The sequence below is a fragment of the Frigoribacterium sp. CFBP9029 genome, from assembly GCF_034045305.1.
Classification (GTDB): Bacteria; Actinomycetota; Actinomycetes; order Actinomycetales; family Microbacteriaceae; genus Frigoribacterium.
Window position 1 is genome coordinate 168,647 of record NZ_JAXCWB010000003.1, and the last position, 115,343, is coordinate 283,989.

At 71.0% G+C, this 115,343-nt stretch carries 96 protein-coding genes, 1 tRNA gene and 1 riboswitch (2 of these 98 running past the window's edge); of the genes, 59 read left to right on the forward strand and 38 right to left on the reverse strand.

Annotation, left to right across the window (positions count from 1 at the left end):
• Together glmM and SOM11_RS05615 are read left to right on the forward strand one after the other, a co-directional pair.
• On the forward strand, positions 1-754 hold the 3' portion of the coding sequence (gene glmM, locus SOM11_RS05610) for a phosphoglucosamine mutase (protein WP_320477447.1). The gene continues 608 nt to the left of window position 1, outside the view; 754 of the gene's 1,362 nt are visible here — the last part of the coding sequence; its start codon lies beyond the left edge, outside the window; it ends in the stop codon at positions 752-754.
• 165 nt (positions 755-919) lie between these two features.
• Positions 920-1,957, forward strand: coding sequence for a YdcF family protein (locus SOM11_RS05615; RefSeq protein WP_320477448.1), 1,038 nt, complete (start codon positions 920-922; stop codon positions 1,955-1,957).
• A gap of 119 nt (positions 1,958-2,076) precedes the next feature.
• Here SOM11_RS05615 and coaA read toward each other — a convergent pair whose 3' ends face one another.
• Positions 2,077-3,030, reverse strand: a complete 954-nt coding sequence (coaA, locus tag SOM11_RS05620) for a type I pantothenate kinase (protein ID WP_192061050.1) — start codon at positions 3,028-3,030, stop codon at positions 2,077-2,079.
• A 43-nt stretch (positions 3,031-3,073) separates the two neighbouring features.
• Here coaA and glmS point away from each other — a divergent pair, with 43 nt between their 5' ends.
• From glmS to SOM11_RS05665, 9 genes are all read left to right on the forward strand, one after another.
• Complete coding sequence (gene glmS, locus SOM11_RS05625) at positions 3,074-4,933, forward strand: glutamine--fructose-6-phosphate transaminase (isomerizing) (RefSeq protein WP_320477449.1); 1,860 nt, start codon at positions 3,074-3,076, stop codon at positions 4,931-4,933.
• 37 nt (positions 4,934-4,970) lie between these two features.
• The gene (locus SOM11_RS05630) at positions 4,971-5,441 is read left to right on the forward strand and encodes a holo-ACP synthase (protein WP_320477450.1); all 471 of its coding nucleotides are present in this window, start codon (positions 4,971-4,973) and stop codon (positions 5,439-5,441) included.
• Positions 5,438-6,526 carry an alanine racemase gene (gene alr / locus SOM11_RS05635; protein ID WP_192061053.1) on the forward strand — a complete coding sequence of 363 codons (1,089 nt, stop codon included), beginning with the start codon at positions 5,438-5,440 and terminating at the stop codon, positions 6,524-6,526. Before SOM11_RS05630 ends, alr (SOM11_RS05635) begins: the two co-directional genes overlap by 4 nt.
• A complete protein-coding gene (gene alr, locus SOM11_RS05640; RefSeq protein WP_320477451.1) occupies positions 6,523-7,656 on the forward strand; it encodes an alanine racemase in 1,134 nt (377 codons plus the stop codon). The genes alr (SOM11_RS05635) and alr (SOM11_RS05640) overlap by 4 nt, the downstream gene beginning before the upstream one ends.
• Positions 7,653-8,195: a tRNA (adenosine(37)-N6)-threonylcarbamoyltransferase complex ATPase subunit type 1 TsaE gene (gene tsaE / locus SOM11_RS05645; protein ID WP_197981976.1), complete on the forward strand. Its 543-nt coding sequence runs from the start codon at positions 7,653-7,655 to the stop codon at positions 8,193-8,195. The genes alr (SOM11_RS05640) and tsaE overlap by 4 nt, the downstream gene beginning before the upstream one ends.
• Positions 8,196-8,256: 61 nt before the next feature.
• Positions 8,257-8,937, forward strand: a complete 681-nt coding sequence (tsaB, locus tag SOM11_RS05650; protein WP_320477452.1) for a tRNA (adenosine(37)-N6)-threonylcarbamoyltransferase complex dimerization subunit type 1 TsaB — start codon at positions 8,257-8,259, stop codon at positions 8,935-8,937.
• On the forward strand, positions 8,934-9,470 hold the full coding sequence (gene rimI / locus SOM11_RS05655; protein ID WP_320477453.1) for a ribosomal protein S18-alanine N-acetyltransferase: 537 nt from the start codon (positions 8,934-8,936) through the stop codon (positions 9,468-9,470). The genes tsaB and rimI overlap by 4 nt, the downstream gene beginning before the upstream one ends.
• Positions 9,471-9,562: 92 nt before the next feature.
• Complete coding sequence (gene tsaD / locus SOM11_RS05660; RefSeq protein WP_192061135.1) at positions 9,563-10,600, forward strand: tRNA (adenosine(37)-N6)-threonylcarbamoyltransferase complex transferase subunit TsaD; 1,038 nt, start codon at positions 9,563-9,565, stop codon at positions 10,598-10,600.
• 92 nt (positions 10,601-10,692) lie between these two features.
• Complete coding sequence (locus SOM11_RS05665) at positions 10,693-11,154, forward strand: DUF4190 domain-containing protein (protein WP_192061057.1); 462 nt, start codon at positions 10,693-10,695, stop codon at positions 11,152-11,154.
• A gap of 375 nt (positions 11,155-11,529) precedes the next feature.
• On the opposite strand, the gene SOM11_RS15070 is transcribed toward SOM11_RS05665, so the two are convergent.
• Positions 11,530-12,177, reverse strand: coding sequence for a pentapeptide repeat-containing protein (locus SOM11_RS15070; protein WP_414655450.1), 648 nt, complete (start codon positions 12,175-12,177; stop codon positions 11,530-11,532).
• A 178-nt stretch (positions 12,178-12,355) separates the two neighbouring features.
• Positions 12,356-13,543 carry a class I SAM-dependent methyltransferase gene (locus SOM11_RS05675; protein WP_320477455.1) on the reverse strand — a complete coding sequence of 396 codons (1,188 nt, stop codon included), beginning with the start codon at positions 13,541-13,543 and terminating at the stop codon, positions 12,356-12,358.
• 175 nt (positions 13,544-13,718) lie between these two features.
• Here SOM11_RS05675 and groES point away from each other — a divergent pair, with 175 nt between their 5' ends.
• The 3 genes from groES to SOM11_RS05690 all read left to right on the forward strand — a co-directional run bounded on the left by groES (position 13,719) and on the right by SOM11_RS05690 (position 16,669).
• The gene (gene groES / locus SOM11_RS05680) at positions 13,719-14,015 is read left to right on the forward strand and encodes a co-chaperone GroES (RefSeq protein ID WP_192061059.1); all 297 of its coding nucleotides are present in this window, start codon (positions 13,719-13,721) and stop codon (positions 14,013-14,015) included.
• 182 nt (positions 14,016-14,197) lie between these two features.
• Positions 14,198-15,223, forward strand: a complete 1,026-nt coding sequence (rarD, locus tag SOM11_RS05685) for an EamA family transporter RarD (protein ID WP_320477456.1) — start codon at positions 14,198-14,200, stop codon at positions 15,221-15,223.
• A gap of 108 nt (positions 15,224-15,331) precedes the next feature.
• A complete protein-coding gene (locus SOM11_RS05690; protein ID WP_192061061.1) occupies positions 15,332-16,669 on the forward strand; it encodes an ABC transporter substrate-binding protein in 1,338 nt (445 codons plus the stop codon).
• A 448-nt stretch (positions 16,670-17,117) separates the two neighbouring features.
• Here SOM11_RS05690 and SOM11_RS05695 read toward each other — a convergent pair whose 3' ends face one another.
• The 4 genes from SOM11_RS05695 to SOM11_RS05710 all read right to left on the reverse strand — a co-directional run bounded on the left by SOM11_RS05695 (position 17,118) and on the right by SOM11_RS05710 (position 21,391).
• The gene (locus SOM11_RS05695; RefSeq protein ID WP_371740764.1) at positions 17,118-17,885 is read right to left on the reverse strand and encodes an ABC transporter ATP-binding protein; all 768 of its coding nucleotides are present in this window, start codon (positions 17,883-17,885) and stop codon (positions 17,118-17,120) included.
• 17 nt (positions 17,886-17,902) lie between these two features.
• A complete protein-coding gene (locus tag SOM11_RS05700) occupies positions 17,903-18,955 on the reverse strand; it encodes an ABC transporter ATP-binding protein (protein ID WP_197981995.1) in 1,053 nt (350 codons plus the stop codon).
• 70 nt (positions 18,956-19,025) lie between these two features.
• On the reverse strand, positions 19,026-20,012 hold the full coding sequence (locus SOM11_RS05705; RefSeq protein WP_192061064.1) for a branched-chain amino acid ABC transporter permease: 987 nt from the start codon (positions 20,010-20,012) through the stop codon (positions 19,026-19,028).
• An 11-nt stretch (positions 20,013-20,023) separates the two neighbouring features.
• The gene (locus SOM11_RS05710; protein WP_243215248.1) at positions 20,024-21,391 is read right to left on the reverse strand and encodes a branched-chain amino acid ABC transporter permease; all 1,368 of its coding nucleotides are present in this window, start codon (positions 21,389-21,391) and stop codon (positions 20,024-20,026) included.
• Between the two features lie 280 nt (positions 21,392-21,671).
• On the opposite strand from SOM11_RS05710, the gene guaB reads away from it, so the two are divergent.
• From guaB to guaA, 9 genes are all read left to right on the forward strand, one after another.
• Positions 21,672-23,174: an IMP dehydrogenase gene (gene guaB, locus SOM11_RS05715; RefSeq protein ID WP_320477457.1), complete on the forward strand. Its 1,503-nt coding sequence runs from the start codon at positions 21,672-21,674 to the stop codon at positions 23,172-23,174.
• Positions 23,175-23,399: 225 nt separating this feature from the next.
• Complete coding sequence (locus SOM11_RS05720; protein ID WP_320477458.1) at positions 23,400-24,497, forward strand: type IV toxin-antitoxin system AbiEi family antitoxin domain-containing protein; 1,098 nt, start codon at positions 23,400-23,402, stop codon at positions 24,495-24,497.
• Positions 24,494-25,615: a GuaB3 family IMP dehydrogenase-related protein gene (locus SOM11_RS05725; protein ID WP_192061067.1), complete on the forward strand. Its 1,122-nt coding sequence runs from the start codon at positions 24,494-24,496 to the stop codon at positions 25,613-25,615. Before SOM11_RS05720 ends, SOM11_RS05725 begins: the two co-directional genes overlap by 4 nt.
• A gap of 115 nt (positions 25,616-25,730) precedes the next feature.
• Positions 25,731-27,590 (forward strand): glycerol-3-phosphate dehydrogenase/oxidase, encoded by a 1,860-nt coding sequence (locus tag SOM11_RS05730; RefSeq protein WP_243215251.1) that lies wholly within the window; start codon positions 25,731-25,733, stop codon positions 27,588-27,590.
• 190 nt (positions 27,591-27,780) lie between these two features.
• A complete protein-coding gene (locus tag SOM11_RS05735; RefSeq protein WP_192061069.1) occupies positions 27,781-28,311 on the forward strand; it encodes a cation:proton antiporter regulatory subunit in 531 nt (176 codons plus the stop codon).
• 5 nt (positions 28,312-28,316) lie between these two features.
• The gene (locus tag SOM11_RS05740) at positions 28,317-29,849 is read left to right on the forward strand and encodes a cation:proton antiporter (protein WP_320477459.1); all 1,533 of its coding nucleotides are present in this window, start codon (positions 28,317-28,319) and stop codon (positions 29,847-29,849) included.
• 59 nt (positions 29,850-29,908) lie between these two features.
• Positions 29,909-30,736, forward strand: a complete 828-nt coding sequence (locus SOM11_RS05745; protein ID WP_243214512.1) for an SURF1 family protein — start codon at positions 29,909-29,911, stop codon at positions 30,734-30,736.
• A 63-nt stretch (positions 30,737-30,799) separates the two neighbouring features.
• The gene (locus tag SOM11_RS05750; protein ID WP_192061072.1) at positions 30,800-31,264 is read left to right on the forward strand and encodes a DUF3817 domain-containing protein; all 465 of its coding nucleotides are present in this window, start codon (positions 30,800-30,802) and stop codon (positions 31,262-31,264) included.
• The gene (gene guaA, locus SOM11_RS05755; protein ID WP_243214514.1) at positions 31,261-32,847 is read left to right on the forward strand and encodes a glutamine-hydrolyzing GMP synthase; all 1,587 of its coding nucleotides are present in this window, start codon (positions 31,261-31,263) and stop codon (positions 32,845-32,847) included. Before SOM11_RS05750 ends, guaA begins: the two co-directional genes overlap by 4 nt.
• Before the next feature lie 312 nt (positions 32,848-33,159).
• Here guaA and SOM11_RS05760 read toward each other — a convergent pair whose 3' ends face one another.
• Positions 33,160-34,005, reverse strand: a complete 846-nt coding sequence (locus SOM11_RS05760; protein WP_192061074.1) for a Bax inhibitor-1/YccA family protein — start codon at positions 34,003-34,005, stop codon at positions 33,160-33,162.
• 206 nt (positions 34,006-34,211) lie between these two features.
• Between SOM11_RS05760 and SOM11_RS05765 the strand changes: the two genes are divergently transcribed.
• Positions 34,212-35,198 carry a glycerophosphodiester phosphodiesterase family protein gene (locus SOM11_RS05765; protein ID WP_320477460.1) on the forward strand — a complete coding sequence of 329 codons (987 nt, stop codon included), beginning with the start codon at positions 34,212-34,214 and terminating at the stop codon, positions 35,196-35,198.
• 103 nt (positions 35,199-35,301) lie between these two features.
• Positions 35,302-37,740, forward strand: coding sequence for an ATP-dependent helicase (locus SOM11_RS05770; RefSeq protein WP_192061076.1), 2,439 nt, complete (start codon positions 35,302-35,304; stop codon positions 37,738-37,740).
• On the opposite strand, the gene SOM11_RS05775 is transcribed toward SOM11_RS05770, so the two are convergent.
• Positions 37,727-38,629 carry an FHA domain-containing protein gene (locus SOM11_RS05775; protein ID WP_320477461.1) on the reverse strand — a complete coding sequence of 301 codons (903 nt, stop codon included), beginning with the start codon at positions 38,627-38,629 and terminating at the stop codon, positions 37,727-37,729. The two genes, SOM11_RS05770 and SOM11_RS05775, sit on opposite strands and share 14 nt — an antisense overlap.
• Before the next feature lie 100 nt (positions 38,630-38,729).
• On the opposite strand from SOM11_RS05775, the gene SOM11_RS05780 reads away from it, so the two are divergent.
• From SOM11_RS05780 to SOM11_RS05810, 7 genes are all read left to right on the forward strand, one after another.
• A complete protein-coding gene (locus SOM11_RS05780) occupies positions 38,730-39,023 on the forward strand; it encodes a WXG100 family type VII secretion target (RefSeq protein ID WP_192061078.1) in 294 nt (97 codons plus the stop codon).
• Positions 39,024-39,090: 67 nt separating this feature from the next.
• Positions 39,091-39,384: a hypothetical protein gene (locus SOM11_RS05785; protein WP_320477462.1), complete on the forward strand. Its 294-nt coding sequence runs from the start codon at positions 39,091-39,093 to the stop codon at positions 39,382-39,384.
• Positions 39,385-39,404: 20 nt separating this feature from the next.
• Positions 39,405-40,622 carry a putative T7SS-secreted protein gene (locus SOM11_RS05790; protein WP_320477463.1) on the forward strand — a complete coding sequence of 406 codons (1,218 nt, stop codon included), beginning with the start codon at positions 39,405-39,407 and terminating at the stop codon, positions 40,620-40,622.
• The gene (locus SOM11_RS05795) at positions 40,619-41,143 is read left to right on the forward strand and encodes a hypothetical protein (protein ID WP_320477464.1); all 525 of its coding nucleotides are present in this window, start codon (positions 40,619-40,621) and stop codon (positions 41,141-41,143) included. Before SOM11_RS05790 ends, SOM11_RS05795 begins: the two co-directional genes overlap by 4 nt.
• Complete coding sequence (locus SOM11_RS05800) at positions 41,140-41,805, forward strand: hypothetical protein (RefSeq protein WP_320477465.1); 666 nt, start codon at positions 41,140-41,142, stop codon at positions 41,803-41,805. The genes SOM11_RS05795 and SOM11_RS05800 overlap by 4 nt, the downstream gene beginning before the upstream one ends.
• Positions 41,806-41,851: 46 nt before the next feature.
• A complete protein-coding gene (locus SOM11_RS05805; RefSeq protein WP_320477466.1) occupies positions 41,852-42,445 on the forward strand; it encodes a hypothetical protein in 594 nt (197 codons plus the stop codon).
• Between the two features lie 77 nt (positions 42,446-42,522).
• Positions 42,523-46,938 carry an FtsK/SpoIIIE domain-containing protein gene (locus SOM11_RS05810; protein ID WP_320477467.1) on the forward strand — a complete coding sequence of 1,472 codons (4,416 nt, stop codon included), beginning with the start codon at positions 42,523-42,525 and terminating at the stop codon, positions 46,936-46,938.
• A gap of 85 nt (positions 46,939-47,023) precedes the next feature.
• Here the strand turns inward: SOM11_RS05810 and SOM11_RS05815 are convergent, their stop codons facing one another.
• The 3 genes from SOM11_RS05815 to SOM11_RS05825 form a co-directional block, all read right to left on the reverse strand.
• Complete coding sequence (locus tag SOM11_RS05815; RefSeq protein WP_320477468.1) at positions 47,024-48,991, reverse strand: thioester domain-containing protein; 1,968 nt, start codon at positions 48,989-48,991, stop codon at positions 47,024-47,026.
• Between the two features lie 169 nt (positions 48,992-49,160).
• Complete coding sequence (locus SOM11_RS05820; RefSeq protein WP_192061086.1) at positions 49,161-49,394, reverse strand: hypothetical protein; 234 nt, start codon at positions 49,392-49,394, stop codon at positions 49,161-49,163.
• Positions 49,395-49,438: 44 nt separating this feature from the next.
• Positions 49,439-49,849: an ester cyclase gene (locus SOM11_RS05825; protein ID WP_243214540.1), complete on the reverse strand. Its 411-nt coding sequence runs from the start codon at positions 49,847-49,849 to the stop codon at positions 49,439-49,441.
• A 239-nt stretch (positions 49,850-50,088) separates the two neighbouring features.
• On the opposite strand from SOM11_RS05825, the gene sucC reads away from it, so the two are divergent.
• The 8 genes from sucC (at position 50,089) to SOM11_RS05865 (ending at position 61,336) form a co-directional block, all read left to right on the forward strand.
• Positions 50,089-51,252: an ADP-forming succinate--CoA ligase subunit beta gene (sucC, locus tag SOM11_RS05830; RefSeq protein WP_320477469.1), complete on the forward strand. Its 1,164-nt coding sequence runs from the start codon at positions 50,089-50,091 to the stop codon at positions 51,250-51,252.
• A 15-nt stretch (positions 51,253-51,267) separates the two neighbouring features.
• Positions 51,268-52,155 carry a succinate--CoA ligase subunit alpha gene (gene sucD / locus SOM11_RS05835; RefSeq protein ID WP_192061089.1) on the forward strand — a complete coding sequence of 296 codons (888 nt, stop codon included), beginning with the start codon at positions 51,268-51,270 and terminating at the stop codon, positions 52,153-52,155.
• A gap of 170 nt (positions 52,156-52,325) precedes the next feature.
• On the forward strand, positions 52,326-54,008 hold the full coding sequence (locus tag SOM11_RS05840) for a DUF6350 family protein (protein WP_320477470.1): 1,683 nt from the start codon (positions 52,326-52,328) through the stop codon (positions 54,006-54,008).
• Positions 54,009-54,081: 73 nt separating this feature from the next.
• Positions 54,082-54,675, forward strand: a complete 594-nt coding sequence (gene purN / locus SOM11_RS05845) for a phosphoribosylglycinamide formyltransferase (protein WP_320477471.1) — start codon at positions 54,082-54,084, stop codon at positions 54,673-54,675.
• Complete coding sequence (purH, locus tag SOM11_RS05850; RefSeq protein WP_320477472.1) at positions 54,672-56,315, forward strand: bifunctional phosphoribosylaminoimidazolecarboxamide formyltransferase/IMP cyclohydrolase; 1,644 nt, start codon at positions 54,672-54,674, stop codon at positions 56,313-56,315. The genes purN and purH overlap by 4 nt, the downstream gene beginning before the upstream one ends.
• Before the next feature lie 311 nt (positions 56,316-56,626).
• Positions 56,627-58,462 (forward strand): ABC transporter ATP-binding protein, encoded by a 1,836-nt coding sequence (locus SOM11_RS05855; RefSeq protein ID WP_320477473.1) that lies wholly within the window; start codon positions 56,627-56,629, stop codon positions 58,460-58,462.
• Positions 58,459-60,426, forward strand: a complete 1,968-nt coding sequence (locus tag SOM11_RS05860) for an ABC transporter ATP-binding protein (RefSeq protein WP_320477474.1) — start codon at positions 58,459-58,461, stop codon at positions 60,424-60,426. Before SOM11_RS05855 ends, SOM11_RS05860 begins: the two co-directional genes overlap by 4 nt.
• 121 nt (positions 60,427-60,547) lie before the next feature.
• Positions 60,548-61,336 carry a GNAT family N-acetyltransferase gene (locus SOM11_RS05865; protein WP_320477475.1) on the forward strand — a complete coding sequence of 263 codons (789 nt, stop codon included), beginning with the start codon at positions 60,548-60,550 and terminating at the stop codon, positions 61,334-61,336.
• Positions 61,337-61,499: 163 nt separating this feature from the next.
• On the opposite strand, the gene SOM11_RS05870 is transcribed toward SOM11_RS05865, so the two are convergent.
• From SOM11_RS05870 to SOM11_RS05880, 3 genes are all read right to left on the reverse strand, one after another.
• Positions 61,500-61,949 carry a hypothetical protein gene (locus SOM11_RS05870; protein ID WP_320477476.1) on the reverse strand — a complete coding sequence of 150 codons (450 nt, stop codon included), beginning with the start codon at positions 61,947-61,949 and terminating at the stop codon, positions 61,500-61,502.
• An 81-nt stretch (positions 61,950-62,030) separates the two neighbouring features.
• Positions 62,031-62,363, reverse strand: a complete 333-nt coding sequence (locus SOM11_RS05875; protein ID WP_320477477.1) for an MGMT family protein — start codon at positions 62,361-62,363, stop codon at positions 62,031-62,033.
• Complete coding sequence (locus tag SOM11_RS05880; RefSeq protein ID WP_320477478.1) at positions 62,360-62,854, reverse strand: GNAT family N-acetyltransferase; 495 nt, start codon at positions 62,852-62,854, stop codon at positions 62,360-62,362. The genes SOM11_RS05875 and SOM11_RS05880 overlap by 4 nt, the downstream gene beginning before the upstream one ends.
• Before the next feature lie 242 nt (positions 62,855-63,096).
• Here SOM11_RS05880 and SOM11_RS05885 point away from each other — a divergent pair, with 242 nt between their 5' ends.
• Complete coding sequence (locus SOM11_RS05885; protein ID WP_192061098.1) at positions 63,097-63,723, forward strand: NAD(P)-dependent oxidoreductase; 627 nt, start codon at positions 63,097-63,099, stop codon at positions 63,721-63,723.
• A gap of 49 nt (positions 63,724-63,772) precedes the next feature.
• Here the strand turns inward: SOM11_RS05885 and SOM11_RS05890 are convergent, their stop codons facing one another.
• Positions 63,773-64,753: an NAD-dependent epimerase/dehydratase family protein gene (locus SOM11_RS05890; protein ID WP_243214557.1), complete on the reverse strand. Its 981-nt coding sequence runs from the start codon at positions 64,751-64,753 to the stop codon at positions 63,773-63,775.
• 447 nt (positions 64,754-65,200) lie between these two features.
• On the opposite strand from SOM11_RS05890, the gene SOM11_RS05895 reads away from it, so the two are divergent.
• Entirely contained in the window at positions 65,201-67,069 is a 1,869-nt protein-coding gene (locus SOM11_RS05895) for an AMP-binding protein (protein WP_320477479.1), read from the forward strand.
• A 205-nt stretch (positions 67,070-67,274) separates the two neighbouring features.
• The gene (locus SOM11_RS05900) at positions 67,275-68,453 is read left to right on the forward strand and encodes a M23 family metallopeptidase (protein ID WP_320477480.1); all 1,179 of its coding nucleotides are present in this window, start codon (positions 67,275-67,277) and stop codon (positions 68,451-68,453) included.
• A gap of 18 nt (positions 68,454-68,471) precedes the next feature.
• Here the strand turns inward: SOM11_RS05900 and purU are convergent, their stop codons facing one another.
• The 6 genes from purU to SOM11_RS05930 form a co-directional block, all read right to left on the reverse strand.
• Positions 68,472-69,362, reverse strand: coding sequence for a formyltetrahydrofolate deformylase (purU, locus tag SOM11_RS05905; RefSeq protein ID WP_320477481.1), 891 nt, complete (start codon positions 69,360-69,362; stop codon positions 68,472-68,474).
• A gap of 110 nt (positions 69,363-69,472) precedes the next feature.
• Positions 69,473-69,886 carry a DUF1304 domain-containing protein gene (locus tag SOM11_RS05910; protein ID WP_320477482.1) on the reverse strand — a complete coding sequence of 138 codons (414 nt, stop codon included), beginning with the start codon at positions 69,884-69,886 and terminating at the stop codon, positions 69,473-69,475.
• A gap of 90 nt (positions 69,887-69,976) precedes the next feature.
• Positions 69,977-70,651 (reverse strand): NADPH-dependent F420 reductase, encoded by a 675-nt coding sequence (locus SOM11_RS05915; protein ID WP_320477483.1) that lies wholly within the window; start codon positions 70,649-70,651, stop codon positions 69,977-69,979.
• A 138-nt stretch (positions 70,652-70,789) separates the two neighbouring features.
• Complete coding sequence (locus tag SOM11_RS05920) at positions 70,790-71,038, reverse strand: hypothetical protein (RefSeq protein WP_320477484.1); 249 nt, start codon at positions 71,036-71,038, stop codon at positions 70,790-70,792.
• 158 nt (positions 71,039-71,196) lie between these two features.
• Positions 71,197-72,552 (reverse strand): MFS transporter, encoded by a 1,356-nt coding sequence (locus SOM11_RS05925; protein ID WP_320477485.1) that lies wholly within the window; start codon positions 72,550-72,552, stop codon positions 71,197-71,199.
• Between the two features lie 248 nt (positions 72,553-72,800).
• Entirely contained in the window at positions 72,801-72,998 is a 198-nt protein-coding gene (locus SOM11_RS05930; protein WP_192061139.1) for a hypothetical protein, read from the reverse strand.
• Positions 72,999-73,153: 155 nt separating this feature from the next.
• Between SOM11_RS05930 and SOM11_RS05935 the strand changes: the two genes are divergently transcribed.
• The 4 genes from SOM11_RS05935 to SOM11_RS05950 all read left to right on the forward strand — a co-directional run bounded on the left by SOM11_RS05935 (position 73,154) and on the right by SOM11_RS05950 (position 76,873).
• Entirely contained in the window at positions 73,154-73,597 is a 444-nt protein-coding gene (locus tag SOM11_RS05935) for a MarR family transcriptional regulator (protein WP_320477486.1), read from the forward strand.
• 100 nt (positions 73,598-73,697) lie between these two features.
• Positions 73,698-74,138, forward strand: a complete 441-nt coding sequence (locus SOM11_RS05940) for an OsmC family peroxiredoxin (RefSeq protein WP_192061108.1) — start codon at positions 73,698-73,700, stop codon at positions 74,136-74,138.
• A gap of 488 nt (positions 74,139-74,626) precedes the next feature.
• Positions 74,627-76,132, forward strand: coding sequence for a cryptochrome/photolyase family protein (locus tag SOM11_RS05945; RefSeq protein ID WP_320477487.1), 1,506 nt, complete (start codon positions 74,627-74,629; stop codon positions 76,130-76,132).
• A 114-nt stretch (positions 76,133-76,246) separates the two neighbouring features.
• Positions 76,247-76,873: a hypothetical protein gene (locus SOM11_RS05950; RefSeq protein WP_192061110.1), complete on the forward strand. Its 627-nt coding sequence runs from the start codon at positions 76,247-76,249 to the stop codon at positions 76,871-76,873.
• Positions 76,874-77,081: 208 nt separating this feature from the next.
• Here the strand turns inward: SOM11_RS05950 and SOM11_RS05955 are convergent, their stop codons facing one another.
• Positions 77,082-78,248: an SGNH/GDSL hydrolase family protein gene (locus tag SOM11_RS05955; protein WP_320477488.1), complete on the reverse strand. Its 1,167-nt coding sequence runs from the start codon at positions 78,246-78,248 to the stop codon at positions 77,082-77,084.
• Between the two features lie 89 nt (positions 78,249-78,337).
• On the reverse strand, positions 78,338-80,053 hold the full coding sequence (locus tag SOM11_RS05960) for an ABC-F family ATP-binding cassette domain-containing protein (RefSeq protein WP_243215135.1): 1,716 nt from the start codon (positions 80,051-80,053) through the stop codon (positions 78,338-78,340).
• A 221-nt stretch (positions 80,054-80,274) separates the two neighbouring features.
• Here SOM11_RS05960 and SOM11_RS05965 point away from each other — a divergent pair, with 221 nt between their 5' ends.
• Entirely contained in the window at positions 80,275-80,721 is a 447-nt protein-coding gene (locus SOM11_RS05965; RefSeq protein ID WP_320477489.1) for a hypothetical protein, read from the forward strand.
• 18 nt (positions 80,722-80,739) lie between these two features.
• Here SOM11_RS05965 and SOM11_RS05970 read toward each other — a convergent pair whose 3' ends face one another.
• From SOM11_RS05970 to SOM11_RS06005, 8 genes are all read right to left on the reverse strand, one after another.
• Positions 80,740-81,540 (reverse strand): hypothetical protein, encoded by an 801-nt coding sequence (locus SOM11_RS05970; protein WP_320477490.1) that lies wholly within the window; start codon positions 81,538-81,540, stop codon positions 80,740-80,742.
• Between the two features lie 179 nt (positions 81,541-81,719).
• The gene (locus SOM11_RS05975; RefSeq protein ID WP_192061115.1) at positions 81,720-82,448 is read right to left on the reverse strand and encodes a hypothetical protein; all 729 of its coding nucleotides are present in this window, start codon (positions 82,446-82,448) and stop codon (positions 81,720-81,722) included.
• 700 nt (positions 82,449-83,148) lie between these two features.
• The gene (locus SOM11_RS05980; RefSeq protein WP_320477491.1) at positions 83,149-83,541 is read right to left on the reverse strand and encodes a hypothetical protein; all 393 of its coding nucleotides are present in this window, start codon (positions 83,539-83,541) and stop codon (positions 83,149-83,151) included.
• A gap of 125 nt (positions 83,542-83,666) precedes the next feature.
• Positions 83,667-84,059 carry a hypothetical protein gene (locus SOM11_RS05985; RefSeq protein WP_320477492.1) on the reverse strand — a complete coding sequence of 131 codons (393 nt, stop codon included), beginning with the start codon at positions 84,057-84,059 and terminating at the stop codon, positions 83,667-83,669.
• Positions 84,060-85,189: 1,130 nt separating this feature from the next.
• Positions 85,190-85,585 carry a hypothetical protein gene (locus SOM11_RS05990; protein WP_320477493.1) on the reverse strand — a complete coding sequence of 132 codons (396 nt, stop codon included), beginning with the start codon at positions 85,583-85,585 and terminating at the stop codon, positions 85,190-85,192.
• A gap of 15 nt (positions 85,586-85,600) precedes the next feature.
• On the reverse strand, positions 85,601-91,132 hold the full coding sequence (locus tag SOM11_RS05995; RefSeq protein ID WP_320477494.1) for a DUF6531 domain-containing protein: 5,532 nt from the start codon (positions 91,130-91,132) through the stop codon (positions 85,601-85,603).
• Positions 91,133-91,311: 179 nt separating this feature from the next.
• On the reverse strand, positions 91,312-91,593 hold the full coding sequence (locus tag SOM11_RS06000) for a pyrophosphorylase (RefSeq protein WP_192061299.1): 282 nt from the start codon (positions 91,591-91,593) through the stop codon (positions 91,312-91,314).
• 148 nt (positions 91,594-91,741) lie between these two features.
• On the reverse strand, positions 91,742-92,014 hold the full coding sequence (locus SOM11_RS06005) for a hypothetical protein (protein WP_320477495.1): 273 nt from the start codon (positions 92,012-92,014) through the stop codon (positions 91,742-91,744).
• Positions 92,015-92,090: 76 nt separating this feature from the next.
• Between SOM11_RS06005 and SOM11_RS06010 the strand changes: the two genes are divergently transcribed.
• The 4 genes from SOM11_RS06010 to SOM11_RS06025 all read left to right on the forward strand — a co-directional run bounded on the left by SOM11_RS06010 (position 92,091) and on the right by SOM11_RS06025 (position 102,051).
• The gene (locus SOM11_RS06010; RefSeq protein WP_320477496.1) at positions 92,091-92,987 is read left to right on the forward strand and encodes a hypothetical protein; all 897 of its coding nucleotides are present in this window, start codon (positions 92,091-92,093) and stop codon (positions 92,985-92,987) included.
• 213 nt (positions 92,988-93,200) lie between these two features.
• Positions 93,201-96,137, forward strand: coding sequence for a PT domain-containing protein (locus tag SOM11_RS06015; RefSeq protein WP_320477497.1), 2,937 nt, complete (start codon positions 93,201-93,203; stop codon positions 96,135-96,137).
• Complete coding sequence (locus SOM11_RS06020; RefSeq protein ID WP_320477498.1) at positions 96,134-97,633, forward strand: hypothetical protein; 1,500 nt, start codon at positions 96,134-96,136, stop codon at positions 97,631-97,633. The genes SOM11_RS06015 and SOM11_RS06020 overlap by 4 nt, the downstream gene beginning before the upstream one ends.
• Positions 97,634-97,692: 59 nt before the next feature.
• On the forward strand, positions 97,693-102,051 hold the full coding sequence (locus SOM11_RS06025; protein ID WP_320477499.1) for an FtsK/SpoIIIE domain-containing protein: 4,359 nt from the start codon (positions 97,693-97,695) through the stop codon (positions 102,049-102,051).
• 671 nt (positions 102,052-102,722) lie between these two features.
• Here SOM11_RS06025 and SOM11_RS06030 read toward each other — a convergent pair.
• Positions 102,723-104,834 (reverse strand): serine/threonine-protein kinase, encoded by a 2,112-nt coding sequence (locus tag SOM11_RS06030; RefSeq protein ID WP_320477500.1) that lies wholly within the window; start codon positions 104,832-104,834, stop codon positions 102,723-102,725.
• Between the two features lie 250 nt (positions 104,835-105,084).
• On the opposite strand from SOM11_RS06030, the gene SOM11_RS06035 reads away from it, so the two are divergent.
• Complete coding sequence (locus SOM11_RS06035; RefSeq protein ID WP_192061304.1) at positions 105,085-105,267, forward strand: PspC domain-containing protein; 183 nt, start codon at positions 105,085-105,087, stop codon at positions 105,265-105,267.
• 31 nt (positions 105,268-105,298) lie between these two features.
• Here SOM11_RS06035 and SOM11_RS06040 read toward each other — a convergent pair whose 3' ends face one another.
• Together SOM11_RS06040 and clpS are read right to left on the reverse strand one after the other, a co-directional pair.
• Positions 105,299-105,865 (reverse strand): DUF2017 family protein, encoded by a 567-nt coding sequence (locus SOM11_RS06040; RefSeq protein ID WP_320477501.1) that lies wholly within the window; start codon positions 105,863-105,865, stop codon positions 105,299-105,301.
• Entirely contained in the window at positions 105,862-106,170 is a 309-nt protein-coding gene (gene clpS / locus SOM11_RS06045) for an ATP-dependent Clp protease adapter ClpS (RefSeq protein WP_192061305.1), read from the reverse strand. Before clpS ends, SOM11_RS06040 begins: the two co-directional genes overlap by 4 nt.
• Before the next feature lie 80 nt (positions 106,171-106,250).
• Positions 106,251-106,336, forward strand: a riboswitch (ZMP/ZTP riboswitch).
• Between the two features lie 38 nt (positions 106,337-106,374).
• Between clpS and glyA the strand changes: the two genes are divergently transcribed.
• A complete protein-coding gene (glyA, locus tag SOM11_RS06050) occupies positions 106,375-107,652 on the forward strand; it encodes a serine hydroxymethyltransferase (protein ID WP_192061306.1) in 1,278 nt (425 codons plus the stop codon).
• A gap of 173 nt (positions 107,653-107,825) precedes the next feature.
• On the forward strand, positions 107,826-108,734 hold the full coding sequence (locus SOM11_RS06055) for a bifunctional methylenetetrahydrofolate dehydrogenase/methenyltetrahydrofolate cyclohydrolase (protein WP_192061424.1): 909 nt from the start codon (positions 107,826-107,828) through the stop codon (positions 108,732-108,734).
• Between the two features lie 218 nt (positions 108,735-108,952).
• Here SOM11_RS06055 and galK read toward each other — a convergent pair whose 3' ends face one another.
• The gene (gene galK, locus SOM11_RS06060; RefSeq protein WP_320477502.1) at positions 108,953-110,158 is read right to left on the reverse strand and encodes a galactokinase; all 1,206 of its coding nucleotides are present in this window, start codon (positions 110,156-110,158) and stop codon (positions 108,953-108,955) included.
• On the reverse strand, positions 110,155-111,258 hold the full coding sequence (gene galT, locus SOM11_RS06065; protein ID WP_192061308.1) for a galactose-1-phosphate uridylyltransferase: 1,104 nt from the start codon (positions 111,256-111,258) through the stop codon (positions 110,155-110,157). The genes galK and galT overlap by 4 nt, the downstream gene beginning before the upstream one ends.
• A gap of 79 nt (positions 111,259-111,337) precedes the next feature.
• Between galT and SOM11_RS06070 the strand changes: the two genes are divergently transcribed.
• Positions 111,338-112,189, forward strand: a complete 852-nt coding sequence (locus SOM11_RS06070; protein ID WP_320477503.1) for a DeoR/GlpR family DNA-binding transcription regulator — start codon at positions 111,338-111,340, stop codon at positions 112,187-112,189.
• Positions 112,186-113,154: an aldose 1-epimerase family protein gene (locus SOM11_RS06075; RefSeq protein WP_320477504.1), complete on the forward strand. Its 969-nt coding sequence runs from the start codon at positions 112,186-112,188 to the stop codon at positions 113,152-113,154. The genes SOM11_RS06070 and SOM11_RS06075 overlap by 4 nt, the downstream gene beginning before the upstream one ends.
• A 294-nt stretch (positions 113,155-113,448) precedes the next feature.
• On the opposite strand, the gene SOM11_RS06080 is transcribed toward SOM11_RS06075, so the two are convergent.
• A tRNA-Lys gene (locus tag SOM11_RS06080) sits at positions 113,449-113,521 on the reverse strand.
• Between the two features lie 96 nt (positions 113,522-113,617).
• Between SOM11_RS06080 and SOM11_RS06085 the strand changes: the two genes are divergently transcribed.
• Together SOM11_RS06085 and SOM11_RS06090 are read left to right on the forward strand one after the other, a co-directional pair.
• Positions 113,618-114,247, forward strand: a complete 630-nt coding sequence (locus tag SOM11_RS06085; protein WP_192061310.1) for a DNA-directed RNA polymerase subunit beta — start codon at positions 113,618-113,620, stop codon at positions 114,245-114,247.
• Positions 114,248-114,776: 529 nt separating this feature from the next.
• Positions 114,777-115,343, forward strand: partial view of a sigma-70 family RNA polymerase sigma factor gene (locus tag SOM11_RS06090; protein WP_414655448.1) — the 5' portion only. It continues 27 nt past the right edge of the window; the window shows 567 of its 594 coding nt (coding positions 1-567); it begins with the start codon at positions 114,777-114,779; the stop codon falls past the right edge of the window.

Genomic DNA, 115,343 nt, shown 5'->3' on the forward strand with positions numbered 1-115,343 from the left:
CGCGAAGGTGACGCTCATCGGCGCCGACCCCGACGGTCTCAACATCAACGACGGCGTGGGGTCCACGCATCTCGACAACCTCGCCCGGGCCGTGCTCGAGCACGGGGCCGACGTGGGCATCGCCCACGACGGCGACGCCGACCGGTGCCTCGCGGTCGACGCGACCGGCGCCGTCGTCGACGGCGACCAGATCATGGCGATCATCGCCGTGGCTCAGAAGGAGCGCGGTGCGCTCGCGTCCGACACCCTCGTCGCGACCGTCATGAGCAACCTCGGTCTCACCCGGGCCATGGCCGAGCACGGCATCACCGTGCGACAGACCCGCGTGGGCGACCGCTACGTGCTCGAGGACATGGCCGAGCACGGCTTCAACCTCGGCGGCGAGCAGTCCGGTCACATCGTCTTCGGCGACCACGCGACGACGGGCGACGGCATCCTCACCGGCCTGTCGCTGGTGGCGCGTATGGCCGCGACCGGCAAGAGCCTCGCCGAGCTCGCCACCGTCATGACCGTCTTCCCGCAGATCCTGATCAACGTCTCGGGCGTCGACCGCACTCGACTCGCAGCCGACGCCGGGGTGGCCGAGGCCGTCGCGGCGTTCTCGGACGAGCTCGGCGACACCGGTCGGGTGCTGCTGCGTCCGTCGGGCACCGAGCCCGTTATCCGGGTGATGGTCGAGGCGGCGGACCAGTCCACCGCCGACCGCGTCGCCCACGCGCTGGCCGACGTCGTGCGCGAGCGCCTGGCCCTCTAGCCCGGCCCTCTCGGCCGGCCCCGCCTGCCTGCGCATCCGCGTCTCCGTCGAGGAGTCACGACGCGCCGCGGCGACCGCGCGAGGTGCGGCGTGTCGTGACTCCTCGAGGGGCATGGCGCAGGAGGCGCGGCGCCCGATCCGCGCGGAGTCCGGCATCATGAGCGCATGATCCTCCTCGTGCCCGCACTCGTCTTCGCGGTGCTCTACGTCGTCAGCCGCCGACGCGACGCCCGTCGCCTGCGGAACGGCGTGTTCCTCGTGGCGGCCCTCGGCTGCCTGCTCCTCGCCGGGCTCGTCGAGCTGGACCGGTCGGGGCCGGCGCAGCAGTCGCTCGTCACGCTCGGAGCCCTGCTCGCCGTCGTGCTCGTCGGCGTGCTCGCCGTCGCCCTGATCGGCAACGGAGTGACGATGCTCCGATCGGAGGGTCGCAGCCTCGGCAATCTGCTGTCGCTCGTCGCCGGCGTGGCCATCCTCGTGCTGCCCGTCGTCGCGGTGGTCCTCGTGACGCTGCCGAGTCAGCTCGACCTGCCCTCGGTCGTCGACGTGCTGCTCGTCGCGATCGGTCTGCTCGTCGCGTTCGGCTGCTTCTACGCGGCCGCGACCTTCGCCGCCTTCGGTCTCTACTCGCTCGTCTACAGCCGCTACCGGCACACGAAGACGCCCCGGGCGATCGTGGTGCTCGGCTCGGGCCTGATCCGAGGCGAGGTGCCGCCCCTCCTCCGCAGCAGACTCGACAAGGCGCTGGCCGTCTACCGCGGTGTCGCCGCAGACGGGTCCCGCCCAGTGCTCATCCCCTCGGGCGGGCAGGGGGCCGACGAGCCCCGCGCCGAGGGCGACGCCATGGCCGAGTACCTGCTCGGGCAGGGGGTCGACGCGGCCGACGTCCGCCCCGAGACGGCGTCGACGAGCACCCGCGAGAACCTGCTCCTCTCGCGCGAGGTGCAGCGTGCGGACGGCCGCGACGGCGCCACTCTCGTCGTGACGAACGACTACCACGTGCTGCGTGCGGCGCTGCTGGCTCGCTCCATCGGCAGCGACGCCCAGGTCGTCGGGTCGCCGACCGCCGCCTACTACGTGCCGAGCGCGTTCCTCCGCGAGTACATCGCGATCATGGTCGAGCACCGGCGACTGAACGCCGTCGCCGTCCTCGCGGCGGCGGGCCTCGTCGCACTCGGCGTCGTGTGGTCGTTGCTGCCCGTGTGAACCGACCCGCGCCTCCTGCGCTCTCCTCGGCGCCGCGATGAGTCACGACGTGCCGCCGGGGTCGCGGGCGGACGGCGTGTCGTGATGGACGGCGCGGAGGCTCGGGCGGACAGCCCGGATCAGATCTTGCGGAGCAGCACCGAGCTGACCTTGTGGTCGGACGCCTTCCGCAGCACGAGCGTCGCCCGCGACCGGGTCGGCAGCACGTTCTCGAGCAGGTTCGGTTCGTTCACCCCGCGCCAGATGCCCGACGCGAAGCTGCGGGCCTCGTCTTCGTCCATGTCGGCGAAGCGGTGGAAGTACGAGCGCTCCTGGGTGAAGGCGCTCTTCTGCAGCGCCAGGAACCGCTCGACGAACCAGTTCTCGATGTCGCCGGTGCGGGCGTCGACGTAGACGGTGAAGTCGAAGAGGTCGCTGAGGGCGAGCCGGCCGCCGAGCGGGGGCTGCAGCACGTTCAGCCCCTCGACGATGAGGATGTCGGGCCGGCGCACGACCACCTCGGCGCTCGGCATGATGTCGTAGCTGGTGTGCGAGTAGAACGGCGCCCGCACCTCTTCGGCGCCGCTCTTGACCTGCGAGACGAAGCGCAGCAGGTGGCGGCGGTCGTACGACTCGGGGAACCCCTTGCGGTGCATGATGCCGCGGCGCTCGAGCTCGGCGTTCGGGTAGAGGAACCCGTCGGTGGTGACCAGCTCGACGCGAGGCGTGTCGTCCCACCGTGACAGGAGCTCACGCAGGAGGCGCGCGACGGTGGACTTGCCCACCGCGACCGAGCCGGCGACGCCGATGACGAACGGCGTGCGCTGCGCCCGCTCGCCGAGGAAGTCGCTGGTCGCCCGGTGCAGGTTGCGGGCCCCGGCGGCGTAGAGGTTCAGGAGGCGGCTGAGGGGCACGTAGACGTCTTGGACCTCGCGCATGTCGAGGCGGTCGCCGAGGCCCCGCAGCTGCACGATCTCGGTCTCGGTGAGAGGGAGGCGCGTGGCCGGGGCGAGCTCGGCCCAGGCGTCCCGGTCGATCTCGACGAACGGCGAGGCGTGGCCGGTCGCCTGCGTCGTCGGGGTCGCGTCGGCCATGGGTTCGAGGCTACCCGGTGGCCGACACCGTAGGATCGTCCTCATGTGCGGAATCGTGGGTTATGTAGGGGAAACCGGTCTCGGCGAGCGGAGCATCGAGGTGCTGCTCGGGGGGCTCAAGCGTCTCGAGTACCGGGGCTACGACTCCGCCGGGGTGGCAGTCGTCGACGCCGACGGCACGCTCGGCAGCCGCAAGAAGGCCGGCAAGCTGCAGATGCTCGTCGACGACCTCGAGTCCTCGCCGCTCACCGACGGCCGCACCGGCATCGGCCACACGCGCTGGGCCACCCACGGCGGGCCGACCGACGAGAACGCCCACCCGCACCTCGCCGACGACGGCAGGCTCGCCCTCATCCACAACGGCATCATCGAGAACTTCTCCGAGCTGAAGGCCGAGCTGCTCGCCGAGGGCGTCGAGTTCCTCAGCGAGACCGACTCCGAGGTCGCGGCCCACCTCGTCGCCCGCGCCTACCGCTCGACGGGCGACCTCGCCGAGGCGCTGCGCACCGTCGTCAACACCCTGCACGGCGCCTTCACGCTGCTGGTGGTCCACGCCGACCAGCCCGGTCTCGTGGTCGGCGCCCGTCGCAACTCCCCGCTCGTCGTCGGTCTCGGCGACGGCGAGAACTTCATGGGCAGCGACGTGGCCGCGTTCATCGCGTACACGCGCCGTGCCATGTCCATCGGCCAGGACCAGCTCGTCTCGATCCGACCCGACTCGGTCGAGGTGGTGGACTTCGAGGGCCGCCCCGTCGAGACCACCGAGTTCGAGGTCGACTGGGACGCCTCGGCCGCCGACAAGGGCGGCTGGTCGAGCTTCATGGCGAAGGAGATCAGCGAGGAGCCCGAGGCCGTCGCCAACACGCTGCTGGGTCGCGCGGTCGACGGCGCCGTCACCCTCACCGACCTCGACGGCGTGCGCGAGCAGCTGCTCACCGTCGACCGCGTCATCGTCATCGCGTGCGGCACGGCCGCCTACGCGGGCATCCTCGGCAAGTACGCCATCGAGCAGTGGGCGCGCATCCCCGTCGAGGTCGAGCTCGCCCACGAGTTCCGCTACCGCGACCCGGTGCTCGACGCACGCACCCTCGTGGTGTCGATCAGCCAGTCGGGCGAGACGATGGACACCCTGATGGCCGTCAAGTACGCCCGCGAGCAGGGTGCGCAGGTGCTGTCGATCTGCAACACCCAGGGGTCGACGATCCCGCGCGAGTCCGACGCCGTGATCTACACGCACGCCGGGCCCGAGGTGGCCGTCGCGTCGACCAAGGCCTTCGTCGCGCAGGGCACGGCGCTGTTCCTCCTCGGTCTGCACCTGGCGACCCTCCGCGGCACGCTGACCGCCGAGCAGATCGCCGAGCAGGTCACCGACCTGCAGGCCATCCCCGAGAAGATCACCCGCGTGCTCGAGAGCTCGGAGCGCATCCGCACCCTCGCCGGCTGGATGGCCGACACGCGCTCGGTGCTGTTCCTCGGTCGACACGTCGGGTACCCGATCGCTCTCGAGGGCGCCCTCAAGCTGAAAGAGCTGGCGTACATCCACGCGGAGGGCTTCGCGGCCGGCGAGCTGAAGCACGGCCCGATCGCGCTGATCGAGCCCGGGCAGATCGTGTTCGTCATCGTGCCGAGCCCGCGCGACCCCCGCAGCCTGCACCCCAAGGTCGTCTCGAACATCCAGGAGATCCGCGCCCGCGGGGCCCGCGTCATCGCCATCGCCGAAGAGGGCGACGCGGCCGTTCTGCCCTTCGCCGACGAGGTGTTGCACATCCCGCTCGCCGCGCCGCTGTTCGAGTCGCTGCTCGCCGTCGTGCCGCTGCACATCTTCGGGATGGAGCTCGCCGCGGCCAAGGGCCTCGACGTCGACCAGCCGCGCAACCTCGCGAAGTCCGTGACCGTCGAGTAGATGCGAGCCCGCCTCCGATGACACGTCGAGCATCCGCATGATCGTCGGGATCGGGGTCGACGTCGTCGACCTGACCCGCTTCGAGCGCTCGCTCGCCCGGACGCCGGCCCTCCGGGGCCGGCTCTTCGGCGACCACGAGACCGTGCTGCGAGACGGTGCACCCCGCCAGGTGCCGTCGCTCGCCGCCCGGTTCGCGGCGAAGGAGGCTCTGATCAAGGCGCTCGGCGGGTCGACCGGCGTGTCATGGCACGACATCGTCGTGGTCTCCGACGAGCAGGGCGCGCCGTCGCTGACGCTGACGGGCGGGGCGCGTGCACTCGCCGAAGCCCGCGGCGTCGCGCGGCTGCACCTCTCGCTCAGCCACGACGGGGGCGTCGCCGTCGCCTACGTGATCGCCGAGGGCGACGACACGACGACCGCAGCACCGGTCGGCCCGGCCGAGCCGGCCCGCTCGGCCGCACCGGGCACCCCGAACCGAGACGAACCCGAGGAGGCGGTCAGCGCGTGACGCAGGACGTCAAGATCACCGTCGACACGTCGGCGCTCCGGCACAACGTGGCGGTGCTGCGCGAGGCCGTCGCCCCGCACGCCGTCATGGTCGTCGTCAAGGCCAACGCCTACGGGCACGGCGCCGTCGAGTCGGCGAGGGCCTTCGTCGACGCCGGGGTCGACTGGCTCGGGGTCGCCGACCTCGAGGAGGCCCTCGAGCTGCGCCGTGCGGGGATCACCGCGCCGATCCTCGCCTGGCTGCACGCGCCGGGCGAGACGTTCGAGTCGGCCGCGGCGCACGACGTGACGCCCGCGGTGTCCGACCTGGCCCAGCTCGAGGCGGCGGCGGCCGCGGGCGTCCGCGCCGTGCACCTCTGCGTCGACACCGGGCTGAGCCGCAACGGCGCCGTCGAGACAGAGTGGCCCGCGTTCTTCCGCCGAGCGGCGGAACTCGCCGACCGCCTCCCGATCGAGGGTCTGATGAGTCATCTCTCGAACGCCTCGCCCGAAGAGGACGGCCGACAGGCGGCGGCGTTCGTCCGCGCCACGGGGGTGCTGGGCGGGCTGGGCGTCGAGCCGAGGCTGCTGCACCTCGCCGCCTCGGCCGCGGGTCTCAGCTACCCGGGCACCCGCTACGGGCTCGTGCGCTTCGGCCTCGCCGCCTACGGCCTCAGCCCCTTCGCCGGTCGCTCGGCCGCCGAGTGGGGGCTCCGCCCCGCCCTCGCCCTGTCCGCCCCGGTCACCACCGTCAAGCGCGTGCCCGCCGGCGAGGGCGTGTCGTACGGCTACGTGTTCCGGCCCGAGCGCGACACGACGATCGCGGTCGTGCCGGTCGGCTACTCCGACGGCGTCGATCGGGCCGCGAGCGATCGGGCGTCGGTGACGATCGGCAGCCGCACCTACCGGGTCCGTGGTCGTATCGCCATGAACGCCCTCGTCATCGACGTCGGCGACGACCCCGTCGAGGTCGGCGACGACGTCGTCCTGTTCGGCGACCCCGCGGCCGGGCACCAGGGCGCGGCCGACTGGGCCACCGCCTCCGGGGGGATCACCTACGAGACCGTCGCCTGCCTGTCGGGCGCCCTGACCCGGAGGTACGTATGAGCACGGGCTACCTGCGTCGCGCGACCGTGGATCTCGCCGCCTACCGGGCCAACCTCGAGTCCCTCGTCGAGCGTCTCGCGCCCGTCGAGGTGCTGGCCATCGTCAAGGCCGACGCCTATTCGAACGGCATCGACGTCATGGTGCCCGAGGCCGTGGCGGCGGGCATCCGCTGGTTCGGCACGGTCGAGCTGGAGCCCGCCCTCCGGCTGCGCCGCGCCGGCATCGCCCTCGAGGCGTCGTTCTTCGCCTGGCAGCTCGGCCCCGACGACGACTACGCGGGCGCCGTCGAGCACGGCGTCGACCTCGGCGTCTCGACCCTCGACCAGCTCGAGCGCTTCGCCGAGGCCGCGCGCGACGCCGGCCGCGAGGCCCTCGTGCACCTGACCATCGACACCGGTCTGCATCGCGAGGGCTGCCTGCCCGCCGACTGGGCCGAGCTGGTGACCCGGGCGGTGACCCTCCGCGACGAGGGCGTGGTGCGCCTCCGCGGGGCCTTCTCGCACGTCTCCGAGACGAGCGAGGCCGACGATCACGCGGCCTCGGTCGTGTTCCGCAAGGCGCTCGCCGACGCCGAGGCCCTCGGGGCGACCTTCGAGAAGCGCCACATGTCGTCGAGCTCGGCCGGCATGGAGCACCCCGAGCGGCGCTTCGACATGGTCCGCATGGGGTCGAACGGCTACGGGATCCCCGTCACCGAGGGGGTCAGCGCGAGCGATCGCGGTCTCTGCCCCGTGCTGACCCTCAGCGCCTGCGTCGTGCGGGTGAAGCGCGTGCCCGCCGGCACCGGGGTGTCGTACGACTACACGTACCGCACCGACCGCGACACGACCCTCGCCCTCGTGCCGATCGGCTACGCCGACGGGGTGAGCCGTCGCGCGCAGCACGGCGTCGAGGTGACCGTGCGCGGGCGCCGCTACCCGATCGTCGGTCGGGTCGCGATGGACCAGTTCCTGATCGACGTCGGCGACGACCCGATCGAGGTCGGCGACGAGGTGCTGCTCTTCGGCCCGGGCGACGGCGGCGAGCTGACCATCGGCGAATGGGCCGACGCGACCGACACGATCCCCGAAGAGGTCTCGTGCCGCATCGGGGCCCGTGTGCCACGCGTCTACCTGGGCCGTCGGGGATGACCGCGAACGACCTCCCGCTCTACGACGGGCCGGTCGCCGACACCGAGACGATGGAGGGGCTGGGTCGTCGTCTCGGTCGGCTGCTCGGGGCCGGCGATCTGGTCGTGCTGACCGGGCCGCTCGGCGCCGGCAAGACGACCTTCACCCGCGGCGTCGGCGAGGGGCTGCAGGTGCGCGGGCAGATCGCGAGCCCGACGTTCGTGCTGGCGCGCACGCATCCCAGCGCCACGGGCGTCCCCCTGGTGCACGTCGACGCGTACCGGCTGGGCGGCGCGGCCGAGCTGGACGACCTCGACCTCGACTTCGAGGGCTCGGTCGTCGTGGTCGAGTGGGGCGCCGGTCTGCTCGACGGGGTCGCCGAGTCGTGGATCGAGGTGGTCATCGAGCGACCGACGGGTGCCGGCGCCGACGCCGCGCGCGAACCCGGCGCGGCGAGCGACCCCCTCGATCTCGACCCAGACGCCGACCCCGACGCCACCGTCGACGAGCCGCGCCACGTGACCATCACGATGTACGGCCCTCGCTGGGCCGACCTCTAGACGAGCGGCGGGCGGCCGAGGAGGCGCGAGTCGTCTCGAGTCGACCGCCTACGATTGACCCGTGATCCTGGCCATCGACACCTCCGCGGGAACGACCGTCGCCGTCGTCGACCGCGACCGCGGCGTGCTCGCGGAGCGCACCGAGTCCGACACCCGACGGCACGCCGAGGTGGTCGGCAGCCTGATCGAGTCGGCCCTCGCCGGGGCCGGTGTCGCCCCCGCGGATCTCAGTGCCGTCGTCGCCGGGGTCGGGCCGGGCCCGTACACGGGGCTCCGGGTCGGCATCGTCGCCGCGCGGGTCTTCGCCTTCGGCGTCGGGCGGCCCTGCCTGGCGCTCGCGAGCCACGACGCCATCGCCTTCGCGCGGCTCACGGCGGGCGAGGGCGGCAGCGGGTCGGTCGCCGTGCCGAGCGGCCGCGTCGACGCGCCCCTCGTGGTCGTGACCGACGCCCGTCGTCGCGAGGTCGCGTGGACCGCGTATCGCGGGCTCGACGACGAGGGGCTGCCGGTGCGGCTCGAGGGCCCGTCGCTCGTGAAGCCGGCCGGCCTCGACGACGCGCTGGGCGCCTCCTCGGCGTCGCCTCGGACCGATCCCGACGACACCGTCGTGTCGGCGGCGGCCCTCGGGATGCTCGCCGAGCGGATGTTCGAGCACGGCCGCGGGTTCGCCGACCCGGCTCCGCTCTACCTCCGCGAGCCCGACGTCACCGTCTCGGCGGGCCCGAAGCCGGTCGGTCGATGATGTTCCGCACACGTCGCGCCACGATCGACGACCTCGACGGGATCATGGCCATCGAGACGTCGGTCTTCGTCACCGACGCCTGGTCGCGCGAGGGCATGGCCCACGAGCTGGCCTCGCCCGACGGGTGGTACCTGGTGGCCGAGGCCGAGGCCGAGGCCAGGACCGACACCGGGGATGAGACCGGCGCCGACACCGGCATCGTCGGTTACGCGGGGCTCCTGGCGCTGCCCGGCGCACCCGACGCCGACGTCCAGACGATCGCGGTCGTGCCCGGGGCCCGGCGGCACGGGCTGGGGCGCACCCTGATGACCGCGATGATCGACGAGGCGCGGCGCCGCCGGGTCCGAGAGGTGTTCCTCGAGGTCCGTGCCGACAACCCCGGCGCCCAGCGCCTCTACGCCTCGCTCGGGTTCGAGTCGATCGCGGTGCGCCCGCGCTACTACATGCCCGACGGGGTCGACGCGATCGTGATGCGCCTCAGCATGGCGACCTCCTCCGACGACGCGCCCTCACAGACAGGACCCTCCTCGTGAACCCGACCCGCGCCTCCTCGGCTCCCCGCTCCGCCGACTCGTCGGACGCACCCGCCTCGTCGGACGGCGCCGGCTCGTCGACGGGCCCGCTCGTGCTCGGCATCGAGACGAGCTGCGACGAGACCGGCGTCGGCATCGTCCGCGGCACGACCCTGCTCGCGAACGTCATCTCGTCGTCGATGGACGAGCACGCGCGCTACGGCGGGGTCGTGCCCGAGGTGGCCGCGCGGGCGCACCTCGACGCGATGCAGCCGGCCCTCGAGGCCGCGCTCGCCGAGGCGGGCGTCACGCTCGACGAGCTCGACGCGATCGCGGTGACGAGCGGCCCGGGTCTCGCCGGCGCGCTGATGGTCGGCGTGGGCGCGGCAAAGGCCCTCGCGCTCGCCACCGGCAAGCCGCTCTACGCGGTGAACCACCTGGTCGGGCACGTCGGCGCCGACGTGCTGCGGGCCGACGGCAGCGAGCTCGAGCTGCCGACCATCGCGCTGCTGGTCTCGGGCGGGCACACGTCGCTGCTGCACGTGCGCGATCTCGTCGACGACGTCGAGCTGCTGGGCGAGACCATCGACGACGCCGCCGGTGAGGCCTTCGACAAGGTCGCGCGCCTCCTCGGCCTGCCCTATCCCGGCGGCCCGCAGATCGATCGCGTCGCCGCCGACGGGGACCCGGCCGCGATCCGGTTCCCTCGCGGGCTGACGCTGCCCAAAGACCTCGTCAAGCATCGATACGACTTCTCGTTCTCGGGGCTGAAGACCGCCGTGGCCCGCTGGGTCGAACGCCGACGGGACGAAGGAGGCGCGGTGCCGGTCGCCGACGTCGCCGCATCGTTCCGCGAGGCCGTCGCCGACGTGCTGCTCACCAAGGCGCTGGCCGCCTGCGCCGACCTGGGCGTGCCTCGCCTGCTGCTCGGCGGGGGAGTGGTCGCGAACGCCCGCGTGCGGCAGCTCGCCCTCGAGCGCTGCGAGGCGGCGGGCGTCGAGCTGCGCGTGCCGCCGCTGTCGCTCTGCACCGACAACGGGGCGATGATCGCGGCCCTGGGTGCGCAGCTCGTCGCCCGCGGGCACGCGCCGTCGCCGCTCGACTTCGGCGCCGACTCGACGCTGCCGGTGACGACGGTGCAGGCGGTCTGAGCCGACGGGGCGTGGGGCGTCGGGGCCCTCAGGGCGGAGCGCGGGCGGGTCCGCGTAGGCTCGGGGCCACTCAGACAGAAGGAGACCTCGGCATGACCGACCACGACCCGGCCCGCCAGGGCCCGCAGAACCCCCCGGCGCCTCAGTACCCGCAGTACCCGCAGGGTTCGCAGAGCACGCAGGGGCAGCCCGGCGGCCAGCCGCAGCAGCAGCCGTATCAGCAGAACCCCTATCAGGGGCAGGCCCAGGGGCAGGGCGGCTACGGGCAGGGCGGCTACGGCGGCCAGTCGCCGAAGACCAACGTGCTGGCCATCGTGTCGCTCGTCGCGAGCATCCTGAGCTCGTTCGTCTTCAGCATCGTCGCCATCGTCACGGGCCACATCTCGCTGCGCCAGATCAAGCGGACCGGCGAGCAGGGCAAGGTCATGGCGATCATCGGCCTCGTGCTCGGCTACCTCGGCCTGCTCGGCGCGATCGCCGTCGTCGTGTTCTTCATCGTCGCGATCGCCGCCGGCGGATTCGCGTACGACCAGAGCTACGAGTCCGGGTTCTGATCACTCCGAGTCCACTCATCGACGACGTCGATACCATGACGGGGTCCGCGCTCACCGGCGCGGGCCCCCTCGTGCATCGGGCGCTCGTCCGTCCGTCACGACCGCCGCACCGCACTCGAAAGGGTCCTCATGGCCACCGACGACACGACACCTCCCGGCCCGGTCCCTCCGGCCTCCACCCCCTCGCCCGCGCCGTCGGGGTCCGAGACGTCGGGCTCGTCGGGGGCTGATCGGTCGGGTGCCGAGTCGTCGGGCGCTGATCCCGCGGGCGCGACCGCCGAGGGCGGGGCGGCGTCGCCGTCGCTGCCCCCGACCGCGTACCCCGGGGCTCCGACGCAGCCCGCGCCTCCGACCCAGCCCGCGCCTCCTGCCGGGTCACGACCGGTCGGCGACCCGTTCGTCGCGCCGGGGCAGCAGGCCTCTCCGGTCGGGTCCGCTCCTGCGCCGCAGGGGCCTCCCGGGTCGGCGCCCTACGGTGCCGGTCCGCAGGGGCAGTACGGCCAGTACCAGCAGCCGGGGCAGTACGGACGACCCGGTCCCGGTCAGCAGGCCTCCGACGGACCCCAGCAGCCGTCGGGTGGTCAGCAGTACGGGGCGCCGACACGGCCCGGTCAGTCGCCGTTCGGCGAGCAGCCGGGCGGGGGAGCGCCGTACGGCGCCGCTCCGCAGCAGCCCTATGGTGCGCAGCAGGGCCAGCAGGGCCAGCAGCAGTACGGACGCCCGCAGCCTTACGGCGCTCCGCAGTACGGAGCCCCGCAGAACGGGAGCCCGCAGTACGGCGCCCCGCAGTACGGCGCCCCGCAGAACGGCGCCCCTCAGTACGGAGCCCCGCAGCCCTACGGCTCGCAGTACGCCGCGTACCAGCAGGGTGGCGCGCCCAGGCCCTCGAGTCTGCTGAGCATCCTGTCGATGTCGGGGTCGATCCTCGGCGTGCTGATGTCGCTGGTGCTCTTCGGGTCGGGAGTCCTCTTCTCGATCGCCGGCGTGGTGCTCGGTCATGTGGGGCAGAAGCGCGAACGCCATGCGCGTGGCTTCTGGCTGACGGGTCTCATCACCGGCTACGTGGGCATCGGCCTGTCGCTCCTGATCATCGGCGCCTGGGTGCTGTTCTTCAACGTGCTCTCGGAGATGCCGTCGACCGGCGACGGGTACTACAGCGGCACCTGAGCCGCAGACCCGGCCTCCGTCGTCGTGGCGGGGGTCAGGCGCGTTCGCAGAGCAGCGCCGTGTGCCGCCCGGCGACCCTGGTCAGCACGAGCGTGGCCGACCCCGAACCCTGCAGCGAGAGGCGCTTGCGGAACGTGGCGGGGTCGACGTCGACTCCCCGCTTCTTGATCTCGAGGCGGCCGATGCCCCGCGTCCGCAGCTCGCGCTTGAGGGTCCGCTCGTCGAGGGGGAACGTCTCGATCACCCGGAAGCCCTGGGCGAACGGGGTCTCGATCCGCTGGTCGGTCGTCAGCCAGGCGATGTCGCGGCTGATCATGCGGGCGTCGATCGAGCGGGCCAGGTCGCCGATCAGACGTGCGCGGATCACGGCGCCGTCGGGTTCGTACAGCCATTCGCCGAGGTCGCCCACCTCGACGTCGTCCGAGTCGGCGGGCGCCGTCAGCTCCGCCGCCCCGGAGGCGCTGATCACCAGGGCGGACCGGCCCACCCCGGCCCGTGCGAGCGGTCCGAACCAGACCCCGGCCTCGACCACGTCGCGATCGACCGAGATCCACTGGCACTCGGCGTCGCGGGGCAGGAGGTCGCGGTCGATCCCCGGTCCGAGCTTCACGCCCGTCGGCAGGCGGTCGGCGAAGGCGAACGCGACGTCGAGCGACGGCGACCAGTCGGCGGGGTCGGCGATCCGCTTCGTGGCGCTGTGCCCGCCGGTGCGGCGCGCCGGGTCGAGGAACACCCCCTGCACATCGGTCAGGTCGGTCGTCTCGGCGTCGCCCTGACGGACTCGCGACGACGACCACGGGGACAGGTTGTACGACGCCACGGCGGCGGTCACCTCGTCGCGGTCGACGGCCAGCACGTCGAGGTCGAGGGCCGCGAAGGCCAGGGCGTCGCCGCCGATGCCGCAGCCGAGGTCGGCGACGCTGGTGAGTCCGGCCGAGCGGTAGCGGTCGGCATGGCGGGCGGCGACGCCGAGGCGCGTGGCCTGCTCGAGACCGGCCTCGGTGAAGAGCATGCGACTGGCGAACTCGCCGAACTTCCCCTCCGCCTTGCTGCGGAGGCGCGCCTGGGTCAGCACGGCCGACACGCGCTCGGCGGGGTGGCCCTGCTTCCGCAGCGCGGCGACCGACGACACGACGTCGTCGGAGGCCCGCCACGGGGGGAGGGAGTCGAGCAGCCGCAGCCCCTCGGGAGAGAGGACTTCGAGCAGCTCCGACGCATCCATGTCGTCCAGTCTCACGCATCCGCCGAGGTCCGGGGCCCGGGGTCGACGAGACCGACGCGCATCACTGGCACTCGGATTGACCGAGTGCCAGTGACGCCCTACAGTTGTTTCTGGCACTCGCACGTGGCAAGTGCCAACCCACGTTTTTCGAAGTTCCGAGAAAGTAGAGGCAACCGTGTCGGTCTCCATCAAGCCGCTCGAAGATCGCATCGTCATCCAGCAGGTCGAAGCCGAGCAGACCACGGCTTCCGGCCTTGTGATCCCCGACACCGCGAAAGAGAAGCCCCAAGAGGGCGACGTCGTCGCCGTCGGTCCGGGTCGCATCGACGACAACGGCAACCGTGTGCCGCTCGACGTCGCCGTCGGCGACAAGGTCATCTACAGCAAGTACGGCGGAACCGAGGTCAAGTACGGCGGAGAGGACTTCCTCGTCCTGTCGGCTCGCGACGTCCTCGCCGTCGTCGTCCGCTAGTCGTTCGACACAGCTCCTCGAGAACCCCCGCTTCGGCGGGGGTTCTCGTCGTTGAGGGGGGGCCGCAGGAGGCGCGGGTCGCCTCCTCCACCGGCCGCGCCTCCCGAGAGCGGCGGTCGGACGCGCCACCCTGTCGGAGGTGGACGTGTCGCGGTGTCGGTCGCCCGGCCTACAGTCGTGACGTGACCACCAGCCGCCCCCGCGCCTCCTCGGCTTCCGCCGCCCCGCTCGTCTCCGAGACGCAGGGTGGCGGCTCGCCCGGTGCCGCCGGCGGGGCCGCCCGATCCGGGCTCGCGTTCGCGGTCGGCGCCTACGGTCTCTGGGGCGTCCTGCCCGTGTTCTTCCTGCTGATGTCGCCGTCGGGGCCGTTCGAGATCGTCGCCTGGCGCATCGTCTTCTCCCTCGTGTTCTGCCTCGCGCTGCTCGCAGCGACCAGGGGGTTTCCCGCGTTCGTCCGCCTGCTGCGGCAGCCCCGCCTCGTCGCGACCATGGGGCTCGCCGGCGTGTTCATCGTCGTCAACTGGACGGTCTTCATCACCGCCGCCCTCGCCGGGCACGTCGTCGAGGCCGCTCTGGGGTACTTCATCAACCCGATCGTGACCGTGCTGCTGGCCGTCGTCGTCCTGCGCGAGCGGTTGCGCCCCGCGCAGTGGGCGGCCGTCGCCCTCAGCGGCGTCGCCGTGCTGGTCATCGCGATCGGCACCGGCGACGTGCCGTGGGTGTCGCTCGTGCTCGCGTCCTCGTTCGGTCTCTACGGTCTCGTCAAGAAGCAGGTCGGCGGGCGGGTCGACGCCGTCGGCGGTCTCACGCTCGAGACGATGCTGATGACCCCGGTGGCCGGGGCGGCGCTCGTCGTCATGGCCGTCACGGGGGTCGGCGGCGGGGTCGTCTTCGGCTCCGTCTCGGTCGTCCACACCTTGACCGTGATCAGCTCGGGCGTCGTCACCGCGGTGCCGCTGCTCCTCTTCGCCGCCGCCGCGCGTCGTCTCCCTCTGGCCACGATCGGTCTCACGCAGTACCTCGCACCGGTGCTGCAGCTGATCGTCGGCGTGGTGCTGCTGCACGAAGAGATGCCGGTCACCCGCTGGATCGGCTTCGCGATCGTCTGGGTCGCGCTCATCGTGCTCTCCACCGACGCGGTGCGATCGTCGCGGCGGAATCGCGGTATTGAGCGCAAGTCACGAATTGCTAACGAAACGGTCCAGTGACGACCAGAACACACGCCAGAAACAATCCAGCCCTAGTTTCTACTCAATCGCGAGGACCGTCTGCCTAGTGTCGGTCCGGCTCTCCGCGCTTCACGAAAGGGACTACGGATGATCCGATCCACCAAAGGCCTGAAGGCTCTGGCGCTCGCAGGGGCCGCCTCCGTCTTGCTGGCCGCCTGTTCGTCGACGTCGTCGACTCCGGAGGACGGCGCGTCGTCGTCGCCTTCGGCTTCGCAGAAGGCCGACCCCGCAGCATCGTGCGAGGCTCCCAGCAGCCCCGGACAGGACGCGCTCCGCATCGGCACGATCCTGCCGAACACGGGAACCCTCGCCTACCTCGCTCCGCCCGCCGAGGCCGGCATCGGTCTCGCCGTCGAGGACATCAACGCCGCCGGTGGCGTGCTCGACCAGGACGTCACGGTCGAACCCCGCACCGACTCCGGCGACAGCAACGACCTCACCGTCTCGAGTGCTGCAGCGACGCAGCTCATCGACGCGAAGGTCCCGGTCGCGATCGGCGCCGAGTCGTCCAGCGTCACGCTGAACGTCATCGACCAGCTGACCGCCGCCTGCATCGTCGAGATCTCGCCCGCCAACACGGCGTCCTCGCTCAGCGGCTACTCGTCGTACTACTTCCGCACCGCGCCGCCGGACTCCGTCCAGGGGTCGGCGCTCGGCACCCAGATCGTCAACGACGGTCGCGCCAACGTCGCGTTCCTCGTCTTCAACGACACCTACGGCACCGGTCTCCGCGACTCCGTGCAGGAGTCCGTCGAGGCCTCGGGCGGCACCGTCGTCTACGGCGGCACCGGCGAAGGCCAGGAGTTCCCTCCCGGTCAGACCACCTTCTCGTCCGAGGTGACGGCGGCCCTGGCCACCGACCCCGACGCGATCGTGATCCTCGCGTTCGACGAGACCAAGTCGATCGTCCCCGAGCTCGTCGCCCAGGGTGCGGACATGACCAGCATCTACATGTCCGACGGCAACACGGCCGACTACAGCGAGGACTTCGACCCGGGCACCCTCGAGGGCGCCCAGGGCACCATCCCCGGTGCGTTCCCGTCGTCCGACCTGCAGGAGCGCTTCAACACCTACTACCAGGAGAGCGCGGGCTCGGCGCTGACCGACTACTCGTACGCACAGGAGTCGTACGACGCCACCATGCTCGCCGCGCTCGCCGCGGTGAAAGGCGGCGGAACGGACTCCGGCACCATCCAGGCCAACATGGCCGCGGTGTCGGGTGCTGACGGCGGTACCGAGTGCTCGACCTTCGCCGACTGCAAGACGGCGATCGAGGCCGGCGACGACATCTCCTACACCGGCCCCTCGGGCATCGGAGCATTCGACGACCAGAACGACCCGTCGAGCGCCTTCATCGGCATCTACAAGTTCGACGGCGACAACAAGATCGTCTACCAGACGGCGGTCGAGGGCACGGTCCAGTAACTCGGTCCCCTCTTCTGCGGAGGCCCCGGCGCGTATGCGCCGGGGCCTCCGTCGTGCGTCCGCTCGTCGGCGTCTGATCGAGTGGTCGGAAGATGCTCTTCGTGGCGCAGTGAAGAGCATCTTCCGACCACTCGATCGTGGGGCGGACGCGAGCGGGCGCGTGGGGCGCGTGGCGGGCAGCGGGGAGCGAGCGGGCGCGTGGAACGCGAGGCTCCCCTCGCGAGGAGCGTCCACGGGCGTCGTCCGCACCGCACCTTGGTGGATATCTTCGAGTGGTCAGAAGATGCTCTTCGTGGTGCGGTGAAGAGCATCTTCCGACCACTCGATCGTGGGGCGGGCGCGTGCGGGCGCGTGCGGTGCCCCCGCGCACGAACTCGCCCACCCCGCACGCACGACGGAGGCCCCGCACGACGAGCGTGCGGGGCCTCCAGGCGATGCGGGTGACGCGTCAGTGCGAGTCGTCGACGTCCTTCGCGAGCGTGCCCAGGTAGAGCTCGATCACCTTCGGGTCGTCGGCGAGCTCGCGGCCGGTGCCCGAGTACGCGTTGCGCCCCTGGTCGAGGACGTAGCCGCGGTCGCAGATCTGCAGGCAGCGGCGGGCGTTCTGCTCGACCATGATCACCGAGACGCCGGCCTTGTTGATGCGGCGGGTGCGGATGAACGTCTCGTCCTGGCGCACCGGCGACAGGCCCGCGGACGGCTCGTCGAGCAGCAGCACCTTCGGGTCCATCATGAGCGCGCGCGCCATGGCGACCGACTGCCGTTCACCGCCCGAGAGCGATCCGGCCCGCTGACCGCGACGGTCGGCGAGCACCGGGAACAGGTCGTAGATGTACTCGAGTCGCTCGGCGAACTTCTTGGGGCGCAGGAACATCCCCATCTGCAGGTTCTCCTCGATGGTCAGCGACGGGAACACGTTGTTCGTCTGCGGCACGAAGCCGACGCCGGCCTGCACCAGCTTGTTGGCCTTGAGGTTCGTGATGTCCTCGCCGCCGAGGGTGACGGCGCCCGAGTGGATCTTGACGAGGCCGAACAGCGCCTTCAGCAGGGTCGACTTGCCGGCGCCGTTCGGGCCGATGATGCCGATCAGCTCGCCCGGGTAGCAGACCAGGTCGCAGCCGTTCAGGATGTTGACCCCGGGCAGGTAGCCCGCCACGAGGTCGCTGGCGTTCATGATCGGTTCGATGCCCGCGAACTTCTCGGTTCCCGGGTGCATCTGCGTGGTCGAGGCGCTCATGCCTTCTTGTCTCCGGTCTGCTGGTCGTCCGCCGCGTTGGTGGCGGCGGGGGTCGAGGGGTCGGGTGAGCCGGGCAGGTCGCGTCCGGCGATGCCGCCGCCGGTGGCCGAGGAGGCGCTGGTCGCGTCGTCCGCGCGGGCCGCGTCCTCTGCGGCCACCTCCTGCTCGAGCTCCTCGAGCACCGCGTCCGTCAGCAGCGAGTCGTCGCCCAGGTCGGTGTCGTGATGCGCACCGAGGTAGGCGTCGATCACGGCCTGGTCGTCCATGACGGTGTCGGCGGGGCCCTCGGCCACCACCTTGCCCTCGGCCATCACGATCACCCAGTCCGAGATGTGGCGCACCATGTGCATGTCGTGCTCGACGAAGAGCACCGTGGTGCCCTCGTCGCGCAGGCTCTGGATGTGACCGAGCAGCGACTGCGTCAGGGCCGGGTTCACGCCGGCCATCGGCTCGTCGAGCATGATCATCTCGGGGTCGCTCATGAGGGCGCGGGCCATCTCGAGCAGCTTGCGCTGGCCGCCCGACAGGCTGCCGGCGTAGTCGTCGCGCTTGTCGTCGAGCTTGAACCGCTTCAGCAGATCTTCGGCCTTCGCGGTGATCTCGCGCTCGCGGGCCTTCCAGAGCGGCGGGACGATGCCGACGAAGAAGTTCTCGCCGGGCTGGTCGCGGGCTCCGAGCAGCATGTTCTGCATCACGGTCAGGCGAGACAGCGCCTTCGTCAGCTGGAAGGTGCGCACCATGCCGGCGCGCGCCACCTTGGCGGCGCCGACGTTGCCCATCGGCTTGCCGTCGAAGACCCACTTCGCCGTGCCCTCGCCGCGGTTGAACGCGGTGGGGGCCGACGAGGCCTTGTCGAAGCCGGTCAGCAGGTTGAAGAAGGTCGTCTTGCCGGCCCCGTTCGGGCCGATCAGCGCCGTGATCGCGCCGCGCTGCACCTCCACGTGTCCGACGTCGACGGCGGTCATGCCGCCGAAGCGACGCACGACGTTGTCGACGGTCAGGATGGGGTCGGGCTTCGACGAGCCCGGGGTGCGGTCGACGCCGGTCAGCTTGGCGCGGAGGGCGTCGCGGTCGTAGTCGTAGCCGGCCTTGCGTGCGCGGCCACCGGTCGTGGTTGTCTCAGACACTGAACGACAGCTCCTTCTTGTTACCGAGGATCCCCTGTGGCCTGAAGATGATCAGGCACATGAGGGCGACGCCGACGAGCACGTACGAGAACTGGTCGGCCTGTTGGTTGCTCATGATGCTCGCGGGGATGAAGTCGCCGGCCAGGGTGCGGATCAGCAGTCGCACCACGAAGAACAGGATCGCGCCGAGCACCGGCCCGAACACCGTCGCGGCGCCGCCGAGCAGCAGGGCCGTCCAGATGAAGAAGGTCGTCGAGCGACCGAGCGCGTCGGGCTGCACCGACGAGGGCAGCACGTAGATGATCCCGGCGAGCGAGCCGATCACACCACCGAAGACCAGCGCCTGCATCTTGTACGAGAAGACGTTCTTGCCGAGGCTGCGCACGGCGTCCTCGTCTTCGCGGATGCCCTTGAGCACACGGCCCCAGGGGCTGCGGCTGAGCAGGAACACGATCACGCAGAGCAGGGCGACGAGGCCCCAGGCCACGATGCGGATCCACCAGCCGCTGACCCCGTTGTTGTCGTAGGTGAACCACAGGATCGTGGTCTGACCGTCGGGCAGGGGCGAGAGGGCGGTGAAGGCGTCGCGGTACGACGAGCCGGTGATGCCGTTCGAGCCGCCGGTGACGTCGGTGAGGATGCTCGATCTGCCGACCATGCGGATGATCTCCGCCGCGCAGATGGTGACGATGGCGAGGTAGTCGCCCCTCAGCTTCAGGGTCGGCACGCCGAGGATGAGCGCGAAGATCACCCCGCAGAGCAGACCGATCAGCACGGCCACCCCGATCGGCAGGCCGCTGGTCAGCGAGATGGCGAAGCCGTAGGCGCCGACCAGGAGGAAGGCCGCCTGACCCATGTTGATCAGCCCGGTGAAGCCGAAGTGGATGTTGAGGCCGATGGCCGCGAGGGCGAAGGCCGCCGTGGTGGGCGCGAGCGCCTCGCCGGTGAGGGCACGGAGCAGTGAGATGACGTAGTCCATGAGTAGTCCCCTTAACCGATCCGCTCGGCGCGACCGAAGATGCCCTGCGGCCTGAACAGCAGGATCACGATCAGGATCAGCAGCGCGGTGGCGTACTTGAAGTCACCCGGCAGCACCAGGTTGGTCAGCTCGACGATGACGCCGATGATGAGCGAGCCGGCGAGGGCGCCGAACGACGTCCCGAGTCCGCCCAGGGTCACCGCGGCGAACATGAGCAGCAGGATCTGCAGACCGGTCATCCAGTTGACGCCGTTCAGCACGAGCCCGAGCATGACGCCCGAGAGGCCGGCGAGGGCGGCCGCGACGGTCCAGACCAGGCGGATGATGCGGTCGACGTCGATGCCGGAGGCCGCGGCGAGAGCCGGGTTGTCGGACACGGCGCGGGTGGCGCGACCGGTGCGGGTCTTCGTGAGGAAGAGCCCGGTCAGCACCAGCACGACGATCGAGATGCCCATGGCCACGTACGACTGCACCGTCAGGGTGATGCCCGCCAGGGTGACCGTCGACGGGTTCGCCGTCTGGATCCGCACGGTCGCGGCGCCGAAGAAGTACTGGAACGCGTACTGCAGCGCGATCGAGAGGCCGATGGTGACGATCATCAGCTGGGTGAGACTCAACCCCCGCCGTCGGAGGGGCTTCCAGATCGCCCAGTCCTGGATGAACCCGGTCGCGGCGCAGATCACGACGGTGATCATCGCGGCCAGGAAGATGTTCATGCCCAGCTGGTTCGCGAAGACGTAGGCCAGGAGGCCGCCGAGGGTCACCTGCTCGCCGTGCGAGAAGCTGCTGAGCCCGGTCGTGCCGTAGATCAGCGAGAGGCCGATGGCCGCCAGCGCGAGCAGCAGGCCGAGGCGGATGCCCGAGGCGAGCTGCTGACCGACGCGCTCCCAGTTGAAGGCGGCGGCTGAGTCGCCGGTGGTGGCGCCCTCGGTCGCGCTGAGCTGGAAGATGACGCCGGCGTTGGCGCCGAGCGTGGCGTTGACCATGCGCTCGTCCTGCTCGGCGTTCGTCAGGAACTCGCCGTCGGGCAGCGAGTCGGTGTCGAGGGCGACCGTGTACTGACCGCCCTCGGTCACGGGCAGGGCCCAGCGGCCGGTGCCGTCGACCTCGGCCGTGCCCTCGAAGCCGCCGGGCCCCGTCACGGTGAGCACGACCCCCGAGGCGGGCTCGCCCTCGGAGGTGCGGATGCTGCCCTGGATGCAGGCCGTGGCGTCGTCGACGGTGCACGAGGCGGTCGCCCCGCCCTGGGCCCTGGCGGGCTCGGGCGCGATCATCACGGACAGGAAGGCGCCGGCGAGTGCGAGCAGCAGCGTCAGGACTGTGACGAACAGGGCTGGCCGCAACGGTGTCGGCGGAGCGATGGTCGTGTCGGGTTTCACGGAACCTCCTGGACAGGTGCCAGTCGGGGCGATGCCCCGGGTGCCGCTGGCTACCGTCGTTGGTGACGCTACTTTCGCCGTGTGTCGGCCATGTTTCGTGCACGACACAGGCAAGAGTCGAAAAATCGTCGCTGTTCTGTGACCTTCTCGCGCCTCCTCGGCCGTTTCGGACCGTCGAGCCCCGGAATGCAGGAGGCGCGGCGAGGGTTAACATCGACTACCGGCACTCGACGGCGATCCGGTGCACACCGCCCCCCATCCGCTCCTTCGAAGGGCACTCATGGACCAGCCGGATCCGTTCGGATTCATCGGACTCACGTACGACGACGTCATGCTCCTGCCCGGGCGCACCGACGTGATCCCGAGCGAGGCCGACACCTCGTCGCGGTTGACGAAGCGCATCCGCGTGGCCGTCCCGCTGCTGTCGGCCGCCATGGACACCGTCACCGAGTCGCGCATGGCCATCGCCATGGCACGCCAGGGCGGCATCGGCATCATCCACCGCAACCTCTCGATCGTCGATCAGGCGGCGCACGTCGACAAGGTCAAGCGCAGCGAGTCGGGCATGATCACCAACCCGGTGACGACCAGCCCGGATGCGACGGTGGCCGAGGTCGACGCCCTCTGCGGTCAGTTCCGCGTCTCCGGTCTCCCGGTCGTCGAGGCCGACGGCACGCTGGTCGGCATCATCACCAACCGCGACATGCGCTTCGTGTCGACGTTCGAGATGCAGACCACCCTCGTGCGCGACGTCATGACGTCGGCACCGCTCATCACGGCGCCCGAGGGCGTCGATCCCGACTCGGCCATCGCGATCTTCGCGGAGCACAAGATCGAGAAGCTGCCGCTGGTCGACGCCGACGGCAAGCTGCGCGGTCTCATCACCGTCAAGGACTTCGACAAGAGCGAGAAGTACCCCGACGCCACCAAAGACGACGAGGGGCGACTGCGGGTCGGAGCCGCGATCGGCTTCTTCGGCGACGCCTGGGAGCGCGCCTGCGCACTCCGCGACGCCGGGGTCGACGTGCTCGTGGTCGACACGGCCAACGGCGAGAGCTCGGGCGAGCTCGACATGATCCGCCGCATCAAGGCCGATCCGTCGTTCGCCGCGATCGACGTGATCGGCGGCAACGTCGCGACGCGCTCGGGCGCCGAGGCCCTCATCGAGGCCGGCGCCGACGCCATCAAGGTCGGCGTGGGCCCGGGCTCGATCTGCACCACCCGGGTCGTCTCGGGTGTCGGCGTGCCCCAGGTCACCGCCGTCTACGAGGCGTCGCTCGCGGCGCGCGAGGTCGGCGTGCCGGTCATCGCCGACGGCGGGCTGCAGTACTCGGGCGACATCGCCAAGGCGCTGGTCGCCGGGGCCGACACCGTGATGCTCGGCTCGCTGCTGGCCGGCTGCGACGAGAGCCCGGGCGACCTGGTCTTCGTCGGCGGCAAGCAGTTCAAGAACTACCGGGGCATGGGCTCGCTGGGGGCCATGCAGACCCGCGGCAAGAACACGTCGTACTCGAAAGACCGGTACTTCCAGGCCGACGTGCCCTCCGACGACAAGCTCATCCCCGAGGGCGTCGAGGGCCAGGTGCCCTACCGCGGCGCGCTGGGCAACGTCGTCTACCAGCTGACCGGCGGCCTGCGCCAGTCGATGTTCTACGTCGGCGGTCGCACCGTCGCCGAGCTGAAGGCGAAGGGCAAGTTCGTCCGCATCACGGCGGCCGGTCTGAAAGAGAGCCACCCGCACGACCTGCAGATGGTCGTCGAGGCTCCCAACTACCGCCGCTAGTCCGCCGCCCCGCGCCGCGGCGCGGTGCGCTGCCCAGAACGGGCGAGTCCGGCGGAGCCGGTCGTGTTACCACGCCCGCCTCCGCCGGACTCGCCCGTTCGCCTGTCCGCGGGATGTGCACAGGGGACCCGCGAGGCGACCTGCACAGGAGCCGGCGACTCAGCTCCGTCCACAGGGCGACGGAGACCACCGGCCGACCGCCCGTAGGCCCGCCACCCTGGGGCGATGCTCCTCACCTCGCGTCACCCGGGTCTCATCCTCAGTCGCGACCTCACTGCTCTCGGGCTCGACGATGCCGAGCTCCGTCGAGCCTGCAGGCGTGGCGAACTCGTCGGCGTCCGCCGGGGAGCGTATGTGGAGTCCGCTCTGTGGCGGCGGCTCGGAGTCGACGAGCGATATCGGCTGACGGTCGTCGCCGCGGTGGCCGCGTGCCGGACCCGGGTCGTGGTCAGTCATCTCTCGGCCGCGGTGCTGCACGGCCTGCCGCTCGTGGGGGCGCCGCCGCCGGTGGTGCATGTGCTCGTGGCCCCGCCGGGAGGCAGTCGTCGTGAGCACGGCTTCGTCAAGCGCGCCCGCTCCGACTACGACCTGCCGGGTCTGCCGCAGATCGATGGCGTGCTGGTGACACCCGTCGAGACGACCCTGGTCGACGTGTGCCTGACCGAGTCGTTCCTCCGAGCGGTCGTCATGACCGATCACGCGCTGCGCATCGGAGCGGTCACCCTCGAGCAGCTGGCTCAGGAATTCGCGTCGCGCGACACCGCACGAGGCGCGACCCGTGTCCGCGCCGTGCTGCAGTTCGCCTCCCCGCTCTCGGCGGGGCCCCTCGAATCGGTCAGCCGAGTCGGGTTCCGGCTGCTCGGGCTGCCCGACCCCGTGCTGCAGCATCCCCTGTTCGACGCGACGGGTCGGAGAGTCGCCATCGTCGACAACTGGTGGCCGCACGCAGGAGCGGTCGGAGAATCCGACGGTCGCATCAAGTACACCGACCCGGCGGTGATGAACGGTCGCACCGTCGAGCAGGTCGTCATCGACGAGAAGCATCGTGAAGACGAGATCCGGTCCCTGCCCGAGGTGCAGGGGTTCGCGCGCTGGGGCTGGTCGACGGCTCTCGACACCCGCCGCCTCGGTGAGGTCTTGGCCCGGGCGGGCGTCTCACCCGAGTCGAAGGCGCGAAAGCGGGCGAGTTCGATCGAGACGGGCGCCTCCGGTGGCCCGTTTCCGCCGGACTCGCCCGCTGACGGGGGCCCAGCGGCGGGGGAGCGAACCGGGCGCGAGCGACCCGGGGGCACGAGCCGCGCCTCCGGTAGGGTGGCCCGGTGACTGAGGTAGAGATCGGCGTATCCAAGCGCGCCCGCCGTGCGTACGCATTCGACGACATCGCGATCGTCCCGAGCCGACGGACGCGAGACCCGCGCGACGTGTCGGTGAGCTGGTCGATCGACGCGTTCACGTTCGAGTCGCCCATCATCGCGGCGCCGATGGACTCGGTCGTCAGCCCCGCCACGGCCATCCGCATCGGTCAGCTCGGCGGCCTCGGCGTCCTCGACCTCGAGGGCGTCTGGACCCGCTACGACGACCCGGAGGCGGTGCTCGCCGAGATCCGCGGCCTGCCGGAGGCCGAGACGGTCGCCCGCATGCAGCAGATCTACGCCGAGCCGATCAAGCCCGAGCTGGTCACCGCCCGCCTCGCCGAGATCCGCGCCGCGGGGGTCACCGTGGCCGGCTCGCTGAGCCCGCAGCGCACCCAAGACCTGTACCAGACGGTCGTCGACGCCGGTGTCGACGTCTTCGTCATCCGCGGCACGACGGTGTCCGCCGAGCACGTGTCGAAGACGACCGAGCCGCTGAACCTCAAGAAGTTCATCTACGAGCTCGACGTCCCGGTGATCGTCGGCGGCGCCTCGACCTACACGTCGGCGCTGCACCTGATGCGCACCGGCGCCGCGGGCGTGCTCGTCGGGTTCGGGGGCGGCGCCGCGTCGACGACCCGCGCCTCCCTCGGCATCCACGCGCCGATGGCGACCGCCGTCGCCGACGTCGCCGGGGCGCGCCGCGACTACCTCGACGAGTCGGGCGGGCGCTACGTGCACGTCATCGCCGACGGCGGCCTCGGCACCTCGGGCGACATCGTCAAGGCCGTCGCCTGCGGCGCGGACGCCGTCATGCTCGGTGCCGCGCTGGCCCGGGCGACCGACGTGCCCGGCGGCGGGTACCACTGGGGCGCCGAGGCGCACCACCCCGAGCTGCCCCGGGGACGTCGTGTGCACGTCGGCCAGGTCGGCACGCTCGAGAAGATCCTCTACGGCCCCGCCGAGACGGTCGACGGCCAGGCGAACCTGATCGGCGCCCTGCGACGCTCGATGGCGACGACCGGCTACAGCGACCTCAAGGAGTTCCAGCGCAGCGAGGTCGTCGTCGCCCCTTACCAGCCTCACTAGCCGGTCGCCCGTCCCCAGCTGAGCGCCGCCTCATGGCGGGCTCGGCCGTGGGGGCGTTGGATGGACGGGTGGGCGCGACGAGCGTCCCCGTTCCGATCCAACGATGGAGGCTCGCATGGCCAGGTCCGCGTCCGTTTCGCTCTCGACGAAGCTCGGCCCCGACGAACGGGCGGCAGCCGTCGAGGTGATGAAGACCAGAGAGCTCGACATCCTCGTCATCGGCGGCGGCATCGTCGGCGCCGGCTCGGCCCTCGACGCCGTCACCCGGGGTCTGAGCGTCGGCATCGTCGAGGCCCGCGACTGGGGCTCGGGCACGTCGAGTCGTTCGTCGAAGCTCGTCCACGGCGGCATCCGCTATCTCGAGCAGTTGAACTTCCGGCTCGTGCGCGAGGCGCTCATCGAACGGGGGCTGCTGCTGCAGCGCCTCGCGCCGCACCTGGTCAAGCCGGTGCGGTTCCTGTACCCGCTGAGCAAGCCCGTCTACGAGCGGTTCTACATCGGTGCCGGCATGGCGCTCTACGACATCTTCAGCTGGACGGGCGGGCGCCCGCCCGGGGTGCCGCACCACCGGCACCTGACCAAGACGCAGGTGATGCGGGCGATCCCGAGCCTGTCGAAAGACGCGGTCGTCGGGGGGCTCACGTACTACGACGCCCAGGTCGACGACGCGCGCTACGTCTCGTCGCTGGTCCGCACGGCGTCCGCCTACGGGGCTCACGCGGCCAGCCGCATCCGCGTCGAGGGGTTCGTCAAGGTGGGCGAGCGCGTGGTCGGCGTCAAGGCGCACGACTACCAGACGGGCGAGCACTTCGAGATCCGGGCGAAGCAGGTCGTCAACGCGACCGGCGTCTGGACGGACGACACGCAGGCCATGGTCGGCGAGCGGGGCCAGTTCAAGGTCCGGGCGTCGAAGGGCGTGCACCTCGTGGTGCCCCGCGACCGCATCCACTCCGACATGGGCATGATCTTCCGCACCGAGAAGAGCGTGCTGTTCGTCATCCCGTGGGGTCGCCACTGGCTGGTCGGCACCACCGACACCGACTGGGATCTCGACAAGGCGCACCCCGCGGCGACGGCGGCCGACATCGACTACATCCTCGAGCACGTCAACAAGGTGATGGCGGTGCCGCTCACCCGAGACGACGTCGAGGGCGTGTACGCCGGGCTGCGACCGCTGCTGGCCGGCGAGTCCGATCAGACGTCGAAGCTCTCGCGCGAGCACATCGTCGCCCACACCGTGCCGGGCCTCGTCGTCGTGGCCGGCGGCAAGTGGACGACCTACCGGGTCATGGCCGAAGACGCCATCGACGAGGCCGTCGCGGCCCTCGACGGCCGCATCCCGTCGAGCACCACGATGGAGATCCCGCTGATCGGCGCAGAGGGGTACCACGCGGCGTGGAACAAGCGCGGCAAGATCGCGAAGGCGTTCGGCGTCCACAAGGTGCGCATCGAGCACCTGCTGAACCGCTACGGCACCACGACGGACGAGATACTCGACCTCATCCGCGACGACCCGTCGCTGGCCGAGCCGCTGCCCGGCGCCGACGACTACATCCGCGCCGAGGTCGTCTACGCCGCCAGCCACGAGAGCGCCCTGCACCTCGAGGACGTCCTCGCGCGCCGCACCCGCATCTCGATCGAGGCGTGGGATCGCGGCGAGTCCGCGGCGCCCGTCGCCGCCAAGCTGATGGCGGGCGTGCTCGGCTGGAGCGACGACGAGGCCGAGGCCGAGGTCGCGAACTACCTCAAGCGGGTCGCGGCCGAGCGCGCCAGCCAGCTCGAACCCGACGACGAGTCGGCCGACCGGGTCCGTCTCGAGGCTCCCGACATCGCCTTCGGCTTCGAAGAGGACGACATGGTGGTGCCCGGTGCCGATCAGGGAGGCGCGCCCGAGCCCGGCGAGAGCGTCGTCGAGCCCGCCGGCACCCCCGGCGACGACACCTCCGCCGACCGCCCCGGCGGCAGCGCAGGCTGAGCCGCGGGGGTCGCGGGGCGACCGGCCTGCAGGAGGCGCGGTGACGGGACGACCGTCGCCGCGCCTCCTCGGTCACCCGGGAACAAACCCCGTGGGCATGCCGTTGCACCCACCGTGAGCAGCCCGGCCTCGGCGTCGTCACCCGACGCTAGGCTGAGACGACTGCCCCCGAGTGCACTGGAGACGAACCATGGTTGACGTGCGTCGAGTCAAGCTCCCCGGCGTCGGGGTGCTGCACACCTTCATCACGGACGACGGCGGCAAGTGCGGCGTCATCACGCACCGCTCGGGTCACAGCGACCTCATCACGTTCAGCGACGAGGCCGACGCGGCCGACGTCACGAAGGTGTCCCTCCGTCTGAGTGAAGACGAGGCCCACACCCTGGCCGAGCTGCTGGGCGGCACGCGCATCACCGAGTCGCTCTCGGCGCTCGATCAGATCCCGGGTCTCAGCATCGACTGGTTCACGGTCGACTACGACGACCACATCGCCGGGCAGCCCCTCGGCGATCTCGGCGCCCGGGGCGTGGTCGGCCTCACGGTCGTCGCCGTCGTGCGCGGCGACGCCGCCAACCCCGCGCCGTCGGGCGACTTCAAGGTGTTCCCCGGCGACACGCTCGTGGTCGCGGGTTCCCCTGAGAAGGTCGCGAAGGCGTTCTCGTACTACCGCACGGGTGAACTCAAGCACCGGTCGCCGGTCGACGCTCCTCCCGGGGGCTGACGCCCGTGCACCTGGGTGAAGAGCTGATCGTCCTCGGCATCCTCCTGCTGCTCGCGTACATCCTGGGCAGGGCCGGCAAGCTGATCGGCCTCCCGTCGATCCCGGTGTACATGCTGGTCGGTCTGCTGGCCAGCACGAACACGGGGTGGTTCCCGCTCAGCTTCGAGACCGACAGCATCGAGCTGATCGCGATCTTCGGGCTGATCCTGCTGCTGTTCAACCTCGGTCTCGAGTTCGACCAGGACGAGTTCTTCTCGAACGCGGGGCGGCTGATCGTCTCGGGCGGCAGCTACATCCTCGTCAACATGGGCGTCGGGCTCGTCTTCGGCTTCATGCTGGGCTGGGGCACCCGCGAGGCCCTGATCATCGCCGGCATGACGGCGACGTCGTCGAGCGCGATCGTGACGAAGCTGCTGATCGAGCTCAACCGGCTGGCGAACCGCGAGACGCCGATGATCCTCGGCGTGACGGTCGTCGAAGACATCTTCATCGCGATCTACCTCGCCGTGGTGTCGGTGGTGCTGAGCGGCGAGACGGACCCGCTGCCGGTGATCCTCAAGCTCGTCGTCGCCTTCGCGTTCCTGGTGATCATGTTCTCGATCGCGCGCTGGGGCGGCAAGGTCGTCTCGCGGCTGATGCGCACCAAAGACGACGAGCTCTTCACCGTGCTGTTCTTCGGTCTCGCCGTGCTGTTCGGCGGCCTCGGCGAGGTGCTGGGCGTCACCGACGCCATCGGCGCGTTCCTGATCGGTCTGATCGCCGGGGCGACCCGCTACCGCAACCGCATCGAGCAGTTCGCCCTGCCGATGCGCGACGTCTTCGGCGCCTTCTTCTTCTTGAACTTCGGGCTCGGGCTCGACCCCGCGCTCTTCCCGACGGTGCTCGGGCCCGTGGCGATCGCGATCGGCATCACCGTCGGCCTCAACATCCTCGCCGGGCAGTTCGTCGCGTGGCTCAACAAGCTCGGGCCGCAGGCCGGCATCAACACGGCGGCGATCCTGCAGAACCGCGGCGAGTTCGCGCTCATCCTGGCGACCCTTTCGATGGGGGCGGGCCTCGACGAACGCCTGCAGCCGTTCGCCGGTCTGTACGTCCTGGTCATGGCCGTCGTCGGTCCGCTCCTCGCGTCGAACTCGGAGCGCATCGGGGGAGTCCTGCTCCGCTCGCGCAAGCGCGCCGAGCGCGAGGAGATCGAGCGTCGGCGCCGCGAGAAGGCTGCCCGCGGCACCGACGAGATAGCCCTGATGGAGGCGGCGCTCGCCGATCCGGACGCCGCCGAGTCGGTCGATGGCGCACCTGAGACCGAGCCCGAGCGCGTGCGGCGCCTCGGCCCCGGGGTGACGGCCGCCGAGGGTGCGACCGGGCGCCCCGGCGGCCCCGCCGGTCGCCCCGGCGGCACCGCGAACGGCGCGGCGGACGGCGACGACGACCTCGACGACCTCGACGAGATGGACGCCGCCGAGGCCGCGCTCTGGGCCGAGCAGGCCGGCCAGCAGTCCGACCAGCGGGCGACCCGGCAGCGCGACCCCGAGTACTGAGCCGCCGCGCGCCCGCGCACCCAGCGGGGTCACCGGCGGCCGACGGTACGATGCCGTTCGTGAGCCGCACCGACGAACGTCCCCTGACGACCGGTCCCGACGGCTCGCCTCTGCCCGAGAGCATGTGGCAGGTGGCCCGTCGCGGTCGCTGGATCGCGATGCTCGCGCTGTCGCTGGTCATCTCCGGCATCTTCGCCTGGCTCGGCCACTGGCAGCTCGAGCGCAGCATCGAGAGCGGTCAGGTCGCCAACCCGGAGACCGAGACGGTCAAGGTGCTGTCCGACGTGACCGAGCCGCAGACCCCGTTCTACGACAGGGTCGGCGGTCAGATGGTCAGCGTGACCGGCGAATTCGCGCCCGACGACTTCCGCGTCGTCTCCGACCGCGTCAACGACGGCGATCTCGGCTACTGGCTGATCGGACGCTTCGTCGACGACGCGAACGGGGCCTCGACGGCGGTGGCGCTCGGCTGGTCGGCCGACGAGTCCGACGCGACCGAGGCCGAGGCCGACGTGCCCGTGGGCACCGAGCTGACGCTGACGGGTCGCTACTCGCCGAGCGAGGCTCCCTCCGACGGCGACTTCGAGAACGGCCGCGAGACGGTCGTCTCGGTCGCGAGTCTCGTCAACGAGTGGGGCGACTTCGACGGCTCGGTCTACGGCGGCTACGTCGTGGCGGCCGACAGCTGGGGCGAGCTCGAGCAGATCAGCTCGCCGGCACCGGACTCCGACGTGTCGCTGAACTGGCTCAACATCTTCTACGCCATCGAGTGGGTCGTGTTCGCCGGCTTCGCGATCTTCCTCTGGTTCCGCCTCGTGCGCGACGCCTACGAGCGCGAGATCGACGAGGCCGAAGAGGCCCGCCTCGAGGCCGACGCGACCTCCTGACCCACCCGGCCCGCGCCTCCTCGGCGACTCTCGGGCCGGTCGCCCCCGAGTAGAATCGACGCCATGCCTCCCAAGCCCCGGCAACGCGACATCCCGAAGATCCCGGGTGCGGTCAAGTTCTACCGCGTCTCGGCGTACATCACCGGCGTGATGCTCCTGCTGCTCATCTTCGAGATGGTGTTCAAGTACACGCCCCTCCAGCTCGAGATGCAGCTCGGCGGCGAGGGCGGGTTCCTCGTGCCCGAGGGCTCCATCACGACCGGGTTCAACCTGTCGACGGCGATCCTCATCGCCCACGGCTGGCTCTACGTCGTCTACCTCTTCGCCGACTTCCGTCTCTGGAGCCTGATGCGGTGGCCGTTCTCGCGGTTCCTCATCATCGCGCTCGGCGGCGTCGTGCCCCTGCTCTCGTTCTTCGTCGAGAGCCACATGACCAAGCTGGCGCTGCGTGAGCACGCCGCTCTCGTCGCCGACAAGGCGGCCAGGCCCGATCAGACCACCCCGAAGCCCCAGGGAGCATCCGCGTGACAGAAGCCACCGAGACCGCCCAGAGCCCCGTGCTCGTCGTCGACTTCGGTGCGCAGTACGCGCAGCTGATCGCCCGACGCGTGCGCGAGGCCAACGTCTACTCCGAGATCGTGCCGCACACGATCACCGCCGCCGAGATCGCGGCGAAGAACCCCGTCGGCATCGTCCTGAGCGGTGGCCCGTCGAGCGTGTACGAAGAGGGCGCACCGGGTCTCGACCCCGCGATCCTCGACCTCGACGTGCCCGTGCTGGGCATCTGCTACGGGTTCCAGGCCATGGCGAAGGCGCTCGGCGGCGAGGTCTCGCAGACCGGTCAGCGCGAGTACGGCGCGACCGACGTCACCCTCGTGCCGGGTGAGAGCACGCTGCTCTCGGGTCAGCCGCTCGAGCAGACCACGTGGATGAGCCACGGCGACTCGGTCTCGAAGGCCCCCGAGGGCTTCGACGTGCTCGCCTCGAGCGCCTCGACCCCGGTCGCGGCGTTCTCCAGCGACGCCCGCAAGCTCTACGGCGTGCAGTGGCACCCCGAGGTCAAGCACTCGTCGTTCGGTCAGGCCGTGCTCGAGAACTTCCTGCACCGGGCCGCGGGCATCCCCGCCGACTGGAACAGCGGCAACGTCATCGCCGAGCAGGTCGAGCGCATCCGTGCGCAGGTCGGCACCTCGCGCGTCATCTGCGGGCTGTCGGGCGGGGTCGACTCGGCCGTGGCCGCGGCGATCGTGCACGAGGCCGTCGGCGACCAGCTGATCTGCGTGTTCGTCGACCACGGTCTGCTCCGTGCCGACGAGCGTCGTCAGGTCGAAGAGGACTACGTCGCCTCGACCGGCGTGCGTCTCGTCACGGTCGACGCCGAGCAGCAGTTCCTCGACGCGCTGGCCGGGGTCACCGACCCCGAGCAGAAGCGCAAGATCATCGGCCGCGAGTTCATCCGCAGCTTCGAGGGCGCGGCCGAGGCGCTCGTGCTCGAGGCGGCGGCCGAGGGCGAGTCCGACGTCAAGTTCCTCGTGCAGGGCACGCTCTACCCCGACGTGGTCGAGAGCGGTGGAGGCACGGGTACGGCCAACATCAAGAGTCACCACAACGTCGGCGGCCTCCCCGAAGACCTGCAGTTCGAGCTCGTCGAGCCGCTGCGCACGCTCTTCAAAGACGAGGTCCGCGCCATCGGCCGCGAGCTCGGTCTGCCCGAGGTCATCGTCGGTCGCCAGCCGTTCCCCGGGCCCGGTCTCGGCATCCGCATCGTCGGCGAGGTGACGCACGAGCGTCTGGAGCTGCTCCGCGCAGCCGATGCGATCGCCCGCGCCGAGCTGACCGCCGCCGGCCTGGACGACGAGATCTGGCAGTGCCCCGTGGTTCTGCTCGCCGACGTCCGCTCGGTGGGCGTGCAGGGCGACGGCCGCACCTACGGTCACCCGATCGTGCTTCGCCCCGTGTCGTCCGAAGACGCGATGACGGCCGACTGGACCCGCCTGCCGTACGACGTGCTGGCCCGCATCTCGAACCGCATCACGAACGAGGTCGACGGGGTCAACCGCGTCGTGCTCGACGTCACGTCGAAGCCGCCGGGCACCATCGAGTGGGAGTGACGCGCGACGTCGCTCTCGTGGTCTGACCGGTCGCGTCCGACCGGCCCGGAGACGCCCCTCACGTTCGCGTGAGGGGCGTCTCCCGTGTCGCCCCCGTGGGCCGCCCCGTGGGCCCACCCGTGCCGGGGCGGGCGTGCCGCTCTGCTCGAATGGTCAGAAGATGCTCTTCGAGGGCCCCGGAAGGACATCTTCTGACCACTCGATCACGGGGGTGAGCGCCACACGCGAGCCCCGCGCGTACCCGCACGACGCACGCGAAAGCGGGGCCCGTTCCTCTCGGAACGAGCCCCGCCATGGGTGCAGCCGTGTCGCCTAGTCGTTGCCCCGCAGGATCGCGAGCATGCGCAGGATCTCGACGTAGAGCCAGATCACGGTCATGACGATGCCGAAGGCGGCCGACCAGCCGTAGATGCGCGGGGCGCCGCGCTCGACGCCCGTCTTGATCTGGTCGAAGTCGAGCACCAGCGAGTACGCGGCCATCAGGATGACGACGATGCCGATGAGGAACCCGATCGGGATGCCGAAGATCTCGCCGCCGCGGAGACCCCACGGGTTGTTGTTCGCGCCGAAGGCCATGAGACCGAGGTTGAGCAGCGAGAAGAGGCCGTAGCTGACCATGCCGATCATGAAGATCTTGGTGGCGCGCTTCGACGCACGCACCTTGCCGCTCTTGAAGAGCAGCAGGGTGACGGTGAACACGGCGGCCGTGCCGAGCAGCGCCTGGGTGACGATGCCGTCGAACTGGTTCTCGAAGATCACCGAGATGCCACCGACGAAGAGACCCTGGGCGGCCGAGTAGGCGAGCACGAGACCGGCCGACGGCTTCTTCTTGAAGATGTTGACCAGCGCGAGCACGAAGCCGGCGATGGCGCCGACGATCGCGAGCGCCGGGACGAACCAGCCCACTGCGGCGCCGACGAGCACGACCGCGAAGGCGAGCAGCGTCTTCGTGATGGTGTCTTCGTAGGTCATGCGGTCGGTCTGCGACGGGCCGGCCGAGGGCTGCGTGTAGAGGTTCTGCAGCTGCTCGGCGGTCATGCCGTCGTACTCGACGGGGCGCTGGCCAGCAGCGGCGCCGGCCTGCTGCTGCCGGATCACGGCAGCGCCCTTCTCAGAGAAGGCCGGCGACTGACTGAAGCCGGGATTCGAGAATGCCATCAGGATCCTTGTCTTGGTGATCGTGTCGGCCGCCGAGGGACTCGTCGACCGTTGGTCAACCGTAACGGTTGGTTTGTCTCGGATGGCTGGGGATACGCCTGATGAGAGCCGTATTCGCGCCGAGCGAACATGCAGTTCGTGCACCGTTCACGCGGCGGCGGTCGGAAGCGACCGGGACGTCGAGGGAGGCGCGCTACCGTGGCCGCGTGACCCCCGTCCCGCTCGTCATCGCCCACCGCGGAGCCAGCGGCTACCGTCCCGAGCACTCCGAGGCCGCGTACCGCCTGGCCGTCGAGCTCGGAGCCGATGCGATCGAGCCCGACATCGTGGCCAGTCGCGACGGAGTGCTCGTCCTCCGGCACGAGAACGAGATCTCGGGCACGACCGACGTCGCCGACCGCCCCGAGTTCGCGGATCGCCGCACGACGAAGCGCATCGAGGGCGCCGACGTCACGGGCTGGTTCACCGAGGATCTCACCTGGGCCGAGCTCTCGACCCTGACCGTGCGCGAGCGGCTGCCCGAGTTGCGTCCGCGCAGCGCCGAGCACGACGGGACGGGACGCATGCTCCGTCTGTCCGATCTGCTGCGCCTCCTCGATGCCGCCGACCGGCCCGTCGGGCTGGTCGCCGAGATCAAGCACGCCGCCTACTTCGAGTCGATCGGGCTGCCGCTCGACGCTCTCGTGGCCGACGAGCTGCGGGCGGCGGGCTGGGCGGGCGACGAGCGCCTCACGATCGAGAGCTTCGAGCGGACCGTGCTCGATCAGGTGCGGGCCCGGGGTGTCGGCGCGCGCTACGTCTACCTGCTCGAGAAGCGCGGGGCGGCGGCCGACCTCGTCGCGAGTCTCGGCTCGGCCGCGCCGACCTACGCCGAGCAGCTCGACGAGGCGTCGCTCGCGGGCCTCGCCGCCGACGGTCTGCACGGCATCAGCCTCGACAAGACGACCCTGATCGACGCCGACGGGACGACCGACCCGCGGGTCGTCGACCGGGCGCACGCCGCGGGGCTGCAGGTCTTCGCGTGGACGCTGCGGGCCGAGAACGCCTTCCTGTCGAAGGCGCACCGGGGCCCGGGCGGGCGCGCGGCGCAGGGGCACCACGCCGACGAGTTCCGTGCCCTGATGGCCCTCGGTCTCGACGGGGTCTTCGCCGACCAGCCCGAGCTCGCGATCGCCGTCCGCGACGCGCTCTGAGCGGCGGACCGAGGCCGGGGAGCCGAGGAGGCGCGGTGCCCGTCCACCTGCACCGCACCTCCTCGGCCCCACTGTCGGTGGCCCCGTTTAGACTGACCCGGACATGACGATCGTGCTCGACCCCTCAGACCCCACCGGTGCCGCCGGCGACCCCTTGACGGCCGGGCTCAACCCCCAGCAGAAAGAGGCGGTCGAGTACCGCGGGCAGTCGCTGCTGATCGTGGCCGGCGCGGGCTCGGGCAAGACGAGCGTGCTGACCCGCCGCATCGCCGGGCTGATCGCGTCGCGCGAGGCCTGGCCGAGTCAGATCCTCGCCATCACGTTCACCAACAAGGCCGCGGCCGAGATGCGCGAGCGCGTCGCCCACCTGGTCGGGCAGGCCGGCGAGGGCATGTGGATCTCGACGTTCCACTCGGCGTGCGTGCGCATCCTGCGGCGTGAGGCCGAGCAGTTCGGCTTCACGAAGTCGTTCACGATCTACGACTCGGCCGACTCGCGGGCCCTGCTCAAGCGCATCCTCAAGCAGCTCGACGCCGACACCCTCGGGTTCACCGTCAGCCAGGCGTCCGGCAAGATCTCGAAGCTGAAGAACGAGCTGACCGACGTCGAGACCTACGCGCGCCAGGTCAACGCGGGCGACCCGCAAGACGTCATGTTTCTCGAGATCTTCCGCCAGTACACCCGCGAGCTGCAGCGGGCGAACGCCTTCGACTTCGACGACCTCATCGCGCAGACGGTGTTCCTGTTCCGGGCGTTCCCGCATGTGGCGGCGACGTATCAGCGGCGGTTCCGCCACATCCTGGTCGACGAGTACCAAGACACGAACCACGCCCAGTACGCGCTGATCCGCGAGCTGACCCGGCCGGTCGATCCCGAGCTGGTCGACGAGCTCGAGCGCGGCGGGCAGTTCGTGCAGACGATGCGCGACGGCAGCGGTCGGATCCCCGGGGCGTCGTTGACGGTGGTCGGCGACAGCGACCAGTCGATCTACGCGTTCCGCGGCGCCGACATCCGCAACATCGTCGAGTTCGAGCGCGACTTCCCCAACTCGAAGGTCATCCTGCTCGAGCAGAACTACCGCTCGACCCAGAACATCCTCGACGCGGCGAACGCCGTCATCGCCAACAACTTCGACCGTCAGGCCAAGAGCCTGTTCACCACGGTGGGGGCGGGCGAGAAGATCGTCGGCTTCACCGGGTACACCGGTCACGACGAGGCGCAGTTCGTCGCCGACGAGATCGCGGCGCTGCACGAGGCGGGCACGGCCTACAAAGACGTCGCCGTGTTCTACCGCACCAACTCGCAGACGCGAGCGCTCGAAGAGATCTTCATCCGATCGGCCATCCCCTACCGGGTGCTCGGCGGCACGAAGTTCTACGAGCGTGCCGAGATCAAAGACGCGATGGCGTACCTGATCTCGGTCGCGAACCCCGCCGATCCGATGGCGCTGCGTCGCATCATGAACGTGCCCAAGCGCGGCATCGGCCCGGCGACCGAGACCGCGTTGCAGCGGTGGGCCGACACGAACGCGGCCGAGGCTCCGACCCCGCTCCGCGACGCGATGCGCAACGCCGACCAGCTCGGGCTCGGCCCGAAGGTCACCGGGGCGATCCGCGGGCTGGCGACCCTTCTCGACGAGGTGCAGAAGACCGCGGCGACGGCCCCGGTGCACGAGATCCTCACGGCGCTCATCGAGGGCAGCGGTCTGGTCGAGGTGCTGCGCGCCTCCCGCGACCCGCAAGACGAGGCCCGGGCCGAGAACATCGACGAGCTCGTGGCGGTCACGAAAGAGTTCCAGAAGAACAACCCCGACGGCACGCTGCTCGACTTCCTCACCGAGGTCACCCTCGTCGCGGCGGCCGACGACCTCGACGACACGAGCGGCACGGTGTCGCTGATGACGCTGCACACCGCGAAGGGGCTCGAGTACGAGGCGGTGTTCCTCACCGGTGTCGAAGAGGACCTCCTGCCGCACCGCATGTCGGCGAGCGAGCCGGGCGGGCCGGCCGAAGAGCGGCGTCTGTTCTACGTGGGCATCACGCGGGCGCGGCAGAAGCTGTTCATCTCGCTGGCGATGACACGCGCGCAGTTCGGCGAGGTCAACGTGGCGATGCCGTCGCGCTATCTGCAAGAGATCCCCGCCGAGCTCATCGACTGGAAGCAGTCGCCCGGCATGGCGAACGGTCGCGGCGGCACGCAGCCGCGGGCGCTCAATGCACGACGCGAGGGTGCAGGCGGCGGGGGCGGTCTCGGGGGCACGCCCCGCGCCTCCGGCGGGTACGGCGGCGGCAGCTACGACCGGGCGACGGCTGCCTCGAAGACGAAGCCGAAGACGGAGTGGGCCAACCGGGTCACGGGCACCGTGCGCGACAACGGCGATCTCGAGCTCGAGACGGGCGACCGCATCTCGCACATCGACTTCGGCGAGGGTCGCGTCATGGCGGTCACGGGGGTCGGCGCTCGCCGCATCGCCGAGGTGCTGTTCGACTCGGCGGGTCGCAAGAAGCTGCTGATCAAGGTCGCACCGATCACGAAGGTCTGATCACCGCCGAGTCCGCCGACCCTCGGGTCGAGGTCTGGGGCAGAGGGCCGGGCGGTCGGCGGACGACACGGATGCGGTGCTCGCCCAGCACGAGCACATCGCGACTGACGATCTTCACCGGCACTGCCGGGACCAGCGCCGACACGCTCTCGCCGCCCCGCTCGACGAGCGTGCCGTTGCCCGAGTCGAGGTCCTCCGCCCAGACCGACCCGTCGGGGCGGGCCATGACGCGGAGGTGGCGACGGGAGATCGATCGCGTCGGGTCGTCGATCGCGACCAGTTCGTCGCCGGTCGCCGTGTCGGTCGCCGGCTGAGAGGCGTGGTCGGTCTCCGGCTGGGTCGGGTGGCCCGTCGTCGGGTCGCCCGGAGTCGGGTTCATCGCGGCCGCGGGGTGCGTCTGCGATTGGATCGTCGAGCCTGCCGAGGAGGTGCGGGTCGCCCCCGTCGGACGCCTCCCGATCACGATCGGTCGCCCTCCGATCTGCACCCGCGAGCCGTCGGGCAGCTCGAGGTCGAGGTGGCGGGGGCGGAGCAGCGTCGTGTCGAGGTCGTCGACGGGGTGACGGGCGGCTGTGGTGCTGCTCGTGCCCGTGGCGGCAGCGGGCGCGGGTGCGGGTGCCGCCGACCGTGGCGCGGGGGAGGGGGTCGGGATCGGCGCTGCAAGCGGGGGCGCCGCGGGGGCCGGTGCCGCTACCGGCATGGTCATGGGCATCTTGGTGACCGCTGGCATCGCCGTCGTCTCCAGCGGTAGGTAGGGCAGTCGGACGACCCGCGAGAGCAGGCCCTGCTCGCGCAGTCGTGCCGCGCTCTCGGGGGTGAGGAGGTCGGGCGGCGCTACCGGGGCTCCCTTGCGCCTCCTCTTCTTGTTCTTCCCTCGACCGGGTCGCACTCGAGACTCCTCTGTGGAAAACAAAACGGTCTACTTACCCTATGTGACATATTGGAGTCCGTCGCCCAGCCGGGGCGGCTCCGACCGAGAGAGATCACTCATGGCAAACGTCACCGTCACCTACGACGACCTCCGTACCCAGTCCACTCAGCTCCGCAACGGCCAGCGCGCCATCGAAGACCAGCTCGGGCAGCTCAAGTCGCAGATCGCGAACCTCGTCTCGTCTGGCTACGTGACCGACAAGTCGTCCAAGGCGTTCGACTCGACCTACTCCGAGTTCACGACCGGCGCGACGACGACGATCGCCGCGCTCGAGGGCCTGGCCGGGTTCCTCGAGAGCGCCGCCAACGCCCTCGAGAGCACCGACGCGCAGCTCGCCAGCAGCCTGGGCTGACCCGACCGACCACCCCGTGGCCGCCCCGACACGACCGGGGCGGCCACTCTGACGAGAGGAGACCGGTATGGGGCGATCGACCCTGACGGTTCGCGGCAGTTCGCTCGAGGCCCTGTTCTCGACGCTGACCGTGATCAAGAGAGAGCTCGAGGCGGCAGACGGTTCGGCGGACGAGGCCGCCGACGCCTGCGGGCACGCGGGCCTCGCAGAACGCGTGAGGTTGTTCTCAACCGAATGGAACGATGTGAGGCGCGGCCTCTCCGAGTCGCTCGGCGACCTCGGGCGTGCGGCCGGGGCGTTGGCCGACGGCTTCTCCGAGGTCGAGAACCAGCTGGCCGGCCAGATGGCGGGGCGCCGCTGATGTCGGGCGAGTTGTGGGCGATGCCGGTGGCGCCGGTGTCGGGCGATGCGGGCCGGGTCGTGATGATGGCCGACCGGTTCGGATCGACGGCCGAGTCGATCCGGTCGGCGGCACGGTCGCTGCGGGCGCTGGACGACGGCGGGTCGTCGAGTGACGCGGTCGATGCGTTCTTGGCGAAGGCGGGCGTGCTCGCCGAGCAGATGGGTCGGGCGGAGGGGCGCTACGAGGCCGCGGGTGGTGCTCTGGTGGCATATGCGCGGGTGCTGTCCGTGGCGCAGGAGTCCGCGGGTCGTGCTCTCCGTCAGTACGAGTCCGCGGTCGACGACCACGAGGTGAATCATCGACAGGCGGAGAGATTCCGCGGGGAGGCGATGCTCGAGCCCGACGAGCTGTCGAAGCAGTGGTTGGAAGACCAAGAACGGCTGCACCGGTCGAGAAGCGACGACGCGAGGAGGCGCGTGATCGATCTGGGGCGGGTGGTCGACGAGGCGCACGCCGAGGTCGCGGCAGCGGCGACCGTCGCGATCTCACGTTTCGACGGTGCGAGTGGCGACGGCCTGCGCGACTCGGTCTTCGACGACATCGGCGGCGCCGTCGGCGTCGCCTACGAGGGCTTCCAGACCTGGATGGAAGACAACGACGCCTGGATCTCGATCGTCATCGACGTGGCATCGGTCGTCGGAGTCGTTCTGATGGGCATAGCCATGTTCATCCCGGGCGTGAATGCAGTTGCCCTGCTCGCCGCCGGGCTTGTCCTCGCGCTGTCGACCGCGAGGGCCTTGGCGGGAACGGGCACCTGGGAAGAGGTCGCGGTCGCTCTGCTGTCGATGGCCTTCGTCGGGTCGGGGGCCCTGGTGGGAAAGGGGCTGAGTCGATCCGTCGACACCCTCCGCGCGACGCGAACCTCGCAACTCATCGAATCGGGTGCAAGCCCGAGCCTGGCGAAGGCCTATGTCAGCCGTATGTGGAGCCGGTCGCGCCCAGGCATTCTGCATAAGAGCCTCGTCCGATCTCTAGGCGACCCTTTCGCCGCTCAGGTCTCCCGCTTCATCAGCCCACCCCGCGTGGCTGGCGTCGTCGACGACCCCGTCGTCATCGCCGAGATGACGCGCAAGTTGAACCTTATGCGCGGGTTCCAGTTCGGAGACATCTTGCTGGCAGTCGGTGGTCGCGTTCACGACCGATTGGAAACCGACAATCGTCCGAAATCGAAGGTTCTGATTGGGGGCGCCTGGTGACGCACAGTATTGAGTGGCATCACCCCGGAGACTCCTTGGACCGCTGGATAATCGCGCAGATCTTCTTCTATTTCTCGACGCCGTTGACGCTCGTCCTATCTCAAGGCCCCTTCGCCCTCTACGGCATCATCGAGCTGTTCTGGATGAGTCGAGGGCGTCGGACTGAGTTAGCTGATCCTGCGGATCCTTCTTCGCTTGCTTGGCCGCCCTTTATCCTCCCGGGTTGGATCTTCGTGATTCTGACCGTGTTCGTCGTCTGCACCCTCGTATTGACTTTCGTCGGTCCCAAAGCAGGTCCGATCAGAGCTCATCCGTGGATGCTTCCATTCTTCTGGGGTATCAGCGCCTTCTTCCTGGCGGACTATTCGATCGCTTTCGACTATGCAGAGGGGTGGCCGACTTACGTCGTCTACTTCGCGGCGGTCATGGGGGCGTGCTCCGTGGTCGGGTTCGCGGCGGCGGTGGTCCGCAGCGTGCGGGAACGGGCCGAGCGGCGGCGTGAACAGGCGGTCGAGGCATGAGCCGGACGTTCGTGCATCGCTCGGTGAGTGGCGCGGCGCGGTCGTATTCGCTCGTTCTGCCGGCGGGCTTCGTCCATGTGGGCGGGTCGTGGTCAGCCGACACCGCTCTCGCCGAGGTCGTCGGTCAGCTCGGGCTGGAGGGTGACGACGAGCGCGACTTCCGAAGGCAGGCTCGCCCGATCCTCGACGGCATCCCCCCGACGCAGAGCGGCTTGCGGCTGCTCGACAGCTACGTCCTCGCAGGCACCTGGCCGGGCACCCGCATCTCGGCCACCATCACCTGCGGGGTGGCGGACGTGCCCGCCGGCACAGACCCCGACGACACGCTGATGGCGCAGGCCGCCAGACACGGCGGATCGATCACAGCGGTCGCCGGGGAACCGGCCGTCTTCTGGACTGACGGCGGCGACGTGGTCGCGCCCCCACGCGTCGACAGACTCGTCGCAGTCCTGCGCCGCAGGACGACGCTCAGCCGCATCCACGGCCTCGCCTCGCATCTCTTCGTCGTCGTCGCCACCGTGGGCAGCGACGATCACGAGGCCGCCGAAGACCCCGACGGGAGCATCGCAGATGCCCTCTCCGACCTCCTGGCGGCGGTCGTCGAGAGCATCCGGTGGCGCGACGAAGCAGGCAGCACCATCACCGACCGGGCCACAGCGTGACCCGCACGCCGCACCCCCTGACTCACGACCCGCAAGGAGAACCGGGATGACCGACGTCGACACCTACGACGACACCCACGATGTGCTCATGGGGTACGACCCCTCGCTCTGGGTCGCCCTGCCACAGGGCTGGCCCTTCCAGGAGCACGCGACAGCCCAGTCGTGGGTCGACGCCACGCTCCACGACATCCGAGGGAGATCCGCTTCAGTGACCCGTTCCGGCCTCAAGCACCTGCGCCGGGTCCTCGAGCATCTGGCGCAGATCCCTCGCGAGGGCGAATCGCACTACCTCTTCGCCCCGACGATCGACGAGCTGGCCGGGCCGCTCCGGGTGCAGTACGGATTCTGCGACGGAGAACGGGAGACCATGTTGCGGCGGCTCGTGCTCGAGACCGACCTGGACCAGATCGAGCCGCCCCTCCTCGAGGCCTTCTCGACTCCCGACCTCGGTGACGGATGGCGCGGCGTCCGGTTCGCCGAGCACGAGGGCGCGCTCGAGGCGGCCGTCGTCTACTCGTTCCGTGTCGAGCCCTACGACCTCCGCGTCAGCCTCCACATCGGACCTCCCGAGCAGACCAGCACGCTCGTCCCGTTCAGCGACGACTTCGTCCAGGGCATCAGCGTGGTGCCCGCCCAGTGAGGATCAGCGCCACAGTCAGACACGAACCGTCTCAGCAGACCGCCGACTTCGTCTGGGAGGCGGAGCCAGGCACCACCTTGGCCGCGATCGTCGGGCATGCCGCGAGCCACCTCGGCGTCCACGCGGCCGAAACGCAGCACATCCACGTCGACGGAGAGTCGATCGACCCGCGCCGCACCGTCGAGGAGGGTGCGATCGTCGACGGCGCGGTCATCAGCTTCGGAGCGCCGCCGAGCGTCCCGCGGGTACCGGACGACCTGCCCACCGTCCGCATCGTGGGTGGACCGGGGGCGGGCACGGTCTTCGTCGTCGACCCCGGCGTCGTCGTGATCGGGCGGGGCAGCGGGTCGACGGTCGTCCTCGACGACCCTCTCGTGCCTCCTCTCGCGGCCGCCTTGACACTCGACGGGGCCGGTCGCTTCAGCATCGCGCCGGCCCGAGCGGCGGAAGACGGTTCGAGCGCGACCGCCGACGACGCGACGAGGTCCGCAGCCGCCCGCCCGTCGGCGACAGACGCCGGCGACTCGACCGGCGCCGAGACCGACGGGCTCGCGTCCGTGTACGTCGACCGGCGTCGGATCACTGCACCCACCGACCTCGACGAGAACAGCATCGTGACGATCGGCGCGACCCTGCTCGCGGTGTCGGGGTCGGGAGGCGCCCGTGCGGCCACCAGTCCGACCGACGGCGGCGGATACGTCGACTACGCCCGGCCTCCGCGACTGCTGCCGGACGACCCGCCGACGGTGTTCCGCTATCCGCCAGAACCACAGCCTCCGGCGCGTCGCCCGCTCCCCATCGTCGCCGCAATCGCGCCCCTGATCATGGCCGTCGTCATGGTGCGCCTCTTCGGCAATCTCGGCTTCCTGGCCTTCGGGCTCATGTCGCCGGTCGTGCTCGTCGGCAACTACCTCTACGACCGCCGGAACGGCCGCACCTCGCATCGACGTCGACTCGCCGAGCACGAGGCGACGAAGGCCGCCATCGCGGACGACGCCGCCGCAGCCGTCCGACAGGTCGAGGCCCACCGGCGGCTCACCGCGCCCGACCCGGCGACGGTCCTCGACACCGCCATCCGCCGCCGCTCCCGGCTGTGGGAGCGACGACGCGGTCACGCCGACCACCTCGCCCTCCGGGTCGGAACCGCCGACATGCCCTCCGGCGTCACGGTCGAGGACCCGGCCGAGCTGGAGCACCGGCGGATCGTGTCGCGACCGGCCCTCGACGTGCCCGTGAGCATCGCACTCGGCGAGCACGGGGTCGTCGGCCTCGCCGGACGACCCGATGACACCCGCTCACTCGCCACCTGGTTCGTCGCCCAGCTCGCCGTGCTGCAGAGCCCCCGCGACGTCGAGATCGTCGTGCTCACGGCCCCAGAGGGGCGCGAGGCCTGGGCCTGGCTGCGGTGGGTGCCGCACGCGCGGACCGACCCGGGAGGAGACCGGGCCATCCGCCTCGCGGTCGAGTCGGCGGGTGTGGCACGCCGACTCGCCGACCTGGGCAAGCTCGTCGACGCCCGCCGCCGAGCCGAGCGGGAGGGCCACGGTCGTCAGACCGTCGCCAGCGGCCCCGACGTCGTCGTCATCATCGACGGCGCACGGCGGCTCCGCACCCTGCCCGGGCTCGTCCCCCTGCTCCGCGACGGACCGGAGGTGGGCATCCGCTCCATCTGCCTCGACGCCGACGCGCGGTCGCTGCCCGAGGAGTGCCTCGCCGTGGTCACCTGCTCTCCGACGGGTCACACGGTCGCCGTCGACCGCGCCCCCGTCGTCGAGCGTGTGCGCCCCGACCGTCTGCCGGTCGGATGGGCCGACGCCGTGGCCCGAGGCCTCGCCCCGCTGATCGACGTGGGGGACGAGGACGACGCGGCCGGTCTGCCCTCCCGATCGCGCCTCCTCGACGTCCTCGACCTGACCGAACCGACGGCGGCGAAGGTCCAGGCGCGGTGGAGCGCCCGAGCCCCCACCACCGAAGTCGTCGTCGGCCACGGGATCGACGGACGCTTCTCGTTCGACCTGCGCACCGACGGGCCGCACGGACTCGTGGCGGGGACGACCGGTTCGGGCAAGTCGGAGCTGCTGCAGAGCATCGTCGCGTCGCTCGCGTCGTCGAACACACCCGACTCGATGACGTTCGTGCTCGTCGACTACAAGGGCGGTGCGGCCTTCCGGGACCTCGCGGCCCTGCCGCACACGGTCGGTCTGGTCACCGATCTCGACCCCCACCTCGTCGAACGGGCACTCGAGTCGCTCGGGGCCGAGCTCCTGCGACGAGAGCACCTGCTCGCCGAAGCCGGCGCGAAGGACATCGAAGACTACCTGGAGGTGCGAGACAGGCGCGCGCGACCCGTCGTGCTGCCGCGCCTGGTCATCGTGATCGACGAGTTCGCGAGCCTCGCTCGCGAGCTGCCGGACTTCGTCACGGGGCTCGTGAACATCGCCCAGCGGGGGCGCTCGCTCGGGGTGCACCTCATCCTCGCGACGCAGCGTCCGACGGGTGTCGTGACCGGCGACATCCGCGCCAACACCAACCTGCGGATCGCCCTCCGCGTGACCGACGACGTCGAGAGCACCGACGTCATCGACGCCCGGGACTCCGCCGGCATCTCGAAGTCGACCCCCGGGCGGGCCTTCGCCCGACTCGGGGCCGGAGCCCTGCTGCCGTTCCAGGCCGGCCGCGTCGGCGGCCGAGCCCCCGGAGCCGCGACGGTCTCGGACCGACCTCTCTGGGGCGCCGTCGTCGCCGCGTCGTCGATCGGCGGCCCGCTGCCCACACCCCCGCAGGAGGCGCGGGTCGTCGACGCGGACGAGACCGACCTCGTGCAGCTGGTCGCCGCCATCGCCGAGGCCGTCGAACGGCTCGGGCGCCCCGAGCCGCACCGCCCCTGGCTCGACGCGCTGCCCGAGACCATCACCCTCGACGAGATCCGCCGCGCGCACGCCGTCGCTCCGACGGCCGGGGGTCGCCTCGCCGCGTTCCCGTTCGGTCTCGAGGACCACCCGTCGAGTCAAGCTCGCCGACCGGCCACGTTCGACCTCGAGCACGACGGCCACCTCTACATCGTCGGGGCGCCGCGGACCGGCCGGTCGCAGGTGCTGAGGGCGCTCGCCGCCTCGATCGCCTCCGGGGCGTCGGCCGCCGACGTGCATCTCTACGGTCTGGACTGCGGCAGTGGCGCGCTGCTCCCGATGCTGCGGCTGCCGCACGTCGGCGCGATCGTGCAACGCACCGAGACCGAACGAGCCGCGCGCCTCCTGTCGCGGCTCGTCGGGGAGTGCCTCCGGCGACAGGAGGTCCTGGCGGACGGCGGGCACGCCGGTGTCGTCGAGCAGCGCCGGGCGGTCGAGCCGTCCGACCGGCTGCCGCACATCGTGCTGATGATCGACCGCTGGGAGGGCTTCGCCGGCGGGCTCGGGGATATCGACGGCGGGAGGCTCACCGAGCAGGTCACGCAGCTGCTGCGGGAGGGGGCGAGCGCGGGGATCCACGTGATCGTCACCGGTGATCGTCAACTCGTCGCCGGACGGTTCTCCACCCTCGTCGACCGCAAGATCGTGCTCCGACTCTCGGACCCCTCCGACTACTCGCTCGCCGGTCTCGACATGCGACGGATGCCGGAGCGGATGCCCGAGGGCAGAGGCGTCGTGGCCGGCACCGGGGTCGAGCTGCAGATCGCGCTCGTCGGTCGAGACCCGTCGGGGCAGGCCCAGGCCGACGACCTGACACGGATCGGTGCGGAGGCGACGACCCGCGATGCGGCCTCGGGCTCGGGCCGACGACCGTTCCGCCTCGACCGGCTCGAGGGGCCGCTCCGTTACGACGACGCCATGAGTCGTCGTCGACACGGCTCGACCGCAGCCGACGGCGACGGCATGTTCGCACTCGTCGGGGTCGGCGGTGACGATCTCGAGGCAGTCGGCCCCGATCTCGCGACGGGCGCGGGGACCTTCATGATCGGCGGTCCGAGCCGCAGCGGGCGCAGCACCCTGCTGCTGTCGGTGGTGCGGTCTCTGGTCGACGGCGGCGCGGAGGTCGTGGTCGTGGCGCCCAGGCCGTCGCCGCTCCGCGAGCTCGAGACCGGTCACGGGGTGCTCGCCGTCGTGACTGGGGCCCGCCCTCGGGAGGAGGAGCTGGCGTCGTGGTTCGACACCGCGCCTCCTCGGCGGGTGCTCGTCGTGGACGACGCAGAACTGCTCCGGGACGCACCGGCTGCGGCCTGGCTGTCGTCATACGTCATGTCGTGCTCCGATCGGGGTCAGGGACTGGTGGTGGCGGGGACGTCGTCCGAGCTGGGGTCGGGTTTCTCCGGCTGGCTGGTCGACGTGAGACGGAACCGCTGCGGAGCCGTGCTCAGCCCGCAGCAGGCGGTGGACGGCGACGTGATCGGCGCGGCACTGCCGAAGAGCTCGCTCGCGGCTCGCCTGCGCCACGGTGTCGCCGTCGTGAACCTGGGCGCCGGCGAGCTGCTGCAGGTCCGGGTCCCGTGGGGATGACGGGTGAGCTGCGGCCGGAGTCGGAGCGTGAGGGCGGGGCGAGGGGCGGGCGGCCGGGCGCCCGCCCCTCGACCTCAGCAGGGTGTCATCGTCCGTCGTCCACCGTGGGGAGTCCATCGGGGTCGAGGGGCGACCGGGCCCGGCCACGCAGAGGGCCCGCGACGAGGGCGATCAGCACCAGGAGCAGTCCGGTGCCCACGACCCCCGCGGCGAGACCGGCGATCCGCACGCCGTCGGGGCCACCGGTGAAGGCCAGCTCCGTCTCGGGGGTCGGCTGCGGTTCGGGCTCGACGACGGCCGGGGTGACCGGCTCCTCGGGGACCTCGGGCACCTCGGGTGCGACGACCGAGACCATCTCCGACTCGTACACGAGGGAGTCCTCGAAGGCCGGGATGACCTGCAGGCCCGACTCGTCGGGCGTCGAACCCGCCGAGGTGAGGACGAACACGTACGTCCCGGGTTCGTCGACCGACACGCACGGCGACTCGTGCCGACCGTCGCCGTCGATCGTCGTGACGACACGGCCCGCGATCAGAGTGGGGTCGAGGTCCGTCAACGGGCCGACGTCGTCTCCCTCGGACAGATCCTCCTCGATGGGGAACGGACCCACGAGGTACGACTCGACGTCGAAGGTCTCCACGGCGGGGTTCATCCCCGAGACGAGGAGCGCATCGCTCACGCAGGTGCCCGTGAGCACCTGCTGCGGACCGACGACCTCGGTGGCGATGGTCGGCGACCACGGGACGAGCGTCGTCTCGGTGGCCGCCCCGAAGACCGACCGCCACGGGCGCAGCCGGTCGCGCCCGGCGTCGGCCGGGGTGTCGGCCGGATCGATGGTCTCGACCCACGTGTAGTAGCCGCCCGAGGGCAGCTCGCAGCCCGGTGTGTCGTAGGTGCCCGGTCCGTCGGTGATGACGAGTTCGACCTCGCAGACCCGTGGCGCATCGTCCGGCCACTCGGCGCTCTCGACGACGGGCGCGGCGAAAGGGCCCATCAGCGTGCTGCGGACGGTGATGGGGACGGGCGCCCATCGACCGCCCGCGTCGTAGCGCCCCCATTCGGCGAGGAGGCCGTCGCCGGGTTCGACCGCGAGCGTCAGCTGGTCGGTCAGAACCGTGCCCGTCTCCGCGACCGCATCGCTCGTCATCGTGGACACGCGGGGCTGGAACGGCAGCGGCGACCTCGACTCGGTCGACGCTCTGCCCGCGGCGGCCACCGAGGTGCCGCCCGAGAAGAGGATCATCTGCGAGCCGACGGCGCTGCTGCCGACCGTCATGATTCGCCCGTAGGGGAGCCCGGTGAACTCCGCCTTCGCCTTCACCGTGACGACCGGGGTCGTGGCGGTCGTGCGGAACGCCAGCGTCTCGCCGTTGCGCGGGGTCGCCGTCGGCCGGCCGTCGGCGAAGACGGCGCCCTCGAGCGTGATCGTGCCGCGGTGCGTGGGCCCGAGCCTGGTCGGCCCTCCGGCCACCCGGTCGACGGTCAGGTCGCCACGGACGGAGCCCGTGCCGTCGTCACGCAGGTCGAGGGCCACCGTGCCGGCGACCGAGCGCGAGGCGGCGGCGGTCGCCTCGGCGAGCATCTCGTTCGCCCGCTGCAGCACCACGGGCCACTGGTCGTTCGCCCGCCCCGCGTAGTAGCGCTGGTCGTGCCCGTTGAGCCCCGTGATCGTCCAGACCGCCAACTGCCCCGCGGCCGCCGTGTTCGGGTCGCTCGTGCCGGCCCAGGTGCGTGCGATGTAGGCGAGGCGGGCGTGATCGGCGGTCGAAACCCCGAAGACGTCGGCGCCCGTCTCGGTGACGTACTCGTTGCCGATCGGCGACGACTTGCCGGCCTCCAGGCAGAACGCCTGACGCCCGTCGGGCAGCCGGTAGGTGCCGAGCCACGAGGCCCGGTCGCCGTTCCACAGATGGCCGGTGCCCAGTCCGGTCGGGGTGATCGCCGAGGCGGGCAGGGCGCCGAGCAGCGTGGCGCCGAGGATGCTCAGCACCAGCAGGAGGGCGGTCGGAAGTCGTCTTCGTGGGGCCCGCGAGGGGGCGTTCGTGGATGTCATGGGACGACGATGACGAGAGGGGCGGGCGTGCCGTCACCGCGCCTCCTCGGCCTGTGGACCGCGACGGGGCGAGCCTCACGGGGGAGGGCGCGGGTGGGGAGGCTGTGGAACGACGGAAGCCCCCGTCGCGCGGTGGCGGCGGGGGCGTCCGGTGGTTCAGGAGGCGTGCTCAGTCGGTCTCGTCGAGATCGATCTCCTCGTCGGCGAGATCGTTCTCGGCTGCGTCGGGCGATCCCTCACGGGGTGCGCCGCCGGTCGGGCCGTCGTTGCCCTCTCCGACGCCGGGGAAGACCGTCTCGCCCGCGACCGCGTCGTTGGTCGCGATCTGCTCGGACTCGGCGAACTCGTCGGCCTGGTCGTAGGGCTTCTCGCCGGAAGCCGCGGGGTTGCTGGTGTCGCTCATGATGGATCCTCTCGGGAGTTCGCGGGATGCGGGTGGGGCGGTGGTCAGGCGAGGCCGAGCTGCTGCTGCAGGCCCGCCTCGTCGGTGGCCCCCCAGCGCTCGACGAGCATGCCGTCGTCGTCGAAGCGGCCGACCTGGATGCCGCGGACGGTGAAGCTCCGGCCCGTCGGCTCGTGACCCTGGAACGGACCGGTGTGAGTGCCCGAGATCGTGAAGACGGCGGTGACGTGCTCGTCGTCGGCGACGAGGGTCTCCACCGCTAGGTCGACGTCGGGGAAGGCCGTGAAGAACTCGCCCCAGAAGGCCTTGATGCCCTCGACGCCGGCCGGTGCGCCCGGGGCGGGGTCGTGATCGACGACGTCGGCGTGGAATCCCTCACCGAGTCGATCGACCTGCCGCGCGGTGAGGATCTCGCCGATCAGCTCCTGGGTCTTGATGTTCTTCTCTTTCGCCATCGTCGGCTCCATTCCTGTCTCGTGTCTGGACTCCCGTCTACTCCTCCCCAGAGCGACGGACGGGCGGGTGCTCACAGGTCGCCCGACGGTTCACGTGCCCGTCAGGGCTCGGCGCTAGGCTGACCGGGGCCCGTCGCCACGACGTCGAGACCGTTCGACCAGGTGGTGACCGGCCTCCGCCGACACGTCGGCACGACCGAGCGAAGCAATGGCGCAGCGATGCGGATTGGAAGAACAGCGTGGATCTTTTCGAGTACCAGGCCAGAGACCTGTTCGAGCAGTACGGCGTGCCCGTGCTGCCCGGCATCACGGCCGACACCCCTGAGGAGGCGCGGGCCGCGTCCGAGAAGCTGGGCGGCGTGACCGTAGTCAAGGCGCAGGTCAAGGTGGGTGGCCGTGGCAAGGCCGGCGGCGTCAAGGTCGCCAAGACCCCCGACGAGGCCGAGGCCGCCGCGCGGGACATCCTCGGGCTCGACATCAAGGGCCACGTCGTCAAGCGGGTCATGATCGCCGGCGGCGCGCAGATCGCTCAGGAGTTCTACTTCTCGGTGCTGCTCGACCGGGCCAACCGCTCGTACCTGTCGCTCTGCAGCGTCGAGGGCGGCATGGAGATCGAGCAGCTCGCCGTCGAGAAGCCCGACGCGCTGGCCCGCATCGAGGTCGACCCCCGCTCGGGCATCGACCTGGCGAAGGCCACCGAGATCGCGAAGGCCGGCGGGTTCCCCGCAGAGCTGGTCGAGAAGGTCGCCCCCGTGCTCGTCAAGCTCTACGCCGTCTACGAGGGCGAAGACGCGACCCTCGTCGAGGTGAACCCCCTCGTGCTCACCGAGCAGGGCGACATCGTCGCCCTCGACGGCAAGGTGTCGATCGACGAGAACGCCGACTTCCGTCACCCCGGTCACGCCGAGCTCGAAGACGCCGATGCGGCCGACCCCCTCGAGGCCAAGGCCAAGGCCGCCGGCCTCAACTACGTGAAGCTCGACGGCGAGGTCGGCATCATCGGCAACGGCGCCGGTCTCGTCATGTCGACCCTCGACGTCGTCGCCTACGCCGGCGAGGCGCACGGCGGCGTCAAGCCCGCGAACTTCCTCGACATCGGCGGCGGAGCGAGCGCCGAGGTCATGGCCGCGGGCCTCGACGTCATCCTCGGCGACGCCCAGGTCAAGAGCGTCTTCGTCAACGTCTTCGGCGGCATCACGGCCTGCGACGCGGTCGCCAACGGCATCGTCGCCGCCCTCGGCATCCTCGGCGACACGGCCACCAAGCCGCTCGTGGTCCGCCTCGACGGCAACAACGTCGACGAGGGTCGACGGATCCTGGCGGAGGCGGCGCACCCGCTGGTCACCGTCGTCGCGACCATGGACGAGGCGGCCGACAAGGCCGCCGAGCTGGCTTCGAAGTAAGGACTGAACAGAACAATGTCGATCTTCCTCAACAAAGACAGCAAGGTCATCGTCCAGGGCATCACCGGCGGTGAGGGCACGAAGCACACCGCTCTGATGCTCAAGGCCGGCACTCAGGTGGTCGGCGGGGTCAACGCCCGCAAGGCCGGCACCACCGTGACGCACGGCGACGTCGAGCTGCCCGTGTTCGGCACCGTGGCCGAGGCCGTCGCCGAGACCGGCGCCGACGTCTCGATCGTCTTCGTGCCCCCGGCCTTCGCCAAGGACGCCGTCGTGGAGGCCATCGAGGCCGCCGTGCCGCTCGTGGTCGTCATCACCGAGGGCATCCCCGTGCAAGACGCCGCCGAGTTCTGGGCGCTGGCGAAGTCGAAGGGCGGAGCGACCCGCATCATCGGACCGAACTGCCCCGGCATCATCACGCCCGGCGAGTCGCTCGTCGGCATCACCCCGGCCTCCATCTCGGGCGCAGGCCCCATCGGGCTCGTCTCGAAGTCGGGCACCCTGACGTACCAGATGATGTTCGAGCTGCGCGACCTGGGCTTCTCGACGGCCATCGGCATCGGCGGCGACCCCGTCATCGGCACGACGCACATCGACGCCCTCGAGGCGTTCGAGGCCGACCCCGACACGAAGGCGATCGTCATGATCGGCGAGATCGGCGGCGACGCCGAAGAGCGGGCGGCCGAGTACATCAAGGCGCACGTCACCAAGCCGGTCGTCGGCTACGTGGCCGGGTTCACCGCCCCCGAGGGCAAGACCATGGGTCACGCCGGCGCCATCGTGTCCGGCTCGGCCGGCACGGCCCAGGCGAAGAAGGAGGCCCTCGAGGCCGCCGGGGTCAAGGTCGGCAAGACGCCGAGCGAGACCGCCGCACTCCTGCGCGAGGTGTACGCGGCTCTGTAGGGCCGACCCGCGCCTCCTGAACGGGCGTGTCCGTCGAGACCGGGTGGTCGTCATGACCCGGAGTCGACGGACACGCCCGTTCGGCGTCCGGCCAGGGCGAGCGCTCAGGGCGAGGCGCTCAGGGCGAGGCGCTCGGAGAGCGTCGGGGGCTGCCGGTACAGTCGACCTCGATGAACCGCCCTGCAACCGCCGCCTTCGCCGCGCTCGAAGCCCTGCTCGTCGTCGGCATCGGCGTGGGGCTGCCGGTCGCGATCACCAGCCTGCTCTGGGCGTTCCAGTACGGACTGCAGCTCGACTGGGTCATCTTCTGGCGCGCCTCGATCGACACCTGGCTCGTGGGGCACGGGGTCGACGTGACCCTGAGACTGGGCGGGGCCGCCGCCGAGGCCACGGGGGTCGCCGGGGCCGACGCTCCCATCCACCTGACCATCGCGGCCCTCGGGTTCTCGGCCCTGACGGTCGTCTTCGGCATCCGCGCCGGTCGTGCCATCGCCGAGACCGAGCACCGGGTCGTCGGCCTGCTGACGACGATCGGCACCTTCGCGCTGCTGTCGACGGGTCTGGCCGCCACCGCCCAACACGAGCTCGCCTCGCCGTCGCTGTGGCAGGCCGTCGTTCTGCCGCCGCTCGTCTACGCCGTGCCCGTGCTCGCGATGGCCGAGATCACGCGCCGTCGTCGAGGAGAAGACCCCGGCGCGATCGCCTCCTCCGTCACCCGCCTCGTCGTCCGCGCACCGCTCGTCGCCCGCATCGTCGCAGCCGGGGGGCTGCGGGCCGGCGTCGCCATCGCGTCCGTCGTGGTCGCCTGCGCGGCGGTCGTCGTCGCCCTGCTGTTGCTCACGCACTTCGCGCAGATCATCACGTTGTACGAAGGCGCCCACGGGGGTCTGCTCGGTGGCCTCGCGCTGACGATCGGCCAGCTCGCCCTGCTGCCGAACATCGTGGTCTGGGCCGCTTCGTGGCTCGTCGGTCCCGGGTTCGCCCTCGGCACCGGGTCGGGCATCTCGCCCCTCGGCACGTCCGTGGGTCCGCTGCCCGCTCTTCCGATCTTCGGGGCGCTGCCGACCGCCGACCTGCCCTTCGCATTCGTCGGGCTGCTCGTGCCCGTCGTGGCCGCGTACGTCGTCACGACCCTGCTGCGCCCGAGACTTCAGGCCGCTCTAGCGGCAGCCGGTGTCGACGACACCCTGCGTCGAGTGCTCGTCGGGGTGACCGCCGGCGTCGTGGCGGGTGTCGCGCTCGGGGCGGCGGCCTGGGCGTCCGCCGGGTCGGCGGGGCCTGGTCGCCTCGTCGACGTCGGCCCGAACCCCTGGGCGGTCGGCGGCTTCACCGCGCTCGAGGTCGCCGTACCCGCCGTCCTGGCCATGATCGTGGCGCCGCCTCGGTTCGTGACGGGCGGGGGTCTGCCGACCCGCGCCTCCTCGGGGGTCGCACGCGATGCGGGGGCGACGGCGTCCGCTGCGTCCTCGCGCGGCGCCGGGTCCGCGGGCCGCTCTGCAGACGAGACGGCGCGCGCACCTCGCGAGTTCGGCACGCCACGGCCCGGCGAGTCCGCAGGAGGCGCGGCGACGGCGACCGGCATCGGTACCGGCACGAGCACCCTCGCGCCCGAGTCGGCGCCAGGCGAATCCTCCGAGGCGGAGACCGTCGGCGTCGACGACGACGACGACTCGAGGATCGCGGCACCGCGCGACGACCGCGACCGCGACCGCGACCTCGGCAGAGACGAGCGTGACGACGACCGCGACGCCCGCGACCGCGACGCCCGCGACCGCGACGCCCGCGCCCGCGACAGCGCCGACCGCGACGCCGACCCCGACGTCACGGGCCGGATCGACGGCATCACCCGCTGACCCCTCACCGGGTTCGACCCGGGCGCCGAGGGGTGCCGCGAGGCGCTGTGAGGCGCCACGCTAGGCTTGCCGCGTGCTGAAGCTCGTGGTGCTCATCTCCGGTGGCGGATCGAACCTCCGGGCACTGCTCGAAGCCGCACACGACGCCGAGTACCCGGCGCGCGTCGTCGCCGTCGGGGCAGATCGCGACGCCGACGGGCTCGAGCACGCCGACCACTTCGGGGTGCCGACCTTCACGGTGCCGTTCTCGAGCTTCGCCGACCGCGGGGCCTGGGGTGACGAACTGCTCTCGCAGGTGCGGCAGTGGCAGCCCGACCTGGTGGTGCTGAGCGGCTTCATGCGACTCGTGCCGCCCCGTGTCGTCAAGGCCCTCGCCCCGAACCTGATCAACACGCACCCCGCCTATCTGCCCGAGTTCCCCGGGGCGCACGGAGTCCGCGACGCCCTCGCCGCCGGTGTCGATCAGACCGGTGCGAGCGTCATCGTCGTCGACGACGGCGTCGACAGCGGCCCGATCCTGGCTCAGCAGCGCATCCCCGTGCTGCCCGGCGACGACGAGTCGTCGCTGCACGACCGCATCAAGCTCGTCGAACGCGAACTGCTCGTGCAGACCGTGCTCGACATCGCCAACGGAACGATCGACCTCGAACAGGAGTCCACCGCATGAGCGGCCACGCCATCGAACCCAGCCTCTACCGAGACCGCGACACCGTGCCCGTCAGGCGGGCGCTCATCAGCGTCAGCGACAAGAGCGGCCTGCTCGACCTGGCGGGGGCGCTCGCCGGCGCGGGCGTCGAGATCGTGTCGACCGGCTCGACGGCCTCCACCATCCGCGACGCGGGGCACGAGGTCACCGACGTCAGCGCCGTGACCGGGTTCCCCGAGTCGCTCGACGGGCGGGTCAAGACCCTGCACCCGGCCGTGCACGCGGGCATCCTCGCCGATCTGCGGCTCGAGTCGCACGAGGCGCAGCTCGCCGAGCTCGACATCGCGGCGTTCGAGCTCGTCGTCGTGAACCTCTACCCGTTCGTCGAGACGGTCGCCTCGGGCGCCGACGTGCCCACGGTGATCGAGAACGTCGACATCGGCGGACCGGCGATGGTGCGCGCCTCGGCCAAGAACCACGCGAACGTCGCGATCGTCGTCTCGCCGTCGAACTACCCGCAGATCGTCGACGCGCTCGCATCCGGTGGCACGACCCTCCGGCAGCGGCAGCGTCTCGCGGGCGAGGCGTTCGCCCACACGGCCTCGTACGACACGGCCGTCGCGGCCTACTTCGCCGCGAACGTCGGTCACGACGCCGACTCTGACAGCGCAGACGCGACAGACGGAGCCGAGGAGGCGCGGGTCGGCTTCGCCCCCACGGTCACCGTCTCGGCCGAGCTGCAGCACACCCTCCGCTACGGCGAGAACTCGCACCAGTCCGCCGCGATCTACGCCACCCCGGGTGCGCAGGGCATCGCGCAGGCCGAGCAGCTGCACGGCAAGGAGATGTCGTACAACAACTACGTCGACGCCGACGCGGCGCTGCGGGCCGCCTACGACTTCGACGAGCCGGCCGTCGCGATCATCAAGCACGCGAACCCGTGCGGCATCGCCGTTGCCTCGCCGGGCGCCGTCGACGCCATCGCCGACGCGCACCGGCGGGCGCACGCCTGCGACCCCGTGTCGGCGTTCGGGGGCGTCATCGCCGCCAACCGGCCCGTCACGCGTGCCATGGCCGAGACCGTGCGCGACATCTTCACCGAGGTGGTCATCGCCCCCGGCTTCGACCCCGAGGCAGTCGAGATCCTCAGTGCGAAGAAGAACATCCGTCTGCTGACGCTGCCCGCCGACTACTCGCGCGACGACCGCGAGGTCAAGCAGATCTCGGGCGGCCTCCTCGTGCAGGACGCCGACGGCTTCACCGGCTTCTCGTCGGAGGGCTGGACGCTGGTCGCCGGCGACGAGGCCGACGCGGCCACGCGCGCCGATCTCGAGTTCGCCTGGAAGGCCTCGCGCGCCGTCAAGTCGAACGCGATCCTGCTCGCCTCCGGCGGCGCATCGGTCGGTGTCGGCATGGGGCAGGTCAACCGGGTCGACTCGTGCCACCTCGCCGTCGATCGCGCCGGCGAGCGCGCGACGGGTTCGGTGGCCGCGTCCGACGCGTTCTTCCCCTTCGCGGACGGGCTCCAGGTGCTGCTCGACGCCGGTGTCCGGGCCGTCGTGCAGCCCGGCGGTTCGATCCGCGACGACGAGGTCGTCGCGGCCGCCACGGCCGCGGGCGTCACCATGTACTTCACGGGAGAGCGTCACTTCTTCCACTGAGACGTGCCCCGAGGCCTGCGAGGCCTGCGAGTGCTCCGAGCGCGCTCAGCGCCTCGCGCACCCGGGCCCCGCCCCTACGCCCCCGTCGCGATCCGAACCAACCGGTCTTGCGGCGGGGGTGTTCGTGCACCTATCCTGAAAGGCTGCCCAACGCGGTGGAGTGACGATCCGCTGCGTGCCACGAGCAGGTCCGGACGACTGATCAGGTCGGGCGGATGCGTCCTCCACAGGCCGCCGACATCACGACACATCCCCGGCGGCAGGGCCGCGAGCCGCGACGCCCCCGCCAGACGACGACACTTGGAACCGCCATGTCAGCACAGTCCACCTCCACCCCGTCATCGACCACCCCCGAGCCCAAACCGTCGACCTTCCGCGCGCTCGCGCGGCTCTACCCGTACGCCCGCCCGGCCGTGCCGCGCATCGTGCTCGGCATGGTGGCGGCACTGCTCGCCGCCGTCGTCGCCCTGCTCATCCCCGTCGTCCTGCAACTGCTCGTCGACGGCCCGCTGTCGAGCGGCGACCGTTCGCAGGTGTGGCCGGCGTTCGCCGTCGTGCTCGCCCTCGGCGTCGTCGAGGCGCTCATGATCGCCGCCCGGCGGCGCCTCGTGCTCACACCGAGCACCCACGTCGAGGCGTCGATGCGCAACGCGCTCTACGCGAAGCTGCAAGACCTGCCCGTGGCGTTCCACGACCGGTGGCAGAGCGGGCAGCTGCTCAGCCGTTCGGTCAGCGATCTCAGCCTCATCCGCCGGTGGCTCGCCTTCGGGCTGGTGCTGCTCGTCGTCAACATGCTGACGATCGTCGTCGGGTTCGTCGTGTTGTTCTTCTACAGCTGGGCCCTCGGGCTGCTGTTCGTGGTCGCGTCACTCCCGGTGTTCGTGGTCAGCTTCGCGTTCGAGAAGCGCTACTCGCTCGTCGCCCGTCGCAGCCAGGACCAGGTCGGGGACCTCGCCACCAGCGTCGAGGAGAGCGTGCACGGCATCCGCGTGCTGAAGGCCTTCGGGCGGGGCAAGCACTCGCTGCGCGAGTTCGAGAAGCAGGCCGAGGACCTGCGAGGCACCGAGATCGAGAAGGCTCGGGCCGTCTCGAAGCTGTGGCTGTGGCTGCTGCTCGTCCCCGACGTCGCGTTCGCGCTGTGCCTGCTCGGCGGCGTCTGGCTCGCCGCCGACGGGCAGCTGACGGTGGGGCAGCTCTTCGCGTTCTTCGCGACCGCGACGGTGCTGCGCTGGCCGGTCGAGTCGATCGGGTTCCTGCTGTCGATGACCTTCGACACCCGCACGGCGGCCGACCGGTTCTTCGAGGTGATGGACAGCGAGAACACCGTGACCGACCCCGAGAACCCGCAGACCATCGACCAGCCGCGGGGCCGTCTCGAGTTCAAGGGCGCCCACTTCCGGTACCAGGACTCCCCGGCGCAGTTCCCCGACCTGGTCGACGGCGTCGATCTCGTGCTCGAGCCCGGCGAGACCATGGCCCTGGTCGGTCTGACCGGCTCGGGCAAGACCACTCTGCTGGCCCTGGCGCCGCGGCTCTACGACGTCACCGGGGGGCAGGTGCTGCTCGACGGCGTCGACGTGCGCGATCTCACTCGTGAAGAGCTGCGTCGTCACATCGGCATGGCCTTCGAAGACGCCACGCTGTTCAGCGCGACCGTCCGCGACAACGTGCTGCTCGGCCGACCCGATCTCGGCGACGACACCGTCGAGTCCGACCGGGTGCTGCGCGAAGCCCTCGAGATCTCGCAGTCCGACTTCGTCGACCGCCTGCCGGACGGCGTCGACACGCGCGTCGGCGAAGAGGGGCTCAGCCTGTCAGGCGGTCAGCGTCAGCGTCTCGCCCTGGCCCGGGCGATCGCCGCCCGCCCCGCCGTGCTCGTGCTCGACGACCCCCTGTCCGCGCTCGACGTCGACACCGAGGCCCGGGTCGAGGCGGGGCTGCGACGCGTGCTGGCCTCGACCACGTCGCTCATCGTCGCCCACCGGCCGTCGACCGTCACCCTCGCCGACCGCGTCGCCCTGCTCGAGAACGGGGTCGTGACCGCGGTCGGCACGCACTCCGACCTGCTCGCCACCAACGAGCACTACCGCTACGTCATCTCGTCGCTCGACGACGACACCACCACCCGAGACGAGGTGCTCGCATGAGCGACCAGAGACCGGACGACCGCGACGAGACCGGCCGCGACCAGACGGGCCGCGACCAGACGGGCCGCGACCAGACGGGCCGCGACCAGACCGGCGACGCCGGGCGTGAGGCCCTCGACGGCCGCACCCCGGCCGAGAAGCGCGTCGGGCGGGGCTCGACCACCGAGGGGGTCAGAGGCGAGGAGCGCGACGACTTCACCCGCGACGAGAGCAAGCGACTCCGGGGGCGTTCGCTGCGCCTCCTCGGCTCGCTGGTCCGCCCGCTGCGATGGCGACTCGTCGTCATGGGCGTCATCGTCGTCGTCAGCGTCGGGGCCCAGGTCGCCGGCCCGGCCCTGATCGCGTTCGGCATCGACCGCGCCCTGCCCGCCCTGATGGACCAGCAGGACTGGGCGCCGGCCATCCTCGTGGTCGTCGTGTACCTCGTCACCGGCGTGATCGGCGCCGTGCTGATGGCGCAGTACACGGTGCTGTCGGCGCGCATCAGCCAGGCGATCCTGATCGACCTGCGCAAGCGGCTGTTCCTGCACACGCAGCGACTGAGCCTCGAGTTCCACGAGACGTACACCTCGGGGCGCATCATCTCGCGCCAGACCAGCGATCTCGACTCGATCCGCGAACTGCTCGACTCGGGCATCAACCAGCTCGTCTCGGGGCTGCTCTACATGCTGTTCACGGCGATCGCGCTGGTCGCCCTCGATCCGCAGAGCGGTCTCGTGCTGGCCGTCGCGCTCGTGCCGCTGATCGCCCTGACCCGGTGGTTCCAGGTGCGCTCGCAGAAGCTGTTCCGAGCCACCCGTGTCACGAGCGCCCGCGTGATCGTGCACTTCGTCGAGACGATGACCGGCATGCGCGCCGTCCAGGCATTCCGCAAGGAGGGCCGCAACGAGAAGGAGTACGGCGGATTCGTCGAAAATTACCGCCAGGCCAACTCGAAGGTCTTCACCCTGTTCGGCACCTTCGACCCGGGTCTCGTGCTGATCGGCAACGCCACCCTCGCCGCGGTCGTGCTGTTCGGCGGGTTCCGTGTCATCGACGGCACGCTGGCGATCGGCGCCCTGCTCGCGGTGGCCCTGTACGCCAAGCGGTTCTTCGACCCGGCCGAAGAGATGGCGATGTTCTACAACGGCTACCAGTCGGCCTCCGCCGCGCTCGAGAAGATCTCGGGCGTGCTCGAAGAGCAGCCGAGCGTGCCCGACCCGACGCACCCGGTCGACCTGTGGCACGCCACCGGCCGGGTCGAGTTCGACGACGTCGAGTTCGCCTACAACGCCGACACCGTCGTGCTGCCCGAGTTCGACCTGACGGTGCCCGCCGGGCAGACGATCGCCCTGGTCGGCTCGACCGGTGCCGGCAAGTCGACGTTGGCGAAGCTGATCTCGCGGTTCTACGACCCGACCCGCGGGCGCATCACGCTCGACGGGGTCGATCTCCGAGACCTGCACCCCAAAGACCTCCGGCGAGCGATCGTCATGGTCACCCAGGAGGCCTACCTGTTCTCGGGGTCGGTCGCGGACAACATCGCGCTCGGCAAGCCCGACGCGAGCCGCGAGGACATCGAGCGGGCGGCCCGTGCGGTCGGGGCGCACGAGTTCATCATGGCGCTGCCCGACGGCTACGACACCGACGTGAACAAGCGCGGTGGGCGGGTCTCCGCGGGTCAACGTCAGCTGCTCTCGTTCGCCCGGGCCTTCATCGCCGACCCGAGCGTGCTGATCCTCGACGAGGCGACGGCGTCGCTCGACATCCCCTCGGAGCGCATGGTGCAGGAGGCGCTGCAGACCCTGCTCGCCGACCGCACTGCGCTGATCATCGCGCACCGGCTCTCGACCGTGGCGATCGCCGACCGGGTGCTGGTTATGGAGTACGGCCGGGTCGTCGAAGACGGCAGCCCCGCCGACCTCATCTCGGGCACCGGCCGGTTCGCGCAGCTGCACGCCGCGTGGCGGGACTCCCTCGTGTGAGGTCGGCGGAGGTGCGGCGCCGGGCGCGACGACGGGCGAGTCCGTCGGAGGCGGGCGGCCGTGGCCGACCGGGGCGGACGGACTCGCCCGTTCCGGTCTGCCGTCCGTTAGCGTGTCACCGATGCCAGACACGACGAGGTACCTGCAGGCCTACGACGATCAACTCCGCACCGACGCCGAGACGCCGAGCGCGATCGGAGTGACGATGCTGGGCCCGCTCCGGCTCGTGACCTTCGCCGCCGGACGCGGCTTCGTCACGTATCGCGATCTCGGCGGCTCCGACGCCGAGCGCATCCGCGGGCTGGTCGGCGAGGCGCTGGAGCACTTCCGAGCCGACCCTGAGATCGACCGCGTCGAGTGGAAGTCGCGCGGCCACGACCACGCCCCTGGCCTACACGATGCCCTGGTCGCCCACGGCTTCACGCCCGGTGAACCGGAGTCGATCATGATCGGACCGCTCGCGGCGCTCTGCGAGGTCGGCGACGTCCCGGCCGGGGTGACCGTCCGGCGGGTCACGACAGAGGCCGACGTGCGGGCGATGAGCGCGATGGTCGACGAGGCCTTCGGCGAGGCCGTCGACGCGAGACAGGCCGACGCGCTGCTCTCCCGTCTCGCCCGCGGCGACGGCATGGAGCTCTGGGTCGCCGAGGTCGACGGCCGGATGGTCAGCGGCGGCCCACTCGAGCCGGTGCCCGGCACGGACTTCGTCGGCATCTGGGGCGGTGCCACCCTCGAGGCGTACCGGCACCGCGGCATCTACCGGGCGCTGACCGCCGCCCGGGCGCGCTCGGCCGTCGCCCTCGGCAAGACGCTCGTGCACAGCGACTCGACCGACGACTCGCGGCCCATCCTCGAGCGGTCGGGTCTCGTGAAGGTGTCCACGACGACGCCGTACGACTGGGCGCGCTGACCGCTGCGTCGCTCGCGGCGACCGCCCGGCGACCGCCCGGCGACCGCCCGGCGACCGCGGGGCGACGGCGGGCGAGTCCGTCGGAGGCGGGCGGTCGGGGTGGACCGGCGGCGTCGGACTCGCCCGGGGTCGGCAGACACCACGCACCGACCGTGAGGCACGGTCAGCGGGCCTTCGAGGCCTCCGTCGGCGACGACTCCCGCCACGCGAACACCTGGCCGTCGTCGCCGGCCACGACCGACCATTCGCCGCAGACGACCCCTGCGGTCGGCAGGTCGGACGGCCACCAGTCGGGGGAGACGGGCGGGGCCGACTCGAGCGGATCGGCGGGGGTGCAGCCGGCGGCGTCGGCGAGGGGAGTCGTCGTGCGGAACGTGAGAACCGCCTCCTCGGGATCGTCACGGAGCGAGACGGCGCGGATCGACGTGGCGTCCGACGGGACCCACCCGGCGAGCACGAACGACCGCGTGCCCGACTTCGGCGCCTCGCCGTAGCTGTCGAACTCGAAGCTCCGCTCGTTTGACCCGAGGCTGCCGAGTGAGCAGGCGGCGAGGCCGAACGCGAGTGCGGAGACGAGGGCGGTCGCGGCGACGAGACGGGTGACGGAGGGCATGCTCCGAGCCAAGCGCCTCCCGGCGCCGAGCGGATCAGCCCGGAGTCGAGACGGTCTCATCCGTCAGGAGGATCGTGCCGGTCAGGGCTCCCAGGAGGCGCGCTCGAGATCCACCCGGAACGCACCCGCCCGAGACCACCGCAGCGGCGTGCCCTCCACCCGGTACATCTCGAGAGCGCGACTCTCGTGGTCGCGGGGAGCATGCCCGGACGCCCGGATGACGCGCCACCACGGCAGCTCGGACCCCGCGTACGCCATCACCTGCCCGACCGCGCGGGAGGCCCGCGAACCGAGCACGGCCGCTATCGACCCGTACGTCATGACACGGCCCGCCGGGATGGACTCGACGACCTCGACCACGCGCGAGGCGAAGTCGGCACCGGGGCCAGCGCCCGCGTCGGCACCGGGGCTCACGCCGGGGTCAGCCTCAGCGCGGCGAAGTGCTCGCCGTACGGGGTCTCGCCGACGACCTCGAAGCCGATGCGGGCGAAGAACTCCTCGGGCCCGTCGTCGCCGGGTTCGTACATGACCGTCAGTCGGTCGAACCCCCGGCTGCGGGCCTCGTCGGCCAGAGCGTGCACGGCGAATCGCCCGACGCCGCGGCCCTGCGCATCGGCCTCGACGTTGATGCGCCAGATGCAGCTGCGCAGCTTCTCGTCGTCGGCCGAGGCGTCGAAGTTGCCCATGATGAAGCCGACGACCGTGCTCTCGCCATCGCCGCTCTCGGCATCGGCGCCGTCGACATCGACGACGACGCGCGGCCAGGCGGTCGTCGGATTGACGTACGCCTCGGCGATCGAGTGCGACACGGGGGCCACGTACTGCTCTTGGCCCGGCTTGAGCGTCAGGTTGTTGGCCGCGACCACGGTCGCGGCGGACAGTTCTTCGAGGCGGAGATCCGACATGCCCTCAGGCTACTGGCGGCGGCGCTCGCGGCACCAGCATCGACCCCGGCCTCGACCCGGCCGACCCGCGCCACCTGGCAGTGCGCTCGGGTTCGGCCCTGAGATCGCTGGCCGCTGGCGGTTCGAGGTGGCGCCGCCGGGTGGCAGGGAGTTGGCTTGCATATTCAAGTCATCGACCGACACGGTGACCTCTCGGCACGCCGGTTCCGGCCATGCCCCAGCCGCGCTTCGAAGGAGCCCCCGTGAAGATACTCCTGCTCGGAGCGACCGGAGGCGTCGGCTCGCACCTCCTCCGCACCACCCTCGCCGCGGGGCACGACGTGCGGGTGCTCGTCCGCGATGCGACCGCCCTCGACACCAGCGACGGGGTCGACGTCGTCGTCGGCGACGCGACCACCGCCTCCCACATGGCCGAGGCGGTCGACGGGCGCGACGTCGTGCTGAACGCCGTGGGCTCGCGCAACTTCAGGGTGCCGGTCGAGCTCGAGGTCGGGCGCGTGCTGCTGCCCGCCATGGACGCCGCCGGCGTCGAGCGCCTGATCGTCTGCTCGGCGTTCGGGGTCGGCGACAGCGAACGCGACGCCGGGCCGCTGCAGAAGATGTTCTTCCACAGCGTGCTGGGCAGGGTCTACGCGGCCAAGGAGGTCGCCGACGCCGAGGTCCGCGCCAGCGACCTCGACTGGACCCTCGTCTACCCCACCCGTCTCGTCGACGGCCCCGCGACCGGCGACATCGTCGTCGCCGAGAGGCTGCCGGCGGGGGCTTCGACGAAGGTCTCGCGCGCCGACGTCGCCCGCTTCATGCTCGCGCAGCTCGGCGACGGCACCTGGTCGCGGCGGACCGCGGTCGTGACCGGCGCGGACTCCTGACCCGCGCCTCCTGCGCGTCCCGCAACGCCCGCGCTCCCCGCACGCTCCGCTACAGCGAGACCAGTCGGTCGTAGGCGGCGTCGACCCCCGGGTCGATCGCACGGCGGGCCGGGTCGGCGTCGTGCCAGGCGACGATCTGGCGGGCTCCTTCGGCGAACGGGACCCGCGCCTCCCAGTCCGGAGCGATCGCGCGGATCTTCGCCGTGTCGAACACCGCCGGGTGGCTGCGGTCGCCGCAGAGGTCTGCGGTCCACTCGGGCACGGCCTCGGTGATGTCGTGCGTGGTGCGGTGGACGAGGTGCAGCGGCGCCCCGGCGGCGTCGGCGAGATCACGCGCGATCATGTTCCAGGTGAGCTGCTCGGGCGCCATGATGCTGAACGCCTCGCCCATCGCGTCGGGGTGGCCGAGCAGCGCGACGAACGCCCGCGCGAAGTCGGTGGAGTGCGTCAGCGCCCACATCGACGTGCCGTCGCCGTGCAGCACGATCGCGTCGCCTCGGCGCATACGCTCGATGGTCGTCCAGCCGCCGAGCAGCGGCACGTGCGTCTCGTCGTAGGTGTGCGAGGGGCGCACCACGGTGGCCTGCACCCGGCCGGCCTGGTGCTCGTCGCGCAGCAGCCGCTCGCACGCGATCTTGTCTCGCGAGTAGGCCCACCACGGGTTGAACAGCGGCGTCGCCTCGGTGATCGGCAACGAGACAGGGGGCTTCTGATAGGCCGAGGCCGAGCCGATGAAGATGTACTGATCGGTGAGCGGAGCCACGACCCGCAGCATCGACGCGAGCTGCTCGGGCGTGAACGTGAGGTAGTCGGCGACGCTGTCGAAGCGGCGGCCGTGCAGGGCGGCGACCACCGCCTCCTCGTCGCGCACATCGGCGGTGAGCTGTTCGACGCCCGCCGGCAGCGGCCTGATGGAGGTGCTCCCGCGGTTGAGCACGGTCACGGCCACGCCGTCGAGCAGGGCCTGTCGCACCACCGCCGCGCTGATCTGCCCGGTGCCGCCGATCACGAGGAGGGACGTCGTCGTCATCGCCCCACTGTGCACCCGTTCGGCCGGGGCCGGGCCACATCGAGGTGACGCGAAGGGGGCAGGAGGCGCGGTCCGGTGCCCCCTACGCGTCACCTCGATGAGCGGTGCGGGAGCGGAGCGGGGCCCGGCCGCATCGAGGTGACGCGAAAGGGGCAGGAGGCGCGGGTCAGGGGCCCGAACGCGTCACTTCGATGAGCGGTGCGGGGGCGGAGCGGGGGCGGGCCACATCGAGGTGACGCGAAAGGGGTAGGAGGCGCGGGTCAGGGGCCCGAACGCGTCACTTCGATGAGCGGTGCGGGGGCGGAGCGGGCCCGGCCGCATCTAGGTGACGCGAAAGGGGTAGGAGGCGCGGGCCAGGGGTGCGAACGCGTCACTTCGATGAGAGGGGGAGAGGGGAGTCGGGGCCGCATGCCGGGGGCGGCATGCATGCGGGTGCATGATGGCGTGATGCACGACGCGACCTCCGGCCCCGACTCCCCGACTCCGAGCAGCGCACCCGGCGACTCGGCGGCGACGACGGCGTTCCGCGCCGCGCGCGACCACCTGCTCGCCCTCGGCGACGATCTCGACCGGGCCGGCGCCGAGTTCCGCTGGCCCGACGTCGGCGACCGCTTCAACTGGGCCGTCGACTGGTTCGACGTCATGGCGCGGGACAACGACCGCATCGCACTCTGGCTCGTCGAGGAGGATGGCTCCGAGCAGCGCATCACCTTCGACGAGATGCGCCGCCGCAGCGACCAGGTCGCCGCCTGGCTGCACGGACTCGGCGTCGCCCGGGGCGACCACGTCATGCTCATGCTCGGCAACCAGGTCGAGCTGTGGGAGGCGATGCTCGCGGTGATGAAGATCGGCGCGGTCATCCTGCCGACCTCGACCGTGCTCGGCACCGCCGACCTCGCCGACCGCATCGAGCGCGGGCTGGTGCGGCACGTGGTCGCGAACGCGTCCGACGCGGCGGTCTTCGACGCCGTGCCCGGCATCGACGCGGTCACCCGCATCGCCGTGCTGCCGTCGGTCGGAGCCGGAGCCGGAGCCGGCGCCGGCGCCGGGGCCGGGGCCGGAGCCGGAGCCGCAGCCGCACCTGCACCCGGCGCCGCACCCGCACCCGCAGCCGGCGCCGCACCCGCGGGCTGGGTCTCCTTCGGCGACTCGCACCGCGCCTCCTCGGTGCGCCCCGACGTCGTCACCGCGACCGACGACCCCTGCCTCGTCTACTTCACCTCGGGCACCACGAGCCGCCCCAAGATGGTCGTGCACTCGCACGCCTCGTACCCGGTCGGGCACCTGAGCACGACGTACTGGCTCGGGGTCCGCCCCGGCGACGTGCACATGACGATCTCGTCGCCCGGCTGGGGCAAGCACGCCTGGAGCTGCTTCTTCGCGCCGTGGACGGCCGAGGCCACCGTGTTCGTCTACAACTACGGGCGGTTCCGGCCGGCGGAGCTGCGCGACCAGCTCGAGCGCGCCTCCGTCACGTCGTTCTGCGCGCCGCCGACCGTGTGGCGCATGCTGATCCAGTCGTCGCTCGGCGCCCGACCGCACGCTCTGCGCGAGGCGCTCTCGGCCGGCGAGCCGCTGAACCCCGAGGTCATCTCGCGCGTGCAGCAGGGCTGGGGGCTCGACATCCGCGACGGCTACGGGCAGACCGAGACCACCGCGATCATCGCGAACGCCCCCGGCGGAACCATCAAGGCCGGTTCGATGGGGCGCGCGCTGCCCGGCGTCGACGTCGTGCTCGTCGACCCGGTCACGGGCGAGGTCGGCGACGAGGGCGAGGTCTGCCTCGACCTGACCACCCGACCGGTGAACCTGATGACGGGCTACCTCGGCGACGCGGCGCGCACCGAGTCGTCGATGCGCGACGGGCTGTTCCACACCGGCGACGTCGCCTCCCGTGACGCCGACGGCATGATCACCTTCGTCGGGCGGACCGACGACGTCTTCAAGTCGTCGGACTACAAGGTGTCGCCGTTCGAGGTCGAGAGCGTGCTGATCGAGCACCCCGCCGTCGCCGAGTCGGCCGTGGTGCCGGCTCCCGACGACGTGAGACTCGCCGTGGTGAAGGCGTACGTGACGCTGGCGGCGGGCGTCGAGGCGTCGGCGGAGACCGCCCGCTCGGTGCTCGCCCACGCCCGCACCGGGCTGCCGGCGTACGAGCGCGTGCGCCGCGTCGAGTTCGTCGACGAGCTGCCGAAGACGATCTCGGGCAAGATCCGCCGCGTCGAGCTGCGGCAGCGCGAGGAGGACGCCGCGGTCTCGAGCGAGCGGATCGCGGGGGAGTTCCGCGACTCGGACTTCCCCGGGCTGCGCGGGTAGTTCGGCCCGGCGCCGGCGCGGGCGGGGACACGGGCGCGGGCGCCTGATCGACGCCGAGGAGGCGCGGCGCGGCGTCCACGGGCATGAAGATTTCTCGACGACATCGGCCGAGCCCCTGGTCGTCGCGCGCCTTCTTGCCTAAACTCGATGCATCCACCCCGAGGAGAACCGTGATCCGCTGCGCCGACAAGACGACGACCGTCTCGTGAGCGACCCTCGGCACGATGCTCCGCCCCTGACCCGGCGCGAGGCCCTGGCCCGTGAGCGCGCGGCTGCCGCAGCCCCGGAGGCGCGGGTCGACACAGACGTCTCGGTTGCCGCTTCAGAGGCACCCGCCGCGCACGTTCCCGCCGCGGAGGCCCCGGCCCCGCAGACAGCACCGGTCGCGCAGGCCCCGGTCGCGCAGGCACCGGTCGCGCAGGCCCCCGCCGCGCAGGCCCCGGCTCCGCAGGATGCACCGGTCGCGCAGGCCACTCCCGCGCAGCACCCCGTCGCCCGACGGCAGGCTGCCGTCTCCCGGGTCCCCATGCGCTCGACGCGGATCGTCTCGGGTCCCGAACCGCGCCTCCTGCCCTCCCGTCGTCCGAGCTTCCTGGCCCGGCGTGCGCGTGAGGCGGCCGTCCCGGCGTTCGCACTGCTGGCGGCGACCCTGTTCTTCTCGTCGAACGTGACTCCCGCATCGGCCTCCGACCTGGGCGGCTCGGGGATCCCCGTGTCGACGGCCGCTCCGATGACGGGTCAGACGATGGCCGCTTCGCTCGTCGTGCTCGCCGTCGCCGAGCGCGACTCGTACGGTGTGACCGATCCGCCGCCGCCGCCGCCCCCGCCGCCCGTGGTGAAGGCCCCGGTCGTGTCCGACTCCGGCTCGTCGAGCCGCTCGTCGTCCTCCGACGCCGTCGTCGGCGCCGCGGGGGGCGTCGCCTCGGGTGGCGGCACCGTCGTCAACAGCGGTGCCGGCGACATCCGGTGGCCGTTCCCGGGCAGCGTCGTGCTGAGCTCGGGGTATGGCCCCCGTAGCGCACCGTGCGCGGCGTGCTCGAGCATGCACATGGGGCTCGACATGACCCCCGGCGGCGGCACCCCGATCGGCGCCGTCGCAGCCGGTACGGTCCGCACCGCCGGAGTCCACGCCCAGTTCGGCACCTACGTCGTCATCGATCACGTGATCGACGGCGGTCTGGTGAGCACGATGTACGCGCACATGCGGTCGGGCTCGAGTCCGATGTACGTCGGTCAGCAGGTCGGCGTCGGCGAGCTCGTCGGCACGGTCGGTCGCACCGGTGTCGCGACGGGCGAGCACCTGCACTTCGAGGTGCTGATGGGCGGATCGACGCAGATCGACCCCAAGGCCTGGCTCGACGCGAACGCCGGCCGCACGCTCTGAGTCGTCGCAGCCCGCGCCTCAGCGGAAGACGATCGTGCGGGCTCCGTCGAGCAGCACGCGATCCTCCGCGAACCAGCGGACGGCCTGCGTGAGGGTGCGGCTCTCCTCGTCCTGTCCGATCGCCATCAGCTCGGGGGCGCTGCGCGTGTGGTCGACGCGCACGACGTTCTGCTCGATGATCGGCCCCTCGTCGAGGTCGCTCGTGACGAAGTGCGCCGTCGCGCCGATCAGCTTGACTCCGCGGGCGTGCGCCTGCCGATACGGGTTCGCCCCCTTGAACCCGGGCAGGAACGAGTGGTGGATGTTGATCGCCCGCCCCTCCAGCGCCGCACACAGCTCGGGGCTGAGGATCTGCATGTAGCGCGCCAGCACGACGAGCTCGATGTCGTACCGGTCGACGACCTGCAGCACCCGGGCCTCGAACGCCGCCTTCGACTCGGCGTCGGTGACGGGGTGGTGCTCGAAGCGCTTGCCGTAGAACTCGGCGAGCCCCGAGAGGTCGTCGTGGTTCGCGAGCACCAGCGGCACCTCGATCGGCAGCTGCCCGGCGCGCTGCCTGAAGAGCAGGTCGTTGACGCAGTGCGCCGCCTTGCTCGCCAGCACGAGCGTGCGGATCGGTCGGCCGACCACGTCGAGCTTCGCCTGCATGTCGTAGCGGGCCAGCACGGGCGCGAGCGCCTCCTCCAGCGCGGTGCGCTCACCGGGCGCCTCGACCTGCAGGCGCATGAAGAACGTGCCGGTGTCGTGACTCGAGAACTGCGCCGACTCGGTGATGTTGCCCCCGGCCTGCACCACGGCTCCGCTGATCGCGTGGACGATGCCCGGCTGGTCCTGGCAGACGAGCGTCAGGGTCCAGTGCGTCGAGGGGGAGGCGGTGGGAGCGCTGGAGGCGGTGGTCGCGTCGGTCACCCGCCCAGGTTACCGACAGCGAGGAGTCACGACTCGCCGCGCGGACCCGGTGCGCGCGGCGAGTCGTGACTCCTCGACGCAGGAGGCGCGGGGTGGAGGTGCGGGTCGGCTCAGAGCGCGGCGACCAGCAGTGCCACGAGGGCCACGAGCGGGAAGAGCCCTTGCGTCGCCGCCGCACGCAGCTTCGTGCGGTCGGAGAGCGCCAGCACGAGCGCTGCGGCGAGCATCGAGCCCGTGCCCGCGACCAGGAGGGCGAGACCTGCGGGGGAGGTGTCTGCGAGCTGACCCGCGCCTCCTCGGCCGGACGCCACCAGCACGACGCCGACGATCGTCACGATCGCGAGGAAGAGGTTGTAGAAGCCCTGGTTGAAGGCCATCGGCTTCGTGAACTCGGCCTGCCGGTCGTCGGTGATGCCGAAGGTCGCGCGGACGCGCGGTGTCGTCCAGAGCACGGACTCCATCACGAAGATGTAGACGTGCAGCAGGGCGGCGAGCGTGGCGGCCACGAGCGAGACGATGAGCATGCCGCCAGCTTAAGGCGCCTCATCGTCGAAGTGACCCGTTCGGTGCCCGGAGTCGACCTCTGGGCCCTGAACGGGTCACTTCGATGACGCTTACGCCTCGGGGTGCGGGGCGGGCTCGGTGGTCGCGGTGGCGCGGGTGGCCTTCGCGAGGTTCTCGACGAGCTCGGTGCGGGTCTGCGACACGACGTAGGCGGGCTGGTCGCGCTCGACGCGCCAGCTCTCGCTCAGCGGTCCGACGTTGACGGTGTCGAAGCCGAGCTCGTCGTAGAGGCGCTGCACGAGCTCGGCGGCCTCCTCGAAGTCGCTCGACGTCGCGAGGGCGCGGCGCCCCTCGGTGCCGGAGGGCTTGCCGTCGGTCGTGATGTCCTTCGCCATGATGTGGTTGAAGCCCTTGGCGACCTTGCTGGTCGGCAGGTGGCGCTGCAGCATCTGCGAGACGGTGTCGACGCCGTTGTCGAGGGCGGCGATGTTCCCGTCGCGCTCGAAGTAGTAGTTGTTGGTGTCGATGACGATCTTGTCGGCGAGCGGCTCGACCGGCACCTCCTCGACGTTCTTCAACGGGACGGTGACGACGACGATCTCGCCTGCCTCGCCCGCCTCCTCGGCCGTCGCCGCACGTGCCTTGGGGCCGAGGTCGGCGACGAGGTCCGCGAGCGTCTCGGGACCGCGCGAGTTGCTGATCACGACGTCGTAGCCCTGCTCGATGACCGCGCGAGCGACCTGGCTGCCGATGTTGCCTGCTCCGATGATTCCGATTGTTGTCATGCGGCCAGCCAACGCCCTGAGGGGGCGGGCATTCTGGGCTGGGGTTCAGCAGCGGATCAGGGAGCGCTCAGGAGGCGCGGTGCGAGAGGGCGGGCGGCGCTCAGGAGGCGCGGTGCGGTCGGTCGCGGACGCTCCCGGTCACGCCCCACCCAACCACGAGGCGAGTCGCCGCCACGGCCCCGCCGCGACCGGCGTCGGCCCGGTCTCGATCGTCGGCTCGGGGTCGGAGCGAGGTGCGAAGCCGAGCGTGCCGCAGCGTGCGCACGTGACGATGTGGCGGTGGACCGAGAGTCCCGTGCCGAAGTACGGATTGGGTGCGAGGCGGGCGGTCTCGCCGCAGCCCGCGCAGCGCGTGGACCGCTCGGTCGTCGTGCTCTCGGTGTCCATCGTCGCCCCCTGCCGTCTCTCGAGTATGCGGACGAGCTGGTCCGGTGGTCCGCCCCACTTCGGGGCTCGGGTCGGGACGATGAGTCATGACTCGCCGCGGCGCTCGCGGTCGCACGGCGTGTTGCGACTCCTCGACGGCCGGAGGCGCGAGCCGGCCCCTACGAGCGCGCCGACCGCACCGCGAGCACCCGGTCGGTGGCCAGCACCAGCCCGAGCACCACGACGGCGACGACGATGTACAGCACCGGCAGCGCGTCGAGCCCTGCACCGTCGAGCACGATCGCGCCGATCAGGGCTCCGCCGCCGATGCCCGCGTTGAACCCGGTCGTGTAGAACGCGCTCGCGAGGTCGCGCATCTTCGCCGGGGCGACCTGCAGCATCCGCGTCTGGAACAACGGCGGCAGCGCCCCGAACGTGACACCCCACACCACGAACGCGATCAGCGACGGGGTCGGCTGCCCCTCGAACGCCATCATCGCGAACACGGAGACGGCGACCACGCCGATGCCGATCGGGATGCTGATGCGGGGGCGCTTGCCGAGGAACCAACCGACCATCAGCAGACCGACGCCCCCGGCGATGCCGAACGCGAACAGCGCGGCGCTGAGCGACGACTCCGCGATGCCCGTCGAGCGCACCAGGTACGGCGCGATGAACGTGAAGAACGAGTAGTGCCCGACCATGAACACCGCGGTGATGACGCAGCTGAAGACCACGCCGAGCACCGACGGCTTCGGCAGCGAACCCCGTCGACGGGGAGCCGAGGAGGCGCGGGTCGGCACGATCGGCACCGATCCCGTCGCAGGGACCATCGTCGTCGCGGCCTCGGTGGCGTCGGCGTCGGCGTCGGCGTCTGCGGGACGGGTGCGGTCGTGGTCGGCCGCGCGCGCCTCCTCGGCACCGTCGGCGGGTGTCGGCACCGGGGGCAGCAGCCGCCAGACGAGCACCGCGCCCACCGCCATCAGTGCGGCCAGCAGGCCGAACGCGGGGCGCCAGCCGAGGGCCTGACCGGCCGCCGTGCCGAGCGGCACGCCGAGCACGAACGCCAGCGTGCCGCCGCTCATCGCGACGGCCAGTGCGCGGCCGACCTGTTCGCGCGGCACGAGGTGGGCCGCGTACGCGCCGCCGATCGCCCAGAACGTGCCGTGCGCGAGCCCGCCGAGGATCCGCGACGCGACGACCAGCTCGTACGTGGGCGCGATCGCGGTCAGCCCCGCGCTGATCGCCAGCACGACGATCAGCCCGACGATGAGCAGATGCCGGGGGAGTCGCCGCGTCAGATGCGTCAGCGTCGTGCTGGTCAGCACCACGGTGAACGCGAACACGCTCACCAGCAGACCGATGCTCGACTCGCTGACGCCCAGCTCGGAGCTCATCTCGGGCAGCAGCCCGGTCGGCAGCATCTCGCCCGAGATGGAGAGGAACGTCGCGACGGCCAGGGCGAGCAGGCCGGCGAGGGGGAACTTGGCGGGAGGGGCGGTGGGCGTCGAAGGACGCGCGGAGGTGATCGTCATGTGAGGTCTCGGTCGTCGGCGGGCGCCGTTCCTGCTACCCGTGTGACACGGGGAGGATGGTGATCCCGACTGCGCGCTGTCGTGCGCGCCCGGGGCCGCGCGTGACGTGCGACCAGGGTCGATGGTAGCCGAGGCCGGTCTCCGCCGTCTAGGAGGCTCGGCCGCCATCGAGGTGACGCGATCGGTGCACTCTGCGGCGAACAGGCAACCGATCGGGTCACCTCGACGCAGGACGAGGGAGGCGCGGGTCAGTCGGCGGAGCGGGGCTCGCCCTTGCCGGGGCGGACGGCGGCCGTGTCGGCGACGTCGATCCGGGTGACGCCGTCGCCGCGATCCTCGGTGGTGATGCGCGGGGCGTCGTCGCCCGGGTCGGACTTCGGCGCACGGGTCAGCTGGTCGTGGCGCTTCTCGTCGTCGGTCATGCCGGTGGGGTCGTCGGAGCTCATGCGTGCACGCTACGCGACGGGGAGCGGACGGGGTGCGCGCGCCTCCTCGGCCGACGCGCGCCTCCTCGGTGGACCCGCGCCCTCGCGCCCGGCACCGCTCTGGCCGATTTCGGTTGCGCTCAACCTTGTTGCGCGCAACGTGTTATGGTCGACTCATGTCCGATACCGCGCGCACCCCGCTGCTCGACGAGCAGATCTGCTTCGCCCTGTACAGCGCGTCGCGTGCTCTGACGTCCCGCTACCGCGACCTGCTCGAGCCGCTCGGCATCACGTACCCGCAGTACCTCGTGCTGCTCGTGCTCTGGCAGGACGGCGAGACCGGCGTCTCAGGTCTCGGCCAGCGTCTGCACCTCGACTCGGGCACGCTGTCGCCGCTGCTCCGCCGGCTCGAGGCGCAGGGTCTCGTCTCCCGGCGTCGCGGCTCGGCCGACGAGCGGGCCGTGCAGGTGGCGCTGACGCCCGCGGGCGACTCGTTGCGCTCCGAGGCGGCGAGCATCCCCGAGCGGATCTGCGAGGCGACCGGGTTGTCGCCCGACGTGCTGACGGCGCTGACCGAGCAGCTCGGCGGGGTCGCCGACCGGGTCCGCGCCGCCGCCTGACCCGCCCCCGAGACCAGCCCCCCCAGACCAGCCCCCCAGACCAGCAACAGTCCCCCTCAACACCTCCGAACATCCACCCGAACACCTACGAAGGAGCATCATGCCCACTCGCACCGCACGCACCGCCTGGAACGGAAGCCTCGAGACCGGCGAGGGCCAGGTCGAGATGACCAGCTCGAAGGTCGGCACCTACGGCGTCTCGTTCCCGAAGCGCTCCGCTGAGGACGCCAACGGCTCGACCAGCCCCGAAGAGCTGCTCGCCGCCGCGCACTCGGCCTGCTACGCCATGCAGTTCAGCGCCGTGCTCGGCCAGGCCGGCGGCACCGTCGAGGCCCTCGACGTCAAGGCCGACGTGTCGCTCGGCGCCGACCCGGCCGGCGGGTTCCAGCTGACCGGCATCCACCTCACCGTCGTCGGCGAGGTCTCGGGCATCGACGAGGCCGCGTTCCTCACGGCGGCCGACGAGGCCAAGGCGACCTGCCCGGTCTCCAAGGCTCTGACCGGGGTCGAGATCACCCTCGACGCGACCTTCGAGAGCTGAGCCGCACCTCCTGCGGAGACGACAGAACCCCCGCGTGAGCATCGAACCCCGTCATCCGGGGGTTCGTCGCTCACGCGGGGGTTCTCGTCTGCGGTGCGCGGATCGCGTGCCCGAGGAGGCGCGGTGCCCGGGACCGAGGGGGCGCCGGTCGCGGGACCGAGGAGGCGCGGGTCGCGTGACCGAGGAGGCGCGGGTCGCGTGACCGAGGAGGCGCGGCTCGCGGACCCGAGGAGGCGCGGCTCAGCGACGCGGGTAGTTGCCGCCGGTCGAGCCGCCGCCACCGCGCTTCTTCATGATCTTGCGCACGACGAAGGTGATGATCAGGGGTGCGAAGCGGCGAAGCAGGGATGCCATGGTGATCTCCAGAGGTCAGGGGCGGTCGACGGTACCCGACCCGCGCCTCCTCGGCCTGGGTGGCGCCGGGCGGCAGCCGAACGCGGCCACGGCTCGCGCGCGCTCCGGCCCCCGCGAGTACCGTTCGACCCCTCATGGACCGCACCCGCTGGATCTTCCTCGACCAACTCGGCCCGCACTTCGACGACGGCGGACCGATGCTGCTCGTCGAGTCGAGGTCGTCGTGGCGGGGGCGCACGCTGCACCGCGCGAAGCTGCAGCTGCTGCTGTCGGCCATCAGGCATCGGGCGCGCGATCTCGGCGACCGGGTCGACTTCAGACAGGTCGAGCACTACTCGGAGGTCGTCGACGGGCGTGACGATCTGCAGGTGATCGACCCCACCTCGTACCGAGCGCGACGGCTGGTGCGGCGGGTCGGTGCCGAGATCCTGCCGAGCCGGGGGTTCGTCACGAGCGAGAGCGACTTCGCGGCCTGGGCCGATTCGCGTGCCGGGAAGCGCCTGCTGATGGAGGACTTCTACCGCGTCGTCCGGCAGCGCACCGGCGTTCTGATGGAGGGGCAGGAGCCCGCCGGCGGTCGCTGGAACCACGACCACGACAACCGCGAGAAGCCCCCGAAGGGCGCCGCGTCGCTCGGACTGCCCGCACCCCTCTGGCCCGTCGAGGACGACATCGACGAGGAGGTGCGGCACGACATCGCCCGCTGGGAACGCGACGGCGTGGTCACCCTGGTCGGCGACGCCGGACCCCGCCGCTTCGCCGCGACCGCCGCCGAGGCCGAGGCCGCGCTCGCCGACTTCGTCGAGGTGCGCCTCCCCGACTTTGGCCCCTTCGAGGACGCCACGCTCAGCGGCGACTGGACCATGGCGCACTCGCTGATCAGCGCCCCGATGAACCTCGGACTGATCGACCCGCTCGACGTGATCGACACCGTGGCCGCCGCGTACGCCGCGGGCGACGCGCCGATCCGCAGCGTCGAGGGGTTCGTGCGGCAGATCATGGGGTGGCGCGACTACATGTGGCACCTCTACTGGCGACTCGGCGAGGACTACGCGACGTCGAACAACAAGCTGGAGGCGCACGAGCCGCTGCCGCAGGTGTTCGCGACGCTCGGGCGCGACCTGTCGAACGGTTCGCCGACCGACGCGGCGGGCGAGGCGGTCGTCGAGGCGAACTGCCTGGCCGAGACGCTCGACGGGCTGCACCGGCACGGGTGGAGTCACCACATCCAGCGCCTGATGATCCTCGGCAACTGGGCGTTGCAGCGCGGTGTCGAGCCGTCAGCGCTGAGCCAGTGGTTCATCGACATGTACGTCGACGGGACGCCGTGGGTGATGCCCGCCAACGTGGTCGGCATGTCGCAGCACGCCGACGGGGGGATCGTCGCGACGAAGCCGTACGCGTCCGGAGGCGCCTACATCAACCGCATGACCGACCATTGCGGCGGGTGCCGGTTCGACCCGAAGAAGCGGCTCGGGCCCGACGCGTGCCCGGTGACGGCGGGGTACTGGGCGTTCCTCGACCGGACGGGGCCGGTGCTGATGGGCAACCCGCGGATGCGGCAGGCGCTGTCGGGCCTGGCCGGTCTCTCCGATCGCGAGGCCGTCGTGCAGCAGGAGCGCGAGCGCACGCGCTGGTAGGAGGTGCGGGGCGGGGGAGCCGAGGAGGCGCGGGTCGGGCACCGACAGGTCGTCGCCGTTAGGGTGGCAGGGTCCGTCGCGCAGCGAGTCGGCGGCCGACGTAGGGGGACCACCATGCGCACCATCAAGACCACGAAGACCGCGATGACGGTCGTCACCTCAGGCGCCGTCGCGCTCACGCTGCTCCTCGCCGGGTGCACCGGGTCGAGCGACTCGAACGCCGACTCGAGCGACCCCAGCAGCTCGGCGAGCGAGAGCGCTGCCACTCAGGAGGACCGCGACCTGACCGGAGAGCTCGCCGTCACGACCTGCGCCGACGCGGGCGAGGCGCTCGGCTCGATCGTCGAGGGCCTCGACCTGCAAGACGAGAGCACGGAGGCCGACGGCCAGCTGCAGTGCTCGTGGGCCAACAGCGCCGCCAGCGCCGAGGGCGAGATCGACCCGAGCGCCCAGGCGATCGTCGCCGTCGCGCGCACGCAGGAGCTCGACGAAGCCACCATCACCTCGCAGAGCGACCAGATCGCCGGTCAGGAGGGCGTCACCGAGGTCGAGGATGCGCGCATCGGCGACCTCGGCGGTCGTGCCTTCGAGCTCGAGGCCGCTCAGGAGGGCGTCACGCTCGCCGGGGCGACCGTCATCACGCCGCACGGACTGTTCGCCCTGTCGGCGACCGGCGCCGGCGACGAGGCCCCGCTCTCGCCGACCGAGGCGCTCGACTCCACGCTGCTGCTGCTCAAGTAGCTGCCGGCGCCCGAGGCGCCGCGCCCATGAACCGCGTTCGCGAAGATGAACCACGATATATCGAGGTTCATCTTCGCGAACGCGGTTCTTCGCGTGGTGGCGCGGCTGCTCGCCGGCCGCCTTGCGCACCGGCTGCCCGGCGCACCGGCGCACCGGCGCACCGGCGCACCGGCTGCCCGGCGCACCGGCCCGGCTCCGCCCCGGCGCCTCAGCGCCCGAGCAGCTCGATCATGTACTGCGCGATGACCTGCGCCCCGGCGTCGTTCGGGTGGATGCCGTCGTCGGACAGCAGCGAGGTGATGTCGCCGTCGCCCGCGGCGTCCGCCGGCAGGGCGTCGCCCAGTGACACGCGCACCGACCCGGTCTGCTCGGCGACCGACTCGACGGCGGCCGCGTAGTCGCCGCTCGATCCGCTCTGGTCGAAGAGGCTGGCGAGGTCCGAGCTGAACTCGTCGACGATGACGACGGTCGGCGGATCGTCGAGGCCCTTCAGGCCGCGGACGAGAGCGAGATAGCCCTCCTCCAGGTCGTCGGGGCTCGTGTTCACGGCGTCGTTGGCGCCGAGGGTGATGGTGACGAGGTCGGGCTGCACCGCCGCCACCTTCGACAGGAACCCGTCGAGATCCGCCGCGAAGGTCGCGACGGTCGCTCCCGAGTGCGCGGAGTCGAACAGCGACACCCCGCGGTCGCGGTCGCCGTCGAACGCGGCGATCCCCTCGAAGACGAAGCCGTCGGCGGCGTCCGGATCGACCCCGATGGTCACCGTGTGCACCGAGCTCTCGAGTCCGTCCACGCTCGTGACACCGGCGCCGGAGTCCGCACCCGCGCCTCCTTCGGCATCGCTCGCTCCTGCCGCGCTCGTGTCGACCGGCTCGCCCTCGACCCCGTCGACCGCGTAGCGGAACACCCCGCCGCCCGGCGACCACCACAGGTCGAGGTCGGTGCCGCGCACCTGGTACGTGATGCTCGAGCCGGGTTCGAGGTCGACGCTGCGGTAGCCGAGGCTCGGCGTCGTGAAGTCGGGGGTGACGGCCGTCTGGTCGGACTGCCAGGCGCCCCAGGTCGAGTCGGGCGGGTAGACCGCGAAGACCCCCGGGCGGTAGCCGACCCCGCCGGCGACGCCGTCGACCGGGTGCTGCCGCTGCAGGGCGTCGCGCGTGAGGTCGATCCACCGGTTCTCGATCGCGGAGGCGCCCTGCCCCTCGGTCAGCGAATCGCCGAGCGCCAGCCAGCGGGCCGACTCGGTGTCGGTCTCGGCGAGGGCGGAGTCCCATGCCGCCCACGGATCCGCCGTGGGAGTGGGCGCCGGTGTCGGGTCGCCGCTGCAGCCGGCCACGAGAGCGACCGTGGCGGTGACGACGGCGAGGGCTCGCATGCCCCGGCGGCGCCCCGGTCGCGCAGCCGCCCCCGAGGCAGCCCCCGACACCGGGCGAGTCGACGACGTCGGAGCCGAGGAGGCGCGGCTCACTGCTCCGTCACCGTCCCGTTCTCGACGCGCCACTGCCGGTCGAGTCGCACGCTCTCGAGCATGCGGCGGTCGTGGGTGACGAGCAGGAGGGTGCCGTCGTACGACTCGAGCGCCTGCTCGAGCTGTTCGATGGCGACGAGGTCGAGGTGGTTGGTGGGTTCGTCGAGCACGAGAACGTTGACCCCGCGGGCCTGCAGCAGGGCCAGGCCGGCGCGGGTGCGCTCGCCGGGCGACAGCTCGTCGACGGGGCGGTTGACGTGATCGGCCTTGAGGCCGAACTTGGCGAGCAGGGTGCGGACCTCCGCCTGCGGCCAGTCGGGCACGAGCCCCTCGAACGCCTCGGCGAGGGGGACGGTGCCCGCGAGCAGTGCCCGCGCCTGGTCGATCTCGCCGACGGCGATGCTGGCTCCGCGACTCGCGCCTCCTTCGCTCGGCTCCTGTCGCCCGAGCAGACCGCGCAGCAGGGTCGACTTGCCGGCGCCGTTGGGCCCGGTGATGCCGATGCGATCGCCGCCGTTGACCTGCACCGAGACCGGTCCGAGCACGAACTCGCCCGTCGCGGGGTCGCCCTGGCGAAACACCGCGCCGCTGAGGGTCGAGACGACGGCGCTCGAGCGCGGCGCCTCGCCGATGGTGAACTCGAGCTGCCACTCCTTGCGGGGTTCGTCGACCTCCTCGAGGCGGGCGATGCGGCTCTCCATCTGGCGGACCTTCTGGCCCTGCTTCTCGCTCGACTCGGCCGCGGCCTTGCGACGGATCTTGTCGTTGTCGGGCGACTTCTTCATCGCGTTGCGGACACCCTGACTCGACCACTCGCGCTGCACACGGGCGCGCCCGACCAGGTCGGCCTTCTTGTCGGCGAATTCGTCGTAGGCCTCGCGGGCGTGACGGCGGGCGGTCTCGCGCTCGTCGAGGTACGAGTCGTAGCCGCCGCCGAAGACCCGGTTCGACGCCTGGGCGAGGTCGAGTTCGAGCACCTTCGTGACGCAGCGGGCGAGGAACTCCCGGTCGTGGCTGACGAGCACGACCCCGCCGCGCTGGCCCTGCACGAAGCGCTCGAGTCGTTCGAGGCCGTCGAGGTCGAGGTCGTTCGTGGGCTCGTCGAGCAGGGCGATGTCGAAGCGGCTGAGCAGCAGGGCGGCGAGCCCGACGCGGGCGGCCTGGCCTCCGCTGAGGGCGGTCATCAGGGTGTCGGGGCCGACGGTGGCCGTGCCGGGGTCGGCGGACGACGTCGCGCTCGCGGTCTCGAGCCCGAGGTCGGCGAGCACGCCCGGGAGGCGGTCGTCGAGGTCGGCCGCGCCGCTCGCGAGCCAGCGCTCGAGCGCGGTCGAGTACACGTCGGCGGGGTCGAGGCCGTCGGCGCGGGGTGCGGGGTCGGGGTCGCCGAGGGCTGCCGCGGCGGCGTCCATCTCGGTGGTGGCCTGGGTGCTGCCGGTGCGACGGCCGATGTACTGGGCGACGGTCTCGCCGGGGAGGCGCTCGTGCTCCTGCGGCAGCCAGCCCACGAAGGCGTCGCCGGGGTTGAGGGTGATGGTGCCGCCCTGCGGCTCGTCGACCCCCGCGAGGAGGCGCAGCAGGGTCGACTTGCCGGCCCCGTTCACGCCCACCACGCCCACGACGTCGCCCGGTGCGACCGTGAGGTCGAGGTCGTCGAACAGGGTGCGGTGGCCGTGGCCGCCGGCCAGGCCCTTGGCCACGAGTGAAGCGCTCATCGGCCCATTCTCGCGTACCGGAGGGCGCTGCCGGGGTGGTTGTGGAGAGGAGGCGCGGCCGGCCCGTCGAAGTGACGCTACCGGCGAAGTCCCGGACGCAAGGGCACCCGTTCGCGTCACCTGGACGCAGGAGGCGCGGGGAAGCGAGCCGCGCCTCCTCGGCTTGGTAGCGTCGAGGCACGCGAGGGCCGGGTGGCGGCGCCTCGAGTCAGGGGGATGACGTGTTCGGACTGTTCCGCAAGCGTGACGACGACGAGCGCGCGGTGCTTGTCGAGCCGTGGCCGCGCATCCCGGTGGCGCCGTGGTCGGGCGGCGGGGCGACGGCCGAGGCGGCGGCGGTCGAGGTCCCGTCGAAGCGTCGGCCGAGCGTGCCGGGCATCGTGTTCACGGTGCCCGAGGGGCGCGCCGGGGTGAGGCTCGACGAGGTGCATCGCTTCATGGACGACGAGACGGCCATCCTCGAGACGACCCACGGGCCGTCGTTCTATGCGGTGTGGACGCAGGCATGGCCGAAGAAGTCCGGCACGGCGGTGGGGGACATGCTGGAGGGTGAGGCTCCGGGCGGCCTGGCGTTCCTGTCCGCCGACGTCGATGCGCCGCCCACCGTGGTGCTGCGCGACGCCGAGCTGGCGTCGTTCAGGGCGTGGGTGGCGGCGCTCCCGTCGTGACCGGCGGGTGCATCGCTCTCAGCGGCGGGTGCTCAGGGCCCAGGGGGCCGAGGGCGACGGTTCGCCGGTGCGGCTGAAGTGGACCGCGGCCTCGGTGGTGCGATCGAGCAGCACGGCGGTGGACGGGTTGGCCGGGATCGGCTGACCAGGCCCGGGAGCGACGATCGGGTCGACGATCTCGTACCAGGGGCCGGTGTCGACGTCCATGGCGTGGAGCACCGCGATGGGGACATCGCCCGGTCGGAGGATGTCGAGACCCGCGGTGCCACGGCGCAGCTCGATGCTGGTGGGGATGTTGCCCTTCGGCCCCTTGATGACCGTGCGGAGGCGCTTCTCGGAGGGGTCGAGCACCTCGAACTGCTCGCGTCCCATGCGCCACAGCAGCACGGTGCGACCGGGCACGCTCGCGGGGTCGGTGGGCAGGATGATGGCCTCGCGCGCCTCCTGCCGGGCCCTCAAGGCCGTGCCGATGGTCTGGCCGAAGAAGGCGGCGCCGGCGAAGGCGAGGATGATCCAGATGTTCGGGGCGCCGGAGGTGATCATGGGCACGCTCGCGACACTCACCAGGGTGATCGGCACCGCGATCGCCCGACTGCGGTCACGGAGGCGTCCGAGGAGGAGCGAGGCGACCAGCACCACGAGGCTGAGCGTGATCGCCAGGCCGGTGTTCGCTCCGCCGAGGAGTGCTGCGGCCAGACCGAGCACGTACGCGAGCGGGGCCAGGATCCTGCGCGTCGACGACGGCATCGCGACCGGCTTGGTGGAGGTCAGCCGACGAGGCTTCGTCTCGGTGGATGCGGCGGTGCGGTCTGTGCTCATGGAGTCCCCCTGGTGCCGGCGATCGGCGTGCTCGCTGGACATCCTGGCACGAACCGGTCTGTCGGGGTGCTGCCGCTCGGAGATCCGAACGGTCAGGTCGCCTGTCCTGTCGACCAGGGAGACGGGTACGATTCTCGGGAGTGCCCATCCGGTCCGAAGCGCTCGCGGATCGTGCTGTGCTACTCGCCGAGGTGCGGTTTGATCAAAAGGACATCGGCGCTCGTCCACCAGGTCAGTGTTGAGCTCATGGATCCAGATGCCAGAAAATGGCGGGCTGCTTCCTCGGCCTCGCTGACGAGAACCGTGTGGCGTTGCTCGACGGAGTTGACGATGCTGCCCATCATGACCGTCACGTGGTCTCGGGACGCTGTGGACGTCATCGCCATGCTCCAGGCGTCGTCGTCCAGGGTGTCTGGGGAATGGAATACCGCTAAGGCCCCATCGGCCCGCCCGCAGATGTCGAGCCTGGAGCCCTTGTGCTTGAGAACGACGTGGGACCGAGTCATCCCGTCCAATGCGCGGACTTTGCTGACGGCCTGTTCGGTCGTGGGCGCATCTTCGGCGAATGTCTTACGTCCGACCGACCATTGGAGTTCTGAACTGGTGGCTTCTCGCTCTCTGACCTGCTCGCTTCTCGGTGCGCGAATAGTCGACCCGATGAACCATCCAGCGATCATGGAGAAGAACCAAGGGCCTAAGACGATCTCATCATCTGGCAGTGTGGTGTTCAGAAGGGGTGGCCCGGCAATCGAAAGAACGGCAGCGGAGAGCGTTCCCCACAAAGATGACGAGTACGCCAACAGGCCGGCGGTCAAGATCCCCAAGCCCAGTGTCATGAAAGCCGAACTCGCATCAGCTTGCAGAACCAGCAGCAATACGATTGCGACCACGATGTTCACAACCGCCAAGACCGCATTGTAACGTCGCTGGATTCGAGGCATAGGCTTGTAGCCAGAGATCGCTGGCTTACTTCTTGCCAAAAGCTGAATCCGTCACTGTATGAAAGTCTCTCTCGGGCTGGCGATTGACCATAGCATCATCTGGCAGTACCGCAATGGAATCCACTCTCGATGTCGTGTGTGTGAGAAAAAGGGCGAACTGCGTCGTCATCCTAGTGAGCTGCCAGCCTCGAGGAAGTCTCTCATCACAACGAACTGACTCACCATCATAAATGACAGCATGGGAATCCCAAGCGCAAAAAGAATCTTTCGCTCATTCGGCGGCAAGGGGTCATAGGCAGCTCGACGCGAACGAAGCCACAAGAGGGCCAGGACCGTAGGCATCCCGAATAGAACAAAGACGGGTATCTCATACTCTTTTGAATGGCGAGTATACCGAGTAGTCGTGTCAAGTGGTACTTGCGTGAACGTATAAATGGCAATAACGATATCCAGTAGAATGCAGAAAAGAACAAGATTGCGTGTCACTCGTATGAGTCTGTGACCCTTTGGATCTCGAGGCAGCCATTCGCTTTTGTCTGTTGGGTTCCGATCGCCATCGTCTCGTGCGCTCGCCATCTGCTGCCTTCCCGGATTTCGGACTCAAGCGCTGAGCTTCAGTCTGCTGCTGGTTGTCGCGACGCCAGTCCGGCTGCTTAGCCCTGTGGCCTTACAGCACTCCGCCTGCGATGAGGAAGTCACGAGCCATGAAGAGCTGCCCCACAACGAAGAAGAGCCAGAATGGCACGAAGATCACGAGGAGAAATCTTCGTTCTTCTCTTGGTAGCGACTCGCTTGCCGCCCGACGAGACCGCCACCATAGGCTTATCAGCACAAGTGGGGCGATGAGTAGAACCAAGAGAGGCATCTGCCACTCTCTCGAAGCCCTCGTGTAGGAGACCGTGGTGCCGGTGGGAACCTGGGTGACTACGAAAACTGCCACGACGATGTCGAGAAGGACGCCCGCAATCAGCACCCGTCGTAGCCAGACGATCGTCCTCCCGCCCAGAGGTCTCGCGGCATGCTCCGACTCGACGTCACCGGCGGCAGGCGCGTTGCTCATGGAATGACCTCATATGTCTCGTCTGCTGACCCACACGTCGCCCCGCCAATCTAGCTATTGCCTCGCGGTGACGGTCCACGCTACGGGGCATCGTTAATCGGGTGATGCGAGAAGCTCTTCCCAGCTCAGGCCGGAAGAACCCCGCCTGCGATGAGGTAATCCCGCGCCATAAAAAGTTGCCCGATCGTGAAGAATCCCAGGAACGGTACGGAGATCGCGATCAGAAGGACGCGCTCCTTGTCAGGGAGTGGTTGCGTCTCAGCCGACCGCGTCTGCCACCACAAGGCTGAGAGCAGCACTGGTGCCGCAAGCAGGCCGAAGAGCGGGACCTGCGACTCTGATGAGATGCGGGTGTACGAGATCGTTGTGCTCAGAGGGACTTGAGTGACGACTGCGATGGCAATGAGGATGTCGAGAAGCGCACCGATGAGGGTGAGGAGGCGCAGTCTTCGTGCTGTCTTGCCCCCCAGCGGTACCGGGCGCACATTGTCCTCGCTGCTATCCATGTTGTTTGACACGTGAGGTTCTCCTGAGTCTAGTGATCGCAGTTTGAACCGGGACTTGCCCCGAGGCTAAACGGCTAAAGCCCCAATGGTTCTATAAATTCCCAGGCCTTTTGATGTTCCGACGTAAGGGGCTACAGGTCCGCTGTTGTCGGTGCGATGCTGACGATTCCATCAGGAATCGGCGCGATATCTTCCAGCATTTGCGTCCGGTCTAGCAGAAGAAGATTCATTGCTTTGTCTAGCAGGCTGTCAACGTCGCGCATGCGTGGCGGCAAGGCCGCCAACTGTTCAGAAGACGATCCACCGACTAGGAGGACCGACGCCTACGGGACAACGCTAGATATCTCACGTGTGAGCCGAAAATAGTTCCAGCAAAAGTTCCGAAAATCCACGTTATTTGACCGGTGGCCCAGGGGCCAGGGAGTCTAGTCATGAGGCCCAAGATGGTGAGTAGGCCCAGGAGCATGACGGGATAAGCCCATTTTATTCCAAGTAGTGAAAAAGTGGACGAGCCGAAGATGACTCCTGCCAGTAATGCCCCAATGATAGTGGGTAATACAGAGAAGGTCCTAGAGCCTCCGACCATGAAGACCAGCATGATTCCAACCAGGCACATCACGCCCGCAAACACCAGACGCTCTCGTGATTGGCGTTGGCCAAGATCATTCCTCATTCCTCATTCCTCATTCCTCATTCTTACTAGTCGCTGACTACCAGGATCGATGCCGATTGGACATGACTAGATATCTCAGGTGCGAACCGAAAACAGTGCCAGCCAGGGTTCCGATAAGCCAAGTTATTTGACCGGTTGCCCAGGGTTCAGAGAGCCAGTTCGAAAGACCCAAGATGCCGAGCGGGCCAAGTAGCATGACGAGATAAGCCAATTTCATTTTCAGCACTGGAAAAAATGAACGAGCTGAAGACGGCTCCTGCTAAGAGTGTCCTAATGAAAATGGGTAATGCAGAAGAAGTCCTAGAGCCTCCGACCATGAAGACCAGCACGATTCCAGCTAGGCACATCACAAAGGCAAAAGCCAGTCGGCCTCGCGATTTTCTTTGACCAAGTTCATTACTCATTTTTCACGGCTCAGGATTTCGATAGGTCGGAGACCCAGGTCGATTACGACCTCGGATACTGACGTCTATCGGGGATCAGAGGGCGAATTATCGCCTCGACCGGCTCTCTTCGCGACGGTGGCTCGCGACCAGGGCCATGCGTACCCGCCTGCGATACCCCCGGCTATGAAGCCGAAGATCCAGGCGTACTGGACGGATCCGACGATGTCTTGGTTCGCGACGATGACGATCATGACCACCGGGACGAGTGCGAGAAGACCGAGACCGATCGCTCTGTTGCGGGGCGGGAAGCCGAAGAGGAGCAGGCCGTACGCGAGTCCGGCGACCAACGTGATGACGGTTGCGAGCACGCCTGCGCCCCCGATCGCTGTGCTGACCCACAACCCGAGCACAAGGCCCACGACGGCCAACATGGCCGCCACCGCGTTGATCGGTCGCTTCGACTGTCTCGATGCCGCCATCGTCATCACCGTTCTCTAGTCGACGGTCAAGCCGACACTGTCGCGGAACACATCCACCCCGCCTCCCACGACCGTACCGCCGACGGCGGATCCGAAAAGGCCAGCCGTGTTGTGCGCCCCGAGATTGAGCGCTCCAGTCAACGACCGCGGACTGAAGTAGGGCATCTGCGCAAGCGTGTTGACCCCATGTTGGCCGGGAATCACGCGGTCGAGTGGCAGGGCTGAGAGCCCAGACCCGACAACTCCATTCACAGCGACCTCGAGCGGGTTCACGTCCTCACCCGCCACGATGCTCTGCACCGCTGTACCCGCAGACGACCCCACGCCGTTGAGAACGACCGTGCTCGCCGTCGCCAAACCACTGGTTGCCGTGTGTCCCAGATTGCGAGCGATCGTGCCACCTGCCGGTCCTGCCAGTCCGCCGACCGACCCAGACACGCCCCCACCGACGATCGCACCCGCGAAGTCCCAACCGTTCTCGATTCGCCCGCCATGGCTGGCCAGATAGGTGGCGCCACCGCCGACCGCGCCGACTCCGCCGTTGGCCGCGACGTTGACTGCCACGGCTCGTCCGGCCTGAGCCGCAGGAGCCGATGCCATTGCTGCCTTGCCGAACGCACCCGCCGCGCCTCCAGCGCCCCCGAGCACACCTCCTATGGCTGCGTCCGTGGCGACCTTGCCCCAGTCGACTTCTCCTGTCTGAGCCTTCTGCGAGACAACTGAGACACCACCGCCGATGAAAGCACCGGATGCCGCGCCGATCAAGGCCATGCCGACAGGACCACCGACGCCCGTGAACATGAGACCGACGCCAACGGCGATCGCAGCGCCAGCTGCGACGTACTCCCAGTTCTCACCCCACCAGTCGCCCGCATCTGCCAGAGCGCCCTGGTTCGCTTTCGCGTAGGCGTCGAGGTCGGCGTCCGTCGCGGGGCGCAGCCCGAGCGGGTCGAGAGCGTGCATCGGGTCGTTGCCCGCATACGAGTAGGGGTTCCCGGCCCAGCCTGCGCCCAGCACGGGCGCCAGCGGATCGGTCGACAGGAATCCTCTGGTCGACGGGTCGTAGACCCGCGCCCCGAGCCAGTCGAGACCTGCGACCGCGAGGCCACCCGACGCGGACAACTCCACACCGGCAGGCAACTCGAGACCGGGGATCCCCGAGGAGGTGCGAAGCGCCTCCCACGGATCCGCCACATCGGTCGCGCGGGCGCCCCGCCAGGTCGGCTCGAGCTGTTCACCACCGACTGTCGTCGCGCCACCGGGAATCGTCACGACTGGTGCGCCAGCGATCGACACGAGTGACGGCACAGCACTCGCGGTGTCCCACCAGGTGTCGACACCGTCGATCGTGGCGAGCTCGCCCAGCACATCGACCCAGAGACTCGTCTGCGAGACGACGCCGCCGTCGCTGTCCCGCGCAGTGATCGCGGTCGGCCAGCCGAGGTCGCTCCAGGCGTACTCCGTGAACGAGCCGTCGGTGTCGATCCGACGGATCCGACGCCCGAGACCGTCGTGCACATATTCGACGGAGGCGACCACGACGGTGTCGAGAGCGTCCGTCGATGAACCGACCCGCGCCTCCTCGGAGACGAGTTGACCCGCTGCGTCGTACAGGAAGCTGCGCACCCGGCCATCGACCAGCTCATGCGTCAGCCGGCCGGCGGCGTCGTAGGACCACGTCGAGGTGCGGCCCTCGCGCTCGAGACCGACCAGCTGGCAGGCGGCGTCGTAGGTGTAGTCGACCCGACCGTCGACGGTGTCGAGAGCGACGATGCGCGCCTCGGCGTCGCGGATGATCCGAGTCGTCGACGAGCCCTCGGAAGTCGTGCTCGTGTGCCGGGAGAGATGGCCCTCCGCGTAGTCCCAGGTCTGCAGGTCGCCACCGGTCGTGGCCTCGACGACCCGACCAGCGGCGTCGTACGAGACGTGCGCGCTGTCCTGTCCGCCGTGGACGACGGAGACCACGCGACCCGCGGCGTCGCGACGATAGTCGAGACGACCACCGTCGGGATCGATGCGTGCGGTGCGTCGGCCGTCGGCGTCGTACTCCCACGAGACCGCCTCGCCGCCCCGGGCGCGGCGGACCAGGAGCCCGCGACGATCGAACGTCAGCTCATGCTCGAGGTCGATCCCGTCGGAGCGAGTGTGGTCGGTCACCACGATCGACCGCGAGAACGCGTCGCGGGTGAACGACGACCGCACGCGCCCGTCGACACTCATGCCCGAGGGGTTCCCCGAGGCGTCGTGGGTCCACGTGGTGGTCGTGCCCGTGGGGTCCTGCTGCGAGACCTGGCGGCCCGCAGGGTCGTACGCAGCGGTCGTCGTCCGGCCCAGCGGGTCCGTGACGGCGATGATGCGATCGGCGGCGTCGTACTCGCGCCGCGTCTCGTTGCCGAGCGGGTCGGTGATGGAGACGACGCGCCCGCGGACGTCGTACTCGAAGCGGGTCACGCCGCCGAGACCGTTCTCGGCCTCGATCAGCTGACCGGCCGCGTCGTACCGGAAGCGACGGCGGCCGTAGCGGGTGTCCTGGGTGCCGATGAGTCGACCGGCTGCGTCGTAGTCGAACCGCGCCTGTCCGTGACCCGGTGTCGACCTGCTGACCACACGGCCCACGGCGTCGTACCGGACGCGCTCGACGTCGCCGGTCGGCAGCGTGCGCGCGACGACCCGCGAGTCGGCGTCGTAGGTCAGGGTGGTGCGTGCGCCGAGGGGGTCGACGCTCGCCGAAGCGCGGCCGCACGAGTCGTACTCGTAGGTCGTCCGGGCTCCCGAGGGGGTGACGACCGCAGTGACGCGCCCGCCGGCATCGCGCTCGAGACGTGTGAGACCGCCCTCGCCGTCGACCAGCTCGACCGGACGGCCGCAGCGGTCGTACGTCGTCAGCTCGGATGAGCCGTCGGCGGCCTCGGTCGCCACCGGGCGGCCGAACTCGTCGAAACGCAGGGTCGTGGTGCCGAACGCGTCGCGCAGGGTGCCGGTGCCGTCTGCACGGTCGACCCGCGCCTCCTGCCGGACTCCCGTCGGGTCGACGGTCGCGGTGAGCGCACCGGTGACGTCGTACTCGCGGGTCCAGTCGTGGCCGGCGGGGTCGGTGATCGTCCGCAGGCGCGAGAGACCGTCGTGCGCGAACGCCCACGACGAGCCGTCCGGCAGCTCCAGAGCCGAGACGTCGCCCTGGTCGTCGAAGCGACGCGAGACGACACGGCCGAGCGGATCGGTCGTGGTCTCGAGGTCTCCGTGCGGGCCGTAGCCGAATTCGGTGCGCGCGCCCAGGGGGTCGATGATCGCGCTCACCCGGGCACCCGCCCCGTGCTCGAAGCGCCAGATCGCCCCGTCGGCATCGCGACGCGAGACCAGCAGCCCCGCGGCGTCGTACATGTAGGTCGTGCGGGCTCCCGACGGGCTGACCGCCGCCACCGGACGACCGGCGTGGTCGCGCTCGATGCGCGCCACGTCGCCGACGGCGTTCTCCGTGGCGATCAGGTCGCCGTACTCGTCGTAGTGGCAGCGGACGACGACACCTGTCGGGTCGACGACGCTCTCGAGCAGCCCGTCGCGCCAGCGCATGAGCGTACGGCCGCCTTCGGGGTCGACCAGCGCCGACGGGTTGCGCTCGGCGTCTTCGGCGTACTCGTACTCGACGACGGCGCCCGACTCGGTCACGACGGTGGTGACCCGGTCGAGGGCGTCGTAGCCGTAGGTGAGATCGGCGCCCGACGGCGTGACGGTGCGGACCTTGCGCCCGCGCTCGTCGTAGCCGTTGACGGTGACCGATCGGTCGCGCTCGGTGACCGAGACGAGGTTGCCGTTCGGGTCGTAGCTCATCGACTGGCGCTGGTCGTCGGAGTCGACCACCCCGACGAGTCGGCCCTTCCTGTCGGCCATGTAGCTGTTCGACCGGGTGCCGTCGACGTCCGAGACGACCGTCACCCGACCCGGCAGATACGCGAAACGCACCGTGCGGCCGTGCGGCGACACCTGCAGCGTCACGCGCCCCTGCTCGTCGTACGTGTTCAGGGCCTCGACCACGCCGGAGGCGCTGGTCACCGTCGAGATCAGGCCCGCGTCGTTCCAGTCGTACCGTCGCGTGCCCACCTCGTTCGCAGCGCCGGTCAGGCGCCCGGCTGCGTCGTAGGCGTACTCGACCCGGCGGCCGTCGGAGGCGGTGAGGGTCGCGACGCGACCGTCGACGTAGTCGATGTCGATCGTTCGACCACGCGCGTGGGTCAGGCGCGACGGGAGTCCGTCGGGGGCGCGGGTGACGCGGACGACGGTGCCCGCGCCTCCTCCGCTCGCCAGCCAGACGCCGGCGGGGGAGAAGGCCCACCAGCCGCCGGTGTTGTCGCGGACCACGAGGAGCGTCTCGGCGCCCGTGTCGCCGAGGCCGGGCAGGGTCGAGGCGACCTCGGCTGCGAGCCAGAAGTTCTCGCCGACGGCGCGATCCCACGAGCTGCCGAGACGGGGGAACGTGACGACGCGGCCGTCGTCCATCGTGAACGCGGCGCCCTCGTCGTCGAGGGTGAGGCCGATCTCGAGCACGGAGCCCCAGCCCGGGCCGAAGGGGCCGACGTGGTCGTCGAGCGAGTTGTAGGTGCGCGAGACCCGCAACGAGGAGGCGGCACCCGCGAAGGCGAGGTCGACCTCCGTCTCGAGGAAGTTGCCTGTGGTCGTATTGACCGGGTCCATCGTGAAGCCGGTCGTGGGCGGCGACCCCCAGCCCTGGGCGGGCGGGACGACGAGGTCGTCGCGCTGACCCTGGACCCCGGCGGACTGCAGTGCGGCGGCGAGAGCAGAGTCCGCGACGGTCGAGACGACGCCCGAACCGCCGGCCGCCTCGAACGCGCCGGCGACCGTATTCGCCCACGCGACATCGGTGTCGTTGGCGGTCAGCCAGGTCGAGAAGCTCGAGACCACGCCGTCGGCGTGGATGACGCCCCACTGGCAGTCGGACGCGAAGTCGGCGAGCTTGCCGGAGAGCGTCGAGGGGCGGCCCGCGAGCTCGGCGTCGAGGGCTGCGCTGCCGGTGGCGAACGAGCGGAGGTCGTCGGGCTTCGCCGACGAGGTGCCGCCGCTGCCGCCGCCCGTACCGGGCGCGGGAGTCTCGCGGGTACCGACGTTGGCGTCCTGGGGCTCGAGCTGGGGCGCCGGCTCGGGCTGCTCCCGAGGCATCTCCTCGCCGCCCCAGATGCTGTCTCGCCACTCTTCGAAGCCGTTGCGATCGTCCTGGCGCTGCTGCCATTCCCGTGCCTTGCGGCGGCGGTCGTTCTCCTGCTTCGCCGCCTCCTTCAGCTCGCCGGCGAAGTCCGCTATCGCCCGGAAGCTCGTGGCGAGGGTGCTGGCACCTGTCGCAGCAGTCGCCGCGTTCGTGGTGAAGAGCTCGGAGAAGAGACCACGGAACTCCTGCGACGCGGTCGTGACGAGGGACGAGCGAGAACCGCTCTGCCCCTCGATGTCGTCCGCAGCGTTGTTGAACGCGGTGACGAGTGCGTCGGCCGTTCCGTTGTCGAACGGTACGGGCTCATTGCCGCCTTTGGGATCCCCCATGAATTGTCCTCCCCCTCAGGAGTGATGCTGCGATGTCGCGGATAGCTGGTGCTGACGCCTGCCGGGCGTCTGGCGTCGTCGTGCCGAATCTCACGGCGTCGCGTGATCTCTGACGCCCGGCGCGACGCGAACGCCCCCGTCCCCCCGGAGATCGGGGTGACGGGGGCAGTCGTCTGGTGTTACGCGCCGCCGCCGGCGGAGAAGATGTTGGCGGAGATGTTGTCGAGCTGGGTACGGAGCTGCTCGAGCTCGGTCTTGGCCTTGTCGAGGGCGGCCTTGGTCTCGGGCCAGGTGGAGCCGCGGAAGGTCGCCGCGAGGGGTCCGTCCCAGACATTGGGGTCGGACAGGATGCGGCCCTGAGCGTCGAGCTGCGAGATCTGGTCGGTGAAACCGCCGTTGACGATCGACTGGACCTGGCGGATGGCCGTCTTGGCCTGCTCGGTGGAAAGTACGCGTGACATGGTGATGTCCCCTTCATCTGGAAATAGCCCCCGTGCAAGACGCCCCCGGGGCTTGAACATGACGAGACTAGCTCGTCACGGCCAGGATGCACCCCTTCTGCACCGATCTGTCGGTCCCCGTTCGGGGGGTGGCGGCCCTGGGGAGGGATCAACGGCGTCGCAGCCCCTGGATGTACCCGAGGATGTCGGCACCGAGAGCGGAGTCACGGGGCCACGAGTCTGAGATCTGGTAGGCGGCTACCTCGAGGTTCTTGAGATAGGCCGGTTCATTGCCCGCATCTCGCGCCATCCGAGCTCTCGTCAGGGCTTGCCGCACCGAGTCCATGCTCAGGAGGGACGGGTCGGGCTCACGCGCGCTGTCGTCCTCCGCGATCGCATCGATGAGTCGCTGGATCAGGCCGTCGATGTCAGTTGACGTCACGTCCACGAGGCTACGCGCCTTCAGATCGACGCTGGAGAACGCGTCCGTGATCCGTCCGCCCAGAAGGATGCGGAGCATGGCTAGGGTCGACGTCATGGGGACCTGGGGCACCGAGATATTCGCGGATGATCACGCCGACGACGTGAGAGCCGACTGGCGGGATGGGCTTCTCGGCGGACACGACCCGGTGGCACTCTCCGCGCAGCTGATCGACCAGAACGCACGCCTCGATCGGGGTGCCGAGGAGTCCATCGTCTTCTGGGTCGCGCTCGCCGCCGCCCAGCACGAGACGGGCTGGCTGCAGCCCGACGTCCAGGCCACGGCCGTCGACCTGATCGACCGCGGTGGCGACGTCGCCCGCTGGGCGGCGGAGGACTCCGAACTCGCGGCCAGCCGACAGGCGGAGCTCGCACGGCTGCGCGCGAAGCTCACCGGCCCGCCTCGTGCCCCGAGTGCCCTCATCCGATCTGTCGACCATGGGGTCCGCTTCGAGGTCGGCGACGCCGTGCTCCTCACCGCGGCGTCCGGTGTGCGCGCCGTGGCCGTCGTCGTCGCTCAAGACCCTGGTGGCACGGCGAGACCTGTGATCGAGGTGCTGCTCTGGGACGACGACGGTTCGCTTCCGTCCCGTCGATTCCTCGCGACGGCACCGGTCGTGCACACGGATAGCGAGGCGGTGAAGCCGGTCGACGGACCGCCCCGAGTGCGACCGGCCCTCCACACGATGATCACCCCGACCCGCGAGACCGCCTTCGGCCCCCGACTCGGGCGGCTCCTCGCCCGAGGCATCCCCCGTCGACCGTCCGCAGATCTGCGGGACGGAACTCTCACCGCCGGGGAGGCGGTGGTCACCTACCTCACCTGGCCCGCCCTGATCGTTCACATCGAGAGCGACGAGTTCGTCCACGAACGGCAGCTGACCCGCGACGCCGTGCAGCGACCCCGCCGCCGCTTCGGCTTCCGCCGGCTCTGAGGTCGCCGCCTGCGGAACCGCTCGGGGCGAGCCTCGCCCCATGAAGTCAAGTTCGGCGTGAATGCTGGCCTGTGGAAAGGCCGCCGATCCTCGTCCCTGCACCGATCCGTCTGTCGCCGGGGCGCTCACGACCCTGATGGGGGACATCACAGCCGTCCGACATACCCTTATCATGCAAAGGAGGGACAGCACTTTCTAGGGGGAACGGTCTGCATGGCCAGGGGAACGAAGACACACAGCACGACTCTGCGACGGCACCGAGGGGGGCGCGCACTGGGCGTCGTCGCCATGGCGGGCGTCGTCGCACTGCTGGCCACGGCCTGCACGTCCGAGCCGACGGTCGTCGAGAACCCGTCGAAGGTCCTGCAGACCGTCGACACGGCACTCGCCACCGACGGGTCGATCACGGCCGTCTCGAGCACGGCCATCTCCGTCGACGACGCGACCCGTACCTCCTCGACGACCACCGCCGAGCACGTGCCCGCCGACGTCGCGGGCGACCTGCCGCTGCGCATCAGCACGCAGTACCGCACGACCGACGGCACGGGCACCGACCTGGCCGACCTCGACGGCTACGACGGCCGTGTCGAGATCGAGTTGACGGTCGAGAACCTCACCGTCGCCCCGCAAGACCTCAGCTACGACGTCGCCGGCGCGTCCCGCACCGACGCCGCCCTCGTGGGCGCGCCGATCAGCCTCGCCGCATCGACCGTGCTGACCGGCGTCTCGCCGAGCCAGGTCATCTCCGACTCGACGGGCAGCGGCACGGGTGCCGGCACCGACGGCATCGTCAGCACCACTGAAGACGGCGACGCCGTCGTGCAGTGGGCCGCCTTGCTCGCCCCTCCGCGCTCCGGCGCCAGCACCACCCTGCACCTGGTCGCCGACGTGACCGACTTCGCGGCACCCACGATCGACCTCGCAGCGCAGCCAGGCATCTCGACCGACCTCACCGTCGACGGCGTGCTCGGGTCGGCCTTCGACTCGTCGACGACCTCCGAGCTGGCCCTGCAGCAGCGCACCATCGAGCTGGTCGGCGACGTCAACACCGTGCTGAGCCGCGCCGGCGAGACGATCACCGAGGTGCGCACCAACCTCGAGAGCACCTCCGAGACGCTCGGCGTCCGCACCGCCGAACAGCTGAAAGAGAGCAGCTCGTCGCTCGCCAGCACGATGGACGGCCTGAGCGGCCAGCTCGGCTCGCTCGAGACCGACCTCTCGGCCACCGTCACCGGCACCCAGTCGACCGTGCTGAGCCAGCTGCAGCAGACCGTCTCGAGCGTCGACTCGCTGCTCGGCGACACGTCGGCCACGGCACCCGCCGTCACGATCGACGGCGAGGGCTGCGCCGCGGTCGTCGCCGAACCGGGTCAGACCGCCAGCGTCTACGGCAGCCTGCTGCAGGTGTCCGCCCAGCTCGACGGGTACGCCCAGTCGACCGCCGGCTGCCGCGACCAGGTCGCCGCCGAGCTGCAGCGCACCGTCGGCCCGTCGAACCCCGACGCCGCGAGCTGCGCCACCGAGTCGTCGCTCACCTGCTCGCTGTTCGCCTCGTCGGTCACCGTCACGGTCGCCCTGATCGGTCTCGTGACCGACGGCGTCGCGCTCGCCGAGTCGCTCGACGCGAAGCCTGCAGTTCTCGCCATCGAGAGCAACGACGCGCTGACAGCCGATCTCGCCGCGCTCGACGCCCAGCTCGACGCCCTCGCGGCCGACGCGTCGGAGGACGACGTGGCCGAGGCCCTCGACGACCTCCGCGACGCAGCCGACGCCGTCTCGGTCGGCGTGCCGACCCTGCGCGACCAGGTCGACGCCCTGCACGACGCCGCAGAAGACGCACGGGCCGAGATCGGCGACCTGCCCGACGCCGCCGACGGCGGAATCGACCTGCCGTTCTCCGGCGACACGATGCAGGAGCAGAACGCCGAGCTCGCCGCCCGTCTCTGCGACGAGATCGGCGAGGGTATGTCTCGGGGCGAGGTCGAGCAGCTGCGGGCGTACCTGACCGATGTGGCCTGCGAGGTCCCCGAGGGAGGCGACGACGACGGGTCCGAGCCGACACCCGAGCCCACCGGCCTGCCGACCGGTCAGCCCACGACCGCACCGACCGGTGAACCGACGGTGGCTCCCACCGCTGCGCCCGGCGACGACGAGAGCGAAGGAGGCGCGGCTCCCCGCATCATCGACCTCCCCATCGGTCTCGAGCCGATGAGTCAGCGTCTCGACGCGCAGGCCACCGCCTGGGACGCCGTCCTCGCGGCCTCCGACGTCGACGACGATCGTGCCCCCGGCGGGATCGGCGACACCATCGCCACCCTCGACGAGACGACCTCCGCCGTGGATGACGCCATCGATCGACTCGCGCGCACCATCGAGGCGGGCGACGGCGGGCTCGACTCGTCGATCGAGGCGCTGCAGATCAGCGTTACCAGGGCCCAGGGGCAGAACGCCGCCGTGGCGAAGAATCTCAACACGCTCAAAATCCAGCAGGACGCCCTGGCAGACGAGGTCGAGAAGGCCTTCGCCGAGGCTTCGATCGACGCGTCGAACGAGATCCAGGGCTTGATCGGCGAGCAGGTCCGCGATGTCTCGGCGCAGGGTGTGGCCACACGCCAGACCGTGATCGACGCCTTCGACCGTTCGATCGTCGGCCTCTCGTCGACGTCCGACGTGGTCGTCGGCGACGCCAAGGAGACCATCGAGGGTCAGCGAGTGGACCTCGACGAGCAGACCTCCGGGCTCGCCGCCGCCATCGACGAGCAGACCGCGTCGTCGCTCGAGCGCATCGCCGCGAGCACCCAGAACTCGACGCGCGACGTCGAAGGCGCCTCGACGCTCCTCGCCGGCGACCTCGCGAAGGTCATGCTCGATCTCGGCGACCGTCAGGTGGAGGGCTCGGGGATCCTCGGAGCGATGGCCACCAGCGCGGCCAAGGCCGACACCGCCGACTTCCAGCTCGCCCTCGCGACGCAGAACGCGTCCGGCTACGCCAACGTCCGAGCGGAGGACATCGCCGGCATCATGCTCCGTCAGGCGCAGTTCACCGCGTCGCTCGAAGCAGCCACCGCCCTGCCGGCGTTCCACCTCGACGTGCCCTCCGGTGCGACGTCGACCACCCTCTACGCCTTCACGATCGGCGGCGCACGATGAGCGAGCGCGGAGCACGCCACAGCGAGACGCCCGGCGCCACGTCCGACGGGGCCGGCAGCTCGCCGAGCGCGAAGTCGACCGACTCGGTCGAGTCGGCCGCATCGACTGTGGACACCGAGACCCGCCCGCGTCGCCGCGGTCGCACCATCGCCATCGTGGCGGGTGCCCTCGTCGTCGCCGCGGCCATCGTCGTGACCGTCGTCGTCGTGCAGCCCGACGACGAACCCGTCGGCGCCCCCGTGGCCGCGACCCTGCCCGTCGCCCTGACCGCGACCGATCTGCCCGAAGGCACCACGGTCGGCGTCATCGTCACCCTCGGCCCCGGTGCCGAGGGCGCCGACTGGAACGGTGCCGCCCAGGGCGCCCTCGTCGCCGAACGCCGCCTCGAGCTCGGCGGCGCCGACATCGCCCTCGCGACCGAGAACGACGGCGGCACCGAGGCCGGCGCGGCACAGGCCGTGACCGCCCTCGTCGACCAGGGCGTCGCCGGCATCGTCATCGCCTCGTCCGGTCCGCACATCATCGGCGCGGTGACCGCCGCCGCCGACGCCGGCATCCCCGTCGTCCTGCCCTACGCCCCCGTGCCGGACGGCGCCTCGGGCGACGTCTGGTCGACGGCTCCCGACGCCGCGCAGACCGGTGCCGCCCTCACCGAGGCGCTCGGCGGCGCGACCAACACGCTGCTCGTCGACGCCGGAGGCGGCGCCCCCGTCGGCGTCGAGATCGGCCGCACCGAGACGGCGTCGTCGTCAGCCGGCGACGAAGCCCTCGCCCGCGAGGTCGCACGCCTCACCGGGTCGGCTCCGCCGGCCACGAGCACCACGGCGACCGGCGATGACGTCTCGGCCACCGCCTCCCAGGAGACCGAGCCGGTCGCCGACCCCTCCGACGCCGTCCTCGTCAGCGGCTCGGCGACCCGCCAGGCCGCCGTCGTGGCGCGGCTGCAGGCCGCCGACCTCGCCGTCCCCGTCGTGCTCACCCCCGACGCCACGAGCCCCGCGTTCTCCGCAGCGCTGAAGGAGGACGGCGCCAGCCTCTCCGGTTCGCTCGTCACGGTCGGCGCCGAGAGCGGCGACGCGACCGCCCTCCGCGGTGACGGCGCCGGTCGATCGGTGTCGGCGTTCCTCGGCGGAGTCCGCGTGCTCGCGCAGGACCCGGACGCCGTGAACCTGACCGGCGATCAGCCGTTCTCGGTCGTCGCCGGTGCGGCCGACGCCCGCAGCCACGACGCCGTGGTCGCCCTCGTGCGTGCCGTCGAATCGGCCGGCTCGATCGAGCCCGGCGCCGTCGGCGACGCACTCGGAGCCCTCGGTCTCGGCGCCGGCGACGGCATGGCCGGCCCCGCCGTCGACTTCTCGTCGGCGCAGGCCCTCGACGCCGACGTCGCCGTGCTGAACTCGTCGTCGCAGGACCTCGGTCTGCGCCCCGCCGTCGACGACGGGTCGACGGGACTCATCTGGTTCGCCGGCCCCGTCACCGCTCCCGCCGCCGGCTGACGAGAAGAACAGCGCCCCCAGCGAGCCCGCCCCACCCCACCTCCGACCGAGGAGCCCCCATGCGTGTCCTGATCGATCTCGACGGCGACCGACGGAGCATCGACGTCGATCGCTGGCAGAGTGCGGCGACCCTGGGCGAGCTCGTCACCACCGCCGGGGGAGCGCTCCACGCCGGCGACGCCGACCTCTTCGTCGACGAGGCCGCCGTGCCGCTCGACACCCCGCTCGACGAGCTCGTGCTGCTCGAGGGATCGCGCATCGCCCGCACCCCCGGCACGCGCCGACGCCAGGTCGCCGGCTGGAGCGTCACCCTCGCCGGCGGTCTCGCCGCCGGGCAGGTCGTCGAGGTGCCGCGCAGCCGGCCGCTCGTCGTCGGCCGCGCCCCGCAGGCCGACCTCGTGCTGCCGACCGCCAGCGCCTCATGGGAGCACTGCACCATCGAGAACGAGCCCGACGGCGAAGGGGTCCGCATCCGCGACGCCGGCTCGACCAACGGCACCCTGATCGGCGGCGAACGGGTCGACGCCGAGGGCCTCGTCATCACCGAGGCGACGACCGCCATCGTGGGCGGCGCCGTCCTGCTCGTCCGCCCCGCTCTGGCCGAGGTCACCGTGCCGGCGCCCGGGTCGCTGCACAACCTGACCCCCGCCTCCACGGCTCCCTTCAACCGCCCGCCCCGCCCGGGCCGCGCCGACGACGGCGAACCCGTGCAGCCGCCCGACCGCAAAGAGGTGCCCCCCGCCTCGAAGTTCAGCTACATCACCGTGCTCGCGCCGCTGCTGCTGGCCGGTGCGATGGTCGCGCTGCTCGGCGACGCCCGGTTCGCGCTCTTCGCGCTGCTCAGCCCGGTGACCGCGATCGGCATGTGGCTCGAGCAGAAGCACCGCCGCACGAAGAACCTCCGCGAAGAAGAGGAGCGCTTCGAGAAGGCCATCGGCGAATTCTCCGCCGAGATCGCCGAGGCGGCGGCCGAGGAGGCGCGGCGCCGCTTCGATCTCGTCCCCGACCCGGCGACGGTGCTGCGTCGCCCCGAGCTGCCGACCACGCTCCTCTGGCAGCGTCGGGTCGGCGCCGACGACTTCCTCGCGCTGCACGCCGGCATCGGCGACGTGCCCTGGCGGCCCGCCCTCGACGACCGCGGCTCCACCCGCAGAGACGACCGCGTCAAGGAGGCCCTCGCCGCCGGGCGGCTCGCCTCGGCTCCCGTCGTCGTCGATCTGACCGACGCCGGCGTCGTCGGCATCGTGGGCGACCGTGCCGGGGCGCTGGCCCTCGCCCGCAGCCTGCTCGCCCAAGCCGCCGTGCACTGCGGCCCCGCCGACCTCACGATCGGCACCTTCTGCGACCCCGGTCGCGACGGCGACTGGGAGTGGGCCTCGTGGCTGCCGCATACCCGTCAGGTCGGCAGCAGCACCGGCGACCGCTGGATGTCGGCCCGCCGCGAGGCGAGCGTGTCGATGCTGCGCGGCCTCCGCGAGACGGTCGACGAGATGCCGACCCCCGCCCTGCTCGTCGTGCTCGACTCCGAGGTGCTGACCGAGGGGCGCGACGCCCCGGCCCGCGCGATCCTCGGTCACGGTCGCTCGACGCCCGGTTCGTCGCTGCGTCCCAACGAACGCAGCGTGCGCGTGAGCGGCATCGTCATCGCGACCAGCGAAGAGCAGCTGCCCGCGTCGTGCACCATCGTCGTCGTGGTCGGCGAAGACGCCGCCGCGACCGTGCACCGCCCCGAAGACCGCACCCGCGTCGACGACGTCGTGCTCGCGGGGGTCGATGTGCCCACCGCCGAGGAGTGCGCCCGTCATCTCGCCCACTTCGACGACCCCGAGCTGATCGTGCCGGGCGCCTCGCTGCCCTCGCTCGTGCGCCTGCCCGAGCTGCTCGGCGTCCCGCGAGTCGACGCCGAGTCCGTGCAGTCGATGTGGCGCGCCCGCACCGGCGTCTCGACCCCGATCGGGTCGTCCGAGTCGGGGGTGCTCACCCTCGACCTCGTCGCCGACGGCCCGCACGGACTCGTCGGCGGCACCACCGGTTCGGGCAAGAGCGAGTTCCTCCGCTCGCTCGTCGCCGGGCTCGCCGCGCGCAACGACCCGACGCGGCTGAACTTCATCCTGATCGACTTCAAGGGCGGCGCGGCCTTCGCGGCCTGCGAGCGGCTGCCCCACACGATCGGCACGATCAGCAACCTCGACGAGCAGCTCGCCGACCGCGCCCTCCGATCCCTCGAGGCCGAGATGCAGCGCCGTCAGCGTGTCTTCGCCGAGGCGGGCGACGACATCGACAACCTCGAGGCGTATCTGGCGACGTCTCCTGCGGAGCCGATGCCGCGCCTCCTTCTGGTCGTCGACGAGTTCGCGATGCTCGCGAAGGACTTCCCCGACGTGCTCAGCTCGCTCGTCAGCGTGGCCGCCGTCGGCCGCACGCTGGGGGTGCACATGATCCTCGCCACGCAGCGCCCGGCCGGCGTGGTGAACGACGACATCCTCGCGAACACGAACCTCCGCGTCGCGTTGCGGGTGCAGAGCCGCGAGGACTCCAGCAACGTGATCGGCGTGCCGGCGGCCGCGGGCATCTCGCGCGCGCAGACGGGTCGCGCGTACGTGAAGCTCGGACAGGACGACATCACCCCCGTGCAGACCGCCCTCGTCACGGGGCGCGCCCTCGAGGCGGCGGCCGAGGCCGTCAGCGTGCGCGAGATCGGCCAGTTCGGCGTGCCCGCACCGCGCCCGGCGCCCCCGCGCGCCTCTGCGAAAGACAGCACCGACCTCGACGAGCTGATCGACGCGATCGTCGCGGCCGACTCCGAGGCCGGCTTCGCGCCTCCTCGGCAGGTCTGGCCGGAGGCGCTGGGCGAGTCGATCGCGCTGGCCGGGTTCCCGATGGCGGACGGCGACGGCGGGTCTAGCGACGGCGAGGGGTCGGGCGACGACCGGGCGCGCCACGACCGCGTGCGCGGCGGTGGGCCGCAGGTCGGCGGGGTGGTCGGCGACCGGGTCGTCGTGGCACTGGCCGACGAGCCCGATCTGCAGCGGCAGAGCCCCGCCGGGTGGGACATGGCGCAGGGCAACCTGCTCGTCATGGGGATCCCGGGCAGCGGCACGAGCACGACGCTCGCGTCCCTCGCGCTCGACCTGGCGCGAGAGACCGACCCCGCCCACCTCGACCTGTACGTGCTCGACCTCGGCTCGCGCGACCTCGCGCCCCTGGCCGATCTGCCGCACACCGTCGCCTACGTCGGACCGGGTGCCGGGGCGAAGGAGCAGCAGGCGCGGTTCCTCCGGCATCTGCGCACCGAGCTCGAAGCCCGCCGCGCCGACCCGACCGGCCGTCGTCGCGCCGTCGTGCTGCTCGACGGGCTGGCCGCCCTCCGCGACGAGCTGCAGGACTACGAGGGGCAGCAGCTGCTCGATCTGCTCTACCGCGTCTACGCCGACGGGCCCGCGCTCGGGCTCTCGTTCGCCGTGTCGACCACCCGTGCGAAGGCTGTGCCGTCGGCGATGGACGAGGTGACGACGCAGAAGTGGCTGTTCCGCCTCGCCGACCCCTACGACTACGCGTCGCTCGGGGTGAAGGGCAAGAGCATCCCCGCGCCGGTGCCCGGTCGTCTCGTCGACGTGACGAACCGGCTGCAGATGCACGTCGCGACCCCTCCGGGCAGCCTCGCCGAGGCCGTCGCGCACGTCGCCTCCGTCTGGAGCGACGCCGCCGCCAAGTCCAACGCCATCGGACAGCTGCCCGACGACGTGCGCGTCGACGAGCTCGGCCTCGCCCCGACCTTCGACGACGAGCCATGGCGCCTGCCGATCGGCATCGGCGAAGACGACCTGACCCCCGCCGTGCTCGAGGTCTACGAGGGCGAGCACGTGCTCGTGGCAGGGCCCGCGCGGTCGGGCAAGTCGACGCTGCTGCTGGCGATCGCCGAGTCGATCCGGTCGGTGTCGGGTTCTGCGCGGCCCGTCGTCTGGGGCATCGGCGACCGCCGTTCGCCGCTCGTCCATGCTCCGCTCGACCGGGTCGCCGTCGGCGCCGACGAGGTGCCCGCGCTGCTCGCAGCGCTCCGTCTCGAACGCGGACCGGTCGTGCTGCTGATCGACGACGCCGAGCGCTTCGACGACACCGACCAGTCGATCGCGACCCTGCTCGCATCCAACCGGCCGGGCCTCTGCGTGATCGCGGCGGGTCGGTCGGCCGACCTGCGCACGCTCTACGGGCACTGGACGAAGACCGTCCGCAAGTCGCGCTGCGGTGTGCTGCTGCAGCCCGACGTCGACTACGACGGCGAGCTGCTCGGCGTGCCGCTGCCGCGACGCGCCCCGGTCGCACTGACCCAGGGGCGCGGCTACGCCGGTGCAGGAGGCGCGGTGCGGCTCGTGCAGGCGATGAGCCCGAGCGTCGCGGAGCCGGCCCGCACGGCCTGACCCGCGCCTCCTCGGCGTCGTGCCCGCGGTCGCCGGCGTGCCGGGCCGGGGCGTGCCGGGGCGTGCTCGGGTGCGCTCAGGTGCGCTGGGGTGCGCTGGGCGTGCTCGGCTCGGCGTGCTGGGGTGCGCCCGCACGCAGCCGGATCGAGGGTGGTCAGAAAACGTCCTTCCGGGCGCCGTGAAGGGCGTCTTCTGACCACTCAGGTGTTCTGCCGACGTGGGCGCGGGCGCGGGGTCGAGTGGTCAGAAAGTGTCCTTCTGCGCGCTGTGAAGGGCGTTTTCTGACCACTCGATCGCGGTGGCGACGTGGGCGACGCCGGGGTGGGCGGTCGCGGGTGGGAGCGGGGTCGAGTGGTCAGAAACTGTCCTTCCGTGGGCCGCGAAGGGCGTTTTCTGACCACTCGAGTGGGGTGGCGATGCCGGGGTGGCGCGGGCGCGGCGCGGGCGCGGGTGGGGACGACTGCGAGTGGTCAGAAACTGTCCTTCCGAGTCCCGCGAAGGGCGTTTTCTGACCACTCGATCGCGGTGGCGACGCCGGGGTGGCGCGGGCGCGGGTGGGGACGACTGCGAGTGGTCAGAAACTGTCCTTCCGCGGGCGGTGAAGGGCGTTTTCTGACCACTCGAGAGGGGCGACCCGCGCACGCACGTCGGCCGGCCGGGCGGACGGGCGGCTAGTCGCGCGTCGTGATGCTGAAGGGCGAGCTCTCGAGGTTCGTGAAATTGCCGACCGTGGCGCGCAGCACGCACGCGGGCGCGATCGACAGCGCCGTGACCACGAGCCCGTCGGACGACACCGCCAGCGCCCCGCCGCAGCCGTCGGCGAACCGCACGCCCTCCTCGCCGCCCGCAACGTCGACGAGCATCTGCGACGGCGACCCGGTGCTCGGGCTCGAGTACAGCGGGTTCAGCTCGTCGGGGCCGCCAGCCCAGACGGGCACGAGGGTGACGGTCAGCGGTGTCTGGCTGACCGTGCGCGACGGCGTCACGACCTGGACCCCGAGGAGGCGCTGCGCCGGATACGCGGACCCGGTCACCGTCTCGTCACCGGTCGCCTCGGTCGTCGCCGCCGCCGCCGCATCGAGCCAAGCGTCGAGCGCCGTGGCGTCGGCGAACTCCGCCGGGAGCGTCGCCTCGACCTCAACCTGACCGCCCGCGGGCACCTCGACCCCCGTGAGGGACCAGCCGCAGTCGACCGTCACCCCGGTGACGGAGGGCTGGTTGCGGGTGCCGGTCGCGCCGGTCCAGGTGACGGGCGGGCAGCCGTCGCCGTCGGCGGCCGCGGGCAGCACCTCGAGCAGCGGGCCGGTCAGCGGGGCGCTCTGCGCGGCGTAGGCGATCGTCACCGAGACGGTGCCCGCCTCGGGGTCGTAGCTCGCGTCGCGGACGATCGACAGCCCCGTCGGCAGCGCCGTGTCGCGCTGGCTGGCCGTGGCCGCATCGGGCGAGGTGGGGGTCTCCTCGGCGGGGGAGTCGCCCGGCAGCAGCACGACGAGCCCGATCACCAGCGCGGCGATCAGCACGACGCCCAGCCCGGCGAACGCCGCGACCTTGTTCGTGAGCCAGACGGGTCGCCACCCGGGGGTGGCGGTCTCAGCCGCCGCGGCCGCACGGGTCGGCGGTGCCACGCGACGGGGCATCGGCCGCACGATCGTGGCCGAGCCGCCGGTGCCGAGGTCGGGTCGGGGCTCGGCGAGGGCGGCCGCGGCCGCGTCGGAGCCGGCCGCGTCGGGGTCGCCGGCCGCCCCCGGGGACCGGCTCGCGCCTCCTGGGATGGTGTCGGGCGAGGCGGACCCGGCCGCCGCACCACGGACGATCGTCGCCGGCCGCTCGACGTCGTCGAAGCCCTCGGGTGCGACCACCGGTGCGAGGGCCGGCAGCTCGGCGTGGGCCGCCGCGAGCCGACGCATCGAGCTCGCCGCGTCGGCGGCCGACGGGCGTGCCGCAGGGTCCTTCGACAGCACCGACTCGAGCGCAGCCCACAGATCGGCCGGCACGTCGAGGGGCGGGGGCGTCGACGTGACGTGACGGTAGGCGACCGTGAAATCGGTGCCGGGCCCGGCGAAGGGCGTGCGACCCGAGAGGAGCTCGTAGAGCATCACACCGGTGGCGTAGACGTCGCCGGGCCCACCCGAGCGACCCTGACTGATCAGCTCGGGCGACATGTACTGCGGCGTGCCGAGCAGCCCGGTGGTCTGCCGAAGCTTCTCGTCGACCACCGAGGCGATGCCGAAGTCGCTCACCCGCACGGCACCGGTCAGACCGGGGCGCCACGGCTCGGAGAGCAGCACGTTGTCGGGCTTCACATCGCGGTGCGTGACCTGGCGTGCGTGCGCGGCCGCCAGGGCGTCGAAGACCTCGGCGACGAGAGTCAGGGCGTCTCGAGCGGGCAGGGGCCCGGTGGAGGCGAGCAGGTCGCGCACCGAACCGCCGGGCACGAGGTCCATCACGATCGCGAGACGGTCGCCCTCGACCACCAGGTCTCGCACCCGCACGATGCTCGGGTGACGCAGCGAGAGCAGCACCGAGCGCTCGCGCACGAACCGCTCGACCAGGCCGGCGTCGTCGGCGTGCTCGGGTTTCAGCAGCTTCGCGGCGGCCTCGCCGGAGTCGGCGGGTGCAGCGTCGGCAGGCGAGCCGTCGACGGCGCCGTCGCCGCCATCGTCAGGCGTCACCTCGGCTCGCGCCACGGAGACGCGCCAGACCTCGCCGACCGCGCCGGTGCCGATCAGCTCGACGAGTCGATAGGACGCACCGAGAGCCTCCCCTGACCGCGACTGCGCCACTGCTTCCCCCTCGTGTACCCCCGTGCGGACGATCCGGGCCCGCGCCCGACCGTTCCACCCCTCATCGTACTGACCGCACCGGCACCGGGATGCGCGCGGCGCGGGGCGCTGTGGAGACGACGCGACGCAGGCCGCGGAGACGACGCGACGCACGCCGCGGAGACGACGCTGATCACGCTGTGGAGACGACGCGACTCACACACATCGGGCGTGCTGGACCTCTGTCGGTGGTCGATGCCATGCTCGATCCATGGCTACCCTCACTCGTCCCCGCCGCGGCAAGGTCATCGCCGGCGTCTGCGCCGCCCTCGCCAATCGCTTCAACCTCAGCCCGTTCTTCGTGCGACTGCTCTTCGTGCTGTCGATCGTGCTGCCCGGGCCCCAGGTGCTGCTGTACGTGGTGCTCTGGGTGCTGTTCCCGAAAGAGAAGTAGGCGCGCCCGCTGCCTGCCGCTCCGACCCTGCTCAGCGACGCGTGAGCGTCTGCAGCAGCGACTCCTGCAGGTAGCCGAGCCAGTCGAACACGGCGTGCATCGCGCGGAGGTGCGGTTCGGCGTCAGCGGGCATCCCCGCGTCGGTGACGCCGAGGCGGGTTCCGAGGGTCAGCCGCAGATCGGTCAGGCTCCGCAGCCACGCCTGCTGGGCGGCGGTGTCGAGCCGGCGCGCGTCGGGGCGAGGTCCGCGCGGTCTCGACCCGCGCCTCCTCGGCTCCGTGTCGGCGGTCGTCGGGCCGGTGTCGTCGCCCGACGGCTCGGGCGGCCGGTCGGCGAGGGTCGCGAGCACGACGCGGGCGTTCGCGATCTTGCGGTTCGTCAGGTCGTCGGCGGTGAACCGTCTGAACTCCGAGGCGGCCTCGGCGTCGTCGGGGTAGGCGGACGGCAGGAGGCGCGCGACGGCGGCATCGTCGGCGTCACCGTGCTCGAGCAGCTGCACCACCTGCCTGGTCAGGTCGATCAGCAGCGCGCGCTCGTGCTCGGGCAGCTCGAGCAGCACGTCGTCGGCGCCGCGCTCGCGACGGAACGGCAGCTTCACTCGTCGGCCTTCGACACGGTCGCCCACAGGCCGTAGTCGTGCAGAGCCTCGACGTGGCGTTCCATCTGCTCGCGGGGCCCCGTCGCGACCGTCGCCTTGCCGCTCGTGTGCACCTGCATCATCAGGCGTTCGCAGCGTGCCTTCGGGTAGCCGAAGTAGGTCTGGAAGACATAGGTCACGTACGACATCAGATTGACCGGGTCGTCCCACACGAGAGTCACCCACGGGGTGTCGGGGGCCCCGAGGAGGCGCAGGTCGGCCTCGGCCCGGGTGCCGGTGCGTTCTTCGTCGAGGGTCGTGCTCACCTCACCAGGGTGTCACGCCCGGCCGTCGTGGGGTCGCCCGGCGCCCGGGGCCTACCCGGTGCCGGGCGGTCGCGTTATGCTGGGGCGGTCGCGACTGGCGTTCAGATGGTCGACCATCGGGGAGCGACTGACACACGGTTGGTGGCCGTACGCCTGGGCCACGACACCAGATCCCGTCCGTCCCGTGTGCCGAGGAGCAGTCCCATGACCGTCAACCAGAAACTCCCGTCGACCTTCAACGAGCCGCTCTCGGTCGTTGACCCCGAGATCGCCGCCGTGCTCGAGCAGGAGCTGGGCCGACAGCGCGACTACCTCGAGATGATCGCGTCCGAGAACTTCGTGCCCCGTGCCGTCCTCGAGTCGCAGGGCTCCGTGCTGACCAACAAGTACGCCGAGGGCTACCCGGGTCGCCGTTACTACGGCGGCTGCGAGTTCGTCGACGTCGCCGAGAACCTCGCCATCGAGCGCGCCAAGTCGCTGTTCGGCGCCGACTTCGCCAACGTGCAGCCCCACTCGGGCGCGCAGGCCAACGCCGCGGTGCTCGCCGCGCTGGCCGACATCGGCGACACCATCCTCGGTCTCGAGCTGTCGCACGGCGGTCACCTGACCCACGGCATGAAGCTGAACTTCTCGGGCAAGATGTACAAGGCGGTCGCCTACGAGGTCGACCCCGAGACCTACCTGATCGACATGGACGTCGTCCGTCGTCAGGCCATCGAGCACAAGCCGAAGGTCATCATCGCCGGCTGGTCGGCCTACCCGCGTCAGCTCGACTTCGAGGCGTTCCGCGCCATCGCCGACGAGGTCGGCGCGTACCTCTGGGTCGACATGGCCCACTTCGCGGGTCTCGTCGCGGCGGGCCTGCACCCGTCGCCCGTGCCCCACGCCCACGTCGTCTCGTCGACCGTGCACAAGACCCTCGCCGGCCCGCGCTCGGGTGTGATCCTCTCGAACCACGAGCCGCTGTTCAAGAAGCTCAACTCGGCCGTGTTCCCCGGCCAGCAGGGCGGCCCGCTGATGCACGTCATCGCGGCCAAGGCCACGGCGTTCAAGCTCGCCGCCGAGCCCGAGTTCAAAGACCGCCAGGAGCGCACGATCCGCGGCGCTCAGCTGCTCGCCGCCCGCCTGATGAAGGACGACGCGCAGGCGGCCGGCGTCGACGTGCTCACCGGCGGCACCGACGTGCACCTCGTGCTCGTCGATCTGCGGGCCTCCGAGGTCGACGGCAAGCAGGCCGAGAACCTCCTCCACGAGGTGGGCATCACCGTCAACCGCAACTCCGTCCCGTGGGATCCTCGTCCGCCGATGACGACGTCGGGCGTGCGCATCGGCACGTCGGCCCTCGCGACACGCGGCTTCGACGATGCCGAGTTCACCGAGGTGGCCGACATCATCGCCCTCGCCCTGATGCCCGAACCCGACATCGCGGCCCTCGCGGCACGGGTCAAGGCGCTGACCGACGCGTTCCCCCTCTACGCGTGACGGTGGGCGCGACCGGGTCGACCCGCGCCTCCTCGGGAGACGTCGTCGATCCGGTGCTCGACGTGCCGGCCGCTGATGCGCCGACGGCTGATGTGCCGACCGCCGGTGCGGCGGCCGACGTGCCGACCGCTGATGTGCCGACGGCCGAGGTGCCGGTGCTCGACGCGCCGGTCGTGCCTCGCGAGCGGTTCGTCGCCGGTGACGAGTCGACCGCGATCCGCATCGACGGGACGGCGCTCGCCGCGGCGGTGAAAGACGACCTGAGGGTGCGGGTCGAGGCGCTGAAGGCGCGGGGGATCGCCCCGGGGCTCGGGACGATCCTCGTCGGCGCGAACCCGGGGTCGCTCTCGTACGTCGCGGGCAAGCACCGCGACTGCGCCGAGGTCGGCATCGAGTCGATCCGCATCGACCTGCCCGATACCGCGAGCGAGGCCGAGATCCGCGGCGCCATCGAGACGATGAACGCCGACCCCGCGGTCACCGCCTTCATCATCCAGCTGCCGCTGCCCGCCGGTATCGAGCCGACGGCCATGCTCGAGCTGATGGACCCGGCGAAGGACGCCGACGGACTGCACCCCGTCAACCTCGGCGAGCTCGTGCTCGCGGTGCCCGGCGGCAAGGGGTCGATCGACACGCCGCTGCCCTGCACACCGCGCGGCATCGTCGAGATGCTGACGGCGTACGACATCCCGATCGCGGGGCGGCACGTCACGATCATCGGCCAGGGGCTGACGGTGGGGCGCCCGCTCGGGCTGCTGCTGACGAGGCTCGAGGCGACCGCGACGCTGACCCACTCGCGCACGGCCGACGTCGCCGCCGAGGTGCGTCGCGCCGACATCGTCGTCGCGGCCGCCGGTGTCGCGGGGCTCGTGAAGCCCGACTGGGTCGCACCCGGGGCCGCCGTGATCGACGTCGGCATCACCCGCGTGCTGAACGACGAGACGGGCAGGTACCGGCTGCGTGGCGACGTCGACCCGGCGGTCGCGTCGGTCGCCGGGTTCCAGTCGCCGGTGCCGGGCGGGGTGGGGCCGATGACGCGCGCCATGCTGCTGAAGAACGTGGTCGAGGCCGCCGAGCGCTGATCCGCCGAGCGCCCGGCGCCCGTCGCGCGTCGCCCCCGGGCCACGACGCCACCGACTCGACACGACGCCACGAGATCCGGTGGCGGCGTGTCGAGTTCGTGGCGGCTTGATCCCCCACGACGCCAGAAGGTGGACTCGACGCCAGGTTTAAACCCGGCGTCGTGTCCACCTTCTGGCGCGCTGGTGCGCTGGCGCTGGCGTCCTGGCGTCCTGGCGCGCTAGGCGTCGCGGCGCGCGCCCTCGTCGGCGTTCACCGTGAAGACGGTCGGCGCGGCGAAGCCCGCCTCGGCGAAGGCCGCGACGACGGCCTGCTCGACCGCGGCGCGTGCCTCCGTCGGCACGAGCGCGATCGCCGAGCCGCCGAAGCCGCCGCCCGTCATGCGAGCGCCGAGAGCACCCGACGCCTGGGCGGTGGCGACCGCGAGGTCGAGCTCGGGCACCGAGATCTCGAAGTCGTCGCGCATCGAGACGTGCGAGGCGTCGAGTAGGTGCCCGATGGCGCGGGCGCCGTCGGTCCGCAGCGTGCGGACGGTGTCGAGCACGCGCTGGTTCTCGGTCACCACGTGGCGCACGCGACGGAACGTCTCGTCGTCGAGCATCTGCTCGGCACGAGCGAGGTCGTCGGCGTCGAGATCACGCAGCGACGAGACGCCGAGGGCTGCGGCCCCTCTCTCGCAGGAGGCGCGGCGATCGACGTACCCGCCGGTCGCGTGCGCGTGCTCCACCTTGGTGTCGACCACGAGCACCTCGAGGCCGGCGGCGGCGAAGCCCAGCTCGACGACGTCGGCGTCGAGGCTGCGGCAGTCGAGGAACACGCCCGAATCGGCCCGCCCGAGCAGCGACGCGGACTGGTCCATGATGCCGGTCGGTGCGCCGACGGCCTCGTTCTCGGCGAGCTGCCCCACGGCGGCGAGCGTCGAGCGGTTGACGTCGATCGACCAGAGCTCGGCGAAGGCGAGCGCCACCGAGCACTCGAGGGCGGCCGACGACGACAGGCCGGCGCCGACGGGCACGTCGGACTCGACGAAGAGGTCGAGACCCGTGGCGGTCGACAGGTCGACGCCCGACAGGTCTCCGCCGGCGGCGCTGAACGCGGGGGACTCGGCACGCGTCGGGGCGACGTGCAGCGCCCAGGCGATGCCGAAGACGTAGCTCGACCAGCCCGACATCGACGCCGGGTCGAGGGCGTCGAGCGAGATCTCGTGCACGCCTGCCTCGAACGACGACGAGACGCGGAGCAGGCGATCGGTGCGGACGCCGACGGTCACGGTGGTGCGTCGGTCGATCGCGAACGGCAGCACGAAACCGTCGTTGTAGTCGGTGTGCTCGCCGATGAGGTTCACGCGGCCGGGGGCCGACCAGCGGCCGACGACCTCGGTGTCGAACACGTCGGAGAACCCTCGGGGTGTGGTGGTGTCGGTCATGCTCGTTCGATCGCCTCTCTGATCAGGTCGGCCTGGGCCTCGGGGACGAGGTCCCCGATCCAGGCTCCCATCGCCGCCTCCGAGCCGGCCAGGAACTTCAGCCGCTTCTCGGCTCGTCGCGGCGACGTGATCTGCAGGTTGAGCCGCACGGTGTCGCGGCCCACGTTGACAGGAGCCTGGTGCCAGGCCGAGATGTACGGGGTGGGGTCGCCGTACAGCGCGTCGACCCCCCGCAGGAGGCGCCGGTACATGATCGCGAGCTCGTCGCGTTCGTCGCCGGTCAGCCCCGCGAAGTCGGGCACGTGACGATGCGGCAGCAGGTGGATCTCGATCGGCCAGCGGGCCGCGAAGGGCACGAACGCCGTGAAGTGCTCGCCGGCGAGCACGACGCGCGGGCCCTCGCGCTCGGAGTCGAGCAGATCGGCGAACAGCGTCGGGCCGTACGACTCGATGCTGCGCAGCAGACCCAGCGTGCGGGGTGTGATGTACGGGTAGGCGTAGATCTGACCGTGCGGGTGGTGCAGCGTGACGCCGATCGCCTGGCCGCGGTTCTCGAACGGGAAGACCTGCTCGATGCCGGGCAGCGCCGACAGCGCCTCGGTGCGGTGCGCCCACGCCTCGACGACGGTGCGGGCACGCGACTCGCTGAGTTCGGCGAACGAGCCCTCGTGCTCGGGGCTGAAGCAGACGACCTCGCAGCGACCGACGCTGCGGCGCGTGCGCCCCATGCCGAGGCGGGCGAGGTCGTCGACGCCCTCGGGCGCCTGGTCGTCGGTGAGCAGGGGCCCGAACGAGGGCGAGCGGTTCTCGAAGACCGCGACGTCGTAGACGTCGGGGATCTCGGACGGATTGGTGGGCGACGCCGGGGCGAGCGGGTCGAGCTCGGCCGGGGGCAGGAACACGCGGTTCTGCCGTGACGCCGCGATCGACACCCAGTCGCCCGTCAGGACGTCCTGTCGCATCGTCGCGGTGTCGGGGCGCGGGTCGAGCACGCGGGCGTCGGCCTTGCGGTCGGGGCCGAGCGTCGTGTCGGCGTCGTCGAAGTAGATGAGTTCACGCCCGTCGGCGAGCACCGTGGTGCGGGTGGCGATCGACGCCATGGGGGAGCCTCCTCGGTCGTGCCTCGCACCGCGGGATTTGCAGTTGCGAAAGCACCTGAAAGCATACGAAAATGACGAGGTGAACGCCAACCCGATCGACGAGCAGCTGCCGGCCGGTCGCCGCCGTGATCGGATCGCCGACCTCGTCGGTCGGCGCGGCTTCATCCGCACCGCCGAGCTCGCCCGCGAATTCCGCCTCTCCGAGGTGACGATCCGCACCGACCTCGAGAGTCTTGCCTCCGACGGTCTGCTCTCACGCGTGCACGGGGGTGCGCTCTCTCTCGATCGGCCGGTCGTCGAGCGCCCGTTCGAAGAAGAGAGCTCGGTCGGCATCGAGGCCAAGCGGGCCATCGGGGTGACCGCCGCCTCCTTGGTCCGGTCCGGCGACTGCGTCGTCATCGACGTCGGAACGACGACCACCCAGATCGCCCTCGCGCTGCTCGAGCGAGACGACCTCGACGACGTCGTGGTCGTGACCAACGGTCTGACCATCGCGCTCGCGCTCGAGCAGGCGGTGCCGCGCTTCACGGTGATCGTGTCGGGCGGCACGCTCAGGCCGCTGCAGCACTCGCTGGTCAACCCGCTCGCGACCAGCGTGTTCGCGAGCATCACGGCCGACGTCGCCTTCATCGGCTGCACCGGCGTCGACGCCGCGCACGGGGCGACCAACGTCAACCTGCCCGAGACCGATCTGAAGCGGCTGATGACGCAGACCGCGCGGCGGTCGTATCTGGTCGCCGACGGGGCGAAGCTGGGGGAGGCGCACCTCGGCGTCATCGCTCCCCTCGACACCTTCGAGGCGCTCGTGACGGCCGGGGCGTCGGGTGCTGAGATCAGCGGACTCCGAGGTGCCGGTCTCACAGTGATCGAGGCCGATCGGGACGACGACGATGACGCGGCCGAGCGTGACGAGACAGGAGACGCGACATGACCGAGCCATCCAGCGAGGGCCCCCGCCCGGCGACCATCCATCCGCCCACGGGTGCGCAATACCGCCTGTCGCTCGACGAGGCCGGGCACGAGGTCGGCGCGATCGTGACCGAGGTCGCGGCGGGCATCCGGGCCCTGTCGGTCGACGGGCATGCCCTCACCGAGACCTTCGCCGAAGACGAGACCCCGCCGTCCGCCTGCGGCATCACACTGTTCCCCTGGCCGAACCGGGTCGACGGCGGTCGGTGGACCCTCGACGGCGTCGTGCAGCAGCTCGATCTCACCGAGCCCTCGAAGGGCAACGCCTCTCACGGCCTGCTGCGGTACACGGCCTACCGGCCCCTCGTCGTCGAGCGGCATGCGGTGACCCTCGGGGCGACCGTCCACCCGCAGCACGGGTTCCCGTTCCAGCTCGACCTGACCGTGCGGCACGAGCTGGTCGTCGACGGCATGCGGGTCACGCAGACCGTCGCGAACGTGGGTCGGGGCAGGGCGCCGTTCGCGGTCGGCGCGCATCCGTTCCTCCGCGTCGGCGACCACGACCCGGCGACGCTCCGGGTGACGCTCGACGCGGCGACCCGGTCCGAGGTCGACGACCGCAGCATCCCGACGGGTACGGCCCCGGTCGCCGGCACCGAGTACGACCTCAGCGGCGGGCCGCTCGTCGGCGACCTCGATCTCGACACCGGTTACCGCGACATCGCTCCCGACGACGCCGGCATCCGCCGAACCCGCCTCACGGCCCCCGACGGCTGGGCCACCGAGCTCTGGCAAGACGAGGCCTTCCCGTTCGTGCAGGTCTTCACGCCTCGCAACTTCCCCCGCGGGGGAGTGAAGGGGCTCGCGGTCGCAGCCGAGCCGATGACGGCTCCCGCGAACGCCCTGGCGACGGGTGAGGGGCTCGTCTGGCTCGACGAAGGCGAGACCTGGTCGGCCCGGTGGGGCATTCGGCGGACCCGCGCTTGACCCCGATCCGCTGAGAGGCTGTCCTGTTTGCGCACTCTCGCGCAGATCGTTTCTTTGTATGAGAAAGCGCGATACCGTGAATCGTCCGGCTGGTTACCGGACGACAGTCGCCGGGTAACGCAGGTGGCCGCTCTTTTCCTGATCCGAATGGCGGCCTCGCCCGCCCGGTGCATCGTGCCCCCGGTCCCGACGCCCAGCGCCTCGGAGCCGGGGGTGCGGTCCCTCGCCGACGGAGGGGTGCGGCGCCAGGCGTGACGCGGTTCGCGGAGCGCCGTGCTCGACGCCGGAGAAGAGTGGGCCCCATGGGGCTCGAACCCATGACCCGCGGATTAAAAGTCCGATGCTCTACCAACTGAGCTAGAGGCCCTCGTCGACAACAATACGGGATCGTGCGCGGCGCCGTCGTCGCTCGGACGACCCGCCGGGGGAGTGAGTGTCAGGGGTCGCGCCTATCGTTGAGGCGATGCCAAGAGACTTCCACCGCCCCACCCAGTTCTCCGGCGCCGAGTTCGAGGCCTTTCAGGGCGGAGACGACCCGGCGACGATCAACCGCGTCGCCCACGAGTCGGCCGCGGCGCTCGTCGCCCGCGTCAAAGACGACCCGTCGCCCGAGATCCTCGACCGCCTCGTCAGCTACACCGACCTCCACGGCATCGATGCCGTCGCCGAGCTGTGGGCCCACGCCGGGGCGCACACCCTGCCCGGCGCCCTCTGGCGCATCTACCTCGTGCGGGCGGTCATCCGGCAGAACCCGGCCGACATCACGTTCCTCTTCGAGCGCGGCGTCGAGTCGTCGTCGACCATCGACCCCATCGTCGCGGGTGCCCCGGCGCCGGCCAGCCCGGAGGAGATCCTCGAACTCGCCGACCTCATCCTCCGCGGCGTGTTCGTCGGCGACTTCGCGACGGCGCTCGAGCGCGGGGCGGCGTTCTGCCGCCTCGCCTCCGCCGGGGCCACGAATCTCGCAGACGACCACGACTCGATCGGCTCCGACCACGCCTCCGACCTGACCCGCCGGGCACTGCGGCTCTCCGAACTCGCCGTCGACCTCGTCGCCTGCGCCCACCTCTGGCGCACCGACAGTCTCGACTGACCCCTGCCTCGCGCCACCCGCCCGATGCAAGTCGGCGGGCGCATCAGGTCGCGGATTTCGCACCCGGCGAACGTCGAGGCGGATGCCGGAGACAGCGGGTAACATCGATTCTCGCCGGGCCGCAGTAACCCCGGGCTCCAAATTTAGCCGCTTCGAGCGGCCTCGCGCCGAGAGGCGTTTCTGCGGCCTGGCACCTCTTCCGGCCGAAGCCGACATCACCAGTCGTGCATGGCCCGCAAACTCGCCCAATCCGGCTGCGAGCTCGTGCCGAACCAAGTGTGTGAGAGCGAAAGCTCCTCCGCCGGTTCCGGTCTCCCTAAGACCGGGGTCAGCGGTCCGCTTCCTCCACGAGGCCCTCGGCGTGTTTACCATCCCAGGCGGTGCGCCTCGCGGAGGGAGCGGACACACTCCACGTCACCCGACGTGCTGTCCACAATCGCAGGCGCGAAGCGTCCTGCACGACCCGACGCGGCCGTCACGATCTTCTCGTGAACAGGCCCCTGAGAAGCGCACGGAGGTGAACCCTGACATGCTGAGGCTCGTGACCCGAGAGACCGAGATGCCCGACGCGGTGCAACCGTCGTCCCCCGACGAGCTGCTGCACAGGGTCGCCGGCGGCGACCAGGTCGCATTCGGAGAGCTGTACGACCAGACTGCGCCACGGGTGCTGGGTCTTATCAAGCGCCTCCTGAAAGACCACTCGCAATCCGAAGAGGTCGCCCAAGAGGTGTTCCTCGAGATCTGGCAGACGGCGTCGCGCTTCGACACGACGCGCGGCAGCGCCGCGAGCTGGATGCTCACCATGGCTCACCGGCGGGCGGTGGATCGCGTCCGCGCCTCGCAGGCCGGTCGTGACCGCGACCTCCGGATCGGCGTCCGCGACATGGCTCCCGAATACGACTCGGTCACCGAGTCGGTCGAGATCCGCATCGAGCACGAGCGCGTCGAACGGGCCCTGGCCCGATTGACCGAGCTCCAACGCCAGGCGGTCCAACTGGCCTACTACGGCGGCTACAGCCACAGTGAGGTGGCCACCATGCTGGGGGTGCCGATCGGCACCGTCAAAACACGACTCCGCGACGGAATGATCCGACTT

Excerpts from the sequence above, each read along its gene's own strand:
- SOM11_RS06085 (WP_192061310.1), top strand. The coding sequence starts at position 113,618 with ATGCCAAGAGACTTCCACCGCCCCACCCAGTTCTCCGGCGCCGAGTTC.
- coaA (WP_192061050.1), bottom strand. The coding sequence starts at position 3,030 with ATGGCCGACGCGACCCCGACGACGCAGGCGACCGGCCACGCCTCGCCG.
- SOM11_RS05920 (WP_320477484.1), bottom strand. The coding sequence starts at position 71,038 with ATGGACACCGAGAGCACGACGACCGAGCGGTCCACGCGCTGCGCGGGC.
- SOM11_RS05990 (WP_320477493.1), bottom strand. The coding sequence starts at position 85,585 with ATGGCGGCATCGAGACAGTCGAAGCGACCGATCAACGCGGTGGCGGCC.
- tsaE (WP_197981976.1), top strand. The coding sequence starts at position 7,653 with ATGACCGCGAACGACCTCCCGCTCTACGACGGGCCGGTCGCCGACACC.
- SOM11_RS05995 (WP_320477494.1), bottom strand. The coding sequence starts at position 91,132 with ATGGGGGATCCCAAAGGCGGCAATGAGCCCGTACCGTTCGACAACGGA.
- SOM11_RS05790 (WP_320477463.1), top strand. The coding sequence starts at position 39,405 with ATGCCGGTGGCGCCGGTGTCGGGCGATGCGGGCCGGGTCGTGATGATG.
- SOM11_RS05935 (WP_320477486.1), top strand. The coding sequence starts at position 73,154 with ATGTCCGATACCGCGCGCACCCCGCTGCTCGACGAGCAGATCTGCTTC.
- SOM11_RS05615 (WP_320477448.1), top strand. The coding sequence starts at position 920 with ATGATCCTCCTCGTGCCCGCACTCGTCTTCGCGGTGCTCTACGTCGTC.
- SOM11_RS05915 (WP_320477483.1), bottom strand. The coding sequence starts at position 70,651 with ATGACAACAATCGGAATCATCGGAGCAGGCAACATCGGCAGCCAGGTC.
- SOM11_RS05945 (WP_320477487.1), top strand. The coding sequence starts at position 74,627 with ATGGACCGCACCCGCTGGATCTTCCTCGACCAACTCGGCCCGCACTTC.
- SOM11_RS05805 (WP_320477466.1), top strand. The coding sequence starts at position 41,852 with ATGACCGACGTCGACACCTACGACGACACCCACGATGTGCTCATGGGG.
- SOM11_RS05940 (WP_192061108.1), top strand. The coding sequence starts at position 73,698 with ATGCCCACTCGCACCGCACGCACCGCCTGGAACGGAAGCCTCGAGACC.
- SOM11_RS05925 (WP_320477485.1), bottom strand. The coding sequence starts at position 72,552 with ATGACGATCACCTCCGCGCGTCCTTCGACGCCCACCGCCCCTCCCGCC.
- SOM11_RS05780 (WP_192061078.1), top strand. The coding sequence starts at position 38,730 with ATGGCAAACGTCACCGTCACCTACGACGACCTCCGTACCCAGTCCACT.
- SOM11_RS05730 (WP_243215251.1), top strand. The coding sequence starts at position 25,731 with ATGGCCAGGTCCGCGTCCGTTTCGCTCTCGACGAAGCTCGGCCCCGAC.
- SOM11_RS05930 (WP_192061139.1), bottom strand. The coding sequence starts at position 72,998 with ATGAGCTCCGACGACCCCACCGGCATGACCGACGACGAGAAGCGCCAC.
- galK (WP_320477502.1), bottom strand. The coding sequence starts at position 110,158 with ATGACCGACACCACCACACCCCGAGGGTTCTCCGACGTGTTCGACACC.
- SOM11_RS05695 (WP_371740764.1), bottom strand. The coding sequence starts at position 17,885 with ATGCACCCGGGAACCGAGAAGTTCGCGGGCATCGAACCGATCATGAAC.
- SOM11_RS06025 (WP_320477499.1), top strand. The coding sequence starts at position 97,693 with ATGCGTGTCCTGATCGATCTCGACGGCGACCGACGGAGCATCGACGTC.
- SOM11_RS05785 (WP_320477462.1), top strand. The coding sequence starts at position 39,091 with ATGGGGCGATCGACCCTGACGGTTCGCGGCAGTTCGCTCGAGGCCCTG.
- SOM11_RS05890 (WP_243214557.1), bottom strand. The coding sequence starts at position 64,753 with ATGACGACGACGTCCCTCCTCGTGATCGGCGGCACCGGGCAGATCAGC.
- guaB (WP_320477457.1), top strand. The coding sequence starts at position 21,672 with ATGGACCAGCCGGATCCGTTCGGATTCATCGGACTCACGTACGACGAC.
- glyA (WP_192061306.1), top strand. The coding sequence starts at position 106,375 with ATGACCGTCAACCAGAAACTCCCGTCGACCTTCAACGAGCCGCTCTCG.
- SOM11_RS05950 (WP_192061110.1), top strand. The coding sequence starts at position 76,247 with ATGCGCACCATCAAGACCACGAAGACCGCGATGACGGTCGTCACCTCA.
- SOM11_RS05880 (WP_320477478.1), bottom strand. The coding sequence starts at position 62,854 with ATGTCGGATCTCCGCCTCGAAGAACTGTCCGCCGCGACCGTGGTCGCG.
- SOM11_RS05840 (WP_320477470.1), top strand. The coding sequence starts at position 52,326 with ATGAACCGCCCTGCAACCGCCGCCTTCGCCGCGCTCGAAGCCCTGCTC.
- SOM11_RS05690 (WP_192061061.1), top strand. The coding sequence starts at position 15,332 with ATGATCCGATCCACCAAAGGCCTGAAGGCTCTGGCGCTCGCAGGGGCC.
- purH (WP_320477472.1), top strand. The coding sequence starts at position 54,672 with ATGAGCGGCCACGCCATCGAACCCAGCCTCTACCGAGACCGCGACACC.
- SOM11_RS05980 (WP_320477491.1), bottom strand. The coding sequence starts at position 83,541 with ATGAGCAACGCGCCTGCCGCCGGTGACGTCGAGTCGGAGCATGCCGCG.
- SOM11_RS06000 (WP_192061299.1), bottom strand. The coding sequence starts at position 91,593 with ATGTCACGCGTACTTTCCACCGAGCAGGCCAAGACGGCCATCCGCCAG.
- rimI (WP_320477453.1), top strand. The coding sequence starts at position 8,934 with ATGATGTTCCGCACACGTCGCGCCACGATCGACGACCTCGACGGGATC.
- SOM11_RS06020 (WP_320477498.1), top strand. The coding sequence starts at position 96,134 with ATGAGCGAGCGCGGAGCACGCCACAGCGAGACGCCCGGCGCCACGTCC.
- SOM11_RS05815 (WP_320477468.1), bottom strand. The coding sequence starts at position 48,991 with ATGACATCCACGAACGCCCCCTCGCGGGCCCCACGAAGACGACTTCCG.
- SOM11_RS05675 (WP_320477455.1), bottom strand. The coding sequence starts at position 13,543 with ATGGATGCGTCGGAGCTGCTCGAAGTCCTCTCTCCCGAGGGGCTGCGG.
- SOM11_RS15070 (WP_414655450.1), bottom strand. The coding sequence starts at position 12,177 with ATGGCGTTCGCGCTTCTGCCCCACATGACCGAGCACCACGCCGGCGAT.
- SOM11_RS05705 (WP_192061064.1), bottom strand. The coding sequence starts at position 20,012 with ATGGACTACGTCATCTCACTGCTCCGTGCCCTCACCGGCGAGGCGCTC.
- SOM11_RS05665 (WP_192061057.1), top strand. The coding sequence starts at position 10,693 with ATGACCGACCACGACCCGGCCCGCCAGGGCCCGCAGAACCCCCCGGCG.
- SOM11_RS05630 (WP_320477450.1), top strand. The coding sequence starts at position 4,971 with ATGATCGTCGGGATCGGGGTCGACGTCGTCGACCTGACCCGCTTCGAG.
- SOM11_RS06015 (WP_320477497.1), top strand. The coding sequence starts at position 93,201 with ATGGCCAGGGGAACGAAGACACACAGCACGACTCTGCGACGGCACCGA.
- SOM11_RS05720 (WP_320477458.1), top strand. The coding sequence starts at position 23,400 with ATGCTCCTCACCTCGCGTCACCCGGGTCTCATCCTCAGTCGCGACCTC.
- SOM11_RS05735 (WP_192061069.1), top strand. The coding sequence starts at position 27,781 with ATGGTTGACGTGCGTCGAGTCAAGCTCCCCGGCGTCGGGGTGCTGCAC.
- alr (WP_320477451.1), top strand. The coding sequence starts at position 6,523 with ATGAGCACGGGCTACCTGCGTCGCGCGACCGTGGATCTCGCCGCCTAC.
- SOM11_RS05800 (WP_320477465.1), top strand. The coding sequence starts at position 41,140 with ATGAGCCGGACGTTCGTGCATCGCTCGGTGAGTGGCGCGGCGCGGTCG.
- SOM11_RS06075 (WP_320477504.1), top strand. The coding sequence starts at position 112,186 with ATGACCGAGCCATCCAGCGAGGGCCCCCGCCCGGCGACCATCCATCCG.
- galT (WP_192061308.1), bottom strand. The coding sequence starts at position 111,258 with ATGGCGTCGATCGCCACCCGCACCACGGTGCTCGCCGACGGGCGTGAA.
- sucD (WP_192061089.1), top strand. The coding sequence starts at position 51,268 with ATGTCGATCTTCCTCAACAAAGACAGCAAGGTCATCGTCCAGGGCATC.
- SOM11_RS05760 (WP_192061074.1), bottom strand. The coding sequence starts at position 34,005 with ATGGCATTCTCGAATCCCGGCTTCAGTCAGTCGCCGGCCTTCTCTGAG.
- SOM11_RS05820 (WP_192061086.1), bottom strand. The coding sequence starts at position 49,394 with ATGAGCGACACCAGCAACCCCGCGGCTTCCGGCGAGAAGCCCTACGAC.
- SOM11_RS05855 (WP_320477473.1), top strand. The coding sequence starts at position 56,627 with ATGTCAGCACAGTCCACCTCCACCCCGTCATCGACCACCCCCGAGCCC.
- SOM11_RS05895 (WP_320477479.1), top strand. The coding sequence starts at position 65,201 with ATGCACGACGCGACCTCCGGCCCCGACTCCCCGACTCCGAGCAGCGCA.
- SOM11_RS05770 (WP_192061076.1), top strand. The coding sequence starts at position 35,302 with ATGACGATCGTGCTCGACCCCTCAGACCCCACCGGTGCCGCCGGCGAC.
- SOM11_RS05870 (WP_320477476.1), bottom strand. The coding sequence starts at position 61,949 with ATGCCCTCCGTCACCCGTCTCGTCGCCGCGACCGCCCTCGTCTCCGCA.
- glmS (WP_320477449.1), top strand. The coding sequence starts at position 3,074 with ATGTGCGGAATCGTGGGTTATGTAGGGGAAACCGGTCTCGGCGAGCGG.
- SOM11_RS05865 (WP_320477475.1), top strand. The coding sequence starts at position 60,548 with ATGCCAGACACGACGAGGTACCTGCAGGCCTACGACGATCAACTCCGC.
- SOM11_RS06035 (WP_192061304.1), top strand. The coding sequence starts at position 105,085 with ATGGCTACCCTCACTCGTCCCCGCCGCGGCAAGGTCATCGCCGGCGTC.
- SOM11_RS06010 (WP_320477496.1), top strand. The coding sequence starts at position 92,091 with ATGGCTAGGGTCGACGTCATGGGGACCTGGGGCACCGAGATATTCGCG.
- SOM11_RS05750 (WP_192061072.1), top strand. The coding sequence starts at position 30,800 with ATGCCTCCCAAGCCCCGGCAACGCGACATCCCGAAGATCCCGGGTGCG.
- SOM11_RS05860 (WP_320477474.1), top strand. The coding sequence starts at position 58,459 with ATGAGCGACCAGAGACCGGACGACCGCGACGAGACCGGCCGCGACCAG.
- SOM11_RS05825 (WP_243214540.1), bottom strand. The coding sequence starts at position 49,849 with ATGGCGAAAGAGAAGAACATCAAGACCCAGGAGCTGATCGGCGAGATC.
- SOM11_RS05960 (WP_243215135.1), bottom strand. The coding sequence starts at position 80,053 with ATGAGCGCTTCACTCGTGGCCAAGGGCCTGGCCGGCGGCCACGGCCAC.
- SOM11_RS05955 (WP_320477488.1), bottom strand. The coding sequence starts at position 78,248 with ATGCGAGCCCTCGCCGTCGTCACCGCCACGGTCGCTCTCGTGGCCGGC.
- SOM11_RS05970 (WP_320477490.1), bottom strand. The coding sequence starts at position 81,540 with ATGAGCACAGACCGCACCGCCGCATCCACCGAGACGAAGCCTCGTCGG.
- SOM11_RS05910 (WP_320477482.1), bottom strand. The coding sequence starts at position 69,886 with ATGCTCATCGTCTCGCTCGTGGCCGCCACGCTCGCCGCCCTGCTGCAC.